This is a genomic window from Paenibacillus sp. MY03 (assembly GCF_002165585.1).
Lineage (GTDB): Bacteria > Bacillota > Bacilli > Paenibacillales > Paenibacillaceae > Pristimantibacillus > Pristimantibacillus agaridevorans.
Genome location: NZ_MXQD01000049.1, coordinates 1 through 96,292, shown reverse-complemented (window position 1 = coordinate 96,292; position 96,292 = coordinate 1). Strand labels below are relative to the sequence as shown.

General features: G+C 53.4%; 101 protein-coding genes, 2 pseudogenes and 2 riboswitches. Of the genes and pseudogenes, 13 read left to right on the top strand and 90 right to left on the bottom strand.

The window, feature by feature from the left end:
• The coding region (locus tag B1748_RS29235; RefSeq protein ID WP_218781667.1) for a hypothetical protein at positions 1-264 on the top strand (264 nt) is incomplete at its 5' end.
• Positions 265-627: 363 nt separating this feature from the next.
• On the opposite strand, the gene B1748_RS37265 is transcribed toward B1748_RS29235, so the two are convergent.
• The 48 genes from B1748_RS37265 to B1748_RS28990 form a co-directional block, all read right to left on the bottom strand.
• Positions 628-2,133, bottom strand: coding sequence for an N-acetylmuramoyl-L-alanine amidase (locus tag B1748_RS37265; RefSeq protein WP_087571496.1), 1,506 nt, complete (start codon positions 2,131-2,133; stop codon positions 628-630).
• Positions 2,120-2,482 carry a phage holin, LLH family gene (locus B1748_RS29225; protein ID WP_087571495.1) on the bottom strand — a complete coding sequence of 121 codons (363 nt, stop codon included), beginning with the start codon at positions 2,480-2,482 and terminating at the stop codon, positions 2,120-2,122. The genes B1748_RS37265 and B1748_RS29225 overlap by 14 nt, the downstream gene beginning before the upstream one ends.
• A gap of 2 nt (positions 2,483-2,484) precedes the next feature.
• Positions 2,485-2,790 (bottom strand): hypothetical protein, encoded by a 306-nt coding sequence (locus tag B1748_RS29220; RefSeq protein WP_087571494.1) that lies wholly within the window; start codon positions 2,788-2,790, stop codon positions 2,485-2,487.
• Positions 2,791-2,805: 15 nt separating this feature from the next.
• A complete protein-coding gene (locus tag B1748_RS37055) occupies positions 2,806-2,949 on the bottom strand; it encodes a hypothetical protein (protein ID WP_179215886.1) in 144 nt (47 codons plus the stop codon).
• Complete coding sequence (locus B1748_RS29215) at positions 2,949-3,332, bottom strand: hypothetical protein (protein WP_087571493.1); 384 nt, start codon at positions 3,330-3,332, stop codon at positions 2,949-2,951. The genes B1748_RS37055 and B1748_RS29215 overlap by 1 nt, the downstream gene beginning before the upstream one ends.
• Before the next feature lie 8 nt (positions 3,333-3,340).
• Complete coding sequence (locus B1748_RS29210) at positions 3,341-4,402, bottom strand: hypothetical protein (RefSeq protein ID WP_087571492.1); 1,062 nt, start codon at positions 4,400-4,402, stop codon at positions 3,341-3,343.
• 10 nt (positions 4,403-4,412) lie between these two features.
• Entirely contained in the window at positions 4,413-4,709 is a 297-nt protein-coding gene (locus B1748_RS29205; RefSeq protein WP_087571491.1) for a hypothetical protein, read from the bottom strand.
• The gene (locus B1748_RS29200; RefSeq protein ID WP_087571490.1) at positions 4,706-5,140 is read right to left on the bottom strand and encodes a hypothetical protein; all 435 of its coding nucleotides are present in this window, start codon (positions 5,138-5,140) and stop codon (positions 4,706-4,708) included. Before B1748_RS29200 ends, B1748_RS29205 begins: the two co-directional genes overlap by 4 nt.
• Positions 5,130-5,522: a hypothetical protein gene (locus B1748_RS29195; RefSeq protein WP_087571489.1), complete on the bottom strand. Its 393-nt coding sequence runs from the start codon at positions 5,520-5,522 to the stop codon at positions 5,130-5,132. The genes B1748_RS29200 and B1748_RS29195 overlap by 11 nt, the downstream gene beginning before the upstream one ends.
• A 12-nt stretch (positions 5,523-5,534) precedes the next feature.
• Positions 5,535-6,233 (bottom strand): hypothetical protein, encoded by a 699-nt coding sequence (locus B1748_RS29190; RefSeq protein WP_087571488.1) that lies wholly within the window; start codon positions 6,231-6,233, stop codon positions 5,535-5,537.
• Position 6,234: 1 nt separating this feature from the next.
• The gene (locus B1748_RS29185) at positions 6,235-6,891 is read right to left on the bottom strand and encodes a hypothetical protein (protein WP_087571487.1); all 657 of its coding nucleotides are present in this window, start codon (positions 6,889-6,891) and stop codon (positions 6,235-6,237) included.
• The gene (locus tag B1748_RS29180; protein ID WP_087571486.1) at positions 6,851-7,081 is read right to left on the bottom strand and encodes a hypothetical protein; all 231 of its coding nucleotides are present in this window, start codon (positions 7,079-7,081) and stop codon (positions 6,851-6,853) included. Before B1748_RS29180 ends, B1748_RS29185 begins: the two co-directional genes overlap by 41 nt.
• Positions 7,082-7,137: 56 nt before the next feature.
• Positions 7,138-7,650: a hypothetical protein gene (locus tag B1748_RS29175; RefSeq protein ID WP_087571485.1), complete on the bottom strand. Its 513-nt coding sequence runs from the start codon at positions 7,648-7,650 to the stop codon at positions 7,138-7,140.
• A 68-nt stretch (positions 7,651-7,718) separates the two neighbouring features.
• Positions 7,719-9,572: a hypothetical protein gene (locus B1748_RS29170; protein ID WP_087571484.1), complete on the bottom strand. Its 1,854-nt coding sequence runs from the start codon at positions 9,570-9,572 to the stop codon at positions 7,719-7,721.
• Between the two features lie 6 nt (positions 9,573-9,578).
• Positions 9,579-9,935 carry a DUF6711 family protein gene (locus B1748_RS29165; protein ID WP_087571483.1) on the bottom strand — a complete coding sequence of 119 codons (357 nt, stop codon included), beginning with the start codon at positions 9,933-9,935 and terminating at the stop codon, positions 9,579-9,581.
• Positions 9,936-9,944: 9 nt separating this feature from the next.
• Positions 9,945-12,833: a phage tail protein gene (locus B1748_RS29160; RefSeq protein ID WP_087571482.1), complete on the bottom strand. Its 2,889-nt coding sequence runs from the start codon at positions 12,831-12,833 to the stop codon at positions 9,945-9,947.
• On the bottom strand, positions 12,823-13,125 hold the full coding sequence (locus tag B1748_RS29155; RefSeq protein WP_256976017.1) for a bacteriophage Gp15 family protein: 303 nt from the start codon (positions 13,123-13,125) through the stop codon (positions 12,823-12,825). Before B1748_RS29155 ends, B1748_RS29160 begins: the two co-directional genes overlap by 11 nt.
• A 46-nt stretch (positions 13,126-13,171) precedes the next feature.
• Positions 13,172-13,501 (bottom strand): hypothetical protein, encoded by a 330-nt coding sequence (locus B1748_RS29150; protein WP_087571480.1) that lies wholly within the window; start codon positions 13,499-13,501, stop codon positions 13,172-13,174.
• Between the two features lie 54 nt (positions 13,502-13,555).
• Positions 13,556-14,014 carry a phage tail tube protein gene (locus tag B1748_RS29145; RefSeq protein ID WP_087571479.1) on the bottom strand — a complete coding sequence of 153 codons (459 nt, stop codon included), beginning with the start codon at positions 14,012-14,014 and terminating at the stop codon, positions 13,556-13,558.
• A gap of 9 nt (positions 14,015-14,023) precedes the next feature.
• Positions 14,024-14,413 (bottom strand): minor capsid protein, encoded by a 390-nt coding sequence (locus B1748_RS29140; protein ID WP_087571478.1) that lies wholly within the window; start codon positions 14,411-14,413, stop codon positions 14,024-14,026.
• On the bottom strand, positions 14,410-14,766 hold the full coding sequence (locus B1748_RS29135; RefSeq protein WP_256976013.1) for a minor capsid protein: 357 nt from the start codon (positions 14,764-14,766) through the stop codon (positions 14,410-14,412). Before B1748_RS29135 ends, B1748_RS29140 begins: the two co-directional genes overlap by 4 nt.
• A gap of 14 nt (positions 14,767-14,780) precedes the next feature.
• Positions 14,781-15,101 carry a hypothetical protein gene (locus B1748_RS29130; RefSeq protein ID WP_087571476.1) on the bottom strand — a complete coding sequence of 107 codons (321 nt, stop codon included), beginning with the start codon at positions 15,099-15,101 and terminating at the stop codon, positions 14,781-14,783.
• Positions 15,101-15,469: a head-tail connector protein gene (locus tag B1748_RS29125; protein WP_087571475.1), complete on the bottom strand. Its 369-nt coding sequence runs from the start codon at positions 15,467-15,469 to the stop codon at positions 15,101-15,103. Before B1748_RS29125 ends, B1748_RS29130 begins: the two co-directional genes overlap by 1 nt.
• A 6-nt stretch (positions 15,470-15,475) precedes the next feature.
• Positions 15,476-15,784 (bottom strand): hypothetical protein, encoded by a 309-nt coding sequence (locus B1748_RS29120; protein WP_087571474.1) that lies wholly within the window; start codon positions 15,782-15,784, stop codon positions 15,476-15,478.
• Position 15,785: 1 nt separating this feature from the next.
• Complete coding sequence (locus B1748_RS29115; protein ID WP_087571473.1) at positions 15,786-16,199, bottom strand: hypothetical protein; 414 nt, start codon at positions 16,197-16,199, stop codon at positions 15,786-15,788.
• A gap of 14 nt (positions 16,200-16,213) precedes the next feature.
• Complete coding sequence (locus B1748_RS29110; RefSeq protein ID WP_087571472.1) at positions 16,214-17,167, bottom strand: major capsid protein; 954 nt, start codon at positions 17,165-17,167, stop codon at positions 16,214-16,216.
• A 17-nt stretch (positions 17,168-17,184) separates the two neighbouring features.
• Positions 17,185-17,781 (bottom strand): phage scaffolding protein, encoded by a 597-nt coding sequence (locus B1748_RS29105; protein ID WP_087571471.1) that lies wholly within the window; start codon positions 17,779-17,781, stop codon positions 17,185-17,187.
• A gap of 111 nt (positions 17,782-17,892) precedes the next feature.
• On the bottom strand, positions 17,893-19,128 hold the full coding sequence (locus B1748_RS29100; RefSeq protein ID WP_087571470.1) for a phage minor capsid protein: 1,236 nt from the start codon (positions 19,126-19,128) through the stop codon (positions 17,893-17,895).
• Complete coding sequence (locus tag B1748_RS29095; protein WP_087571503.1) at positions 19,128-20,594, bottom strand: capsid protein; 1,467 nt, start codon at positions 20,592-20,594, stop codon at positions 19,128-19,130. Before B1748_RS29095 ends, B1748_RS29100 begins: the two co-directional genes overlap by 1 nt.
• A 30-nt stretch (positions 20,595-20,624) precedes the next feature.
• Entirely contained in the window at positions 20,625-21,944 is a 1,320-nt protein-coding gene (locus tag B1748_RS29090; RefSeq protein ID WP_256976012.1) for a phage terminase large subunit, read from the bottom strand.
• Positions 21,934-22,647 (bottom strand): phage terminase small subunit, encoded by a 714-nt coding sequence (gene terS, locus B1748_RS29085; RefSeq protein WP_087571469.1) that lies wholly within the window; start codon positions 22,645-22,647, stop codon positions 21,934-21,936. The genes B1748_RS29090 and terS overlap by 11 nt, the downstream gene beginning before the upstream one ends.
• A 59-nt stretch (positions 22,648-22,706) precedes the next feature.
• Positions 22,707-22,958 carry a hypothetical protein gene (locus B1748_RS29080; protein ID WP_087571468.1) on the bottom strand — a complete coding sequence of 84 codons (252 nt, stop codon included), beginning with the start codon at positions 22,956-22,958 and terminating at the stop codon, positions 22,707-22,709.
• An 84-nt stretch (positions 22,959-23,042) separates the two neighbouring features.
• The gene (locus B1748_RS29075; protein WP_087571467.1) at positions 23,043-23,462 is read right to left on the bottom strand and encodes a hypothetical protein; all 420 of its coding nucleotides are present in this window, start codon (positions 23,460-23,462) and stop codon (positions 23,043-23,045) included.
• 135 nt (positions 23,463-23,597) lie between these two features.
• Entirely contained in the window at positions 23,598-24,038 is a 441-nt protein-coding gene (locus tag B1748_RS29070) for a sigma factor-like helix-turn-helix DNA-binding protein (protein WP_256976016.1), read from the bottom strand.
• 397 nt (positions 24,039-24,435) lie between these two features.
• A complete protein-coding gene (locus B1748_RS29065; protein ID WP_087571465.1) occupies positions 24,436-24,663 on the bottom strand; it encodes a hypothetical protein in 228 nt (75 codons plus the stop codon).
• 3 nt (positions 24,664-24,666) lie between these two features.
• Positions 24,667-25,068, bottom strand: coding sequence for a RusA family crossover junction endodeoxyribonuclease (locus B1748_RS29060; RefSeq protein WP_087571464.1), 402 nt, complete (start codon positions 25,066-25,068; stop codon positions 24,667-24,669).
• 253 nt (positions 25,069-25,321) lie between these two features.
• Positions 25,322-27,598, bottom strand: a complete 2,277-nt coding sequence (locus tag B1748_RS29055) for an AAA family ATPase (RefSeq protein WP_087571463.1) — start codon at positions 27,596-27,598, stop codon at positions 25,322-25,324.
• A 13-nt stretch (positions 27,599-27,611) separates the two neighbouring features.
• Positions 27,612-27,965, bottom strand: a complete 354-nt coding sequence (locus B1748_RS29050) for a hypothetical protein (RefSeq protein WP_087571462.1) — start codon at positions 27,963-27,965, stop codon at positions 27,612-27,614.
• 384 nt (positions 27,966-28,349) lie between these two features.
• The gene (locus B1748_RS29040; RefSeq protein WP_087571460.1) at positions 28,350-28,979 is read right to left on the bottom strand and encodes a hypothetical protein; all 630 of its coding nucleotides are present in this window, start codon (positions 28,977-28,979) and stop codon (positions 28,350-28,352) included.
• Between the two features lie 7 nt (positions 28,980-28,986).
• Positions 28,987-30,567, bottom strand: coding sequence for a DEAD/DEAH box helicase (locus B1748_RS29035; RefSeq protein ID WP_087571459.1), 1,581 nt, complete (start codon positions 30,565-30,567; stop codon positions 28,987-28,989).
• Positions 30,568-31,197: a hypothetical protein gene (locus B1748_RS29030; RefSeq protein ID WP_087571458.1), complete on the bottom strand. Its 630-nt coding sequence runs from the start codon at positions 31,195-31,197 to the stop codon at positions 30,568-30,570.
• Between the two features lie 19 nt (positions 31,198-31,216).
• Positions 31,217-32,302 (bottom strand): ATP-binding protein, encoded by a 1,086-nt coding sequence (locus B1748_RS29025; RefSeq protein ID WP_087571457.1) that lies wholly within the window; start codon positions 32,300-32,302, stop codon positions 31,217-31,219.
• A gap of 2 nt (positions 32,303-32,304) precedes the next feature.
• Positions 32,305-33,642, bottom strand: a complete 1,338-nt coding sequence (locus tag B1748_RS29020) for an AAA family ATPase (protein ID WP_087571456.1) — start codon at positions 33,640-33,642, stop codon at positions 32,305-32,307.
• A gap of 181 nt (positions 33,643-33,823) precedes the next feature.
• Complete coding sequence (locus tag B1748_RS29010; RefSeq protein ID WP_087571454.1) at positions 33,824-34,261, bottom strand: hypothetical protein; 438 nt, start codon at positions 34,259-34,261, stop codon at positions 33,824-33,826.
• Between the two features lie 207 nt (positions 34,262-34,468).
• Positions 34,469-35,482, bottom strand: a complete 1,014-nt coding sequence (locus tag B1748_RS29005; RefSeq protein WP_143810406.1) for a sigma-70 family RNA polymerase sigma factor — start codon at positions 35,480-35,482, stop codon at positions 34,469-34,471.
• Between the two features lie 3 nt (positions 35,483-35,485).
• Positions 35,486-35,797 carry a helix-turn-helix domain-containing protein gene (locus B1748_RS29000; RefSeq protein ID WP_087571452.1) on the bottom strand — a complete coding sequence of 104 codons (312 nt, stop codon included), beginning with the start codon at positions 35,795-35,797 and terminating at the stop codon, positions 35,486-35,488.
• Positions 35,798-35,822: 25 nt separating this feature from the next.
• Positions 35,823-36,503, bottom strand: a complete 681-nt coding sequence (locus tag B1748_RS28995) for a Rha family transcriptional regulator (protein WP_087571451.1) — start codon at positions 36,501-36,503, stop codon at positions 35,823-35,825.
• On the bottom strand, positions 36,500-36,697 hold the full coding sequence (locus B1748_RS28990; RefSeq protein ID WP_087571450.1) for a helix-turn-helix domain-containing protein: 198 nt from the start codon (positions 36,695-36,697) through the stop codon (positions 36,500-36,502). The genes B1748_RS28995 and B1748_RS28990 overlap by 4 nt, the downstream gene beginning before the upstream one ends.
• Positions 36,698-36,955: 258 nt before the next feature.
• On the opposite strand from B1748_RS28990, the pseudogene B1748_RS36595 reads away from it, so the two are divergent.
• The 4 genes and pseudogenes from B1748_RS36595 to B1748_RS28975 all read left to right on the top strand — a co-directional run.
• A pseudogene (locus B1748_RS36595) lies at positions 36,956-37,126 on the top strand (helix-turn-helix domain-containing protein); the annotation flags it as partial.
• A gap of 405 nt (positions 37,127-37,531) precedes the next feature.
• A pseudogene (locus B1748_RS28985) lies at positions 37,532-37,744 on the top strand (transcriptional regulator); the annotation flags it as partial.
• Positions 37,745-37,757: 13 nt separating this feature from the next.
• Positions 37,758-38,222, top strand: coding sequence for an ImmA/IrrE family metallo-endopeptidase (locus B1748_RS28980; protein WP_218781666.1), 465 nt, complete (start codon positions 37,758-37,760; stop codon positions 38,220-38,222).
• Positions 38,223-38,296: 74 nt separating this feature from the next.
• Positions 38,297-39,565, top strand: coding sequence for a tyrosine-type recombinase/integrase (locus tag B1748_RS28975; RefSeq protein ID WP_087571448.1), 1,269 nt, complete (start codon positions 38,297-38,299; stop codon positions 39,563-39,565).
• Here the strand turns inward: B1748_RS28975 and rlmD are convergent.
• The 4 genes from rlmD to B1748_RS28955 form a co-directional block, all read right to left on the bottom strand.
• Positions 39,562-41,247 carry a 23S rRNA (uracil(1939)-C(5))-methyltransferase RlmD gene (gene rlmD, locus B1748_RS28970; RefSeq protein WP_256976010.1) on the bottom strand — a complete coding sequence of 562 codons (1,686 nt, stop codon included), beginning with the start codon at positions 41,245-41,247 and terminating at the stop codon, positions 39,562-39,564. The two genes, B1748_RS28975 and rlmD, sit on opposite strands and share 4 nt — an antisense overlap.
• Positions 41,248-41,418: 171 nt before the next feature.
• A complete protein-coding gene (locus tag B1748_RS28965) occupies positions 41,419-42,327 on the bottom strand; it encodes a diacylglycerol kinase (RefSeq protein ID WP_087571447.1) in 909 nt (302 codons plus the stop codon).
• A 20-nt stretch (positions 42,328-42,347) separates the two neighbouring features.
• Entirely contained in the window at positions 42,348-43,142 is a 795-nt protein-coding gene (locus tag B1748_RS28960; protein WP_087571446.1) for a sirohydrochlorin chelatase, read from the bottom strand.
• 13 nt (positions 43,143-43,155) lie between these two features.
• A complete protein-coding gene (locus tag B1748_RS28955) occupies positions 43,156-43,446 on the bottom strand; it encodes a YerC/YecD family TrpR-related protein (protein WP_087571445.1) in 291 nt (96 codons plus the stop codon).
• A 201-nt stretch (positions 43,447-43,647) separates the two neighbouring features.
• On the opposite strand from B1748_RS28955, the gene B1748_RS28950 reads away from it, so the two are divergent.
• Complete coding sequence (locus tag B1748_RS28950; RefSeq protein WP_087571444.1) at positions 43,648-44,286, top strand: hypothetical protein; 639 nt, start codon at positions 43,648-43,650, stop codon at positions 44,284-44,286.
• A gap of 158 nt (positions 44,287-44,444) precedes the next feature.
• Here B1748_RS28950 and B1748_RS28945 read toward each other — a convergent pair whose 3' ends face one another.
• The 4 genes from B1748_RS28945 to B1748_RS28930 all read right to left on the bottom strand — a co-directional run bounded on the left by B1748_RS28945 (position 44,445) and on the right by B1748_RS28930 (position 48,354).
• Positions 44,445-45,443, bottom strand: a complete 999-nt coding sequence (locus B1748_RS28945; protein ID WP_087571443.1) for an inorganic phosphate transporter — start codon at positions 45,441-45,443, stop codon at positions 44,445-44,447.
• A 24-nt stretch (positions 45,444-45,467) separates the two neighbouring features.
• The gene (locus B1748_RS28940) at positions 45,468-46,079 is read right to left on the bottom strand and encodes a DUF47 domain-containing protein (RefSeq protein ID WP_087571442.1); all 612 of its coding nucleotides are present in this window, start codon (positions 46,077-46,079) and stop codon (positions 45,468-45,470) included.
• A gap of 250 nt (positions 46,080-46,329) precedes the next feature.
• Entirely contained in the window at positions 46,330-47,424 is a 1,095-nt protein-coding gene (locus B1748_RS28935; protein WP_087571441.1) for a DUF3048 domain-containing protein, read from the bottom strand.
• Between the two features lie 111 nt (positions 47,425-47,535).
• Positions 47,536-48,354: an alpha/beta hydrolase gene (locus tag B1748_RS28930; RefSeq protein WP_087571440.1), complete on the bottom strand. Its 819-nt coding sequence runs from the start codon at positions 48,352-48,354 to the stop codon at positions 47,536-47,538.
• 217 nt (positions 48,355-48,571) lie between these two features.
• On the opposite strand from B1748_RS28930, the gene B1748_RS37675 reads away from it, so the two are divergent.
• Positions 48,572-48,700, top strand: coding sequence for a hypothetical protein (locus tag B1748_RS37675; RefSeq protein WP_256976009.1), 129 nt, complete (start codon positions 48,572-48,574; stop codon positions 48,698-48,700).
• Positions 48,701-48,951: 251 nt separating this feature from the next.
• Here the strand turns inward: B1748_RS37675 and B1748_RS28925 are convergent, their stop codons facing one another.
• From B1748_RS28925 to B1748_RS28910, 4 genes are read right to left on the bottom strand one after another with little or no spacing between them, the layout of a single operon-like run.
• A complete protein-coding gene (locus B1748_RS28925; RefSeq protein WP_087571439.1) occupies positions 48,952-50,388 on the bottom strand; it encodes a sensor histidine kinase in 1,437 nt (478 codons plus the stop codon).
• Complete coding sequence (locus B1748_RS28920; protein ID WP_087571438.1) at positions 50,385-51,230, bottom strand: response regulator transcription factor; 846 nt, start codon at positions 51,228-51,230, stop codon at positions 50,385-50,387. Before B1748_RS28920 ends, B1748_RS28925 begins: the two co-directional genes overlap by 4 nt.
• Positions 51,231-51,253: 23 nt before the next feature.
• Positions 51,254-52,783, bottom strand: coding sequence for an FG-GAP repeat domain-containing protein (locus B1748_RS28915; protein WP_087571437.1), 1,530 nt, complete (start codon positions 52,781-52,783; stop codon positions 51,254-51,256).
• A 24-nt stretch (positions 52,784-52,807) separates the two neighbouring features.
• On the bottom strand, positions 52,808-54,001 hold the full coding sequence (locus tag B1748_RS28910; RefSeq protein WP_087571436.1) for a polysaccharide deacetylase family protein: 1,194 nt from the start codon (positions 53,999-54,001) through the stop codon (positions 52,808-52,810).
• Between the two features lie 340 nt (positions 54,002-54,341).
• Between B1748_RS28910 and B1748_RS28900 the strand changes: the two genes are divergently transcribed.
• Positions 54,342-55,016, top strand: coding sequence for a stalk domain-containing protein (locus B1748_RS28900; protein WP_087571434.1), 675 nt, complete (start codon positions 54,342-54,344; stop codon positions 55,014-55,016).
• Between the two features lie 127 nt (positions 55,017-55,143).
• Here the strand turns inward: B1748_RS28900 and purD are convergent, their stop codons facing one another.
• From purD to purE, 12 genes are all read right to left on the bottom strand, one after another.
• Positions 55,144-56,409 (bottom strand): phosphoribosylamine--glycine ligase, encoded by a 1,266-nt coding sequence (gene purD, locus B1748_RS28895; protein WP_087571433.1) that lies wholly within the window; start codon positions 56,407-56,409, stop codon positions 55,144-55,146.
• 33 nt (positions 56,410-56,442) lie between these two features.
• The gene (purH, locus tag B1748_RS28890; protein ID WP_087571432.1) at positions 56,443-57,990 is read right to left on the bottom strand and encodes a bifunctional phosphoribosylaminoimidazolecarboxamide formyltransferase/IMP cyclohydrolase; all 1,548 of its coding nucleotides are present in this window, start codon (positions 57,988-57,990) and stop codon (positions 56,443-56,445) included.
• Between the two features lie 128 nt (positions 57,991-58,118).
• Positions 58,119-58,727 carry a phosphoribosylglycinamide formyltransferase gene (gene purN, locus B1748_RS28885; protein ID WP_087571431.1) on the bottom strand — a complete coding sequence of 203 codons (609 nt, stop codon included), beginning with the start codon at positions 58,725-58,727 and terminating at the stop codon, positions 58,119-58,121.
• The gene (purM, locus tag B1748_RS28880) at positions 58,727-59,770 is read right to left on the bottom strand and encodes a phosphoribosylformylglycinamidine cyclo-ligase (RefSeq protein WP_087571430.1); all 1,044 of its coding nucleotides are present in this window, start codon (positions 59,768-59,770) and stop codon (positions 58,727-58,729) included. The genes purN and purM overlap by 1 nt, the downstream gene beginning before the upstream one ends.
• Before the next feature lie 637 nt (positions 59,771-60,407).
• Positions 60,408-61,964, bottom strand: coding sequence for an amidophosphoribosyltransferase (gene purF, locus B1748_RS28875; protein WP_087571500.1), 1,557 nt, complete (start codon positions 61,962-61,964; stop codon positions 60,408-60,410).
• Entirely contained in the window at positions 61,949-64,192 is a 2,244-nt protein-coding gene (purL, locus tag B1748_RS28870) for a phosphoribosylformylglycinamidine synthase subunit PurL (RefSeq protein WP_087571429.1), read from the bottom strand. The genes purF and purL overlap by 16 nt, the downstream gene beginning before the upstream one ends.
• Positions 64,170-64,862 (bottom strand): phosphoribosylformylglycinamidine synthase subunit PurQ, encoded by a 693-nt coding sequence (purQ, locus tag B1748_RS28865; RefSeq protein WP_087571428.1) that lies wholly within the window; start codon positions 64,860-64,862, stop codon positions 64,170-64,172. Before purQ ends, purL begins: the two co-directional genes overlap by 23 nt.
• A gap of 4 nt (positions 64,863-64,866) precedes the next feature.
• A complete protein-coding gene (gene purS / locus B1748_RS28860) occupies positions 64,867-65,112 on the bottom strand; it encodes a phosphoribosylformylglycinamidine synthase subunit PurS (RefSeq protein WP_179215887.1) in 246 nt (81 codons plus the stop codon).
• Positions 65,113-65,216: 104 nt separating this feature from the next.
• Positions 65,217-66,122: a phosphoribosylaminoimidazolesuccinocarboxamide synthase gene (locus tag B1748_RS28855; RefSeq protein WP_087571426.1), complete on the bottom strand. Its 906-nt coding sequence runs from the start codon at positions 66,120-66,122 to the stop codon at positions 65,217-65,219.
• A gap of 24 nt (positions 66,123-66,146) precedes the next feature.
• Entirely contained in the window at positions 66,147-67,442 is a 1,296-nt protein-coding gene (gene purB, locus B1748_RS28850; RefSeq protein WP_087571425.1) for an adenylosuccinate lyase, read from the bottom strand.
• A gap of 7 nt (positions 67,443-67,449) precedes the next feature.
• Entirely contained in the window at positions 67,450-68,628 is a 1,179-nt protein-coding gene (gene purK / locus B1748_RS28845) for a 5-(carboxyamino)imidazole ribonucleotide synthase (RefSeq protein WP_087571424.1), read from the bottom strand.
• Positions 68,625-69,110: a 5-(carboxyamino)imidazole ribonucleotide mutase gene (gene purE / locus B1748_RS28840; protein WP_087571423.1), complete on the bottom strand. Its 486-nt coding sequence runs from the start codon at positions 69,108-69,110 to the stop codon at positions 68,625-68,627. Before purE ends, purK begins: the two co-directional genes overlap by 4 nt.
• Before the next feature lie 364 nt (positions 69,111-69,474).
• Positions 69,475-69,573: riboswitch (purine riboswitch) on the bottom strand.
• A gap of 276 nt (positions 69,574-69,849) precedes the next feature.
• Between purE and B1748_RS28830 the strand changes: the two genes are divergently transcribed.
• Positions 69,850-71,136, top strand: coding sequence for a LysM peptidoglycan-binding domain-containing protein (locus tag B1748_RS28830; RefSeq protein WP_087571421.1), 1,287 nt, complete (start codon positions 69,850-69,852; stop codon positions 71,134-71,136).
• 93 nt (positions 71,137-71,229) lie between these two features.
• On the opposite strand, the gene B1748_RS28825 is transcribed toward B1748_RS28830, so the two are convergent.
• The 3 genes from B1748_RS28825 to msrB all read right to left on the bottom strand — a co-directional run bounded on the left by B1748_RS28825 (position 71,230) and on the right by msrB (position 74,586).
• Positions 71,230-72,513: a TraB/GumN family protein gene (locus tag B1748_RS28825; protein ID WP_087571420.1), complete on the bottom strand. Its 1,284-nt coding sequence runs from the start codon at positions 72,511-72,513 to the stop codon at positions 71,230-71,232.
• A 147-nt stretch (positions 72,514-72,660) separates the two neighbouring features.
• Positions 72,661-73,284 carry a nitroreductase family protein gene (locus B1748_RS28820; protein ID WP_256976008.1) on the bottom strand — a complete coding sequence of 208 codons (624 nt, stop codon included), beginning with the start codon at positions 73,282-73,284 and terminating at the stop codon, positions 72,661-72,663.
• 330 nt (positions 73,285-73,614) lie between these two features.
• On the bottom strand, positions 73,615-74,586 hold the full coding sequence (gene msrB, locus B1748_RS28815) for a peptide-methionine (R)-S-oxide reductase MsrB (RefSeq protein ID WP_087571419.1): 972 nt from the start codon (positions 74,584-74,586) through the stop codon (positions 73,615-73,617).
• A gap of 230 nt (positions 74,587-74,816) precedes the next feature.
• Here msrB and B1748_RS28810 point away from each other — a divergent pair, with 230 nt between their 5' ends.
• The gene (locus B1748_RS28810) at positions 74,817-75,248 is read left to right on the top strand and encodes a hypothetical protein (protein ID WP_087571418.1); all 432 of its coding nucleotides are present in this window, start codon (positions 74,817-74,819) and stop codon (positions 75,246-75,248) included.
• Positions 75,245-76,324: a phosphodiester glycosidase family protein gene (locus B1748_RS28805; protein ID WP_087571417.1), complete on the top strand. Its 1,080-nt coding sequence runs from the start codon at positions 75,245-75,247 to the stop codon at positions 76,322-76,324. The genes B1748_RS28810 and B1748_RS28805 overlap by 4 nt, the downstream gene beginning before the upstream one ends.
• A gap of 35 nt (positions 76,325-76,359) precedes the next feature.
• Here B1748_RS28805 and B1748_RS36590 read toward each other — a convergent pair whose 3' ends face one another.
• Positions 76,360-76,530: a LamB/YcsF family protein gene (locus tag B1748_RS36590; RefSeq protein WP_143810404.1), complete on the bottom strand. Its 171-nt coding sequence runs from the start codon at positions 76,528-76,530 to the stop codon at positions 76,360-76,362.
• A gap of 131 nt (positions 76,531-76,661) precedes the next feature.
• Here B1748_RS36590 and B1748_RS28800 point away from each other — a divergent pair, with 131 nt between their 5' ends.
• Positions 76,662-77,093 (top strand): DUF2975 domain-containing protein, encoded by a 432-nt coding sequence (locus B1748_RS28800; protein ID WP_218781668.1) that lies wholly within the window; start codon positions 76,662-76,664, stop codon positions 77,091-77,093.
• Between the two features lie 10 nt (positions 77,094-77,103).
• Positions 77,104-77,313 carry a helix-turn-helix domain-containing protein gene (locus tag B1748_RS28795; protein ID WP_087571415.1) on the top strand — a complete coding sequence of 70 codons (210 nt, stop codon included), beginning with the start codon at positions 77,104-77,106 and terminating at the stop codon, positions 77,311-77,313.
• 107 nt (positions 77,314-77,420) lie between these two features.
• Here the strand turns inward: B1748_RS28795 and B1748_RS28790 are convergent, their stop codons facing one another.
• From B1748_RS28790 to B1748_RS28725, 14 genes are all read right to left on the bottom strand, one after another.
• A complete protein-coding gene (locus tag B1748_RS28790; RefSeq protein ID WP_087571414.1) occupies positions 77,421-77,858 on the bottom strand; it encodes a DUF3221 domain-containing protein in 438 nt (145 codons plus the stop codon).
• A gap of 430 nt (positions 77,859-78,288) precedes the next feature.
• Positions 78,289-81,873, bottom strand: a complete 3,585-nt coding sequence (locus tag B1748_RS28785; protein ID WP_179215885.1) for an outer membrane protein assembly factor BamB family protein — start codon at positions 81,871-81,873, stop codon at positions 78,289-78,291.
• Between the two features lie 42 nt (positions 81,874-81,915).
• Positions 81,916-82,716, bottom strand: coding sequence for an MBL fold metallo-hydrolase (locus B1748_RS28780; RefSeq protein ID WP_087571498.1), 801 nt, complete (start codon positions 82,714-82,716; stop codon positions 81,916-81,918).
• Complete coding sequence (locus tag B1748_RS28775) at positions 82,644-84,884, bottom strand: DUF6259 domain-containing protein (RefSeq protein WP_087571412.1); 2,241 nt, start codon at positions 84,882-84,884, stop codon at positions 82,644-82,646. Before B1748_RS28775 ends, B1748_RS28780 begins: the two co-directional genes overlap by 73 nt.
• 4 nt (positions 84,885-84,888) lie before the next feature.
• On the bottom strand, positions 84,889-85,638 hold the full coding sequence (locus B1748_RS28770; protein ID WP_087571411.1) for a sugar isomerase domain-containing protein: 750 nt from the start codon (positions 85,636-85,638) through the stop codon (positions 84,889-84,891).
• A 43-nt stretch (positions 85,639-85,681) separates the two neighbouring features.
• A complete protein-coding gene (locus B1748_RS28765) occupies positions 85,682-86,650 on the bottom strand; it encodes an N-acetylglucosamine kinase (protein WP_087571410.1) in 969 nt (322 codons plus the stop codon).
• Between the two features lie 2 nt (positions 86,651-86,652).
• Entirely contained in the window at positions 86,653-87,963 is a 1,311-nt protein-coding gene (locus tag B1748_RS28760; protein ID WP_087571409.1) for an ABC transporter substrate-binding protein, read from the bottom strand.
• Between the two features lie 168 nt (positions 87,964-88,131).
• Positions 88,132-88,974, bottom strand: a complete 843-nt coding sequence (locus tag B1748_RS28755) for a carbohydrate ABC transporter permease (protein ID WP_087571408.1) — start codon at positions 88,972-88,974, stop codon at positions 88,132-88,134.
• Positions 88,975-88,999: 25 nt separating this feature from the next.
• Positions 89,000-89,932, bottom strand: a complete 933-nt coding sequence (locus tag B1748_RS28750; protein ID WP_087571407.1) for a carbohydrate ABC transporter permease — start codon at positions 89,930-89,932, stop codon at positions 89,000-89,002.
• A 38-nt stretch (positions 89,933-89,970) separates the two neighbouring features.
• Positions 89,971-90,885 (bottom strand): N-acetylmuramic acid 6-phosphate etherase, encoded by a 915-nt coding sequence (gene murQ / locus B1748_RS28745; protein WP_087571406.1) that lies wholly within the window; start codon positions 90,883-90,885, stop codon positions 89,971-89,973.
• A gap of 245 nt (positions 90,886-91,130) precedes the next feature.
• A complete protein-coding gene (locus tag B1748_RS28740; protein WP_256976015.1) occupies positions 91,131-91,865 on the bottom strand; it encodes a GntR family transcriptional regulator in 735 nt (244 codons plus the stop codon).
• A gap of 857 nt (positions 91,866-92,722) precedes the next feature.
• Positions 92,723-94,069, bottom strand: coding sequence for an NCS2 family permease (locus B1748_RS28735; protein ID WP_087571404.1), 1,347 nt, complete (start codon positions 94,067-94,069; stop codon positions 92,723-92,725).
• A gap of 122 nt (positions 94,070-94,191) precedes the next feature.
• A riboswitch (purine riboswitch) is annotated at positions 94,192-94,292 on the bottom strand.
• Positions 94,293-94,429: 137 nt separating this feature from the next.
• A complete protein-coding gene (locus B1748_RS28730) occupies positions 94,430-95,545 on the bottom strand; it encodes a DUF1648 domain-containing protein (RefSeq protein ID WP_087571403.1) in 1,116 nt (371 codons plus the stop codon).
• A complete protein-coding gene (locus tag B1748_RS28725; RefSeq protein WP_087571402.1) occupies positions 95,538-95,936 on the bottom strand; it encodes a GntR family transcriptional regulator in 399 nt (132 codons plus the stop codon). Before B1748_RS28725 ends, B1748_RS28730 begins: the two co-directional genes overlap by 8 nt.
• Positions 95,937-96,292: the final 356 nt, after the last annotated feature.

Genomic DNA, 96,292 nt, shown 5'->3' with positions numbered 1-96,292 from the left:
CGGGTAGCATCCGGCCTTCCTCCCAATCTTACCACAGGTAAGGCTAAAAATAAACGGGAGATGATCGACATGGAAATGAAATATCAAATGACAATCAGCGCAGATGTAATGAGCGCCATCAACATGGCGTTAGCGGATCGCCGGTATAAACTGGCGGACTGGCTAAAGAGTCAACCAGGCAAAAGCCCATACTGTGAACGAGAGTTGGCTGCGCTGGAGCAAGCGCAAGAGGCGTTAAACAGCGCCCAAAGCACGGAAGAATGATTGAGGGGCTTCGCCCCCTCCTACAATATGCTGGCGAGCTTACGCGGGGAGGTAATGGGGATGAGTGAGCAAACTGAATTCATTTGCGATGAGTGCCAAACGGAAAGTCAGATAAGCGAGTTGCATCGAAATAACAGCAAATATCAATATTGCGATGATTGCGCTCAAGACTATGACGCAGTTAAGAAATAACACAGGCCCTTCGGGGCCTCCGAGGAGGGATAGGACATGCAGACAGCCGCTTTAATCATCAGTATTGCCGCTCTAATCGTAAGCGTCGCGGCGCTGGTTCGCGCAGCCCGGCGCAAATAAAAACAAGCCCGCCGTCCCTCTGGATAGCGGGCTTTGTTGTGGTCAGGAAAATTATCCTTGGCGCTCCCTCGACCGTATCACGGCATACTGTGCTCGGGTCAAGGGCTCATCTGGACGAATTGTTCCGTCGGGGAATCCAGCAAGTGCACCGTCCTTGATCGCATCGCGAAGCGCAGACTCAGCCCAATGGCCGGTGATGTCATCGACAGGTTTGACGGGCTGCTCTGGCTCCGGCTTTACTATCGGTGGATTGATCGCTGCGGCAACGCGTGCTTTAAAATCAATCCATCCCGCCCAGCTGCCGCCGTCGTACATAAGGCGCGGGCAAATCTTGCCGCTCCAGTCATAATGGCGGCGCAGGCGATCAACGCCCCATCCGCGCTCCTTCAACATCTTCGCTACGAGTTCTACGGCTCGGGATAGTGTGACGGCGTAATTGCCACTCTCGCAAATCTCGATCCCGATAGACGTCCTGTTCCCGCTTGCCGCCCCGCTGCCGTCTCCAGCATGCCATGCAGACTCATTAAGTGGCAGAGTCTCCACCGTCTCTTTGTCGTCCAGTACGATATGGTACGACGCCGTCGCAGTATTGGCGGGATTCGTCAGCCAAGATCGCTCATTTCGCGCCGTACTGGACGGGTTAGCCGTGTTGTGTATCGTGATCGTCGTCGGCATGAGCCTATGACCAGGACGGCGGTTGTTAGGCGTGTTGGTCGGGATATGGTCCACGATGTAAGTCGGAAATAGCTTTTCCGGGTCGATCTGGATCGCAATGGCGTGATGCACGACGCGCTCATTGTAATCCTGGCTCATGTCCGCTACATGATACTGCCGCTTTTTGTTGACCTTGTCGATCTCCAGCGCATCGAGCATCTGCCGGTTGTTGGTTGCCAGCTCCGCACTCCATCCGCCGTCCAGGTTTACAGACTCCGGATAACCGTAATGTACGGCCATGATTCCCGCCTCTTTGCTGGTCAGCCCCTTGTCGTACGTGCCGCGCCCGTCAACGAGGATAAGCCCAAGAGTACCGTCTGCCTTGATCCCGGCAATCATGCGCGGATTGGTACCAAGTACGTCGGACGGCGTGACCTCAGCAGTACGCGGCGGGTCAATGGCCTTGCCTCCAGCGGAGAGCGTCGGAACAGCGGAGACTGCCAGTGTATGCCCATCCGGCTTGTCTTGCCTGCCGATGCCCCATTTCCCGCCTTTGTAATAGAGATGCGGACGCTGCTCCGTCTTGCCCTTAACATCCGGATAGATCGCCTTGCCATCGCGGTATGTCAATCCGAGAAGCGCACCGTCGTTGGGATTGAAGTATGATGCGTTGAAGCAGATCCAGTTGCCTCCGTGCTGCTTGACCAGGTCTGCGAGGATGCTGGAGATGGTCTTGCCCTTACCAGTCACGAGCTCCACGCGTTGGATGGACGCCGTCGGCACATCAACGGCGCGCATATCTGTCCAGCCCTCGCCTTTGCTGTACTGGCCGCTGAGCGTATAAGTTAGCGGCCCTTCTTCGACTTTGCCGGATGCGATCCGGATACGCTTATGAGCGATCATTGGCTTCACCCTTTACTTTTGTATTGTAATCCATGACGGCTTTTTCGATTGCAGCCTGTACACTTTCCCGCTCGACGCTAATCCCTATTACAGCTGCACGTTGCAATACGTACGCAAATGCCGCATTCATCTTTTCCGGGCCACCCGCATCTTTGTATGTGGCCTCTGCCAATGCCGCCGCCTCTCCGGCCAAGCGGTGCAAAATATCCCGTTGTTGAACAGTTGTGCGCGTCTCCAGCCATTCCTGTACTTTCCCGCGCAGCATTGCCAAAACACCCAACAGAAATGAAACAAGCAGGCCCACAAGAGCCTGCACAATTGTATCAATATATGGTTGTAGATTTTCCATATCTATTTCGCCTCCAATTTGTCTAGTCGCTTATGCGCCGACTTAATAGATTCATCCATTCGAATCGTCATCTCCGACAGCGCGTCATGCCGCTGCCCCTGCATTTTAATCTCGATGCGCATGTCATCTATCCCGCGCTTTAGATAGGCCATATCAGCCTGCAACGTTGCGTCCTTCGCCGCATCGTTTGCAGTGTCTTGTCGAACGGTCCTGCTTTTCCCCCACCAACCCAGCATAACGGCGCTGAGAGTTCCGATTACCGCAATGATACTGATGACATTCGGATCCAATGGATCACCTCTCTGCATTAAAATAGGCCCCGCTTATGCGGAGCCCTCAATCAAATCTGCATGACCGTTATCGGTCAGGTATGTGTCGATGCCGCCTTTAAGATCGGGACGGCGGTCAATCACGTACCCATACGTATACACTTTATCGATAATCCGTTGTGCCATATACGCCGCCATTACAGACCACCTCCGAGAATAAGATCGTCGAGAGCCGTTTGTACAAGCGTGAGCTGCGTGCGCAACTGCTCGACCTCTACACTTAACGGCGGCCGGTATGTTGGCGGTGCTTCCGGCTCTGCTGGATCGGGGTAACTAAAAAGGACTTGCTGCGTATCTGGGTCCACTCGATACCCGTTACACTGTGCAAAGTCCTCTACGTACTGCCCATATTCAAGTTGGATCATGCCGACAGAAGACGGCACCCGATCAGCAAGCGCTATATAGGATGTGTAATCCTGCTCGACTGTTGTTTCAACCACACTACCACTGCGATCTCCAGTATCTACTATGACGTTTCCTGATTCTAATTCGTAATAAATTTTCCGTCCAATTTGCAACATTGTCCCTCCTATTCTATGGCAAACCAAGAGTATGACGTCGTATTTTCGGTCATGTCTGGAGCCGGTAATACAAAACCGTCACTGGTACTATTAAAATTAGAACTCTGCCTAAAGGCGTAAGCTGTTTGCGCCATAGTTAAATTGTTATAAAAACGGTTATAAATGACGCTTATTTCGGAATTTGTGAGGCTCTCGGTATAAAACGTTAAGTGGGCATTCGACGACGATCGGATTATAACAATACTAGGTTTGAATGTCAGCCCAGATACAGTTAACGGGGAGAAGGAAACTCCTGAAGACACGCCGTCAGTCCTTTGGGCCACTAAGTATCCGGTTCCTTTAGGAACAGTCCCGCTCGCATACCGTTTACCTTCTATCAGCGACCCAACAATTCCGAACAAATCAATCCCCTGCCGGATATTAGCTGCAATAAAATCCGGATCATTGATCGTCACGAAATCATTCGTCCCATCGCGATATCCAGCAGACGCCCTTAACCGTAGCGTCGTGCCGCTGACTGCGCTCGATAGCGCCGCCGTGTCTCCCGCTCGGTCGACCATCGTTCCTGTCACGAGCCCGGATTCGGTGCCGATCGTCTTGCCCGCCAGCACGTCCGCCGCTACAGCTGTTCCATACTCCCCCCCTTCACCCTGTAAGATAAAAGCCGTTCCGTTATAAACGAGTGTATAGACCGATCCTAGTTTGAGCAGTCCCGCAGCTGGCGCGGTACCATTCGGCTTGAGAATCGCCTTCGCGCCGAGTCCGTTAACATTGAGCGTCGGATTAGCGCCGTTATTGGCGTTAAGCTTGACCGTCACCCTTAACCCGTCAACCATCGTCGGTGCAGGCGTTAGTGTAATCGTGTAGGCTGTCGCCGTCCCCGCTGTCGTACCGTATCCATCGCGGTTTGCGCTGAGTAGCTTATCTGCTGACGACATCATACCTCGCGCAGATGTCGTTGCATCTGTAGTCACTATGTTATTGATGGTGTTCCAGTTCTCGTTGAATGCCTCGCGCACAACGTTATCGCTGGCTTCAAACGTTTTAATCCCACTTGGCAATGTAGCCATGGTATCCCTCCTAAATGTCCCGAACCGTCAAAGTATCACGGTACAGGCTTGGTTGTCCGCTTATACGGCCATGCCATTCCACATAAAAAGTACCGGTTTGATCCGGCATATGGTCATAAAAATATTGTCCGGTCTCAATCCGATTTCCCGGTCCCAGTTCGTTATCCGATAGTTGCTGCCACTTACGGTCATAAATAATAACTTTAACGATGTCAGGATCAATCGGATCGTCGTCCCAATCCCTAAAAGTAGCCATGAGTCGCACAGTGTTGCCGCGCTGTACATATCCACTCGTGCCACAAGTCATGCCGTCCTCACCTCAATCTTTCGGGCGGTGCGCCCCGTTTCAACTTCGCGCTTTCGATCAAATGTCGCAATCGACCTTACCGACATGGATCCACAAACCGTCATATACGCTCCGGCCATGATGTTGATTGGCTGCGTGACAATCGGTGACGGATTGTCTACCTCGTCCTTAACCTGGGCATACAAGACGGCCACGCCGAGCGCAAACTGATTAAACCGGACCAAACCAACAAAGCGGTCACCATCATAGGCAAAGATAAAATTGTGCCGGTCGCCCGCCGCATCCACAAAATAAAAGTCCTGCCATGGTGCAAGTTGCTCGCTACTCTGTACGATGACCTCATTATCGACGCTAGTAGTTGAATAGGACGGCATATAAACCGCGATCTCCGGTCCAGTTGTATCCAGCGTTAATAAAAAACTACCCGCCATATGCCGTCCACTCCCCTGCTTGATTTTTGCCGTATACGTTGATGCGGTAGACCTTGTCACCCCAAGTCAATTCGCCCGCGTCGACAACAAATTCGCCGATATCGTTATCAGGCAGCACAACAATAAGCGTTTCCCATGTTCGGGTCTGAGCGTCCAGTGACGCCCACGACAACGCCTGTGCATCCCACTTGGCCCATGTGTCTCTTACCCCTGGTGCCTGTCCAACGAGGTCGCCTTGCCCCACTCCTGCACCATCAGCGCGTGCCTGCCAATCTACTAAGTCTTGGTCAGCCAAAAACTGTACAACTGACTCCCTAAGGCCCGGCTGGTTGCTGATCCGGGCCCGCGTGTAACCGTCAATAACAATAAGAGGTGCAGCCATTAGCTACACCCCCTACGCGCTCCAGTTGCCTGCAGCATCTTGGACAAATACTTTAACGATTTTAGCACCGTCTCCGCTGCTCGCAGTCTCCAAATCAGCCCCGGTAATTGTGCACTCAACAGGCGTAACACCTGTACCGGCTCCGCCGCTCATATTGGTCGAGCCGCCCGTTGTCGGGATCTGGACACCAGTATCATGAGCCGCGCCCGTGCTGGCGACAACCTTGACCTTATACGCGGTATACGCCGAGTCTGCAACAAAGCTAAAGCTTGATACACTCTTGCCAGACTGTTTGGAGATTTTGCTTACGTCAGGTCCGGTAATCGTAACCTCTGGACGCGTCGTATCAAGCGTAATGCTGTCGGATGACTGTGCAGATGGATTGTATACGTCATCCCGAACCTTACAGTTGATCGTTTTGTTACCGTCTCCTGCACTAAGCTGTAATTGTCGCGTGGTAGCAAACGTAATCCAAGTGCTGTCCGCCTCGGTACTGGCGCTCGCTCCGGCCCCGAGCAATCCATTGCTTTTAGCCCAAGCAATATCGAGGTCGCCCCATATTTTCATTTGGTAACCAGTTGTAGGGGTGTCCGCTGTCGCAATTGCCGCATTAATGAGCTGCTGCGTCGCGTACTGCGCACCGCCAGCCAGTGTAATCGTGACGTTAGACGGTCCCGTCGTATCTAGCGTAAGGTTAAAATAGTTTGGCATGTTATCCCTCCAAATCTGCCCACGTCCAAGGCGGGCCTGATGGTATGCTGTTAAGCTTGTCTTTGTCCTCGGCGCTCATCAATCCGCCATTGGTCGGCGTTGCCAATGGTATGGGGTCCGAACCGTCCTCCAGGTGACTGGCGGCGTGCGGCCCCGGCGTGCTTGATCCTGTGGCCGTGATATTGACGGTCTTGGTCGTGGGATTCGTCGAGACTGATATGCCAGTACCGCCGGTAATCGTGAGCGCATCGCTTTCGCTGGACGCCGTGATATTATTGACCTGGGCGAAAGCATTCTGGTTCACCTCGGCCCCCGCCTCGATGCCTCCCACCTTCGTCACGGCCGCATCAATAGCGGCAACGCTGGACGATGGCCGGGACTCTACATCAGTCCAGCCGACGGCAACAGCTCCAGTCCTGCCAGCAACGGACGTCACGCTGTTGACCTGAGCTCCGGGGGCGATGCCGTTCATCTTGTCGCGGTCGGCCGTCGTCCAATGGCGCGTATCGTCCGCCTCGTGGTCGTCGAGATTCTGCTGAACGCCCACAACGGATGCGTCGGATTCTTCAAAAGCTTGTTCGATCGTATCGGCGTTATCGTTTAACAGGTTGTATTCTTCACTTATCCGATTCGTTCCGGTTAGTCGGTTCAGTTCCACCACGAGCGTCCTCCCCCGTTCTTTGATCGATGCGTGATGCTATAATACTTACGCCCTCAGCGACGCCGCGCAGGATCGCCGCTTCATGTCCTGGATTGGTCCGCAACATAGCGTCAATTACTTGCATGATGTCCTGGACCGGCGTTTGCGGATTCAGCTCCGCTTTTAGGACTTGTTCCAGCTTTGCCATAACGGATCTCCTTTCGGCAAAATAAAAAGAGCCCCGAAGGACTCTCTTTGGATTGGTTATGCGTATTGTGGGTATTGCACCTTTAAATCTGCAATTGCTTTCTTGGCATCGTCTATGATGGCTTCGTATCGTTCCTTGCGTTCAACCAGCAGCGCAAGTTCTTCTGGCTTGGTTTCTGGACGCTTCTCTAACTCGGTATATACTTCGATCGTGCTTGCAAGGTATCTCTCATTGTCCGCTATAACACCATTAAGCCTTGACGTTTCAGCTTCGAAATCTTCCTTGGATGAAATAACAGCCCCTTCAACCGTAGGTGTATCCAATTTAATCACCCCATCCACAAAATCTACGTCTTTACCAAGAAGAACCGCCAGTTCCCTGACAGGCAAATATGAATTCCCATCATAAGCAAGTGGTGCGTTTTTTAATTCGACTTGCTCGCCGTCTACCTGCACTGTGAAATCGCCTCGAACGGTTGCCGTAACCTTCTTATTAATTTCTTCCGCTGCTACGGGTATTGCTGTAGCAAGAAAAGCGCCTATGACAATTCCAAGAACCATTTTTTTCATACTATCCGTGCCTCCCATAATTTGCTGTTAATATGGATACGTATTTCCATTATAGGAGTTGCGATATTTTACGACAACATTCTCATTGATCTCAATGTCAATATTAAGGCGTTAAAATCACTACGCAGACCTGATACGTCCGATGCAGAGCTAATACTGAACGACGTACCTAGATTCAAACCATAATTAAAACGTATGGCAGATCCCGAAACCAAATCTAACCCACCGGCAAAGTTAATTTCAGCTCCGTCTCCTACATCCGATCTCATGCGAAACTTATCTGCGAATTGGTACAACCAAGTGCGTGTCATGTCGTCTCGGAACGTCATTATGGGGGAGCCTGTACCTAAAGATGAATCTACAGATTCCATGTCGATGTATCTTGTGGCGCTGGCCGAAGCTCGGAATGACCTGGTCGAACTGGACATCTCAGCCATTGGGTATGTACCCAAGCCTGTAGCGATATTGGAACCGTAAATATTGGTGCCAGATATTGTTGTCCCGTTAATTGTGCCGCCGGTTATGGTGCTACCGGAAATAATAGCTGCAGCAATTGACGCCGCCTCCAGATGCCCACTGAAGGTATAGCGATCATTCGGTATATCAAAGAACAACGCCTTCTGGCTGCCTTTGTAGAAGGTTAATTCGTCCGCATTGAGGACCGCCTTACCGCCCCCGCCTTCAATCTCAACGACAAGCCCTTCCTCGCGGCTGATCTCGACGCCGTAATAGTTCCGTCCCAGCTTTGCCGCCGTCTGGTTGAGTTTCTTGACCGCCTGCGTAAGCGGCCCCTCCACGACGTACTCACTTTGCGTATCCGACTTGCTCGGCGCATCCAGCGCCATACCGAAGCCCCCGGCAAAACGCATCTTAAGCAGCAGTATTACCGAGCGGTACCGGACCATACCGTCCCAAGGCAGCTCCGTGTCTTGCCACGGCGTGACCGTCGCGTCCCACGTCGAACCCTCATATACCTCGTAGCCGATTTCATCGCCAACGTCGATATGCGGGAAGCCGCGGGCGTCGATCTCCATCGGCTGATAGCTAAAGCCGCCCAGCGTCGCCGCCAGGCCGTTTAGCATGGCCTGCGTCATGAACGGATTGACCATATACAAGGTCTCGCCTTCGCCGCCGGCCCCCGCCTCGTAGGATAAGTCCTGCTCGTCGTCATACTGGCAAACGAACCGCGTGTACGTCTTGAGCGGATTGGTCTGTTTGGCGTGGATATAGTCGGCCGCCGTCAGCTCCATATCCGGCGTGTTGGTCGCGGCGTAGCGCTTAAACTGGATTCGGCCATCCTTGCCAGCGCGGACGCTGGCGCTGTTTGCTCCCGCTATCCAGCCCATGACCTCCCTGTACGTGTAGCCCACGGGCTTGGCGGCGATCGTGTACGCTGGATTAATCTGGACCGTGTCGTCGTCAACGTAGCCCAATTGGGCGCATATCTCGTCCCATACCGCCTGCATGGTTGCCGGATATGCTAAGGACGACTCATAGGACTGTGTCGACCATAACAGTTTATCCAAGCAAACAAAGCGCCATATGTCGTTATCCCTTGTGCGGCTGTCGATATAAAACTCGCCCAGCGGCATCCACTCCGACGGCCCTCCTGCCCAAGGGACGTCAGCCTCTTGCCATGGAAATTGTGCTTGCTCCCAAGTCATGGCCGTCGAATCAAAAGCAACATAAGGAATAACGCGGGCATTGATCGGCACATTACCTTTCAATCGCATCTTTATAGTGAGTTGAGAGATGATGACTGTGCCAATCTCGAACTCCTCGCCGCTAACAAGGCTGGACTCGATAGCAAAGTCCACAATCTCGCGCATCGTGTATTCTTCGCCAGCCACATCAGCCTTCGCCAGAATTTCACTGTCACGCCGCTTAATAAAGCTCTCAAATAATTGCGATATCGGCCACAAAACACATCACCTCTCTGTCATTGTGACCTTCAAGCCAGCCCAATAGATTTCATTACCTTTTGATACAGCAAACGGCGCGGGCCGGTTGCCGACGCTAAAAGTCTTCGTTTCGAATTTACCCGTCTCCGGATCGGGATAGGTCATCTCAAAATAAGAGTTCCGCATTTGCTTCAGCAGTGCTGAAATTGTCGGCCAAGGCAGCAACCCCCAACTCAATTCGAATTGACGCTTTGTCGCCACGCGCGTACGAAATCCGTAGCCGTCGGCTGTCCGTCCTGTCCCTTCTTCGGCGTCAAGGTCGAACAACATCGGTTGGAAGGTTGCCGGACTGGCCGCGATATTTTGCCCGTTTATTTTGATCATGGCAACCTCCTAAATGGTGTATGCTACCCTGCCTGATTTCCGGGATGCAGCATTGGACGAACGGGTATTGACGCGAGCAAGTGCCGTCCCGTCGATCTCAAGCGTTGTATCCTTACGAGAAATATCCCGCAATACATCGAGAATGGACATTAACAAAGCGTCTGATATCGCATTACTGCCCGCAAGCATGTCCTGCAGCTTGGATAAAGGACTGACAACCTCGGGGTCGATGCTGGCATTCCGGTTATCCCCGACCATTGCGAGCGTGGGAGCTGATACAACACCACCGTTTGCAAGCTTGGGAATCTCTCCGATGTTAAAACCAACGGAACTGATATCGTCGGGGATGCCGGGAATCTTACCGACCCACGACGGGACATCAATTTTGATTTTATTGATTTGCCGGATCATGAAATTCAGCGCATCAATAATAAGGTTAACGGCTCCCTTGAAGATGCCGACAAGAGCGTCCGAGAAGCCCTGCATGAAGTTCTGAATACCTTCCCACGCTCGTTTCCAGTCTCCGGTAAATACCCCTGCTATGAAGTCGATGACGCCGCCTAGTGACTTTAGCAGGCCCTTCAACACGTCAGCGATGACCCCAACCGCCGTGCCGATGACATCCCCGATGAAACTAAAGACGTTTGAGAATGTTGGGCCGAGATTCTTGACCAAGTAATTGACAATCGGCATGATGAATTTGTTCCAGATGTCCAGCGCTGCCGTCGTCAGCTTCCCGACGAAATTGCTGATCTCCTCGACAAGCCCCTTCAGGTGCTTATCCCACAGCCATGTCAGCATTTCGAGCATTTCCGTTATAAACGGTTGAAGGAAATTGTCCCATAGATTGCTCCACAATCCCTTAATGCCATCCAAGGCTGTTTTCAGGCGTTCTATGATGCCCTTGCCCCAGGTATCCCAGAAAGCGGCGATGATATCCAGCGCGTCCATGATGATTTTTGAGACAAGCTCCATAGCAGGCTGTATAGCACCGCTCCATATGTCGTCGAATATCTGCTTGACGATAGATAGCAGCATACCTAGTATCTCGCCTGTCGCAACAACAACCTCAGTAAAGCGTGGGAGCCACACTGTAAGCAGTTTTTCAACGACCGGGAATGCTGCCGCCCAGATGTCATTAAACACCGTGCGAACCGTCTCCGATAAACCTGCCCAGATGCCGGATGCAAGAAGAATAGCACCACTCCATACCGGAATAAGTTGAGTGGTTATCCAGTCCCTCAGAGGCGTCCCGAGGCTTATAATGTCGTTGAAAACTGTTTGGAAGGATGTTTTCCACAATTGCAGTTCAGGTGATATCCTGCCCCATGCCTCAGTGAGTGCCGGCCCTAAGGACATCATAGCTATACCCCAGCCGAGTTTAATGTCACTCCATAGACCGCTGAACATCTGCTTCGTTCCGCTTACTAATGTCTGCATTTTCTCGCGGAAAACGTCCGTGTTAACGTCCGGGGTAGGTAGCTCACCCATTGCCATCCCCGCGAGATCAACACCGCCAGCACCTGCCGATCCAGCAGCAGCATCACCAGAATCATCTTTCGTCGTTTTGATCAAGTTAAATTGATCAAGGCCCGATAGCCCACTAAGAGCCTTTGCCGCCTTTTTGACGCCCTTAGTGGCGCTGTCCGCTTGTTCTCCAATGCCTCCCATTGCATTAGCGGCGTTGGTTGCTGCTGTCGCCCCTGCCGCCGCCGTTGCCTGCGCACCAAACAAGACCTCTGTCAGCGCGCGGAAGTATTGAGCAGCTATCTGCATCTTTTGGATAAGGACGTTAAGCCACCGCACGACAGGTGTCAGGATATTGATAAATCCTTGTCCCATAACGCTCTGGAAGATGCGCCATTGTTCCGTTAGCACCCGCGTTTGATTCGCCCAGCTCTGTCCATTTCGAGCAAAGTCACCTTGGGCATCCTTGGAGACCGATAACAGGTAATTGTAGCGTAACAGCACTTGCTCTGCCTGACTCATTGCCTGCCAACTCTTCGTAATGCCTTGGCTTAGCGCATAGGCTTCCATGTTAGCAACGTTCATGTTGATACCGAGCTGCATTAGTGGCTCAGTCTCACCGGCTATACCGCTTCGTATCTTATCGAAAGCAAAGTCGGTATTCAGGTTATAGAACGATGCGAAGTCCGCTGCCAGCTTGGTCATATCGATTGATAAGTCCCGTACGGAAGCCCCGGTCAACCCGGAAGACTTAAGCATTGCGCCCATAGTCGAAGCGTAGCGCTTGGCCGATAGTTCTGATAGACCGAATGTCTCCAGCGCGCTATCCGCAAAGGCATTAACATCGGCGGCCATCGCCCCGAATGTCACGTCAACAACGTTCTGAACCTCTTGTAGATCGGATGCAAGCCCAATCGCAGTGCGACCAAAGGTAATCATTCCGCCAATAGCAAAGGCCCCGGCAGCTAATCCGCCGAGGGCCCGAAGTGATCCACCTATGATATTAAATGACTTTTTTACTTTCGGCGCAGTCCGTTCAGCCTCTTGACCTAGATCCCGCAAGGCATTTGTTGTATTGACGATTGGAGCCGTAGAACCGACATTTGCCGTGGGCGCAAGTGGCGTCGCTGGGTTTACGTGTCTTGACATTGTACTGGCTGGGAATAGATTAGGCATTTTCAGGCTATTGAGTTGCGTTTGAATTGTGCTTATCGCCGCCGAAGCACCTGCGGTTATACTAGCTTTCAGCGCTTCCCCAAAGCTGTCCGCGATCGGAGACATATCCACGCTTTTGAAGGCGGCGGAAAAGGCGTTCTGTAGTGGCTTGCTGAGCTCTGTGCCAATTCTACCGCCCAGGCTCCCGAGCTGCCTTTCGACATCTCCCGAGTCAATCTCAAGACCTAGACTGACCTTACCAACTTCATCCGCCATTTACCCTACCACCCCCAAACGCGCTTTGAATGATTTTCTGGAATTCAGCTACAGCTTTGGCCTTATCCACTTCAGTCCATTGTGGTTGCGTGACGTTCCGTGTACGCCAAGCATTCCGGATCCTCTTTTGCTCCGGCGTGAAGTTCTTCAACTTCTCGCGATCGTTCTCGCTTCGGATCCCAACAATGTAGCCAAGCGGTGTTTCCGGCAGAATGCCAGATAGTAGCGTTGTGAACTCATCCCAAGTCATATCCGGTTCGGCTCGAAGCCGTATGCCGTATTGAGCGGAAATCGAAGACTCAATCAGTCCCCAATCCTCATAGAGGTCATACCATTGTTCAGATGGTTTGCTTGGTTGCGCGAAATCGTTTTTCGACTACCTCGTAATCCTCTCCCGTCGCTCCAGCCAAGGCAGCAACAAAAACAGTTTGATAATCCTCAAAACTGAGGTCCGACTTGTTAACTTCGTCTGCTGCATCTTGCCCGAGTACCAAAGCCAGCACCTTTTCGGCTTTCTCCAGGTCACTGCCAGCCGGTTCTTGCATGATCTCCTGTAAAGCCAGAACCGTATTCTTCCGGTTATCGATCGGATATTCCTTGCCCTCGCCAAGCTTCAACACCGGCCGTTCGTTCGTCAGTTTACCGCTAATATCAATTGTCTTTGCCATGATTAATCATCCTCTCGAAAATGGAAATAGACGGCCCCTAAGGACCGTCCGTTGTTATGGTGTTACTGGTGCTGGTGTATATGTCGGCTTGCCGTCGCTCATCAATTCGCACTCCAGCGCGGACACCGCCGTGCTATCGCCACCATTGGGGGCGCTGACGTTGACAATGCAATCAAACGCCAACGTGCTACCGTCGGGAAATTCAATCTCGCATTTACTGGAGCAGTCCAAACCGGACTTCCATGCGGTGTCTGCAACATAATCGTTACCCGGATCGCCGACATGTCGTTTTCCGTTTAATGTGATGGAAAAGCCCTTCCCTGTCATAAGCCGACGAACCCAGCCTTCCGTTTCCATTGGCGTCCACTCCTCGACGTTACCGTCGATTGCGATCTGGAATGTTTCCATCTCCTTGATGACCACCATGTCGGCAACTGCGCTAGAGCGGCCCGCTGTACCGATCTTAAATGCGATATTAAAGACCGGAAAAACGCCACTTGTTACTGTTGGCATGATTACCGCCTACCTCTCATGATAAATGTGTACCTCGATTACATATTCGAAAATCCCTTCCCCATCAGCCCCGACGCTGATCGGTTGCGGCTGTGGAAGCCGGAACATAACAACACGTTTGCCGCCTATCTGTACGTTAGACACGCCAAATAGCGCAGCATAGACCTCCTGCGCCTTGCGCTCGGCTGTATCACTGTTGCGGCTCCAATGGATCAGGATTGACACCGCTTTGACGACATAGCCGGTATTGGGCAGCCCACCGACCGCCAGCCGCTGCGGGGCTCCCGTCGTGTTGTAAAGACCGATACATTGCTCCTTCTTGGCATCGATCTTGCCGACATACCAATTCGGGCAACTTATCCGCGTTTCCAGCCACGATACAACCTCATCCAGCGTCATTTAATCAGCCCCCTGCCCAACATCTTCACGAATGCGCCGAATGTCTTGTTGACCCAAACACGTTTGTCGCCTGAATGATAGGACTCCATCCATTTGCCTTGCGCACCTGGGTTTTTGTCTGTACGGAACTTGTATTCAGGATGCCAGTACAGCCGCCTGGCGTATGGCGTATCGAAGATGATTCGTCCCTTACCTGGCTGCATTTTGACGTAGCTGCTGCGCTCTAGTTCGCCTGTTTGTTTGGGCACGACGGCTGATGTGATTATGTCTGTCCGGACAGCTTCTGTCGTCATCTCCAACGCCTGTTGCTGGATCTGATTTAAACGCGCGATAGCCGCTCGGTTGATGACCATCTTCCCCGTTATCCTCATGACAGTTCCAACTCTGTAGAGAAAACCGTCCCGTCAGGATTGCGCGGCCGTTTGATTCGATAGATGACTTTACGTTCGCCGCAGATCATTACATACCCCTCAAACGTCTGCTTTTCTGGCGCGATATCGCCCTCAATGACAATCAGTCCGGACAGTAACACCAATTGACGCTCGGCGGTCATCACCTGTCGACTCCGCTCATCATAGAAACATTTGCCATCATGCAGCAGCGTCTCCATTTGGCCCGTACGACCGAGCTCCGTTTGATACACCTTTACCGGCGTAACCTGATTCCAACGTGGAAATGGGAAGCGCATCAGCATAACCTCCGATCCATCAGGCCGGTTGCCTTCAGCAAATTCAAAACGGCGTCAGAGGTTTTTATGCCCCCGCCGCCGCTCGTCTTATCACTGAAACTCATGCTTATACTGCCCGCGCCATAACCCGTGAACGGAACGTCCAGAAAGCCGCCATACTGGTAGCGGAAGTCCGCATGCTGACATACTGCCTTTTTGACGCGGACCTGTTGAAACGGAGTCAGGTTGTCAAATCCCTGCCCGATGATTCTGCTGTATGTCAGGATATCGATTTCGTCAGAGGCTTGCTCAAGCGCCTGCTCCTGCTTCTCGTCCGGTATATTGCCGCTACCGTACAAGTCGTAATCTGTAGTTGTGGCGTAGGCCATAAGGCATCACTCCTCAACTGGTGCATTTGCTGCGATAGCCGCCTCAAGCGTTTCGGCATCCATGTCGGCCGCGCCCTCAATCCCAAGCTCATCCGCTTTTTTACGTAATGCCTTCAATCGCTTTTCCGCTTCTTTCTTTGCCTGTGCTGCTGCCTTCTCCGCTTCTGCCTGCGGGTCTACACGCTCCACTGTGTAACCCTTATCCTCGAACCACTGAAGCAAGTGCTCGTTGTCCGTATGACCAACGCCTTGGGTAAACATGACGCTAGCAGACATGCCGCTGTAATGTTGATTAGGTGCAATTACTTTAGCCATATTAAGCATCCTCCCACTGCGCCGTAAGTGTTAAAGCAGCTCCGCCCATAGTCACCGTGTCGCCAGATTGATACGTATTGCCGTCGCTCCCCAGCCATCCGGCAAACACATGGTCCGCAAGAGTAAACGTATTGGCTTTGACGGTAAACGTCGCGCCCTCGGCTTTACTCGTCTCCGTCGGTGCTGTCCCTGTCGCTGCCGCCTCACCTTTGACGTATGTCACGGTGTAATCTTGCGGCACGGGATAATTCGGCTCTGCAGCATCCGGCGTTACGGTACCCATTCGGATCGTATCCCGCTGTACTTCGTATCCGTCGGCGTCCGGTTCTAGTTCGTCCTGCGTGTTCGTGCCTTGGCGCAGTCCGACATAATAGCCATTGACGTAGCCATTCGCTAGATCGTCTTTATAGTTCATCGTTTACGCCCTCCTTACTGGACTTTGATTTTGCGCATAACACCGGCCGCTTTGGTTGCTTTGAGGGCTACGGCAGCGACCATTTCAACCTCACCCGTCTTCACTGCTCCGCTAGTTGTAAAGTCAGGCAACCATGTTCGCACAGGCGGTTGACCAGCCATGCTAACGCCGTGGAATCCGTCCAAACCAAGGCGAGCAACATAAAGAGGTGCCTCGCCATTTACGTTTGTACCAACAACAGGATCGTTAGTCCCAGCTTTCTCTCCCAGGTCAATCAAAGGGATGCCGTTGTAAGCCTCGACTTGCTCCCCAAATTCATTTTTGATGATTTGATATCGCCCAGCCATTTGGGCACAAAGTTGAATTGCAGCAATCATATCGCTGTTGCTTGCGATCACACTAGGTTTTCCATCCAGCCTTTTCATAAATTTGTTAAGCATGTGCAAAAACTCAACATAGTTAGCCTTGATCGCCTCAGCATCCGACAAGTCAATAGCATCGGTGGGAATAAACTCCGTGCTGGAACCCGTCAGCGCTTTATCTAGGCCGTCGAAGTACTCAGCTTCCACCGCGCTATCTCCATTGATTACTGTGTCGTTAAACAGCGCCTGCGCCGCCTTAATTTTCTGAGACATTTGCAACTGAACTTCGTCAGCAATTCCGCCCATGCCCGCGATAATCCGGTCGAGCTCAAACGAGCCGCCGAATACTTTCAGGTCAACGGTGTGGCGCTGCTTCTTCACTTCCTGTGGCGTGTACTCACTGTTCACGGCACGGAATTGTGCCGTAGGCTGCGTTGTCAGCCGCGTGTAACCGTATGTCAGGGTCGCGCCGCCACCCGTTGGCGATACTGCATCGTCGAACGTCATATTCGCGAGCAGGAAGTTGTTTTTCTGGAATTCATCAATGACACCCGCCGTAATGGCGTCCTGTGTATTTTTCTTAGCTTCAGACAATGTTACTGCCATGGCTTATCACCTCATCATTAGTTTTGTGATGCTTGAAAATGTGCCGATATCGCATCTTTAAGCGTTGTTCCTGTGGCCGGTGGAGTCGCGGGCGGCGTTCCCCCAACTTGGAAGCCTGGAGGCTTAGGCGGCGTGCCCGGGGGCGGTGTATCAGGTTTGAACAGAAACGGCTTGGATTCTTTCAGAGTTTTGATTTGCTCATCCAGACCAACAACCTTGTCGCCATCCAATACGAGTTTCGCCTTATCTACCAACCCTGCCGCAATGCCTTCGTCGTGTGCCTTGCCGGTAAGCGCCGACTTGATGGCGTTGTTCAGCGTCAGTTCCTTCAGATCGGCCTCATACTTGTCCTTGGCCGTCTTGTTCTCAGCCTGCAGCGTCTCGATTTGCTTTTTAAGATCCTCGGACAGGCCGGCCGTCTTACCAAGGTCCTCAATCTGCTTGTCGCGGTCCGCAACATCCTTCTCGGCCGTCTTTTTAGCCTCAACAGCCTCGTTGTACTTGTCCTTCGGTATAAAGTGCTTCGGCAATTCCTTATTTACATCGCCGATTAATGCGTCGATCTGCGCGTCAGTCAGACCTTGAGCTTTTAACAATGCTTTCAACCAATCCATACATCATCATCCTTCTCCATAGATTTTTATAGCTGCTCTCCAGCTAAGGGAGCTGGCCGCTATGCTCCAGCCAACGAGCAAAAGGCCCCGGCAGTCTCGTCCGGAGCCTATCTATCCTGCTTCTCTTCTTCTGTCCCTGCGTAACTGTCGGTTAGCATCTAAGTGTTCTCGCAATCTTTCTTGCCATTGATCCACCTTTGCGCTGTACTTCGCCTCGTTGCCTTCGTCAATACTTCCGACCGTCAGGCGCTTATACATTCGGATATGGCGCTCCATGTAACGCTGCCGCTGCTCAGCCTCGTAATTGCGATCGGATGTAGCTTCTTGCGGAATGTCCGGTAAACGGCTTATGCCAGGGAAGAACGTCGCCAACGTATGCCGACAGTTTGGATGAAATGCCCCCTCGCTCATTGCGTAAGAAAGCAGCTTATAGCCGGTCTCCACAGCCAATTGAGACGCTTCTGCCTTACTGATGGACGTATAGACGTCATCAATCATTACCGTGCCTTGAAATGGCTGGCACCACGGTGAACAGTTAGCATGTGCACTCATGACGACCGTGTAAACTCCCCACTCATCACGTTTACTGCCCTCGCCCAAGAACGTGGCGCGCTGGCTGGCTGTCCGCAGCACCATCTCGGCGTATGATGCGATATTCACGCGCCGTCCGTCAGAATAGGCAATACTGTCGATTCCTTTAGCTAGGAAGTCCTTTGTCGCCATATCAACAGCTTGCGGAAGCGTCTTAGTGCCTGCAGCCATATGCACCTCGGCCTTGAAAATGGTCTGACGGTAAACGTCATCCATCTTCCGCATGACCCCACCGCTCGCCGTACGGATATCCTTCTTTGCTGATCGTTCCAGCGCATTCAACTTCTTGTTGTTGAGGTCGAAGAAATCTTCTTCATCCCCTGCGTGCGGCAATTCATCGTATTGGGGCTGTGGAGGCGATTTAGACTTTGGCGTAGAAGTCGGCGTCGACGGAATCGGGAGTTTGCGCCTGATGTCATCCGGTATAACAATTCCCGTATCGTCAGCGCGTTTAACAGCACGCATGGCCTGATCTTCAGCCCGTTTAGCGCCGTCATCGAAACTTTGCTGGATAACCTCGCCCGTCAGCTGCTCTGCTTCTTTGAGGGCGTGCTTAATCAACTTTCGATTGATATTGCGATACCCAGCCAGCGCCCGGAGCTTTGCCTTCTGCCACATCTCCCACCTAAAGCCCTCTTTTGTCTCTTCCTCGCGGTGTCGACTCAGGTTACGCTTTAGATTGCCGATCAGACCAAGCGTCATCGTCTCAAAGATTGATCTTAAATCGTATGGGCTGCGCTTCGGCTCCTCAGCCATTACTCATCACCGTCCAAATCGTCAGGCGGATCGTCCGAGTCCCTGACTTCTGGTTCCTCCATGCCGACGCTTTGTTCCTCTTTTAGGCGTTTAACCTCTTCGGCCTTTTGGGTATCTGTCCATGAGTCGCCATAGAGTTGATCGATTGCCGTTTCTAACGACATAATACCGAAAGTCTTGGCCTTGCCAACGGATTCGATCACCTCGTCAAAGCTCGGGCTTGCATACTCGCCAAACTCCGGCGACGCTGTATAGTTGCCAGCAGCCTGCCCGCGCATCGTATCGTACACTTTGAGCGTCGTGTCCACCAGTTGTGGCAACACGCCATTCAACGCCTCAATTAGCTTGCCTCGGGTATAGAGTGTCGTTTTCTCCTTCTCCCGCTGCGCCTCCGCGTTGTCGCGCTTCTTCAGGTCGATACCCAACGTTGCCGGAGATACAATTCCCTGCAAGCACATATCCAGCGCACTTGCATAAGACTCGACAAACGCCTGATACAGGATGGCCGGTTGCACGACCTCAATCTTGTCGTCAGCATCCTCAGCGAGTTTGGAACCTATTCGAATAAACTGGTTATCGAATGGGTTAGGCCGCATAAACTCGCCAGTACTCGGATTTTTAGGTATGAGGTCATCCGGAAGATACTTTTGCACCCGTCCGGACCGGATCGCATCCACCCACTGGCTAATGATCTCATCCAGTGCATCGAACTCATCGTTTTTGCTATCAAAGATTGATTTACCACGCCCCGGCCATTTTGGTGACTTGAAGAATCGCATTGGTACGGCCATTATCCAATCGCCTGTATATGTGACTTCCGGTGCAAGTTTGGCCGTCTCCGGCACCGTCGATAATGGAACCTCTTTGCCATACTTGTTTAACAGTCTGGTTCGCACATAACCGCGCCCGAACGTCTCCTCCAACCGGTATTCATCATCTTTGAGACGGTAGTCGGTGTAGAACAGAACTTCCTGCAGTCTGCCCCGCTGTCGCTTGTAATCGACTTGTTCGCCGCTATAAAACTCGATGATTGGAAACTCACTCACCGGATCGATACTGATCTTAAACGCCCCGTCACCGGATACCAATGTATCAACAATTGACTCAGCCAGCAGCTCATCAAATCCATTGTCCTCGGCGATCGCTTCCCAATCCGTTTTACCGGATGTCAGCTCCAGCCCGTCGAAGTCACCAATGACGATATCGGATAGCCGGTCCGCAACAATAGATGGTAGACCGCTATGGATTTTCCGGATCCTCAATCCTTCCGACGCACTAGCCGCCCAGAACCGCCCTTTGCTGACATTGTCACTCGCCGTCTGTATTGCGAATTGCTCCAGCTCGGACGGATCGCCGCGATACCAGAGCCGGTTACGTAGCACATTTGTTTGATGCCCCAGCGGCTCACGAATAACGATTTGCTTTGCCTCAAGCGCTGGTTGTATGTTCAACAGCTTCATAACCATGTTCTTCACTCCATCCCATAAACCCAAATTCTATACCTCCAATCTCCGCTTAAACGGCTGCACGGCGTATTCTGAGCTGTCCAGGCAATCGACAGGATAGCTGCCGTCGTCGGTCCGCACCCATTCGCCCTTAACGCGCTCCTCTTCGTTCCATGTCGCATTCTCCAAGGCTTCCAGCCACGGTTTAAGGTGAGCCATGACCTTATAGCGGCCCTGATTGATCAGAATGTTCGTAAGCCGTATACGGTCGACAATGCCTTCTTTTTTATAAGCAGGCACGACTTGGATATGAATCCCGCGGCGGCGCAACTCATTGGCAAGTGCCTGACGGAATAGCTTGTCGGCTGACTCCGCGAATATGTGCGCACACGACAAAAAGGCCGGATATGTCTCCGACCACTCCACAATCTTATTCACGACCTCCTGTGCGTACCGATCGTGCGTATAGCCCGACTCTTTACCTTGTTTGTGGTAGTAACCGTCCAGCAGTACAACATCCTTATAGCGCGGCGTCATGCCCGTGAGCGTAGCCACCGTAGCGTCAGTGCCGCCTATGTCGATGCCAATGCTAAACTCGATAAAGCGGTAATCCTTGATGTCCTCCCGCGTCACGACAACGGTCTTGCTGTAGCCCGTGTAAATGCGCCCTGTAGCTGCCGTCCTCTTGCCCTCGATGTCCGCCTTATACCAAAGGCTGTCCTTGTCATACGTCGCCAACACGGCTTTCAAGCGGTCATCCGGGATACTCAGATTGCCCATAACCGTAAAATGACCGTAATTGTATGCCGGGTTTTCACCCATTTCCTTAAGCTTATCCTGATGGTCCAACACATCTCTATAAAACCAATGCGCCGGCGGCTTAGGGTTGAGGTCGAAAAACAATTGCCTATAGCTTGATGCTAATGTACGGTCAAATACCTCTTGAACAAATGACTGGTGACACTCGTTAACCTCAGTGCCGTATACCGTACCATAGGAGTTACCCTTGATTCTAGCTGCGTCGTTTTTCTTGCCGCCGCCCGCTATGATGACGATCTTCTCGCCAGTCTTCGTCTGAATGTAAAGCGCATCTCGATTCTTGTACTCACCCTCACGGCACCTGCCAGCAAATAGCCATTGTAGCCCGAATCCATTGGAGTCGATCACGTTCATCTTGGCCGCGCCTAGGCTGACACCGAATACGAGGTGCAATTTGTCCGGGTGGATCTCCAAGCACATGGCGTAGGCAATCAGGTTGATGATGTTCTTACCCGCGCGTTTGCCGCCTTCCGCGACGTTCAGCCATGAATCCTTGCTACGACGGATGTATTCCGCCTGCTTGGCCGTGAGGGGTGCATACTCAATCATCATCCAACACCCTCTCCGGTGCTGGGTTGTTGATCAGATTGGCTAGAGCGGTAATCTGAGCATTCGGGTCAGCGCCGTCTTTGTTCGGCACCTTGGACCGCAGCACCTCGATACGCGCTTTCTGCTCCTCTGTAGCAAGCTCCGTCTTAAGAAGGTCATCGTATTGCCGGATAAGGCTTTGCAATGTCGACATGGCCCGGCTCTGAGCTTGTAGGAACGTGGCCTGCTTGTCCCAAGCTTGCTGTACTTCCCACTTCTCACCCCAGACGTTGCCGCCCTTCTCCTCGATCTTGGTTGTCGTCACATCGTTGCGATCCTTCACGAACATGATTTGCTGCGCCCGTATGATGGCCGTGTACTGAATCATGATGTTTTCCCAAACGATATCAAGTGGCGAGCTCTCCTGGAGCTGCTGCATAATCTCCAGCGACTCCGCAGGCAAGTACTTCTGGAACAGGCCGTGGGTGACGGCGTTGCTGTTACCCCGTGGGGCTGCACCTCCGCTGTTGCCTACTGCGTTCTTATTTCCCTTGGGTGCACCGGGCTTTTTTGTGTGCACACTTTTATCAATGGGTGCGCCCTTCTTCCGCTGCCAGCTGTGCCGCTGCTTCCACGACTTGACGGTGTTAAGCGAGACGCCGTACTTGTCGGCGATCTCTTTGTATTTCATCCCACGCAGGTAATCTGCTTCGGCTTTTCTATGCATCGTTCAAGCTCACCACCTCCGGGCTTTATGTTTGTTTCGGAAAATAGAAAAAGCACCGGCTAGGGTGCTTTGGGTTTAATGACTCGATTTAATTCATCCTCGTCTATGAAACTCCACAAAGGGTTTCCACTCATCGAAGGCTTGGTCTTTAGGATCAATCTCGCAGTTCGCTTTTTATCGCTAACTTTTGTCGAAATAATAAAAAGATTAAGCATCTCCATGAATACCTCGTCGCTCGTCGCGATGGTCCCTCTTTCATTGCGGTACTTCTCGTATAACTGGATGAACTCTTCTTTTCTGGACTCAATCATTCAGTAATCGACCTCCTTAAGATCATATTTCGACAAAAGGAAGCATATCCCTTCAATGCTCAAATTCACCATTAGGCGACTTTGTCACATCGGGTATTCAAGGTGTACCTTTTTGAGAATTCGCCACAAAAGCGCAACGAGATCCTCTTCGTCTTCGTTTGCCACTACTTCTCCACCGCCCAAGATTGCAAACCAGCTTCCTCCGCTTGATCGAAGCTCGAACTGACAATGTTGCCGAATGATGTCCAGCATAGAAGTGGCCGAGAACAAAGGTAATGCATCTTTGTAATAATCAATTACTTCTCCGTGCTCGTTCTTTACCATCCAATCCTTCTTTTCCTCATCGTAGAATTCCTCGACAAGCAAGTGCACTTTCTCGGGATTGTCTTTCAAAAAGAAAAACTCTCCCGCAGATGCATCATGGAATTCAATTACTTTCTCGATGATTTCGGGATCAGTTGATAAAACCTCTGTTACAAAAACTCGGTCGCGCGGTGTTCGCATCGGCTCCCCCTCCTTGCCTCATATTTCGACAAGTCAGGTAGAAATCCTGCAAAAAAGCCGCCCATTTCTGGACGACTTGTAGACATAGCTATGACGTTAATCAATGCGGCATAAGTGCGGCATGCGTGCGGCAAGTTAAGCGGAAACCTCACGCTTTACCTTGTCTTTCGCCCGGTCGACGTATGATCTAATAGATCGTATCGACAATTTCAGATTACTCGCAATCTCTGAATAAGTCAAGCCTTGAGCCATATGAAGCAGGAAGCATGTACGCTCACGCTCTGTTAGAGTCAACAGCACACGCACCAGCTTGTCACGCTCGGCTTCGTCGATCTGAATCGGTCGCAACTCTTCTAACAGCTCGCGCTGTCGATAGATGTCCGTGCGATCAGCCCCGCGTCGGTTGCCTGGGCGCCTGCCGTGTCGCATCCACTCCAGCGCATACCGCATATCAGATACCATGCCCGAGACGATCTTGGCGTCTTCCTTGTCGGCCTCGTTGCCGCTGTCCAGGCTACGGCGCAGCTTGTCCATCTGGTTGCTGCCTGATGTATACTCTTTGATCAGTTTCGCCATTGTGCTCAAGTCTAATTCTCCTCTCTTGGTGGTCGCACCATTCGCAGCAGCCTGTCTGCAAATCTATCTGATGTCCAATGACCTGGCATAGCAAGTCGTTTCGCTTTGCGATCATCGCCGTATCACCATCCTCTGTGTCAACCGGATTGGACGGCAAGAGCGTTCCTTACGCTGCCGCCGAATGATCTCGGCTTCTGCGGCAATCTTTTCCTCGAGCTTTGCCGTATCGTCATGGTATCGAATGATAACGAGTTCCTGCAGTGTTGCCTGCTTCCAGTTCATTTCCGCTTACACCTACTTTTCGGCGGCAGCGGAAGAAGAAACACTTCCCCGATTACCTTACCGTTGTCGTCATATATAATTTCCCAGGGTACGTCGTTGAAATAGGGATCTCTCCTCATGGCCGCGCTCCCTTCTGCTTTTCGTACGCTTCCTCCAGCCATTCCACAAGCATGACCATCTGCTTGATGACGAGTCGGTTATCTTGGTATTTCTTGCTCAGTTCCCCGCAAGAGTCGGCGACCCATTGCCAGAACTCAGGCTTTGCCATGCCGTGCTGCATAGCCATCTGGTTGACTTGTCCTATCCAAGCAAGCACATCCTCGAAAAACGCTTTGTAGTCCATCGTCTACAGCTCCTCGATTCTGACGTAGATGCCCGGCCGCGTCGCCCAGAACTTCTCGATAATTTCGCTCGCCACGATTGCGTCGTCCTTCCAGAAGCCTAGATCCGTCATGATGTCGAATGGCAGCTTGTTCAAATTGTGCGTGTCCGGCTTTGTCGTCTTCCACTCGCCATCGTAATGCTTGCTGCCTTCCTTGATCGGGAACAGCCATTTCACGACGACCCGCAGAGCGCCTGTGTATTTCTTCGCTGGCACATGCTGCCCAAGGTGGGCCGTCAGCTTCGCCCGCGCTGCCTTCACGTCGTCCGGCTCGTAGAAGACCGGCTTACCGCTTACACATGAAACCTGCTTCTCCTGATGAGTGGCCGTCGGCGGCTTCATTGGCATGAAGAATTCGGTTGGCATTCTATCACCTTCCATATTTTAACTTTACGTTTTCGCGGGAGATAAATGTAGGGGAGGGGGAGTGGCGCTTGCGACACGCCACTCCCTATCCTTATATATTTATATATAGTGGTCGCCGCCGCACTGTGGCGCGCACCATAACGTACCTAATCCCCGCCGTTAATCCGCCGAATGGCGGCAATCAAGAAAAACGTATATCCGCCGTTCGGCATCCACCATAAAATAATGATCGCCGCCGCCATTCGGCATATTTTCATTGCGGCGGATTTTCATGGTCGCCGCCGTCACTTTTTACGACGATGCCACCATTGTTTCGGTCAATCACATAGCCGAATTTTTTTACCCAATCGCGAACAGTACGCTCCGCAACTTCTTTGCCTGTCGATGAAAACCATTCCTGCAGATCCTTGACGGTCGGTGATTCCCCCATATTACAGTTGGCCACGGCATCCTCAAACTCCTCAGCTTTGCTTCGCCGCTGCTCCTTGGCCTTGTCCTTCCGCTTGCCGCTGGCGCGCTGCCATGGCGGCTGCTTGGACTCGCCATCAGGTTCAATATCCTTAAGGCTGCCGACCTCATCAACACGATGCACCGGATACTGGAACCACATGTTAACCGGTGCGAACTTGGCATACTCCCTCAGCGTACCCTCAACGCGCCAAGCTGATCGGTCCCGTACGGCCTTGATGACGCGCTTGATCTCTTCGGCAGCCGCCGCCTGCGTATCGGAGTACAAGGCGCGTTTGGCGTGCTCCTCCATCTGTTTAGCGCTGAGCTCGTCGTCCTGGGAGACCGATCCCTCCAAATAAGCCGGGTTGTACTGGGCGAAATAACGCTTGTACACGGCACATGTCGCCTTGTTCTCTTCTTGCTTAAGCAGATCGTCCGTCAGCTCCAACTCGACGAGGTCGATCAGCGCGTCCGGGTCGCGGGCAAATACGCCGGATCCTGACGCACGGTCCATCGACTTCTTGCCGCCCTGGGAGCCCTTGCTGTGATGATGGCAATAGATGACGCTGGCGCCGAGCTCCGTCGCGATCTTGTCGAACTGGTTCGTAAAGTGGGCCATCTGGTCAGCGGAATTTTCATCGCCGGTCAGGACCTTGTAGATCGGGTCGATGATGACGGCGATATACTGCTTCTTGGACGCCCGCCGAATCAGCTTAGGCGCCAGCTTGTCCATCGGTACCGACTTGCCCCGTAGGTTCCATATTTCGATGTTGTCGAGGTTAGCTGGAGGTAACCCGAGCGCCTGATACACATCCTTGAAGCGATGCAGGGCGCTGGCCCGGTCGAGCTCCAGATTGACGTACAACACTTTGCCCTGTGTGCATTTCCACGCTAACCACTTGACGCCCTCAGCAATGGCAATGGAGAGCTCAATCAAGGCAAACGACTTGCCTGCTTTGGACGGACCAGCCATCAGTAGCTTATGCCCCTGCCGCAGAACTCCTTCTATTAAAGGGGGTGCGAGCTTCGGCATGTTGTTCCAATAGTCAGTCAGCCGTTCCGGATCCGGTAAGTCGTCGTTGATGTCCTCGATCCAGTTCTGCCATTCCTCCCAGCTGCTCTTGCCTATATTCGAGTCTACAATGAACTGCTTCTTGCCATTTCGCTCGACGCCCGGCAGCCGAGACAGCCGCGAGGGGTTGCGGTTCTGGGTATCAACGTTTATACCGTTCTTCCGGCAAATCTCGTAGAGATAATCGACGCGCTTGCGGTACTCGTCATAGTTGGCCGCATCGACCCGGACGATCGCATGCAGGCTCTTGCCGCCGCTATATACCATGATGGCGATCGGCAGCTCCAGCTCGCGCATAATGGCGTTCTGTTTGGCGATGTCCATATCGTCCGACTCAACCAGCGCATACCGGTATTCGGTGACGTTCTCGTTCTTTACGCCTCGCCCGTCCAGCGGATTGAAGCGGATCCACGCGCCGGCTTCTGGTTTGTAGTCTCCAAAGACCTGTCCGATATCCCCCTCGCACATATGCAGCAGTTCGAGTAATTCACCGGCGGTCCGGTCGTAGGCGCCCTTCGTGGGCAAGTATTTGCCCTCTTCGTTTTGCCACGTCTCCGTCACATACCCGACGTTCTCCGATGCCTCGAACAAAGTCTGCAGATACGTGGTAATCTGCTGGACCGGATTCCAGTCGGCGGGCTCGTGGATTTCCTTACCCTCGATCCAGCGCTTGTCGACGACCACGTAATCCCCGGCGATCTCATCGTCCCAGCCGAGCTCCCGGTCCTCCCGTTCGCCGCCGCCCCGCGGTACCCATCCGTTGTCCTTAGCCATCTGGGTGATCGTGGCGCCTGTAACCGGATTTCCGGTACCCTCGAACGACGTCCATTTCTTGAAGCATTCGCCCGGATGATAGCGGCCGGAATCGCCCCGGCTCCATGTGTCCCAATCGCTGGCTGTGTATCCCTCGTATTTGAGCGCCATGCCTACGTTGACCCATTCCTGATAGCTCAAGTAGGCCGGGTCAACGTAGGCCAGCAAAGCAATTAAGTCGAGTTTATGTTCCATTGAGGCCTCCTGATTAAAAAACTTCTATAATTTTTTCTGGCATGAATCCGCCCTTAACAATCTCCATCCAAATCGGTTCCCCGCGGTCTCGATAATCGGACAATTGCCGGATACATTTCTCCCACTTCCTGTCGATGGACCATTGATAGTGCCAGATGGCCATCGCGTATTCGCCCCATTCGTCGTAGGCGGCTTTGCGCTCTGCCTCTGTGCACTGTATACCCCATCGCTCCGTCGGGCTCAATACTCTCTTAGGAATCATCGCCAGAACATTGCAATACAAGCGATGGGGATCATAGGACTTTGATTTCCATGGCAGCTCGGCAGGCGGCAGTATGTCGAATAGATCGATTTGCTCAACGCTCACGCCTGAACCCTCCCGTCATCCTGGTATCGTCGTACTGCGAAACAATATATTTGCCAATGTTCATCAGATAGGAAGTTTGATATATTCAAAGTGATCTCAATTGGAGAAAATAAGGAGCTAGCGTAATGACAAAAGGTGAAGAATATTTAAAGATGTACCCTAGTCTGATGAAATGGATAAACCAATGTATCGCCTGTCAATCAATTGGATATAAGCCTGATTTACCACATGAGCTAGCTACATACGATGGAATAAACATGTCGGCAGCTGCTGCGAATCTTAGGCGATTCTTTAAACCAATGTCAGTAGATGAAATTGGACTATGTGACACTTGTAAGAAATTTAGGTGAATCTGATAAGTGATATTTCACTTCGCAATATGGATCAACTATTCATTGGTCCATCAGCAATAAAGAAATTTCCGAACGTGTCAATCTCGGGGATGCCGTCGGAACCCACAAGCCCCGTAGCTGTCCTGAGTTTCATGTGGGTACCGCACTGATGGCATTCTGTCGATTTCGCGTCGATTGACACGTATTGATTACCTTTATGCCGGCAGTCGCGGTTTTTGCAATAATACCGCGTCCGATAATGTGGAACGCCGTCTTTGTATTTGATACCGGTCTGCCACCATTCTGGATTTTCAGCAACCTCTCCGATCGGAACCTGTAGCGAGCGGCTGCTGCCCAACAACTCGACAGCGCGTGGCCGGCTCGAAGGCGGCAAAATCGAGGCGGGTACTTGCGGAGGCATGGGAACCGGTGAGGGCTTTTCCACCACTTCAGATTTTGCTGCAGCCACTTCCCGAGCTTGCTTTGCCTTCAAATCAGTGACCACCAATTCCGGTTTCTCCACCACGGGAACTGGAAATTTCATTTCCTGATGTGGTCTAGCTTGTTCGATTCCAAATATCCCGAACGCACCTTCCAGAGCAATCGTGACATGCTGATCGTTTGTCTCAGCAGCCTCCATCTCGAATCGTTTATCTCCATGAACGATTGAAAGTTTGATCATGAATGACCTACACTCCTTTATATTCTTTTGGATTGACTCCGTTCGGTACCTGCCAACCGTTGGCAGCGATCCGATCGATCATATTTTTGGCTGTGTCGAACGGCCATGTGCCGACATGCTCAAAGCCGCGGCCCTCGAGAAAGCGGATCTGTTTCGGTGTCGTCAGCCCCTCGCTCCGGCGTTTGTCCAAGCGCTCCAGCAACTTCGAAGCCTTGCCTGCATTGTCAACTTGATCTGGCAGGATACCCAGCTTCTCAAGCGTTTTAAGCTGCCCATCACTCGGCGGCGCCATCTCCCAGCCGAATGATGGGACGTAGCTGGAAAGGTCCTCCGCCTGGATGGACATCTCGAATTGCAACGGATCTACAAGTGCGCGCTTCCGCCGCTTCATCTCGGCGAGTTGCTTCGCTAGTGCTTCCTCACGCTGCGCAATAACGTCTTCGGCAGCCGTCTTCTCCACGGATTCCAGATCCATCGGTATGCCGGCTTCTTCGATCTGCTTGGTCATGGCCTGAGCAATCTCTTCGTTTTCCGCGATCAGATGCGCAGGATGGCAAAGCTCATGGCGCTCTGTATGCCACAGGAAGTCTAATAGAAGCAATTCAGTTTTACCGGGGAATAGACGGGTACCGCGCCCGACCATCTGGCTATACAAGCTGCGTACCTTCGTCGGCCGGAGCACGACGACACAATCAACGCTGGGACAATCCCATCCCTCCGTCAGCAACATGCTGTTGCAAAGAACGTTATACTTGCCGGAATCAAAGTCCGCCAGTATCTCCGCCCTGTCTTGCGATTCACCGTTGACTTCGGCGGCTTTGAAGCCAATAGAGTTCAGAATATTCGTAAATTTCTGGCTAGTCTTGACCAACGGAAGGAATACAACGATCTTCCGGTCCTTGGCCACTTTTCGCATTTCCTCCGCTATCGAATCGAGATAAGGATCCAACGCGGTTCCAAGATCGTTTGCTGCAAAGTCGCCGGCTTGCTGTTTGACGGCCGAAAGATTGATCTGTAACGGAATGGTTAGCGCCTTGATGGGGCTGAGGAACCCTTCTTTAATCGCCTTGGGCAGCGTGTATTCATAAGCAAGGCTCTCGAAATAGCTGCCGAGGTTCCGCATGTCCCCGCGATCCGGCGTGGCCGTTACGCCCAGGACGTTGGCTCCCTCGAAATGCTGCAGTACGCGCTGGTAACTGTCGGAGATGCAATGATGCGCCTCGTCGATGATGATCGTGTCAAAATGATCTGCCGCAAACTGACGCAGCCGCTTGTCCCGCATAAGCGTCTGCACACTACCCACGACGACCCTGAACCAACTGCCGATCGATGTTTGCTCCGCCTTTTCGGTCGCCGCCTGTAGGCCGGTGGACTTTTTCAGCTTGTCCGCAGCCTGATCCAGCAGCTCGCCTCGGTGAGCCAGGACGAGCACGCGCTCTCCCAACTTTACCCGGTCCTCCGTCACCTTGGAAAATACGATCGTCTTGCCACAGCCGGTCGGGAGAACAAGCAAAGTACGCTTGACTCCCTTGTTCCATTCTGCCTGTATGGACTGCCTTGCTTCCTGCTGATAGTTGCGCAGCTCCATCTAAAATTTCCCCTGCTGCCAGCCGCCTTGGCCCTGCGCCGGCGGGAACGGCGGTTGATGTTGTTGCTGCTGGTAACCTTGTTGCGGCGGTTGCTGATAGCCCTGTTGCGGCTGGTACGTCTGTGCTGGAGGTTGTTGCTGTTGATATGGCTGTGCTGGAGGCTGTTGGTAGCTTTGTGACGGCACTTGTCCGCCGGGAAATGCTTCCTCGTAGGAGTAGAAAGTTTTCACTTCATTTGCAGACCTGTCCTCACCTTGGCTCCTATAGTTCCGGACCCCGAGCTTTGCCTTTCCTTTCGAGCCGGTTACAGTTTGCCAATTCATTCGTAGTGGTTCACCTTTACGCTTTTGTCCGATCGCGCTGAAGAAATTGGACAGGAGCCCTTCTGTCTTGGTATGGAGGAACAGATTGTGAAATACGGTCACATCTCCATGCTCAGGCGAGTGAATGGTCAGTTCCAGTTTCGCCTGATTGCATGCCGGCATCTTCTCGCTGCCTGCAAAACGGCTGCGCTCAAACTTCGCAACGGTGAAGAAATAGTCCCCCGCAGGGAGAAGCGTGAAGCCACCCCCGCCGTCCTTCTCAATTGTGTCGTCCCATCCAAATTCGCGTTCGATATTTTGAGTCATGTATGAGTCCTCCTGAGTTTTAATAGAATGGTAGATTCTCTCTTGCTGACTGAACCATGGCGTATACCTTATCCCATGCCGCTACAAGCACACCATCAATAAATTGTGGATCGTAATTGACGATCGGCGTATCCATCGGGTAGTATCCCTTCTGGCTTACGACAGTTTGAATCTCGATTTCTTTAACCACATGCTGCACCATCAGATCCCTGAGCGATGCCGGGATATTCAGATTGAGTTCCCCCTGTGCCGGTGGAGCCGGCGGCGGTGGCGGTGGGCTCACTTGTGCGGGCGGCGGCGGTGGAGTAGGCGGCGCTTGTGGTACTGACGGTGGCGGAACTGGCGGCGCTGCTGCCGCGGGACCAGGACCGACTCCGCGATTGAAGATATGAGCGATATAAGAATAGTCCAGTGGGAACTCATCCGGTAAGCCGTGGCGGTTCTTCGCGTCCCACGCCGGATGATGCGTGGCGTAAACAGTCCGCGTGCCGCCCTGGGCCTTATTTTTCTTGCCTTCCTTGTCTGTAGCAACGCTGAACGTCTTGTAATTGATGAAGAGAACCATGTCAGCCCACTCTTTGACCAACGGCGCCGTCCGGCTGCCTGTCTTCGCTCCGAGCTTGAGCTGATAGCGATCATAAGCCCCCATTTCGTCGGGCTGCTCAAATTTAACGATCTGTGCATGAGCGGTCAGTACAACATTGATTCCGGATTCGACAACGTCGCTCAGCAGGTTCAAAAACCGCCCCATCTCTTCCGCGACATAGATGTAGCCTTTGCCGTATCCAAAGTCCTCTACGCCTGCCTTACCATGTGAGGAGCAAACGCTGTCGGTAATCAACATTTCAGCCCAATCGACGGTGTCGGTGATAAGCGTTCCAAATCGAGCTGGTCCTTGTTGCTTGACCCATTGCACTTGTTGCTTAAGCATTTCATAACTGCTCGGCTTCGGTGTCCTGTCGACATCCATCTCCGTCGTGGATCCCTCTGTGTCAATAAAGATCGGGCGAGGGAACCGTGCAGCCAGAGAAGATTTGCCAATCCCCTCGGGTCCGTACAGTACGACTTTTTTTGCCTTCTCAACCCTTCCGCTGATGACCTGCATGATTAAAATTCACCTGCCTTCCAACTTGGTGACGGGGCGGTTCCCCATCCTTCTCCCGGATCGATCTCCCCAGGCGGTTGCTGAATCATAACGCCTTCCTGGCCTGCGACGTAGCCGTCTTCGATGATGATGCTGCACTCTTCGCCGGTGCTGACGCGGGTCGCGATCGCTTGCAGCCCCTCCTGCTCGAGCCAAGCGCCGAAGTCCCGCAGCGTCGCCATATCCATCTGTTCGAGCTTGTCCAGCAGGATGAAGCCGCATTGTGGTTTGAGCTTTCGCACGATGGCCGTGGAGACCTTAAGTTGCTGCGAACCGCTCATGTTGTCCCAGCACTTGCCCATGTAAACCAACTCGCCCTCCTCGACGGACAATCCTTCAAGCGGTAGGTCGGCATTCTCCAAGAGCTCTGACTTCTGCTGGCGTACCGCGTTGATCTCGCCAGTCAGTACCTCATACTGTTGCCGGTAGTCGCTGGCGTCCGTCTCGGCTTTGTCCTTGTCGAGATTGGCGCGGACCTTGCGATTGATCTCGTCGATTTGCTGGATATTGGCTTCAAGTTCGGCGGTGGATTCGTCCTGGAGATCGATGGCGTCCATATTTGCCGTGTAAAGATCACCGCCAAGCTGCGCGAACTTGGACTCTGCTTCGAGGAGCATCGCTTTGATTCGCTCAATCTCCCGACTCTGGTTATCGTAGGCCGCTTGGATTTGCGCCTGCTGCTGCCGCTTGCGCTGGTTCTCGCCATTTCGGGCTAGAATTGCTTGCTGCTGCTGAATCAGTTCCGATGCTGATATTGGCTCCTTCGGTGCATCGGGGAAAAACAACTGTTCCTTGGCAAACTTGGCCTTTTGATCAGCGATCTGACCGATGGCATGCCGACGGTTATATACCTCTTGCTCCGCCTTTTCGAGTTGCTGCAACCGATCTCCGACGCCGATGATCCGCAGCAGGATGGCCGCCTTTTCCTTGTTGGTCGATTGCATGAACTTGGGAAGATCGATGGCCAATTCCTCCACGAAGCTGTCTAGGAGCTGTTGGCCCGCCTTCTCGCCGTTCGGATCGATGACCTTTAGGTCGCTGTTCTTGCCCTTCCGCTCGACGATCAAGCCGTTGGAAAGCACGATATGCAGATATGGCGGAACCGCCGATCCGTCTCGTGCTGGTTGCGACGGCCGGTATCTGTTGCCGCCCAACCCCCATGCGATGGAGTCCAGGATACTGGACTTGCCCTGTTCGTTGTTGCCGCCGATGATCGTCAGGCCAGACGTGGTCGGCTCGACTTTCACCGCCTTAACGCGCTTTACGTTTTCAATTTCTAGTTTTGCGATTTTTACGCTCACTTGCCCCAGCTCCTCTTCTTATTGGAAAATCGTTTTATGACGGATTCGATTTGTTCAGTTGATGCGAATTTATTACCATGGACAGTTTTTACTTTATGCCATGTCATGGCGACGCCCCATATCTCAACGATTTCTCCGGTCTCTCCGGATCGGAGTTTGACGACGTCACCAACGAAGTAGATCATCGCCAACTTTGAGGTTCAGGTCTCGGTTTTACCTCGATTTTGAACACTTCGCCCGTGCTCATGCTATTAGAGTGCGAATCTTCAGGGTCAAGTCCGAACGCTTCATAGGTTAGTTGCCAAAGGCTTTTTTCAAGTGCATCAATCTTCTCTTCACGAAGATTGAAATCGACAATTTCAGCTGCACGTTCAGATTTATAAGCAACAGAAGCACGCTCACTCATGTCATCGCGATTCCACCATTCGCCTTCACGACGTTCGAAGAATTCCATTGCAAACTGCTCAATCGACAATTGACTTTGCATCGCAAGACGACTCTTTTGGAAGGCGTATTCACGCCAGTCTTCCAGCAACTGGCCTGTCATTATACCTACTAAAGTCCGCTGTTCCTTCATCCCAAGCACATCACGCATCAACGATTCAAGTCCTCTAAGCATTGAAAAATTCCTCCCGATCGGGTACACTGACCCTAAGATGATTTTGTATTGCTTGGCTGCCTGCGGCTCCTACCCCGCATTGGCAGCCTTTTTCCTCTTCACGTTCAGCCACACCGCATAATCAAGGCATGCCATACGCTCGCCGTGTGTCAGGGCCATCCAAGCGCGACCTGTTACGTTCAAATTCCTCACCTCCTTGTAGAATAATCAGAGATACTTCCGCAGCAGTGCCTTCAGCAAACTGATTTCCTCTTCCCGATCCGCAAGATGTTGCTGTACCGATCCGTAATCAACAGACAATTGCATGTACATCCCCTTCCAATCTTCGAGCGGCGGGTTCGCCGGCAACTCTTCGGAACCAGTAGCTTCGGCAGCGCTTGTTTGCTTCCTGACGGTCATTCCCGAGATGGACCACTGCTTTTTTAGTCTGTTTACATGGCTGGTACTGACGCCGTATTTTTCGGCAATTTTTTCGTCTGACAAGCCGTTCCCCTTGTCGGTGATGTATTTCTGCTTGGTTATCTGCAGAGACACTGTATTTCCTCCCTCATATTCGAAATAGGATTGCGCTTTACGTCGTAGCTCAGAGACTGTACATTTCATCCGCGTCGTGGAAATCCCGAGGATACTTGCCGCTTCTTCCGGCTCCGTGCCCTGCATCATATACCGCAGCAGTTCGCGTTCAATCGGATCCAGATCATCGATGAAGATAGATACATCCGCAACCGTAGGATCATCGGCTGCCGGCAAGATGTCGGATAACGATCCCGTTTCATCCCCGACCGGCATATCTATTGATGAAGGCTTCGATTCCCGTAAGTAGTTTAGTGCCCGTTGGGCTGCAACCTCATTGCAATTAATCTGTTTGGCAATGGTCGATGCTGGAGATTCGGTCAGGCCGTTTTTCAGTATCTTACCAGCCAATTCATAAACGCTTTGAGACACCTTAACCGACTGAAACTTCCATAGGTACTTCCGAACTTCACCTAAGACATATGGGATTGCAAATGATGAAAAGCGTACAGGCTGCCCCTGTTTATTCCGGCGACCTGGATCGAATCGATTATGGGCTTTGATGATGCCGATCGTCGCTTCGCTTTCCAAGTCATCCCTTGAAATCCCTTGCTGACCAATCGCCCAGCAAAAACGCCGTACGGCATAGCTGATCAAGTTCCGATGTTGGTCGATCACGTTCTCCAATCGAACTGGTTCAGCAGTCAAAGTTCACTGCCTCCCTTCAGATGCAACTATGCAATTCGCAGCCCTTTGTTGAGCTCGCCATTCTTCCAAATCAGACATCCGGATTTTCACGGTTGGCTTCTTGGAACCAAGTACGCCGTAACGCTCATGAGGGATTTGTTTCAGCCGACACATGCGGTACAGCAGTTGCTCCGAAATGCCGAGATGCTCTGCTGCTTCCGGAATATCCATTGTACGGTCAGGTTGGGCAGACAATTTCTCCAACAGGCGAGCCTCAGCTGCTGCGACTTCATTAGTGACTATTGCACGGATTGCAGCTTCGATAGATTGACTCATTGTCCAAGCCTCACTTTCTAGTTAATCAGGCTATCCGTTTAAGCTTCATTCGTTCAAAAAGCTGTAGCAGTGCCTGCTTTCGTCGCTCAAAGTCCAAACTTGCCAATAGTAAACCAATGTCAGCACGCTGCAAAGCTTCGACCGCATGAATCTGCTTGCTGTTGAGATATGGCCGAATCGACTGCCCTTTTTCTATGCCGTGCAGTTCCCGGAATTGCTTTGCGCTCATTCCAAGCACGATCCGATTGATCATGTCCGCTTCGTTGGAGAAGTGATGGAATGCGACGTCCTTCCCCTGCAACTCTCTTGATGTTTGAATTGCATCCGTGAAAGCTGGGTGTTCGAGTTTTGCGGTAACAACCGATTTAATGAAATCTTCCATTTCGTTGAAACGGCGAATGTAAGATTCTTTGAATTTTCGAGCTTTCGTCCCCTTTATCTCCATAACCGCGAGAACAAACCCATCTTTAGTCATAAGGTATTCGCGGTTCTTCTTACCGGAGGCATCTTTGTAAGAGGACTCTCCAAAATTGGAGCGTCGAAATTCATCACTGACTCCACTTGTGGATGCAGTCAATTCATCAATCAACCTAAGAATGTGAGCATGTTGTCGACCGAACTCTTCAGCCACCTGCCGACTAGTGCAGAATGCTTGTCCACCACGTTCATACAGGCCGTACTCCGGATTGAGGATCAGCTTGGTCATCTTGCCACCTCGATTTCCATGCCGAGCATTTTTGCAATTTGTGGTTTTTGTTTTTCTCCAGAACGCGCGCCCTTGAAAATATCAGATACATAAGCGACCGATACACCGATCTCTTGGGCAACGTCCTTCATTTTGATATTCCGCTGAAGCATAACCTTCCTTGCTTCGGCTCCGAATTCCGTATAATGCGGCACCTTAATCCCTCCTCTGCAGATATTTGTAAAATTAACAGCTTAATTATTGACATGCAGTCTCAAATGTACTACCATCAGAAAGAAGGCATAACCAAATAAACGTCGTTGGGGAACGATTTTATGAAAGGGTCATTCGACCTCTGGTTTTTTATTGCCTTTTTTCGCTATTAATTAAGCTGTTGAACATAGTATAGTATCATATTTACGACCTGTCAACGGATTAGTAGTAAATTTAATACTTTTATTATATAGGAGGACATGTTAATGGCATTAGTAGGTCGTATTCAAGATTTATGCAGTAGCAAAAACACTACTCTAATAGGCTTAGAACGGGAAATTGGACTTGGAAGAGGCACTATCCGCAATTGGGATAAAAATTCACCTTCTGCAGATAAAGTGCAAAAGGTGGCCGAATATTTCGGAGTTTCAACTGACTATTTGCTTTATGGGTTCAATAAAGGAGAGTTCACTTCGCTTCTCAACATGGCTAGACATACGAAATCTACAAAGGATTTTTCCATAGATACAGGCTTAGATGAAAATTACTTGAACAGACTTTGTTCAGGAGTTGAATACAATCAACCTTCTGTCGACACTGTTATGAAGATTGCAATTCATAATGAAAACGATTGGCTAGTTGATGCCGAGTCGCTTTTTAAAGCAGCCGGCTATGAACTAGAAGAAATGAGTGGTGATTTGTTAGAGGATATCCCCATGCAGCTCTTACATCACTACCAAGAACAAGGGATGAGCGGCAGCCAAATGGCCATAGCTTACGCAAAATTCAGGGATGCCGAATTCAACGACGCGATGGCCGAACCGCCCCAGCAACCCTACTATTCCCTCAACGAAAAAGACGAGCGCGATATCGCCAAAGACCTGGAACGAATGTTAGAAAGCTTGGAATCAAATGAAGCCCTCGCTTTCAACGGTGAACCCATGGATGAGGAAACAAAACGTCTGTTTGCCATTTCACTTGAAAACTCTATGCGACTTGGTAAAGAAATGGCGAAGAAGAAATTCACACCAAACAAATATAGAGATTAAAACAGGGGATGGGATGCTGATGATTAAGCAGGCTGTAGCCCAACTCAGTAAATTTTACGGAACCAATTGTCCATATGATATCGCATCCCAGAGAAACATCTTGGTTCTATTCGAAATGTTGGGTGAAATGCTTGGCTACTTTAACACCTACAGGCGCACGAAAATGATCCACATTAATTCAGATATTTCCGAGGAAGATCAACGATTCACTTGCGCTCACGAATTGGGACATGCCCTCCTCCATCCTGGAGTAAGCACGCCTTTTCTACGCCGGCATACACTCCAGTCCATCGACAAGATCGAGCGACAGGCCAACCAGTTTGCCGCCGAGCTGCTTATTCCGGACAAGCTATTATTAGAGGGTATGTCGGTCTATGAAGCTGCTGCGATCTGTGGTGTACCTGAAGAAGTCGCGAATTTAAAGAATCTGCCGAAAAGAAGTTTTTGGAACGACGAGCAATCATACATTAACCTGTAACTTTGCGATTCCCAGCCGCAAGGCTGTTTACATACACCCATTAACCGAACATATGTTTGATAGGAGGAAGTGAATTGGCAAAAGGAAGCATTGAAAAGCGTGGCGATAACACATGGCGACTAACTGTAGATCTCGGCACCAATCCAGACGGCACACGAAACCGACCCCGCAAGACGGTCACCGTCGAGGACAAGGCTCTGCTGAAGACGACGAAAAAGCTCCGGGACTATCTGGAGGACCAACTCCACATTTTCAAGCAGGAAGTGGAATCTGGCGAGTACATCAAGCCGGCAAAGATGACATTTGCATCCTTCGTTGAGGAGTGGCGTTCCAAGTATGCTTCGAAGAATTTGGCCTTCAAAACGCTTTACACGTATGAATCCAATCTGAAGGTTCGAATAGTACCAGCGTTGGGCCATATGAAATTAGAGGATATCAAGCCACTGCACATTGCAGATTTTCTAGAGAAACTTACACAAGAGGGAGCATCGAAAAAGATTTCAACATCCGAGAAGAAGGAAGGGTTATCGTCCGGATCTGTAGAGGTCGCATACCGTATCCTCAAAAATATATTCACGCGGGCAGTCAAATGGCAGGTAGTAAAGAGCAATCCTGTTGCTGCAGTAGACAAGCCCAAGGTGCAGTACAAGGAGTATGTGCCATACGATGAAAATGAGGTAGCGTTGTTGCTTAACGCCCTCCAGAACGAACCATATACGTGGCGAATGATGATCACGCTGGCATTGACGACCGGAATGCGACGCAGCGAGTTGTTGGGGCTGGAGTGGAAACACGTCGATTGGAAAGCAGGCGTATTGGACATATCACAAACGATGGTTCATGCGCTTAAAGGGAACATCATCTTCAAAGAGCCTAAAACCAAAAAGTCGAAACGTAAAATTTCGTTACCGTCTTCTATTGTGGAAGAATTGCGAGCTTATACCGCACACCAGGCCAAAGAACGCGATAAGTACGGTTCCGCATGGAAGGGATGCAAGGACAAGGACGGCAATGAGTATCGTCTTGTATTCTGCCACGATGATGGAACGCCATTTCACCATGAGCGCCCCTACCTGTGGTTCAGGGCATTTCTTAAAAAGCATAAGCTGAGATACATCCGTTTCCACGATCTTCGTCATACCTCAGCCACAATACTTATTAATCAAGGTGTACACGCAAAAGTCATATCTGAAAGATTTGGACACGGGGACATTTCTACTACGATGAACGTTTACGGACACGTTCTCCGTACCGCCGATCAGGCTGCTGCCGACAAATTTGATAATATACTTAACTTCAAACCCGCCCCCAATTCGTCCCCAAACACTAACTCAAATACCTAAATACCCTTATAAATCAAGGAACAAACGACCTCCACATGACTCGTCCAAGGAAACATATCCACCGGAGTCACTTCCACCGTCCGGTACCCGCCGTCCTCCAGGACGCGAAGGTCGCGTGCGAGCGTGGAGGGGTTGCAGCTGACGTAGACGACGCGTTCCGGCTGCATCTTCAGGATCGTCTCCAGCAGCGCGGAGTCGCAGCCCTTGCGCGGCGGGTCGACGACGATGACGTCGGCCGTGGCGCCTTCCTTGCGCCAGCGGGGGATGACGACCTCGGCGGGCCCTGCTTCAAAGGTGGCATTCTCAACGCCGTTCAACGCCGCGTTGCGCTTGGCGTCTTCGATCGCTTCCGGTACGATCTCCACTCCGTATACATGGCCGGCCTTGCGTGCCAGGAACAGGCTGATCGTACCAATGCCGCAATAGGCGTCGATTACGTTTTCTTTGCCCGTCAGCGCGGCGTACTCCACGGCTTTGCCGTACAGGGCAACCGTCTGGGACGGGTTGACCTGATAGAAAGAGCGCGCCGAGATGGCGAAACGAATGCCGTCCAACTCGTCATAGATCACGTCGCTGCCCCACAGCGTACGGGTTTCGTCGCCGAAGATGACGTTTGTGTTACGCTCATTAACGTTCTGCACGATGCTCTTGAGGCCTGGCAGCTCAGCTCGAAGCGACTCGATCCACTCCGGCTGGCGTGGCAAACGCTGACTGTTGGTGACAAGGACAACCATGATTTCACCAGTAACGAAGCCGGTGCGCACCATGACATGGCGCAGCACGCCTTCTCCCGTCGTCTCGTCGTACGGCTTCACGCGCAGGTAACGCGCGATTCGCTTCACGACGCGCAGCGCCTCGTCGTTCCGATCATGCTGGATGAGGCAGTCGTCCATGTCGATGATGCGGTGCGTGCCGCGTTCGTAGAAACCTCCGACCAGCTCGCCGCTCGCGATTGCCGTTCCGATGGGCACGGCAGCCTTGTTGCGGTAGCGCCATGGGTTCTCCATGCCGATCGTAGGATGGACGACGATGCCGCCCTCTTCCCCGTCCCCCGCAACCGTCAGCTTGCCGATTCGCGTCAGGTTGTCGATGACATGTTGCCTCTTCCAGGTCAACTGGGCCTCGTAATCGAAATGCTGAAGCTGGCAGCCGCCGCATTCTTCGTAAATGTCGCAAGGTGGGTTCAGTCGATCCGGGCTTGCCGTTAGGAGCTCGTCCAGCTCGGCGTAGCCGTATTGTTTCTTCTGCTTCGTAACGTGCGCGCTGATCCGCTCGCCGGGCAAAGCGCCGGGGACGAACAGCGTATAACCGTCGACGCGGCCGACGCCTTCTCCGTCATGAGTCATGCCGCTGACATCCAGCGTCACTGGCGCATGGTGCGCAAAAGGTCCAGCCGGAGCCTTCGCGGAAGCTTCCCTCCCGCGATGCCCCGTTCCCGAGTTTGCCACGGCAGTCCCCGAAACCATAGCAGCTTTTCCCCCGGCTCCGCGCTTGTCTAAGCCCATTCTCTGCTCGGATCCACGCTTGTCCCATCCGCTTCCGCCACGTTTCCCGCCTGCCTGCGATCTGCCGCCCTGCGACTTAGCACTCTGGGCTCCCGCCTGTACTCTGCCGCCCTGCGGCTTCGCTCCTTGAGCCCCTGCCTGGCCTCTGCCCTTCTGTCCTTGCTTTGCTTTCTTCATAACACCGTTCTTCCTTCTCTTCCTGCCCGGCAGACCCGCGCCACGCCTCTCAGCGAAAAACAGCTAGCCGAACGCGACTAGCTGTACAAGCGACTACCGGATAGGTTTATGTGGTCCGCGGCACGGGCCGCGGCGTTCTTATGTAGTGAGGTCTATCCCTGTTCCGAGGTTTTACTGATACGTCGACACTCCGCTTTCATCCGCGAATATCCGAAGATGGGACGGTAGAACGGAGAAGGTGCACGGCAGCGCCCCGCCATATTCGCCGTCGAGATTGATCTGCACGTAATCCGGCGTCTTCACCTTAAGCTCGTTCGTGCGGAAGTGGATAACATGCGAATCGTTCAAATGTTCGCCGCGCAGCGCGAGCGTGACCAGCTTGATAAATTCGGCCAGATTCATTCGCTTGATAAGCAGGACGTCCAGCAGACCGTCGTCCAGCTTGGATTCCGGCGCAAGACGTTCGAAGCCTCCGACAGAGTTGCTGTTGCAGATGAGGAACATCATGAACTCGTCATGGAAATCGCCGACGCCGGCCGCCTCGAACTTCAGCTCCGTGGGACGCAGACGCGTCATTTTCTCCAGACCCTTCATATAATAGGCCAGTTGACCGATCATCGTCTTAAGCTTGCTTGGCACGTCGTAGGTCAGCTCTGTCAAGGAGCCGCCCCCGGCAATGTTAATGAAGTAGCGGTCATTCGCCTTGCCTACGTCGATGGGTCTCGTATATTGCCCGATAATGAGATCGCAGGCGTATTCCCAATGCTTGGGGATGCCGGTCGCTCTCGCGAAATCGTTTGTCGTGCCTACCGGAAGTATGCCAAGAGGCGGTCGATTCGGCTTGTTCGCCAGTCCGTTGATGACCTCGTACAACGTGCCGTCTCCGCCAGCAGCGATGATCATATCGTAGTCGCGATCGGCAGCGTCTGCCGCAGCGAGGGTCGCGTCTCCTTCGCCGATCGTCGCATGACAGGTCGCCTCGATCCCGCCCTGGTCAAGCCGCTGAAGAATGTCGGGAAGCCTGCGCTTCATCTCTTCCCTACCCGAAGTGGGGTTATAGATTAGTCTTGCCCGTTTCATCGAAACCTCGCTCCTCCTCTTTAATTGTCTCCTGCTTCTGTCAGGTACCCGCTGTCGCGCAGCCAATCCGTCATCTGTGCCTTTAACCATCGGGGTATAGCCGGATGGAGCAGCATCGCCCTGCCATTGTATCTGTAATTCAACCCTTGCAGTCTGGAAGGGATAACGTGATTGCTAAAATATCCGGGGCTCAAAAACAACGGCACGACGATTACTTCGCGGTCCCGTTGTTCGGCTTGAAGCATCCTCAGCACGTCGGCCGCCATATCCGGCAGTAGCATGGCAGAAGCGGCGCGTCCGAATCCGCCCAGCAGACGCAGCTTCTCCGCAAGTCCGGACAATCCCGCTTGCCAGCGCTCGTGGAACACGGGCTCCTTGCTTCCATGTCCGATAAGCAGCAAAGCCTCTCTGGCAGGGTCGGTAGATAACTCCGCAATATTCGCCAGCAGCAGCTCGGCGATCTCCGGATCGTCGTCGATCGGCTTCCCATAGGTTACGCGCGCATTTACGCGGAACGTCCCCAGATCGCCCTCCAGCTTCGACAGCGGCGGCTGACCGAAGGCTTGACCGATCTCGTCCACATGCGTGCTCCCCGAAGAGACAAACAAAGGGATAACAAAAATATCGTTCACGCCTTGCCGTTCCAGCTCGTCGATGCCATCCTGGATCAACCTTCCCGCTACGATCTCCAGGAACGACGAAACGACGGGGACTTTGGCATCTATTGCAGCCGCATTCACCGCTTCGTCAACAAGCTTGATCCAGTTCTCCTCGCGCGAGCCGTGGCTAACGACCAATATGCCGGGTGTATGCATCCGAAACGCCCCCTTATTTGCCGAGACGCTCCAATGCCATCTTGTAACCGTCGTTGCCGTAATTGAGGCAACGCTTTACGCGAGAGATCGTTGCCGTGCTTGCGCCCGTCTCCGCTTCGATCTGGTTGTATGTACTCCCTTTGCCCAGCATGCGCGCTACTTCCAGGCGTTGAGACAAGGATTGGATTTCGTTTACCGTACAAAGATCGTCGAAGAAGACGTAACATTCCTCTACCGACTTCAACGTAAGGATCGCCTCGAATAGTTGGTCAATTGCTTTATCGTTCAGCTTCTTCAGCTGCATGCGCATTCACTCCCATAGTCACTATAAATTCTATTGTATCCTTTTGTCGGCGTTTGTTCAAACACAACCGTTCCCCTTCGTTGTAATTAGGAAGAATGTACGGGCTAATAACTATAAATTTATTAGGGAATCGGGACATTCGTCCAATCCAAGCGTTTGCCTATCCCATAAGCTAGTAGAAAAGAAGGGTTGTGATCCGTTGTGAATCCTTATCAAAATCCCGGAGCTGGCGGGCGCGGCAACAGCCACGGGAACGGTACAAGGAACATGCAAGTCAGCGAACAAGGCTTCTCGCATCGACAAGGCCAAAGCATGCTGAACCGTCCATATAGCGGCTTGCATGGCGGCTTCCAATATGACGACATGCCAACAAGGCAACATCAGCCGCAATCGTACCCGACATATCCCGTCATTGTCCACCAGGAATCACCGCGAGAGGGCCAGTCGAACCTGCTGCCAACCGTCTTGCCGCCGACGCAGAACAGTTTGCTGCCTGCCCCGCCTGCCTCTGGAGGAGGCGGCAAAGGGTTCTCGCTTGCAAACTTGCTCAAATACGCGAATCCGACCGAGATCAAAGGTTTTGTTGACCGTATGGGCGGACTGGACGGCATCCTCTCCACGGTAACCAAGGTGCAGAAGGTCGTCGGAAGCGTCTCCCAGATGGCTCCGCTCATGAAAGTGTTTATGGGCTCCTTCGGCAAGAAATCCCAGCCTGCACCAAGCGACAACGGAGGTTCCGGACTGTCTCGTCCGCGACCTCGCAAACGCCGCACCACTAACAGTGGAAGCGGACGGAAGTCGTCAGTGAAACGCCAGAACCGCCCAAGACGCAGAAGGTAAAAATTTGTAACGACACAAGGGACATTCCGATCATCGTCTAGTCCGGAGAGGATAACGATGAGGGAGTGTCCCTTGTTAGTTGAGAAAATCTCAATCGGGGCCTTTCGAAGAAAGGCGACCGCGTTTAGAGGCAGGTTTGTGTTGAAGTGTTGTACGGCTCACAGGAACAATGTCTTGATGATCCAGAAGAAGAACATCGCGAGCACCGCCGTAATCGGGATCGTAATGAACCAGGCCACCACGATTCTGCCCGCTACGCCCCAGCGCACGGCCGAGAAACGTTTCGCGCTGCCTACGCCGAGAATCGAGGACGTAATGACATGCGTCGTGCTGACGGGAAGGTGGATTAACGTTGCCGTTAGGATAACAACAGCGGATCCGATATCAGCCGCGAAGCCGTTGATCGGCTCGATCTTGAATATCTTGGTACCCATCGTCTTGATGATCTTCCAGCCGCCGACTGAAGTACCGAGCGCCATCGCAGTTGCAGCGGAGAGCTGCACCCAAAACGGAATATGGTCCGTGTTTTCTTGGACCCCGGCAGCGACTAGCGCGAATACGATAATGCCCATCGCCTTCTGCGCGTCGTTTGTACCGTGCGAGAACGATTGGAACATCGCCGTAATGACCTGCCCGCCTCGGAAGCCTTTGTTGATGGTATGCGGGCTGCTTTTCGCGAACACGCGCTTAAGAATCCACATCAGCAGGAAGCCCATTGCGAACGCGATAAGCGGAGATAGAAGAAGTGCTTTTAGAATATCGATGAATCCGCTGGCATTCAGCGAATTCATACCCGCTCCCACGATTACCGCTCCGGCCAATGAACCGATGAGCGCGTGCGAGGACGAGGACGGAATGCCGAACCACCAAGTAATCAAGTTCCATGCAATAGCAGACAGCAAGGCTGCAATGACGATCTCGATGCCGAACTCCAGGTCTGCCGGGTTGGCCACGCCGCTGCCGATCATCTTGGCTACGCCTGTAAACGTAATCGCGCCGAGGAAGTTCATGACTGCCGCCATGAGGACGGCAAGCTTTGGCTTGATGGCGCGCGTCGATACCGAGGTTGCGATCGCATTGGCCGTGTCGTGGAACCCGTTAATAAAGTCGAAGGCTAGCGCCAGGAAAACGACGATCCATAATACATATATCTCCATGTGTACGACTCCTGCTCCTCTGGATTAGCTGTTACGCATAATGATCGATTCCAGTATATTCGCTACATCCTCGCAGTAGTCGGTCGTCTGCTCAAGACGCTCGTAAATTTCCTTGCGCTTGATAAGCTCGATTGGGTCCTTCACGTTAGCGAACAGACTTGTCACGCTGACGCGAAGCAGGTCGTCGGCTTGATTCTCAAGTTCGTTAATGGCGATTGTATGCTCTCTCATCGCTAGCAGCTTCTTTTGCGTAAGTAATTGAATCGCTTTGCGAATCTGATGAGTAGAACGTACGATAACGTCGGCGAACAACGTAATATATTCGTCCTTCTCACGAACATTGTACATTTCGAACCGGGAAGCGCATGCCTCGATTCCGTCCAGGACATCGTCCAGCGAGGTCGTGAGGGCCATGATGTCCTCCCGTTCGATTGGCGTGATGAAGGTTTTGTTCAGTTCTTTCAAGATGGTGTGCGTAAATTGATCGCACTGGCTTTCCATCTCTTTCATTCGCTTGGCGAATGCCGTCAAGTTCGACAGATCCGAAACGCCTGCAGCGAAATATTCGGTGGCTTCAACCAACGTATCGCCCATCGCTTCGAGCGTTGTGAAAAAAATGTCCTTTTTCTTAAACATGTCAATCCCCTTATCCACTAGAAAATGGTATGTCGCTGACGGACAGTAACTCGCCCTAACGTAGTTTACACTACAATTGTTAAGGGAATGTAAACATCCATGAAAAATTTAAACATATTTTTTCGAGTACCACAATAGCTCCATCGTAATTTGTGATGAGAAAATCTCAACGTAAACACTCCTATGCGGTAAATAACAGGAAAAGAGGATTCCGCAGCGGAATCCTCTTTTAACGTTCCGCCTCCTTAGCTTATCCAGCGCTGGCGGATTGTACCCATGCCACATGCTCGGCGAGCGCCGGCTTGTTAGGCACGATATGTATATAAGTTTTGCCCGGCACCAGCGAGATCTCGGCGCCTTCCTTCGTTGCGAACCGGATCATGTCGTCCGGAGCGGACACCCAGTCGATATCGATCTTCTTTCCTTTCTGGAACAAGTAGGCATTGCCTCCCGACACCAGGTCGACGGACAGTCTTCCGACATCATCAAGCGTCCTGTGCGTTGTCTCGAATACAATCAGATTGGCCGCGGCAAGCGTAGCGTTGTTGTTCAAGTCGATATGAGGTTCGCCGTTGATCGACCGGCTGTAAAGACCGGAGGTCTCATCGTAGATATAACCTACCTTATAGCTGTCCATCAGAAATTTGATCGTAATGTCGCGCGCATCCTCGGCGCCAGACGCGCCGGCGACCGTCCCGTTCTCCGAGAACTGATAGACGGGGACTGGCTTGTCGTCGCTGTACTTCTTTTTCTCGGCGCCATCGCGAAGCTTCTCCAGCGAGGAATACAAATTATGCGGAGCCTTGCGGTCCTTGCTCCTCCAGAAGTACGAGCCTGCGTTCGTGATTTCGTCGAGATAAGGTTTGCCTTGCTTCTGCAGAATGCCATAAGCTTCGGGACTCCCGCCCGCATGGGCCATTACCGCTCCATAGCTGTCGGCGATATCGATCAAATATTTGCGGTTGCTGCGAATAGGACCAATCGTGTCGGAGAGTGACTCCGTGCTTTGGAAGATCGCGACAAGCCTGGTAATGCCGCCTTCGGCGAGCACTTCCCAGATGACGTCGGCTCCCGTCAAGCCGGACTGCGGTCTGGCCGCGGAGAAGTTGTTGATCATAACGGCCATCGGTCTAAACTTTGCCTCTTGCGCAAGTCCGATGCCGGATAAAGGCGCTGTGTAGGGAAGCGGCGCAGCAGTCGGAATTGGAGTTGCTTCCATCGTCGGAGAAGCCGTCGGCTCCGGCGGTACGTTAACGGGAGCTGCATTGCTGCCGCCGCATGCTGCCGTCATCACGATTGTAGCCGCAAGTATAGCTGCGAGACTTCCCCTCAATCGGTTGTTCATGAATAACCCGCCTCTGCTAGAAAGTTGGTAATCATAGAATCTTTTACCGTCTATCTACTATTTAAGCACAGGTTAGGGCGAGATGTCTCGACAAAAATGATCTTTTTTCCGTCAAATCGACCAGTGAAGCCAATCCTGCTGCTTGCGGTCGAGGCCTGACAGCCACTCCGCGGTCACGCGAATCGCCTCTTCCTGATGCTGCTTGGAGGAATAGGTATGGCCCGCCTGGAAAATAATCTCTTTGTCGCACAGCCCCTCGCTTCTCGTCCAGAACACCTTCTGATACAGGAAGCTGTAGTCGACGGGAATGAGCTCGTCGCTCGTGCCATGAACAAGCAGCACCTCTCCGCCGAAACGTGTCGCCGATTGGAACGGCTGATGCTCCATCAGGGATTCGAAGAACACAGTCTGGAGAGAGTAACCGGCATAGTCGGTTCTGCCTTTCGTTACCGCCTCGTCATAGCCGTCCTTCCCGACAATTCGAACGATGTCGGTAAACGGATATCCGACGGCGGACCACATGATAAGCCGCTTGACCCGCTTATCTTTCACCGCGGTCAACAAGGCGACGGCGCCTCCCAGGCTGTGTCCAAGCAATACGATACGCGAAGGATCCACGCAATCCATTCCAAACACATAATCGATGGCCGTCCTCGTCTGATCGATCATGGCATTGAAGCCTAGTGCTCCGTAGTCCCCGTTGCTCTCTCCGCAGCCGCCATAATCGAAACGAAGCACGTAGGAGCCTTGCGCAGCAAGCTCCCTTGCCGCCTTTACGAATAGACGGTCCACGCCGACCCGGCTGCCGATAAATCCATGGCATATGACGATGGCCTGACGCTTCTCGTCCAGATGATGTCCTCTTGTTGGATAATGCAGGGTAGCTTGCAGATCCAGATCTCCATGCTTAAGAGTCAATTGCTTCTCCATGACCATTCCTCCAATACCAAAATTCTATATATAATAATTCCTATAAGTTAACTATGAATTAGATGCATTCATCCTAACATTTCCACGGGCAGACTGTCAACGGGTATCCCGCATGGAGTTGGCAGTTGCAGCGCACACTAATACAAAAAAGCCGATCTCCCGCAAGAGATTCGGCTTGGCGTGCAGTAAAACAATATCAACATCGGAGGTGAACGAAATGCCTGAAATGCCATTGTGGATTGCATGGCTTCGCGACAACTGGCTGTCGATTATGTTATGCGCCGGCGTTATTATTGCCGTCATATACGTCATAGCCAATCGGAAGCTGCTTTTCTTTAAGGAGTAGACCGCTCCCGCGTGTAAGAGGTTGTTCAAAAAGTCCGCTTCCCATTACGAAGTAACTCTAGATGCATACTCGACGTCGAATTTTTCCTGAAACCCACGAAAGTGAAGGGAAGCTTCGATATCAATTCCGATTACTTTCGCGGGGCCCGAGGTTTGCCGAACCTAAGCATATGCTTACGAAGTATGTTTCCTCCGGAAACATTGCAGGTGCTCACGTAGCTTCCACTACGCTCCGCTCCTCAGGTCCTAGCTTCATTCAATCTTCTCGGTACTGAGAACCGAACTTTTTGAACACGAACTATAAGGTATCGTAATCGTCGCGATCGTTCCCGCTCCCCGTTCGCTGTCGATACGAAGCTCGCCGCCGTGCAGCTCTATGATTTCCTTGCAAATCGCCAGCCCCAGGCCAGATCCGCCTTGACCGGAGCTGGCTTTGTAGAATTTCTCCGTAACATGGGGCAGATCCTCCGCTTCAATCCCGCATCCCGTATCCGAAACCGTCACCCGCGCCACGTGCAACTCTTCAGATACTGTAGTCGCCACACGAATCGTCCCTCCCGGAGGCGTGAACTTGAACGCGTTGTCGATGAGATTAATAACGACCTGCTTAAGACGGTTCGCGTCGCCGCTGACGACAATCGGTCCCGCCGCGTAAGACGCCATCAGCTTCACTCGCGTCCCTTCCTCCCGCACGGCCAACTGTCTGACCGTTTCCTTGACAGGGCCGTTCAAGTCCAGCACCTCGGTGTGCAGCTCCATAGAGCTTGCGGACAGCTTGGAGAAGTCCAGCAGATCCTCGACAAGACCGGTGAGCCGTTCCGTTTCCTTGCTAATGATGGAGAGCCCGAGCTTGACCTCTTCGTCGTCGCGGTCCGGCTCGCTTTCCTTCAACGTTTCGCTCCAACCCTTGATGGAGGTAAGCGGGGTTCGCAGCTCATGCGATATCGACGATATAAAATCATTTTTGAGCTTCTCCCGTTTATTCAGCTCGCTCACCATTACGTTAAACGTCTCGGACAGCTGTCCAATTTCGTCCCCGCTGCGTTTCATCGCCCGTTTCGTCCAATCTCCCTCCGCCATATACCTCGCCGCCCGCTTCAGCTCCTGAATCGGTCCCACGATGCGCTGCGCCAGGAACAGGCTTAAGCCCAGAAACAACAGGATAACGGATATCCCCGTGATGACGGCCATCTGGATCAGCTGCCCCACCATGCTGTCTACCCGCTCCAGCGACGACGTATACCGCAGCAAAGAAACGACGCGCGTATCCCCGCGCAGCGGAATCGTGACGGATGTCACCCGCTCGCCGTAATAAGGATCCACGCCGCTCCAAGTCCCTGTTTGTCCCGCCATTGCGCTTCTAACGTCGGCCGACGAATAGCGAATGCGGGGAGCGAATCCGTCCGAGTCAATACGCAGTTCTCCCTCGCTGCTGAGCAGCTGAATTCGAGTGGGACCGCCGTCGGCCATATTTTGAAGCAAATAATCGGCCTGGTCATGCAGACTAAGCGAAGTCAGCGACCGGCTGTGCTGCGTAAAGGCAGATTCGGCGCGCTGCTTCACGGAGCTCTGCGCGCTGCCGTAATAATAATTCCAGATGAGTATGACGAAAGCTGCTCCCAGCACCGCGACAACCAGCGCAATCAGAAGCAGATAGCTCCATACCATCTTCGCCTTAATGCTTCTCATTCCGCAGCTCCCCGTCTCCAGCGATAACCGAACCCCCAGACCGTCTCGATGAACGCCGGTTCCGAAGGACTTGCCTCCAACTTCTGTCGAATGCGCCGGATATTGACGTCCACAACCTTAAGATCGCCAACATAATACCGACCCCATACCTCGGTCAAAATATGATCCCTGCTCACGCTTTTCCCCGCGCTCTCCATAAGCAGCCTTACCAACGCCCACTCGGTAGGGGTGAGCACGATCTCCTGGCCGTTTTTCCATAACCGCCGCTGAGATACCGACAGACGGAACGGACCGCTGACGACCTCATCGGACGGACTCAGGATATTTTGGATATGGACCGGCAAGCTTTCCTCAGGGATTGCCTTACCGCCGGATTGCGTCAATGCTCCGTCGATGGCGCTTGCTGATTCCGATGCAACAGCCGATTCCGCCTGAGAAACGGCTTCTCGATCTACAGCGGTCACCGGCTGCGGCTCCGCATGCATCCGACGATAGAGCGATTTGATTCGGGCGACTAGCTCGCCAGGGCTAAACGGTTTCTGCACATAATCGTCGGCGCCTAGCTCCAATCCCTTGATCTTGTCCTCTTCTTGCGACTTCGCCGTCAGCATGATGATACCCATCCGGGGATATCGCGCTCTAAGTTGCTCGCATACTTCGAACCCGCTGATTGTAGGCAGCATGACATCAAGCAGCGCGATATCGAACGGTCCGTCGTTTTCAGCGCAAGCAAGCGCTTGTTCGCCGTTCTCCGCCTCGGTGACGATCATATCGTTGCGCCTGAGATTAATGCGGACAAACCCCCTTATCGATTCTTCATCCTCCAGCAACAAGATTCGCATTGGATATTCCCCCCTTTCTCCGCTTATTCCGAGAATTCGATCCGAATCCGCTCCAGAAACTGCTCCTTCTCTTTCAGCATCTCCTCGGCCTCCGCCCTGGAATGCGCAGTTAATGAATTCGCGTCGCCGAGCGTTTCATCGTACAAGACTGCCGCATATAGGTTGCCCCCGTACGTGCCAAGCGTTCGGAAGGTCCGCTTCTCTTCCCGCCACACATGCTCCACGCCATCCCACTGGTTTTTCGGAACGACATGGATGGAGATGAGATCGGCCCTCTCCGCCGTGTCCGGATTGTAATATTGCAGCGTGACGACTCCATAGCTTGCTCTTGGCGGTTTCTCCAGCGTGTACTTCCCTTGCCAGGCCTCAGGAATGTCGAGAAGCAGACCGTAGCTCTCGTCTACGTATTGCTCTGCGATCTTCCGGAATTCGTTCCTGCCGTCCCATTGCAGCCACTCCGTAATCCACAACGAATCGGAATAAGGGACGCCCTCTTGTCCCGGGGCCTCCCATGTCCGCTGAAGCTCGATGATACCGTCGCCGTTCATATCGCGGCTGACCGTTGGCTTGCCGGCAAAGCCGTAGCCCAACTTTTCCTGCTCGGGCGTCGGGAACACGAGCGACAGATCGCGCCCGTTCCAGGCATACATATAAGTGAGCATGCTATGCGCGCCAGTGCCGCCCTCCAGCAGTATCCCTTGATGGCGTGGAGAGATGCTCCCCATCTTTATGCGCTCGAACAGATTGACGCCTTCCGGCAGCGTTGTCTTGGCTCTTGATGCCAGCTTTCCGTCTTCCCAAGTGTAGACGGCCAATTGAAAGACGGGCATGATGAGCTCCGCCGTCGTACCGGAGAAGGAGGTTCCGCTTATAACCGCGAGCACCTGCTTGCCGTCGCGATTAAGGTCCGCTGTATCGGCGAGACTAAACGGCAAAGAGGCAGCCGGCACCATCGTCAGCTTACCCTTATCGTTGCGCGCCGCCTTATTCGAGAACGAATACATCTCCAGCATCGATGGACTGTCGAACGCGCCTGCCCAGCCTACCGCGAGCTCCATGACGCCGTCTCCGTCCATATCGATGATGCTCAGCCAAGTCATCTCGCGAGCAAGAGGCTGCTGGACGAGCAGCCATTGCCGCCAGCCATTGTCCGTATGACGCAGCGTCATAATCTCCGGCGAGCTGTATTCATTGTAGTAGGTAACGACCGCTTCGTTTTTGCCGTCCCCATCCAGATCGATTAACCGGACCGCTTCCATGACATCGTTGCTATGCGGCAGCATCAGAATGCTGAACTCCGGCAACGCCTTCGTCACAGCTGCCAGCAGCTGCTCCTTGTCCTCGCCGATTTCCGGCTTCAGCAGCAGATCTGCAGGAGCCGCCGTATATTGGCAGCCGGCAAGCATCAGCAAGCTTAACATCGCTCCCAGCGGCATCAGCCTCATGAATACCTTCAAGCTGCCGCCGCCGGATTTTCGGGAAATGCTTACGGATTCTTCGCTCGTTGCGCTCTCGCGGTATGCAGTTGGAGAAGTCTGGCTGGCATGCGACATAGCTGATACAATCTCCTTCAAAGGTCAAGGCAGTTCGTCCACCGTAACAAGCGTGTAACCCAACTTATGCAAGTCGTCGATAATCCCCGGCAGAGCCTCGACCGTATTCTTAATATGCTTGCTTCCGAATGAATGCATTAATATTATACCATTAGGCTTCGTGTCTTGAATAATCATCTGACGCATGTCGGCGGGAGAAGTCCCCGCCCAATCCCTCGTGTCCACCGTCCAGCCCGTGTGCACCCGGTCTTGCGCTTTAAGAATCTGCTTTACCGTATCCGACATCGACCCGTATGGAGCCCGGAACAATGTCGGCTTCTCGCCAAGAACGTCCCGGATCGCCTCATCCGTTTTATTAATCTGCTCCAGGATGACCGATTTCTCTTGTTTCTTGAGATCTTTATGATTTTGCGAATGATTGCCGATCGTATGTCCTTCGTCCGCAATGCGCTGCAGCACCTCGGGATACAACTTCACTTGCTGGCCAACGACAAAGAACGTCGCTTTGACCCCTTTTTCCTTCAAAATATCCAAAATCGCCGTCGTATATTTTTTATCAGGACCGTCGTCGAAAGTGAGTGCCACCAGCTTCTTGTCATTATCGCTATTTCCTTCTTCTGCCGGAACGGACGGTTTGTCCGGCTGACCGCCGGCATTGGCGCCTTCGCCAGGCTTGCCTCCGGAATTGCCGGAGCCAGTCCCTCCGTTAACGGAGCCATTACCGTTACCTGCTCCGATTCCCGCACCAGTTCCCGTGCCGCCGCCTGCTCCGATACCGGCGCCGCTGCCCGTACTGCCATTCTTTCCTCCGTCATCATTGCCGTTTTGGCCGTTTGTTCCTTCTGTTCCTTTGCCGCCGGCATTATCGCCACCGGTGCCCGCACTTCCTCCCGAGCTGCCGTTGCCGGAGGAGCCGCTCTGACTTCCGCTTCCCGTTCCATGCCCGTTTTGCGGCTCGCCAGAGCCGCCCTGGCCTCCGGAGCCTCCGACGCCGGTCAGCGTACCGTCCTGATCCGCTGCCCCTCCGCCTCCGTTACCCGAGCCTGAAGCCGTTCCGCCTTGGATCGTCTCTCCGCCCTTGACGACGGACGGGATGATTGCCGACATCCCCATCGACATCGATCTCCCTGCCGCGCAGCCGGCAACCCAGAAGAATACCGCCACAATAACCATTAATAGAACCAATCTCCGACGACGACGTTTTTTTGTCCTGTCCATCCTTCTCACCTTCTAATCTGCTGATAGTTTAATCTTATCGGAAGAATAGATTTAGAGAGTTACAAAAGAGTAACATCATTCGGGAAATAATGACAAGAAATAGTGACAGGGAGAATGGATTCAAGCAGACGGTTAAAAGCTTCCACCTCCAGCACACCTTCGCGGACCGCAGCCAGCCCTTCCTCACGATAAGGGTACTGGTCGATGGACAACCAGCCTTGGTAGCCCAGGCAATTGATCTCCCAATTTACTATGCCAAAGGACTCTTGTTGATGGAAAATTATTCATTTATAATAATTGTTGATATTTTACATCATTTTCAGCCAGGAGCGTGAGCGTATTGAAGAAAAAAGCATTTGCAGCCATTATCGGTGTATCCATGTTGGCCAGTATGGGAACGGGGGCATTTGCGGCGACGAAGCTGCAGGAGATTAAAGCCTTTCTAAACCCTGAAATAAAGGTACAGGTCGACGGAACTTACGCTGATCTGCGTGACGTAAACGGCAACGCCATTGCACCGATCGTCTATCAAGGCGCCAACTATTTTCCTATCCGCGCTGTGTCCGATGCGCTTGATGTAGCGGTAGATTATGACGAGGCAACCAAAACAATTATTTTGGGCGAAAAGGTTGATGGCACCTCTATTGCCAAGGGATTCGATGATATGTACCACACGAAGGACCCGGTCCAAACGACCTATAAAGGCAAGGATTACAAAGAAGCTTTTTACGACAACGCTTCCGGCAACCGCAATGTTAGTTTTATGCTCTATCCGGATAAAAACTATCAATCGTTATACCTTCAGATTGCAGCTGTCGGCGGCGATCTGACAGACTTTACGATTAAAGACTCGGAAAACGACATTATTCTGAAATCAGAAAATGTCATCAAATCCGAAAATGGCCTGGTTACGGTCAAGGTTGATATCGGGGGCGTTGAAGAGCTGTACATCTATGGAAGTGCCACTAAAGACACCGCTGTCTTTATCCCTTTGACTACATCCTATTATAAATAAGATTTATCTTCTTAACGGATAACAAAAACTGTTTGGCAGTTGTTATCTCCACAGCAAAAAGACCTCGATCCCTAATTTAGGGATTGAGGTCTTTTTATTTTGAACCGATCAGTAGGGCAGCTAGCTCCTAACGAAGAGCCTTCGCCGCGATGTCCGTGCGGTTCTGCATCCCCTCGAAGGAGATGACGCTAACCGCCTCGTAGGCGCGCGCGCGAGCTTCCGCGATGTCGCGGCCGCGGCCGACGATGCCGAGCACGCGTCCGCCGTTCGTCACGAACTGGCCGTCCTTGAGCGCAGTGCCCGCGTGGAACACAAGCGCGCCTTGCGCTTCCGCTTCCGCAATGCCCGTAATAACGCGGCCTTTCGGATAGGAAGCCGGATATCCTTCGGATGCCGCCACGACGCATACCGCCGCTTCGTCGCTCCATTCGATGTCGAGATCGCCCAACCGTCCGTTCATCGCAGCCAACACGATGTCGACGAGATCCGTCTTCAGCCGCGGCAGCACGACCTGCGTCTCGGGATCGCCCATGCGGGCGTTGAACTCGATCGTCTTGGGGCCATCCTTGGTGATCATCAAGCCCGCAAATAATACGCCGCGGAACGGACGTCCTTCGCTGACCATTGCCTTTGCCGTCGGAATGATAATGTTCGTGATAGACTCCTCGATGATCGCCGGATCGATATGGGGAAGCGGCGTGTACGTGCCCATGCCTCCCGTGTTCGGTCCTTTGTCGCCGTCAAAGATCGGCTTGTGGTCCTGGGCCGGAACCATTGGTTTTACGGTTTCGCCGTCCACGAACGCCAGGATCGACATCTCTTGCCCTTCGAGAAATTCCTCGATGACGATCTGGTTGCCCGCTTCGCCGAACACCTTGTCGACCATCGCTTCGCGAAGAGCCTTCTCAGCCTCTTCCATGGAGTAGGCGACCGTTACGCCTTTGCCGGCTGCGAGACCGTCCGCTTTGATGACGATCGGAGTGGACTGCTCGCGCAAATACGCGGAGGCAGCCTCGTAGTCGGTAAACGTCTCGTACTTGGCTGTCGGGATATTGTATTTTTTGAGCAGGTTTTTCATAAAAATCTTGCTGCCTTCAATCTCCGCGGCCGCCTTGTTCGGACCGAAAGCAGGAATGCCCGCCGCTTCGAAAGCGTCCACGATACCTTCCGCAAGCGGATCGTCGGGACCGACGAATACGAGATCGATCGACGCTTCCTTGGCGAAACGGGTCAGCTCGTCGAACTGGGATACCGGAATCGGCACGCATTCCGCGATTTGCGAAATGCCTGCATTTCCTGGCGCGCAGAACAGCTCCTTCACTTTATCGCTTTTCTTGAGCGACCAGCAGATCGTATGCTCGCGTCCGCCGCTGCCAATGACCAATATACGCATAATGAGTGCAAGCCCCTTTTCTTGTAACGTGGATTAATGTTTGAAGTGACGGACGCTCGTAAACACCATTGCTATGCCGTTCGCGTTCGCCGCAGCGATGGATTCTTCGTCCTTGATGGAGCCGCCGGGCTGGATGATCGCCTTGATGCCGGCTTTCGCCGCAAGCTCGACCGTATCGCCCATCGGGAAAAACGCATCGGAAGCCAGTACCGCGCCGACAGCTTTCTCGCCTGCTTGTTCGATCGCGATGCGCGCCGCGCCGACGCGGTTCATTTGGCCTGCGCCTACGCCTACCGTCATGTCGTCCTTCGCGAGCAAAATCGCGTTCGACTTCACGTGTTTCACGACCTTCCATCCGAACAGAAGCTGTTTGAGTTCTTCCGGAGTCGGCTGGCGCTCCGTGACGACTTTCAGATCCGCTTCCGTAATGCTGTGCACGTCGCTCTCTTGAACGAGCATGCCGCCGTCTACGGACGTGACGACCCACTCGGATTTGCGTTCGGCCGCAGCCGTCAGTTCGCCGAGCTTGAGCAAACGGATGTTTTTCTTCTTCGCGAGAATGTCGAACGCTTCAGGTGTGTAATCAGGCGCGATGATGATCTCCAGGAAGATGCCGCCCAGCAGTTCGGCCGTATCGGCGCCGATCGTGCGGTTAGCCGCGACGATGCCGCCGAAGATCGATGTCGGATCGGCTTCGTACGCTTTTTGGTACGCTTCGTGAATCGTTGCTCCGATGCCCACTCCGCAAGGGTTCATATGTTTGACGGCAACAACTGCCGGCTCGTCGAATTCCTTCAAGATGGAGAGCGCGGCGTTCGCGTCGTTAATGTTGTTGTAGGACAGCTCCTTGCCGTGCAATTGCTCGGCAGTTGTGACGTTGCCCGTCGCCGCCAGCGGCTTGCTGTAGAAAGCTGCTTTCTGGTGCGGGTTCTCGCCGTAGCGCAGATCTTGCACCTTCTCGTAAGTAATTGTGTAAGTCTCGGGAAGCGGCTCGCCCGTTTGTTTGGAGAGGTAGTCCGAGATCAGCGCGTCGTAAGCCGCCGTGTGGCGGAATACTTTCGCGGCCAGACGTTTGCGCGTCGCGAGCGTCGTGTCGCCGCCCTCTTTCAACTCTTCCGCAACGGCAGCGTAGTCGCCGGCGTCGACGACAACCGTGACGAATGCATGGTTTTTGGCTGCGGAACGAAGCATGGTCGGGCCGCCGATGTCGATATTTTCGATCGCGTCCTCGTAGGTCACGTCAGGCTTGGCGATTGTTTCTTTAAACGGATACAAGTTAACGACTACCAGGTCGATATATTCGAGTCCCAGCTCTTTCATCGCTTTCTGATGTTCTTCGTTGTCGCGAACCGCAAGCAGGCCGCTGTGTACGGCCGGGTGCAGCGTTTTGACGCGTCCGTCCATAATCTCGGGGAACCCTGTTACATCGGAGATGCCAATGACGGGAACGCCTTCCTTCTGAAGCAGGTTGAACGTACCCCCGGTCGAAATAATTTGCACGCCTTGCTCTGCGAGTGCTCTCGAAAACTCAACGATGCCCGTCTTGTCGGACACGCTGATCAACGCTCTGCGAATAGCCACTTTTAACGTCCTCCTTGGATTGGTTGGATTGGATTGAGTCAATAACGTTATGATTTCTAACGGATAACAGCGAAGCTATTTGCGCGTTTTCTTCCGTTTTTTAACATTATCGGACAGGGTAACTACGACTACGATACGGTCACTTGCCGCCCGTCGAGCTTGACTCGACCAGCCGCGATTGCGCCGACCACGTTAGGCAGCAGCTCGCGTTCCTCTGCTTGAATTCGTTCTGACAACGTGTCGATGCCCTCGCCATCCGAGATTGGTACGACGACCTGCGCGATAATCGGACCGCTGTCTAGCCCGCCGTCGACATAGTGCACCGTAACGCCGGTCACCTTTACGCCGTAGTCCAGCGCCTGACCCATTGCATTTACGCCGGGGAATGCCGGCAGCAGCGACGGATGCACGTTGATCATCCGGCCATAATAAGGCTCGACGATTGTAGGAGTGAGAATGCGCATGTAGCCAGCAAGCACGATGAGCTCCACGCCGCGCTTCGTGAGTTCGGCGACGATTTCCGTTTCGTAAGCTTCGCGGTTCGGGTAATCCTTGGGTTTGAATACGAAGGCGTCTACGCCTGCCCGGCTCGCCCGTTCGACGACCGGCGCAGACGGCTTGTCACAAACAAGAAGCTCGATGGTCACATCGAGCTTCCCCTCCCGCACCGCATCCGCAATCGCCTGGAAGTTCGTCCCTTGTCCCGAAGCGAATACCGCAATGCGCAGCGGCGCCATTATACTTCCGCTCCCGTGAACGTTACGACGCGGTTGCCTTCCGTAACCGTGCCGATTCGGTAAGCCTTCTCGCCAAGCTCTTCGGAGATTTTAATCGCCTTCTCTGCTTGGTCGGCTGGCACGACGATAACCAGACCGATGCCCATGTTGAACGTCGTGAACATGTCGCGGTTCGAGATCGCGCCCTTGTCTTGCATCAAGCCGAAGATCGGCAGGATCGGCCACGAGCCATAAGCGATGTCTACGTTCACGCCGTCCGGCAGCACGCGCGGGATGTTCTCGATGAAACCGCCGCCTGTAATGTGCGCCATGCCTTTCACTTGCACTTCCTCGATCAGCTTAAGGGCTTGCTTCACGTAGATGCGAGTCGGCTCGAGCAGCACGTCGCCCAGCTTGGCGCCGTCCAGCTCGTCCAGCTGTTGATCCAGGGAGTAACCGGCTTCTTCGAGCAGCAGACGGCGAACGAGCGAGAAGCCGTTGCTGTGGATGCCGCTGGAAGCGAAGCCAAGCACCGCGTCTCCAGGTGCAATTGTGGAGCCGTCGATCATTTTTTTCTTGTCGACGATGCCGACCGTGAAACCGGCGATGTCGTATTCTTCTTCGGAGTACATGCCAGGCATCTCTGCAGTCTCGCCGCCGATCAGCGCGCAGCCGGATTGGACGCAGCCTTCGGAGATCCCTTTGACAATCGCTTCGATCTTCTCGGGAACAACTTTGCCGCATGCCAGATAGTCGAGGAAGAAGAGCGGCTCTGCGCCTTGCACGATAATATCGTTCACGCACATCGCTACCGCATCGATTCCGATCGTGTCATGCTTGTCCATTGCGAACGCCAGCTTCAGCTTCGTGCCGACGCCGTCCGTTCCGGATACGAGCACGGGCTCCTCGTATTTGTCCTTGTCCAGTCCGAACAGGCCGCCGAAGCCGCCCAGCTCCGCCAGAACCTCCGGACGGTAAGTGCGCTTCACGTGTTTTTTCATCCGTTCGACCGCTTCGTTGCCCGCGGCGATGTCGACTCCAGCCTTTTTATATGCTTCTGACAAAAGGTTCCACTCCTTATTTCGTTCTCAGAAAAGTATCTTATCCCGCAACATGCAACTCAAGTGTGCAAACTCGCAGGTTTGGCAGACTAACTTTCGTCTCGTAAATAGGTCGACTGCGCCGACTTATTCGCTCCACGCAGCAGCTTGGCGCGGGATTAAGTCGGTCACACCGACTTATTTGCTCCGTGCAGCAGCTTGGCGCGGGATTAAGTCGGTCTCGCCGACTTATTTGCTCCGTGCAGCCGCTTGGCGCTGGATTAAGTCGGTGTCGCCGACTTATTCGCTCCACGCAGCAGCTTTGCGAGAGATTAAGTCGGTTACACCGACTTATTTACTCAGCGTAGCGGCTTGGCGTGAGATTAGGTCGGCTACACCGACTTATTCGCTCCACGCAGCAGCTTGGCGCGAGATTAAGTCGGTCTCGCCGACTTATTCGCTCCGCGCAGCCGCTTTGCGGGAGATTAAGTCGATTACACCGACTTATTTGCTCCGTGCAGCCGCTTGGCGCTGGATTAAGTCGATTACACCGACTTATTTGCTCCGTGCAGCCGCTTGGCGCGAGATTAAGTCGGTCTCGCCGACTTATTCGCTCCGCGCAGCCGCCACTCCGCCGCACGGAGCGCTGGTCGCGGCTGTTCTAGCAGCTGCAGCTTTTGTCCGACTCCTCGTTAACCGGAGTCGGGTAATCATTGTCGAAGCAGGCAAGGCACATGCCGCGGTTGTACGCGCCGTCGTTGCCGCCCACGGAGTCGACGAATCCGTCATTGCTCAGGAAGGATAAGGAGTCCGCATTGATTTCCTGACGGATTTCTTCGACTGTGCGGTACGAAGCGATGAGCTCCTTGCGATCCGGCGTGTCGATGCCGTAGTAGCAAGGGTTCTTGAACGGCGGCGACGTAATTCGCACGTGCACCTCCGTAGCTCCCGCTTCGCGCAGCAAGTTGACGATCCGGCGCGACGTTGTGCCGCGCACGATGGAGTCGTCGATCATGACGACGCGTTTACCTTCGACGACCTTGCGAACCGCGGACAGCTTCATTTTGACGCCCTTCTCGCGCAATTCCTGCGAAGGCTGGATGAACGTCCGGCCCGTATACTTGTTTTTGATAAGCCCCAGCTCGTACGGAATGCCCGTCTGCTCCGCGAATCCGATCGCTGCCGAAATACTGGAGTCCGGTACGCCTGTTACGACATCCGCGTCGACGAACGCCTCGGTAGCCAGCTGACGTCCCATCCGTTTGCGCGCGGAGTGGATATTGATGCCGTTAATGTCGCTGTCCGGTCTCGCAAAATAAATATATTCCATCGCGCAGGTCGCGCGGCGTTCGATCTTCGCGTAACGATCCGTGCGTATGCCGTTCGCATCCAACACCAGGAGCTCGCCCGGCTGAACGTCGCGAACGTACTCCGCGCCGATTGTCTCGAACGCGCAAGTCTCGGAAGAGAACACGTACGCATCGCCCAGACGCGCCATCGCCAGCGGACGAAGTCCGTTGGGATCGGAAGCGACGATCATCTTCTCATTGGTCATGATGAGGAAAGCAAAGCCGCCGACGATACGCTGCAACGCTTCCTTGGCCGCCGTCTCGAAGTCCTTCGAGGAACGGGCGATCAAGTGCGCGATCACTTCCGTGTCGCTGGATGTCTGGAAGATGGAGCCGCTCATCTCGAGCTCGTGTCTAATCTCGGGCGCATTCACGATATTGCCGTTTGTCGCAACGCCTAGGTCACCATCACGGTATCTGAAAATAAGCGGCTGCGCGTTGCCGAGTTGGCTCGAGCCCGATGTGGAGTAGCGGACATGGCCGATAGAGCGATCGCCCTTCAGCATGTCCAGCTTGTCCTTGTCGAACACTTCCTTGACTAACCCCATGCCGCGATGGTAGTTAAACGCATTGCCATTGTCTGTATCAACCGTACAAATTCCGGAGCTTTCTTCTCCGCGATGCTGCAGCGCATGGAGGCCGTAATAAGATAGTCCTGCGGCGTCGGGATGACCGAACACGCCAAAGACTCCGCACTCCTCGCGCAACTTGTCAAAAATATCGTCCCGGCCAATACCCTCATTGTAATGATCGCCGGTCCAAAGCACCTGGCCATCTAATGTTGCACCGTCGCGTACCTGGCCGCCGAGAGCCGTGCGATTAGGCACAGCGCTCGCTTGCGCAGAACGGTCGATTACTTCATGAGACATGGAATCGCATCCTTCCAAACCTTCTCCAGTTGTTGTACCGGCGCTGCGATGCCGGATTTGCCATTGACGTTAATGGTGAGGCTGCTGCCCGATACTTTACCGATGACCGCAAATTGAACGCCTTGCTCGCTCAAAAGAGCTGTCAATGCGTCCGCCTGCTCCGGCTTCGCCGACAGCAGAATGCGGGATTGCGATTCGCTGAACAGCAAGTGGTCCGGACGAAGGTCGCTGGTCAGCGATACTTCCGCGCCAACGCCGCCGCTGATACAGGACTCCGCCAGCGCTACCGCGATGCCGCCTTCCGACAAGTCGTGCGCCGAAGCGACGAGCCCTTGCTGAATAGCGCCCAGGACGGCATCTTGAACTTGCTTCTCCACGTCGAGATCGATGACCGGAGGACGTCCCGCAGGAGCGCCGCTCAGCACGTATTGCAGCTCGCTGCCGCCAAACTCCGCTTTCGTGTCGCCGAGGAGCACGATGACGTCGCCTTCGGACTTGAAGCCTTGCGTCATGATGTGGTCGACGTCATGCACCAGGCCGACCATGCCGATGACCGGCGTCGGGTAGATCGCGCCTTTGGCATTCTCGTTGTACAAGCTGACGTTGCCGCCGATGACCGGCGTATCCAGCTTCACGCAAGCTTCGGACATGCCATCCGCCGATTTTTCAAGCTGCCAGAAGATTTCCGGCTTCTCCGGGTTGCCGAAGTTAAGGTTGTCCGTAATGGCCAGCGGCTCCGCGCCGGAGCATACGATGTTGCGCGCCGCTTCCGCGACCGCGATCCGTCCGCCCATCTCGGGGTCCAGATGCACGTAACGTCCGTTGCAATCCGTCGTCATCGCCAGCGCTTTGCGCGTACCGTCAACGAGAACAACCGCTGCATCGGAGCCCGGGCGCACGGCCGTAGCCGTACGAACCATGTAGTCATATTGGTTATATACCCACTCTTTGCTCGCAACCGTCGGGGAAGCCAGAACTTTCTCGAGGGCGCCGTTCAGATCCGTAATTTCGTCAAAAGCAGCCGTGTCGATCGCTGCGCTCTCGCGGAACGAAGCAGGCTCGCTGGACGGTTTGTTGTACACTGGACACTCGTCGACAAGAGCTTTGACCGGCATGTCGGCTACTTCTTCGCCCTGGTGGAACAACCGGAGACGTCCGTCATCCGTCACTTTGCCCACTTTTGCGCAAATAATGCCCCAACGATCGAAAATTTCCTTCGCTTGCGCCTCATGCTGAGGCTCGACAACAAAGAGCATACGCTCTTGCGACTCGGACAACATCATCTCGTAAGGCGTCATGCCCGTCTCGCGCTGCGGCACCTCGTCGAGATACAGCTCAAGACCGTTGCCTGCCTTGGAAGCCATCTCCGCGCTGGAGCAAGTGAGGCCGGCCGCGCCCATATCCTGAATGCCCAGAACGATGCCGGAGTTGATCAGCTCGAGCGTTGCTTCCATAACCAGCTTTTCCATAAACGGATCGCCGACTTGGACCGCCGTACGTTTCTCCTCGGACTCCTCGGAGAGCTCGACGGATGCGAATGTCGCGCCATGAATGCCATCGCGCCCCGTTGCCGGGCCAACGTAGAAGACAGGGTTTCCTACGCCTTTGGCGACGCCGCGCTGGATTTTGTCATGGTCGATCAGCCCGACGCACATCGCGTTGACGAGCGGATTGCCTTCGTAGCTTTCGTCGAACATCACTTCGCCGCCAACCGTTGGAACACCGATACAGTTGCCGTAGCCGGCGATGCCGCTGACGACATTTTCGAACAAGTATTTAACGCGCTCATTGTTCAAGTTGCCAAAGCGCAAGCTGTTTAGTATCGCTACAGGACGCGCGCCCATCGAGAAAATATCGCGAAGAATGCCGCCGACACCCGTCGCCGCGCCTTGATAAGGCTCGACAGCAGACGGATGGTTATGGGATTCGATCTTAAACACGACAGCCTGGTTGTCGCCGATGTCGACGATGCCCGCGCCTTCGCCCGGCCCCATCAGGACGCGAGGTCCGGTGATCGGGAATTTTTTCAGAATAGGCTTGGAGTTCTTGTAAGAGCAATGCTCCGACCACATGACGCTGAATACGCCGATCTCCGTGTAGTTGGGCTTGCGGCCCAGGAATCCGCAAATCAGTTCGTATTCGTAATCCGTAACGCCGAATTGCGTGTAAATGCGCTGATCCGCGATTTGCTCCGCAGTCGGCTCCTTAGCTGTTAATTGCTGCGCCATGTTGTTCCCTCCATGCATTCAAAATCGATGTAAACATTCTCAGTCCGTCTTCCGAGCCCAGAATCTGGCTTACCGCGCGCTCCGGGTGCGGCATCATGCCGACGACGTTGCCCGCTTTGTTGCTAATGCCCGCGATGTTGTCGACGGAGCCGTTTGGATTTGTTTCGCCCGCGTAACGGAATACGATTTGATTGTTCGCTTTGAGCTCGGCCAACGTTTCTTCGTCGCAGAAGTAGTTGCCTTCGCCGTGAGCGATCGGAATATCGATAATCTCGCCTTGCGAATATTGATTCGTGAAAGCCGTATTGCTGTTCACCACTTCAAGAGGCGTACCATGGCAACGGAATTTCAGGCCCGTGTTGCGGATAAGCGCGCCAGGGAGAAGATTTGCTTCCGTAAGGATCTGGAAGCCGTTGCAGATGCCAAGAATATATTTGCCTTCGTCTGCCGCTTTCTTCACTTCGTTCATGACGTTCGCGAATTGCGCGATAGCGCCGCAGCGCAAGTAATCGCCGTAGGAGAAGCCGCCTGGCACGAGGATAGCGTCGTAGCCGGACAGGTCCGTAGCGGTATGCCAGACGTAGTCGACCTGCTCGCCGATCGCTTCAACTGCCTTGTAGCAATCGATGTCGCAGTTGGAGCCGGGAAATACGAGAACCGCAAATTTCATGATCTTAACCCTCCAGCTCGAAGCGGTAGTCTTCGACCACTGTGTTCGCGAGCAGCTTCTCGCACATCACTTTCAGGCGGGCTTCCGCTTCCGCGCGATCGTTTGTGTCAAGCTCCACCTCGAGATATTTGCCGATGCGCACTTTGCCAACTTCCGCGAACCCCATGGAATGGAGCGCGCCTTGTACGGCCGTTCCTTGCGGATCCAAAACGTTTTCCTTAATCGTAACGTAGACGGTTGCCTTCATAATAGCCTCCTGAATGTGTGTTTATAATGGTAATTCGTTGAACATGCTTGTTGGATAGTTGTTGCTGTTACTGTGTGATGCTCGTTTGGTGCTTCTATGTCCGATTCCTACGACAGCTCCTGCCCCGTCAAGCGACGGTAAATCTCGCGGTAGCGCGCCGTCGTGGCCGCAACGACAACCGCCGGCAGCGGATCCGGCATGCTGTCGCGATCCCAGTCCGAGCCCAGCAGGTAAGTTCGGACCGGCTCCTTGTCCATGCTGTCGATCTCCACGTCGTAAGCGTAGCTGCCTTCCGACCAGAAGCGCGACGAGTCCGGCGTGAAAATTTCGTCGATCAGGATGACCTTGCCGTCGATCAGACCGAATTCGAACTTGCAATCCGCGAGAATGATGCCGCGCTCCTGGCAATAGTCATGCGCGAAGCGATACAGAGTCAGGCTGCGGTCGCGAAGCTCCTCGGCCAGAGTTTCGCCTACCAGCTCCGCCATCCGCTCGAACGGGACGTCTTCGTCATGGCCGACGTCATTTTTTGCGGCCGGCGTAAAGATCGGCTCAGCAAAATGTTCGTTCTTCCGCATGCCCTCCGGCAGCTTGATGCCGTTGATCTCGCCCGTGCTCGTATACTGTCTCCAGCCGCCGCCCGTAATGTAGCCGCGCACGACGCATTCGATATCGATGCGTTCGGCTTTGCGAGTCACCATGATGCGGTTCTTAAGCAGCTCCGGCTCCGTCACGATATCGCCCAGCAACGCCACGTCGGTATGCACCACATGATTTTCCTGCAGCTCCTTCGTTACCTCGAACCAGAAAGCCGACAGCCGATTCAGCACATTGCCCTTATCGGGAACAGCCGGGTCCAGCACGTAGTCGAACGCCGAGATCCGGTCGGTCACGACGATCAGGAAGTGCTCCCCGAGATCGTACAGCTCCCGCACCTTGCCCTTGTACACCAGCGGCGCCTTTACGTAATCGACAGCCGTGGATAATGCCTGCGGTCTTGCGCTTGCGCTCATTCCATTCATCCCCTCGTTCCTCGCCTAGTTCAAGCCCAGTCTTGCGAAAATCGTATCCACATGCTTGAGATGCCAAGCAGGGTTGAAGCAGTCGTCGATCTCCTCGGAAGACAGCACCGACGTAATTTCCGTCGTTTCTTCCACGATCGAGCGGAATTGGCGCTGCTCTTCCCAAGCCTGCATCGCACGCGGCTGCACCGTGTCGTACGCTTGCTCGCGGCTGAAACCTTTGTCGATCAGCTTCGTCATGACGCGGCCGGAGAAGGGAACGCCGTAGGTCGCGCTCATGTTGCGTTTCATATTTTCCGGGAACACCGTCAGGTTCTGAATAATGTTGCCCAGTCTGTTAAGCATATAGTTAAGCAGCATCGTCGAATCAGGCAGGATGACGCGCTCCGCCGAAGAGTGGCTGATGTCGCGCTCATGCCAGAGCGGCACGTTCTCGAATGCCGTCAGCATATGGCCGCGAATGACGCGGGACAGGCCGGACATGTTCTCGCAGCCGATCGGATTGCGTTTGTGCGGCATCGCCGACGAGCCCTTCTGGCCTTTGGCAAACGGCTCCTCCACCTCGCGGAATTCGCTCTTCTGAAGCGCGCGGATTTCCGTGGCGAACTTGTCCATCGACGTCGCGATCAGAGCCAGAACGCCTACATACTCGGCGTGACGGTCGCGCTGCAGCGTCTGCGTGGAGATCGGAGCGGCCGTGATGCCTAGCTTGTCGCAGACGAATTGCTCAACGAACGGATCGATGTTCGCGTACGTGCCGACGGCGCCGGACATTTTGCCGAATTGAACGTTGTGCGCCGCGTGCTGGAACCGCTCCAGGTTGCGCTTCATCTCTTCGTACCACAGCGCCATCTTGAGACCGAACGTCGTCGGCTCGGCGTGTACGCCGTGCGTGCGCCCCATCATCGGAGTGTCCTTGTACTGAATGGCTTTCTCGCGAAGAATGCCGATAAATCTTTCGATATCCTTAAGCAGGATTTCGTTAGCTTGACGGAGCAAGTAGCCCATCGCCGTATCGACGACGTCCGTGGAGGTTAGGCCGTAATGCACCCACTTGCGCTCCGGTCCTACCGTCTCGGATACGGCCCGGGTGAACGCGATCACGTCGTGGCGAGTCTCCTGCTCGATCTCGTAGATCCGGTCGATGTCGAAGCTGGCCGAAGCTCGCAGCGCTTTAACGTCTTCCTGTGGAATAATGCCAAGCTCGGACCAAGCCTCGCATGCGCACAGTTCAACCTCCAGCCAGGCTTTGAATTTATTCTCTTCCGTCCAGATGGCTCTCATCTCGGGTCTGCTATAACGTTCTAACATGATGGCATCACACCTTCCAAATCTTAGTTTCTTCTATCCATTGCAATGCCGCCTCCACGTTAGGGGCCAGCACGTTCACATGACCCATCTTCCGCTTGAATACGGCGTCCTTTTTCCCGTACAAATGCACCTTCGGAGCAATGCCGGCATGAGTTGCCGCATCGTCGCCTTCCGCCAGCCTTTCCAGCAGCGGCTCCACATGCTGCCCCAGCACGTTGACCATGACGACGGAGCTCATCAGCGACGTATCGCCCAACGGCAAGCCGCAGATGGCGCGGACATGCTGTTCGAACTGCGACGTGCGGCAAGCCTCCATCGTGTAATGCCCGCTGTTATGGGGACGCGGCGCGAGCTCGTTGACGTACAGCCCGCCGTCCTCCGTCACGAACAGTTCCACCGCGATGAGTCCGACGACGTTCAGTCCTTCCGCGATCCGTATTGCTAGCCGCTCTGCTTCCGCAATCACGTTTTCGCCGACGCGAGCCGGCACGATAGACAGATGCAATATATTATCGACATGAATATTTTCCGCAGGAGGGAACGCTTTTATTTCCCCTTTGGAGCTTCTTGCCGCAATGACCGATATTTCTTGTTTGAACCTGATGAACTGCTCCAGCACAAGCTGAGTGCCCGCGCGGGATAACGTCTCGTAGGCTTCCGGAATTTCATCCTCGCCGCGGATGACCCATTGTCCCTTGCCGTCGTAGCCCCCGGTCGCCGTTTTGAGCACGCAAGGCGTTCCGAATGCGGCAACCGCATCCCGCAGACTATCCTCGCTTGTGATCTCGCGGTACGGTGCCACGCGGACGCCAGCCGCTTCGATCGCCCGTTTCTCGCGGAGACGATGCTGCGTCGTGTACAGCAGCTCGCTGCCTTGCGGCACATAGGACCGCTCCATCAGCTTTGCGGCGACGTCTGCATCAACGTTCTCGAATTCGTACGTGATGACGTCCGACGCTTCCGCAAGCGTCAAAGCCGCGTCCATATCGTCGTACGCCGCCACGATCTGCCGGGATACTTGTCCCATCGGAGAATCCGGCGTGGGATCCAGAGCAACGAACCGGTAGCCCATTGCGCTGCCTGCATTAGCAAGCATTCGTCCGAGCTGTCCGCCGCCTAGAATCCCGATCGTGCCGCCAGGCAGAATCGTCTTGGCGCCATCCGTTCCAGTCGTTGCGCGCGTCATAACGTCTCGCTGCTTTCCAGCACTTCCTGCTTTACGCGGTCGCGCCTGGCTTGCACGCGTGCCGCGATGTCGGGCTCGAACGCTCCCAGCATCTGGGCTGCCAGCAAACCGGCGTTCGTGCCTCCGGCGTTGCCGATCGCGACCGTCGCCACCGGAATGCCGCCCGGCATCTGCACGATGGAGAGCAGCGAGTCGAGGCCGCTCAGATTCGAGGATTTGACGGGAACGCCAATAACCGGCAAAGTCGTCTTCGCGGCGACCATGCCGGGCAGATGCGCGGCGCCCCCCGCTCCCGCGATAATGACCTTAAGGCCGCGCTCCGCGGCGCTTTCCGCGTATTCGAACATCAAATCCGGCGTGCGGTGCGCTGACACGACCTTCTTCTCGTACGGAATTTCGAGCTCCTCCAGGATGTCGCAAGCCAATTTCATTGTGTCCCAATCCGACTTACTGCCCATGATGACGCCTACCTTAGCAGACATTGGTCCAAACCCACTTTCTTCTTTTAATAGAGGTTGTTCAAAAAGTCCAATTTTGATTACGAAGTAACTCGGGTAGTATCTCGGCATCGAACTTTTTGAACTCTCACTTATAGAATACATTGGTTCCAGGAAATAGAAAAAAGCCCCAGAGAGATCGGTTGCCGATCTGCCGCAGGACCATAGCCGAGAACGTCCGCCATGGAGGGCGATATCGTTCTTTTTCGATGAATCCGGGCAGGACCGCGCAATCCACCAGCCTAAAGACAGCATAAGGCTGCCCCATGCGGGAGCAACCTGTCATGCAGCCCCTTTGGCAAGGGCGTTGCGTCAATGTTCCGTCTATCGTTCCTATGAACTTGCCGAATGTCCGATTCATCTAGCTCGTAGTCCAGAAATTAAGGTTTCCAGGTAGAAACATTCGGGCCAATCCCGAAAATATACGAGTTATTCCTTGAAGAGGTACTTTTTGAACGTGCGCTAGGAGGGACAGCCTTTCGTCCCAAGCCTTCTCTAGTTTAAACAATCGTTCTTCCACTGTCAACAAAATACGAACATTATGAAGCTTCTATATTTTAAAGTTCGTTTTTTTCTCAATATTGCTCAATAGCCCCGTCCTTCGCCTCTTTTTTGGGGCTCGAATCCCCATTTCTTCCATCCTTCGTCTAGGTACATGTTCTTCTGAATACATATAGAGATAAGGTTTAACGGGACGTACCGAATATATAAGGAGGTCATTGTCTTGATCATTCATACCGTCAAGAACGGGGACTCGCTATGGAAGCTGTCTCAAAACTACGGCGTTCCTTTGTCGCATATTCTCGTCGCAAACGGCTTGTCCGAGCAAAGCATATTGGTCATCGGGCAGGCTGTCATCGTGCCGACGGAGCCGTCTCCCGCTTCTCACAAAGTGCTTGCAGGCGAATCGTTATGGCAGATTGGCCAACGATACGGAGTCACGCTCCAGGAGCTCGCATCCGCCAACGGCATTCGGAATCCCGCCCTTATTTATCCCGGCCAGATGCTGAAAATTCCGACCACGGCCAAGCCGGTTATCGAGGTCAATGCCTATACCGAGAAGCTGGAGCAGAACGGCGTGGCCATCGTGAACGAAATCGGAGAATATTTGACCTTTCTGAGCCCGTTCAGCTATCGGGTTCAGCCCGATGGAAGTCTCAGGCCGCTGGACGATACGGCCATCATCGCCGCGGCATACGCAAAGCGGGCCGCCCCCATGATGGTGATCACGAATTTCGTGGACGGCAACTTCAGTCCCGATATCGCCCATGCCGTCGTAGCCGAAGAGGAGGTTCAAAATCGCGTCATCGCGGGTATCGTCGCCGTTATGGCGCAGAAAGGCTATATGGCGCTGAACGTAGACTTCGAATATGTACCGCCTGCCGACAAAGAGTTGTATAACGCGTTCCTGCAAAAGCTTGTCGACACGCTGCGCCCGCAAGGCTATCTCGTCTCCTCCGCGCTTGCGCCCAAGCTGTCCGCCACGCAAACGGGCACGTTGTACGAGGCGCATGATTACGAGGCGCACGGACGCATTCTCGACTTTGTCATTCTGATGACCTACGAATGGGGCTGGTCCGGCGGACCGCCGAGAGCCGTTGCTCCTCTAAACGAAGTGCTAAAGGTCCTCAATTACGCGCTTAGCGTCATCCCGGCTGACAAGGTCGTCATGGGCATGCCGCTGTACGGCTATGACTGGACGCTACCATACGTCTCGGGCGGCCGATGGGCGCCGACGGTCAGCCCTTTCGCGGCCGTGGAGCGAGCGGCGAAATACGGCGCCGAAATTGAGTACGACGAAGAGTCTCAGTCGCCGTTCTTCCATTATTATGACGAGCAGGGCGCCCAGCATGTCGTCTGGTTCGAGGATGCTCGCAGCGTCCAGGCGAAGTTCGACGTCGTAAAGCGGCTTGGACTGCGCGGAGTGAGCTATTGGGTGCTTGGCGTCTCTTTCCCGCAGAACTGGTTCGTCCTGGGCGAAAACTTTACGATCAAAAAATACGTCCGGTAATTCGTAAGCGAAGATAAAAACAAACAAGGCTGTCCCATGTGGTCTTTAACCTGAGGGACAGCCTTGTTTGTTGCCATTTCGAGGTTGAAACAATCAGATACGGGTAACGGTGTAGCCCATCTCTTCCAGAAGCGCGACTACCCCGTCCTCGCCGGGCAGGTGCAGAGCACCTACGACGACAAAGAACGTTGAAGCTTCCTTGTTGTTCAAGTAGCCGTCGATGCCTTCCGCCATTCCCACGTTGCGGTCCCTCAGCACGGCGTTGTAATATTCCTCGTTCGACTTCGAATCTTCCGCGAGCTCGGTCAGCATCTCGATATCTCCGTCCACCCACATGGAAGACAAATCCTGCACGCTGTCGCTTTCGTTGTAGAAGCCATAGACGGAACCCATGAGCATCCCTTCCTGCAGCTCGGCCGAGAAATTATCGAACATTCTGTATTGCAGCTCCGCCGACTCCAGCTCCAAAATCGGAATTTCCTTCTTGATGGCTTGATCCATAAAATATTGATCGATGCCAAGCTCCGCTTCGAATTCCGACTCCTCTTGAAGCCAGCTGTCCAGAACAAACGATGCGAACCAAGGTTTGAGCGTATCAAGCGTGTTGGTTTCCAGCTCCAGATCCGTCAAGAGTTGCACGACTGCTTCGTACCCTTCCGTAGACAAATGATTGCGAAGCGTCGTACCGTCCTTATAGTAACCGAGATTTCCTAGCAGCTTCTCATAATCTACCTCATCCGATTCTCCGTTCACTTCCACTGACAAGAAGTCCGCTTCCTGGAAGGCATCCGTGATTTCGTCGCGAAGAGGATACATCGCATCGTTGCCGACGTGGATGGAACCAAGCAGGTAAACGACGTTCTCGCCGTTCTCCACCTTGTACATAAAGCCGCGGCTTTCTTGGATTGTATCGATGAGGACCGCGCGAATGTCCTCCAGCCATTCGATCTCGTAGCCGGATGCGCTAATAATGAATCGCAGCGGCACGTATGTAGTCTTGTTGAGGATCTTGGGCGCAGCGTCCAGCTCTTGCGGCTTGGAATTGACATACGCCGTCTTGCGGTCGATCTCCAGGATGATGGTTGCCTTCTCGCCGGTCGCCGTAACGACTCTCAGCTTTTCGTTCCAGTCCAGCTCGAAAGCCAGCTCCTCCAGCAGCATGCGAACCGGGACGAAAGTAACGCCATTCTCGATAAACGGCTTCTGTTCGCCGAACTTGACCGGCTGTCCGTCAATCCAGATGGAGGGAGGCGTTGGCGTGGCCGCCGATGCGCCGGTGGCCAAGCTTAAAGATAGTAATAGCGCTGCGATAAATGCCGTAAAACCTTTCATCTGCCGGCTCTCTCCTCTATCCACAAAATAGGTCTTTGGTCTCATTCGAACCAAGGTACCTCCTATTCTATCAAATCTTTTCCATATTTGATAGAGCGGAAATGGTAAACAGGAGCGTCGCTAAACCGCAAAAAGCCCCACCCCCGCCATCAGGCGGGAGTAGGGAACTCCAAATGCAAATTCTCCAAACGATCAGCCTTCCAGCCATACCGTCTTCTCCGAGATCGGCGCGCGCTTTTGCGCGGGAGGCGCCATATCCGGATAACCTAAGTAGATGAGGCCGGTCAGCTCTTCCTTGCCTTCCGTTAAGCCAAGCGCGCTGCGCATCAACGAATTGTACATCGGCTCGCCCGAGCGCCAAATCGCGCCCAAGCCATGGGCGTGTGCTGCAAGCAGCAGGTTCTGAACGGCAGCCTGGGCAGCCGCCAATTCTTCCGAATATACGGCGCGCGCGTCCTCCGACTTGGAGTAGACAGCCGCGATGACAACGGGCGAACGGTATGCTTTGGCCCGCTCCTTCTGCAGCTTCGCCTCTAACTCCTCGGCACTCATCTCGGGCCAGCCCGATTTGGCCACATTGGCGTACCCTTCGCCAAGCGCCGCTCTTCCGTCGCCCGTCATGACGATGAAGCGCCAAGGCTGCGTGTTGAAATGGCTGGGCGCCCAACTTGCCGCTTCCAGCAGTTTCTCGATGACCGCGCGATCCACGGGATCGCTTTTCACTCTGCCGATGGAACGACGTGTGCGAATCGCCTCCAAAACGTCCATCGACTCGCGCTCTACAGGCGCATTCGTTGCGGGTGTTTCCATGCTCATTGCTCCAGTCTCCTTCTGTGCCCATGTTTAATTAATATTTCAAATATAGCTTGATGGCAAGGATAAACGGCTTCGCCGTCCTGCTGTGCAAGAAGGCACCGTTTGCCGGTGAAATATAAGCCACTCACTGCCTATCGGACATAAATGACGCTATTCTTCGATTTTTTAGGTTTTCGAAAATTTAACAGACACACGGGACCTTATTGGCATCATCATCGCGCAAATGGGCTCCATTACGACCAGATAGTGTCTTTCCCGTCCGTTAGATTTGGTTGAGGTTAAAAATCGGACTAATAGCGTCGCTGGTGTCTGTTAGATTTTTCATCTTTTTTAGTCATTGAACAAATAAGCGTATTCGCCATATCCTTCTTCGGCAAGCTTTTCCTTCGGCACGAACCGGAGAGAAGCCGAATTAATGCAGTACCGCAGCCCAGTCGGTTGCGGACCATCTTCGAAGACATGGCCGAGATGGGAGTCGCCTTCCTTGCTCCGCACCTCGACGCGAACCATGAAGTGGCTCGAATCCGTATGCTCCGTCACCGCGGCTTTCTGAAGCGGCTTCGTAAAGCTCGGCCAGCCGCAGCCCGCGTCGTACTTGTCCTTGGAGCTGAACAACGGCTCGCCCGACACGATGTCGACGTAGATGCCGTCCTCCGTATGGTCCCAGTATTCGCCAGTGAACGGACGTTCCGTCCCGTTCTCCTGCGTCACGTTGTATTGAATGGGGGTCAGCTTTCGCTTCAGTTCCTGCTGGTCCTTCTTTGCCGACCAATGCTCTGCGATGAAGGCGTCGCGGCCGGAGCCTCTGCGGTACATTTTGTAACGGAACGGATTCTTGTTGTGATAATCCTGATGGTACTCCTCTGCAGGGTAAAAGACTTCCGCCTCCGTAATCTCCGTCACGATCGGCTTGTCGAAGCGTCCGCTGCTTGCAAGCTCGGCCTTGGAAGCCTCTGCCTCCTGCCGCTGCTCCTCCGTGTAATAGAAGATACCCGTGCGATATGATTCGCCGCGGTCGTGGAACTGGCCGCCTGCATCGGTCGGATCGATCTGCTGCCAGAAGATGCCGAGCAACTTCCGGAACGGGAATACCGCCGGATCATAAGTGATCAGCACGGCTTCCGCATGTCCCGTCGTTTCGGAGCAAACCTCCTCGTACGTCGGGTTGACGGTATGACCGCCTATATAACCGGATACGACCGAGACGATGCCCGGCATTTCCTCGAACGGCGTCACCATGCACCAGAAGCATCCGCCCGCGAATGCGACCTTCTCGTACTGGTTCGATTGTTGTTCTGCCATGGTTGCCACCTCACCTTTCTGCTAACATGTCTCTATTATAAACCAACATTTGCACTTTCGAAAACCAAGGACGCCGCCGCCCCTCTTTGTTACAATAAGATGACATTCGCAACCTTTCGGCATAAAAAGCGTCCTTACTGGTAGGCAAAACGGGACAGGGGCAATATTGCACACAACGGTTCGTTCATCCGCGGCGACACAGAATTCAGGCTTGAGAGGTGAATGAATAGATGAATGAAGTAAGTTTGGAAAGCAACCTTGCAAGCCGTCAGGAGCATGCGACGCGCAAGCGCAGAAGCGTATTGTCGCTCGTCGTGTTCATATCCGTATGGGCGGTGCTCATCGGCGGCGGCTTCTATATGGCGAAGTGGTACACGGACCGGATGCAACAGGATATTACGGCGGATATCGAACGGCAAACCTCCGCTCAACTCCAGGTGATGCAGCAGGCGTACGACGCCAAGCTTGCGGATCTGGATGCCGGCTATGCGGCCGAAATGACGGAGCTTAAAGGCAAGATCGACGCTTTAAATGAACTGCTTACGTTTACCAAGGATAACGCCGATACCAAGACCGATAATAGCAACAAGCTATATACGCAGCTTAACGAGGTCAAGAAGCAACTGGACGAATTAAAAAAAAGCTTGGACGTGCTTAAATGAACATCACGGCCAAAACGTTGAATCGCACGGCGCTTCTCGCCTTGTCGCCCTTCGTCGGCATCTTGATCTGGCTTATCGCCAGCGGAATGGCCGTCCAGCTCTCGGGACTGGACGGAGCGGAGTTTGCCTCCTCCGAACCGCTCGCCAGAACGGAGGCTCTGTTATCGGAAGCTTACGTCGGACTGGATGCCGCTCGCGAAACGGCTATAGGAACCGGAGAGTCCATCAAGAAACAGCTCGACTTGTACAATAGAACCAACGCGGAGATGACCGCAATTTCCAAGCTTGCCGCCGCGCAAGCGGCAAGGCCGCTCGCTATCTACGACGCGAAGATTACGTCGAAGCTCGGCAAACCTTCCGCCACGATCGATACGGACAAGCTTCGCGCTCAGCTGTTCTATCTGAGCAACGATTCGTTTAAGAGTTACGCGGTCAAGATCAAGTTGAAGTCAGGCGATGCCATGAAGATGGTGCTCGGCGGCTCCGAGATCGGACAAGCCCAGACTACGATGCAAGCCGTCCAGTCGCATAAGGCGGCGGTCGGCGTCAATGCGGGCGGCTTCGCCGACGGCGGCGGCAAACGTTACCCGCTGAGCAACACGATCGTGGACGGCAAATATGTGACCGGCTTCGAAGCTTCTTATTCGGATTTGTTTTTTGTCGGGATGAACGATAAAAACAAATTGATCGGCGGCAAATTCGCCAGCAAGGACAAGTTGGACGCCCTGAAGCCGAAATACGGCGCTTCCTTCGTTCCCGTCTTGCTGCGCGGGGGAGCCGCCCAGAGCATTCCGCTCAAGTGGCAGGTCAGTCCTCGCCGCGCGCCGCGTACCGTCATCGCGAACTACAAGGACGATCAACTGCTCATTCTCGTTACTGACGGGTACAATGAAGCGGGGAGCTCCGGCGCGACGCTCGGGGAACTCCAGGACTTCCTAAAGGGTTATGGCGCGATAGACGCTTATAATCTGGACGGAGGCGGATCCTCATCGCTTGTCTTTAACGGCAAGCTTATTAACAAGCCGTCGGACGGATCGTTGCGCAAGCTGCCTACTCATTTTTTGTTTTTCAAATAAAAAAATAAAACTGCCCCGGAAAAACGGCGGTCGCGCTATCGGAATTTGAGCGCGATCGCCGTTTTTTTAGCATTCCCGTCTACCTTATATATGGCTTCCGCGATCTCGTCCACTAACCCTGCATCCTTTGCTGCCGTGTTGTACAGCGCGGTGTGCGTCTTCACACGCGTTACCCGCACGCACTCCACGTACGTGAATAACAACATGTATATACTTAATAACAGATATTATTTATTGTTTTACGATAAATTTTATGATAAACTCAACCTAACATTAAAGAACCGAGGTGTTGTTTTTGAAACGAGAAACGTTATTTTTAAAGGCAGCCGTCATCGTGATGGGAATTCCGATTCTTGCTTTATGCGTCTTTGGCCTTCCGGCGATCGCGAGCGATCCCGCCGAACGTTATCCCGCATATTGGCTGTATGCCGTCATCGCTGGTATATACGCTGCGGCAATCCCCTATTTCATCGCGTTATTTCAAACCATGAAACTTCTCGCTTATATTGACAAAAACCTGGCGTTCTCGGAGTTGTCCGTTACGGCACTGCGGAACATCAGAAATTGCGCCCTCGCCGTCAGCGCCTTGTTCGCGGCTTGTCTGCCTTTCCTCTATTTCATAGCGGACGTGGACGATGCTCCGGGTATGATCGTAGTTGGGATGGTACTCGTATTCGCTCCGCTCGTCATTGCGGTTTTCGCTGCCGTGCTGCAGAAGCTCCTTAACAACGCCATTGCGATTCAAGCAGAAAACGACCTAACGATATGAGGTGAATGAAATGGCTATAATCATTAATATTGATGTCATGCTTGCGAAGAGGAAGATGAGCGTAACGGAGCTTGCGGAGAGGATCGGCATTACGATGGCGAACCTGTCCATCCTGAAGAACGGCAAGGCCAAGGCGGTTCGCTTATCGACATTGGAAGCAATCTGCAAGGCGTTGGACTGCCAGCCCGGAGATCTGCTGGAATACAGAGCGGATGAATAACCATCGATTCATAGCAAAAAAGCGGCACCATAGACATGATTTCTTGTCCTTGGCTGCCGCTTTCTCATGGATCCATCCAATACCTCCGTGTCAACAACGTCAACTCGTCAGGATACTTCAATGACTTCCCTCACATCCGTCGCGGTTCCTTCTGCAGGATACGTATTGGTAAGTTCTCCCGCAATCTCGACGTTGACCTCATCGCCTACTTCAATACCTTCCAACAGCGACTCGTCCGATACGGTCACCCATACGGCATCCGGCTTCACGACGTCGAGCAGCTCTTCGAGCGCTTCCTTCGTCGGCGCCAGCTCCAGATCGGTAATGTCCGCACTCTGCACGACTAGCAGCTTGGGTACATCAATGGCAACGACTCGCCCTTGCTTGTAATCCCACTCTTCGTTAGCTGGAGCCGTTTCCGTTGCCCGTTGTTCTTGGTGCTGCTCCTCCTGCGGCTGATCCTGAACGTTGCCCGCTCCTGTCTCGTCCGAACACCCCGTAAGGAACAGCGCCCCCGCCAATACCGTTACTCCAAGCTTAATCATATGGATCACCCTCCATGTACAAGAAATATGTTGCATTCTCTTACATAGGCTTACCCCAACATGAGCGATGAGAAACAGGCATTAAAGGAAAGCAGTCGCGGACAACAACTTTTTGGCCCCATAGGCGTTACTAACGCCTACAGCCGCTCGTTCGCCTACTTTTTGGATCCATAGGCGTTACGAACGCCTATGGACGCTAATCAGAGTTACTTTCCAGTCCATCGGCGTTTTTAACGTCTACAACTACTCGTTCGCCTACTTTTTGGAGCCATCAGCGTTACTATCGCCTATGGACGCTAATCAGAGTTACTTTCCGATCCATCGGCGTTTATAACGCCTACAGCCGCTCATTCGCCTGCTTTAAGTCGCATATTATCCTAAACTTTTAACGACAAAAAAGGCTGCCCAAAGGCAGCCCCTCGTAAAAACCTTAAATGCCGTTATAACGGATCGCGTAAACCACTCCGTCTATACCGCCCATATAAATCGTCCCGTTGGCGACGGATGGCGTCGACCACAGCACGCGCTCCGGATACCCCACGGCATCGTACTTGAACAGAATATTGCCGTTGGCGGGATCCATCCCGATGACCCGGCCGCGTTCGGCGACCTGGAAGAGGATGCCGTCGGCATAGACGAGTCCGCTGTTGACCGAATATTGCTGCAGGTCCGAATCGGTAGCGCCAGCCCGCAAATCCTTGATCCAATCGACCGTTCCCGTCGCTGCATCGAATGCGTATAGGATTCGTCCGTGATGCGTCGCATAAAATACATTCGTACCGTCCGTCGCACCGCCGCGCGAAGAGAAGCTTTTCCCTGTGGAGTCAGACCAGGTGACCGCTCCTGTGGCGGGATTAAGTCTGCTGATCTTGCCCGGCATAGGATTGATGACCCAGAGCTGTCCGCCTGCATACAGCGGCTCCACGTCGGCGATGACGAATAACGAATCGTCCGTGTTGGCGTTGCCCCGCCAGTACAAGCTGCCGTCGCTTGCATTAAGCGCATACCACACATGTTTGTCGCGTACGTTGGCATACAGCTTGCCGCCTTCCAGAATTGGCGTCTGGCGCAGCAGCCCTTCGGTCAAGTAGCGCCACATCAGAGTTCCGTCATCCGCATCAAGAGCATAAATGTACAAATCGCCGGAGCCGAAATAAACGACGCCGCCCTCAACAAGCGGATTGGAGATCACGCTGCCGCCTGTCGTGTACGTCCACTCGGGCACTCCGGTGTCCGCATTCAACGCGTATAGCTTCTTGTCATGGGAGCCGATCAAAATAAGGTCGGACTGCGGCGCCGCGCGTTCGTAGACCGCCGGCGATGAGAGGATGTCACCGCCCGTCTGGTACGACCATGCGAGACTGCCGTCGCTGTCGTTGATCGCATATACCTTGCCGTCCTCGGAACCCGCGTATACGCGGCCTTCGTGATACGTCGGCGGCGCTTGAATCATGCCGCCCGTCTTGTACGTCCACTTGGTCGCAACAGCGCCTCCGCCCCACTCGTATTCCTTATACGTTTTCCAAACTTCACCGTTCAAGTCGGTCATTCGTACAGCAACAAAGTGCTTGCCATACGGTATTTCCGGCGAATAGGAGGAGATGTCGATTGTCCCTGTCCACGTTTGGGTGCTCCCCAGCTTGTTCAACGTCGTCCATCCGCCGTAATTGTCAATGTTGGCTTGAACCGATACGATGCCGTCCGGCAAGTCGTTCATTTGAACGGCCACGTTCACGTCTCCGTTCGACAGGGCCGAAGCGGTTGTTATCTCCCACGAAGGTTTGCGCTTATTGCGAATATCTCCCTCGAGATACGCTGTTTCATTGCCCGTTGCCGCGTCTCTGCGCGTAATATAAAACTTGTTGGGCGTGATTTTTACCCGAATATACTCCTGGTACTCCTTCAGTTGACCGATAAACACCCATGGAACGCCGTTCTCCACCGACTCGTCCCAGCGGTGCATATGCCCGCTCAGGTAAGCAACGATGTTATAATTCCGGAATCGATCGAGCAATTCTTGTTTGGCCGTCACGTTGCGCAAAATTTCGAATGGATGATGGGCGAAAAAAATGATCGGCGTCTCCTGGGACACGTTTGCCAGATCCGACGCCACCCAATTCAACAGCTTGGGAGACAGCTTGCCGTCGTTCTCCAACGTTACCGTGGAGTCCAGCAAGACGAAATGCACGCCTCCGTAGTCGAAGGATTGATAGAGCGGTCCAACCTTCTGCTCGTAATCTTTTTTGCCGTTGGAATTCCACCAGCGCACATCGTGGTTGCCCGGCACCTCGTACAGAGGAAATTCAATCAACGCTCTGTCGATCGCATATTGGTCGAATTCGGCCGGGACGCCATGATCGGTCACGTCGCCCGTATTTACGATAAATGCCGGCTGGACGACGGTATTTAGATCATCAATGACGGACAGGAAGTTGTTATGTCCAACAAGCTCGTGAACGTCGCTGATCATCGCGAATTCGAATGCGGTCACATCCCCGTACTCCACTCCGAAATGAAGCAAATCGGTTGCCCTCGTATAGGCCGGCGTAGCCGACACCGCAGAATTGTATACCCTCGCCCGAACCTCCGAAGCGTCGGAGATATAGCTCTCCAGGTGCAACGGATCGGTTACGGTAAAGCGGATCGTCTCCTCTTCTGTCCGCGTCTTCATCGTTTTCTGCACTTGCCAGGATCCGGTATCGAAGTTCCAGAGGGATAAATACATTGGATTCGTTTCGCTTGTACTGCTGTTCATCGTCATCGACACGGTGAGCGAAGTCACCTTGCGCTTATCAACGCCGGTCAACCCCGCTTCGCTTATCCAGGCGATTCGCTTGCTCGCATCGCTTGCGATTACGAGCTTGTTCAAGTCGCGTTGCGCAAGACTCGCCGCGTTGCCGCCGGTCGCGGTGCCGAATTCGACAGTCGCCGCGTCGGGAGAAAACGTCTTGTAGCCGAGGGTCGGCTCATAATAGACGGTAACGTTTAAGTAGTCGGAATGCCGTACGAACGCGCCGGATCCCGAATTGTAGAGACGCACGCGGATATCGTTGTTAGCGGAAACGTAGCGCCCGATCGCGACCGCGTCCGATACCGCCCATCTTGCCGCGGATCCTTCCGGCCGCGCCGGCGTATCGTACACGACCTCCCAGTTGCCGGTCTCGTAGTTCCAGAGCGACAGCCACTGCGTATTAGCTTCGGCGGAATAGTTTCCGTCATATTCGACAACTAACGTCCGGATCTGGTCGGCGGCTTGCTCCAAGGTGAATTGCGTTTGCCAGTCAGCCTTGTTGGCCGCAGAGGACACGGAATAAGCAATGCCGTCCCGATCGGCTAGCTTGGATGCGTCATTGGCCGAGACCGTTCCTTCCGCCAGACGAACGGTGTCCGCATCATAAGAAGCTGCCAGCAGGTTCGCTGCATCACTGTATTCATAGAGGATATTCATATAATCCGAAGAAGCGGTGAAGGATGCGGCGGATGTCAATGTATGCCGAACCCGCACTTCGGATGATGGGGACACGTAAGGGGCGAATGCGGCCTTAACATTGGACGAATAGAGAAGCTCGCTGTCGGTAATGCCGGTTGTCGAACTAGCGACCACATCCCAATTAGACGTGCCGAAGTTCCATAGCAGCGTTTCCCGGGATACTCCGGCTAGCGATGATTTGCCATCGATCGGAATAAAGAGACTTCGAAGCCGGCTTTTCTCCGCTCCAAGCGTCGCCGAGAACGAGTAATCGACTTCGTAGCCCGCGCCGGCAGCACCCGCTTGTATGACGTAATAGTTCTGATCGTTGTTCCGCAAAGACTGATGGCTGCCGCCCGTCACCGTCCCGTCATGCACGGTAATGGCGCCAGGAGCAAGCGATCCCGTCACCAGCGGATTGGCGGCAAGCTCGGCCGCATCCGCAGTCGTCAGCGGCAACACGTACAACATCGCGGCCAATAGGACCGTTGCAAGCGCCGCGGTCCAGCTTTGGCTCCTTCTTCCCAACTTTCGTAGAACGTTCATTGTCATTCATTCCTCCCCGTACCCGTTTCTAATTGGGCTCGATTACCACTCGTATTGCTTCATCTCCTCTGCCGTCTCCGTGTTGTCGAAAGAGGCCTGCGCCTCTTGGAGGCACTCCTCTTCCTTCTCATCGCACCAAAAATGCGTCAAAATAAGCTGGCCGACGCCGGCTGTCCGTGCGGCATAACCGGCTTCCCCCGCCGTCATGTGCGGCAGAGCAACGGCGCCTCTCCGCGCCGTTGTCGCCTCGCATAGCAGCACATCCGCTCCCTTGGCAAATTCGATCAAACCTTCGTGCAGCGTCGTATCGGAGGAATAAACCAGCCTCTTGCCGCCTCCCCAAGAAATTTCCACTGCATAGGTTTCGACAGAATGTATCATACGGGCAAATCGGAAGTGCAGATCGCCGATAGCAAGCCGAGTATTCTCGTTGATCGTACCCGTGTCAAATGCTTCGGGATAATGCAGTTGACCCGCTTCCGCTCCCGGCGAAGCCGGCATATAGACGGGAATAATCCGCTCCATTGCGCCCAGCGCCCGCTTCGTCTCCACGGCATACTTCAATATGCGCAGATCCCCGCAATGATCATCGTGAAGATGCGACACGACGATGCCTTCCAGCCGATCGATCGGACACAATGTCTGCAATCTGCTCATCACGCCGTTGCCGCACTCCAGCAGAACGAAACGTCCGCCATGCTCCAGCAAATACCCGGAGCATGCGCCACCCGGCCTCGGAAACGTGCCGTTGTTCCCCAGAACGGTCAGCTTCATCGCGCGTTCACCACGATGCAGCTCAGCTCCGATTCCGGCAACGCCATTCTCAGCCTGCCGTCGAGCCATTGCCAGGAAACCTCTCCTTCATCGCCTCCCAGCTCCGCCTTCCATAGTTGCAGCCCGCCATCGTCTGCGCTCTCCCCGACAGCTCCGACGCTCGCCGCCTCGACCTCGAAATACCCCGTCGCCTTGCTCAGATTGTCGATCACGTACAGATGTCCGCCGTCCTGCAGGATCCAATGGCTGACCTTAACGGTCTCCGAAGCGCGGATGAACGCGATTCCGTCATCGTCGACATAGACGCCTTGGCGGACGAACGGCTGCAGCTTGCCGCGCAGCTTTACCGCCTGTTCCATAAAGCGGAGCGTGATATCATCCGCGTCCTTGAACTTATCCATCCCGATCCAGAATATCGCCCCTAAGAGCATCGCCCTAGCCGTATCTCTCCGAAGCTGCTCGTACTGCTCGCTGCCGGACAGCCCTCGCCTGGGATTGACCATGTTGATTTGGACATATTCGGGGAAGGTATATTTGTACAAATTAAAAAATTCGTCGTACTTCTCGCCGTTCCAGGTCAAATTCCCCCACACGTGGCTGCCGTAGATGTCGCCGCAATTCTCGATCATGAGAAAGCTGTCCGGGTTCATCTTCCGCATTTCGGGCAGCAGCTTCCTCAATACCCGCAAATAACCGGTATTAAATTCGTCCGGTCGAATGTGGGAATGTCCGGAATCGTAACACGGATACGGGTCGGCGGAGCCCAGTTGATCGAGATAGATGCCGGTTGCGCCGTAGCTGCGCACCATCCATCGCGACATGTCGAGCAAATAATTTTGCCATTCGTCGTGAGAGGGACATAGCGCGACGAAGCGGTTCGGGCCGTATTCTTCGTGCATCATCCCGCCTTCCTGATCCTTGATCGCCCATCGCCGGCCCAGCGTCGGGAAAAAATCCGAATCCACGTCGAAGATTCTGGCATTGATGTAGAACGTGACGAAGCCGTTCTGTTCCTTCACGTAGCTGCAACCTTCGTACAGCTCCCATGGCGTGCCCAGCTCCATGTCGGGCTGAAATTCGGGATAATCCCGGTCGAAGCCCTTGCGGTTCCAGGAAGCGAGCAGCATATGTCTCATATCGAATGCCGACTTGCCTTGATCGTACATCGCGGGAATATCGGCAAACCGCTTGTCGATGTTCTCCTGCCTCTTGAAGTTGTAGCACTGATGAAGAACATATTCATCTTGCAGGAAGGAAGGGTGCTCAGGCATCGCGATATGGCCATCGATCCACTGTCTGTACCGTTTGGCTCCCCAGTGCCAATCGCAATTCGTGAGCGCAAGGCAATATTCGCCGGAATGCCACTTCTCCCCCGTACCGACTTGCGGGAATTTACGGAACGACAGGCCCAGCCATGGCTCCTCGGGTCCTCCTGTCTCGACTCGCAGGCCCGTCAACGGAAACCGCTCGTCATGCGAAGAGAAATACAGGCCTTGCTTCCGGTCGTGCAAATACATCCATGTCATGGAGGCAAGTCCGCAATAATTGATTTCCCGATAATAGCAGTCATCCGAACGGAAGGACTGCGCCCGCCAGAAATTCATGTATTTGTCCGAAGCGTAATGCAGAACGGGATCGCCAATCTTCTCCCCGGCATGATGCGGGTACACGAGTTGGTTCTCGCTTCTGTTCGAGCCTAGCTGCATACCGCCGAGATACGGGAATAACACCTCCGTCACGTCATAGTCCGCATCTTCGTTGCGGAGTTCGAGACTCCAATAACATTCCCCGCTAGCCGGAGCAAGACGAATTCGGACGACCGCGCCGATCGCCGCTTTCCTCCCCGGCACGTTAAGTACGTTGCCACCGCCCCCGTCAAGTTCGTTGCTCACCGCTCCTCCAAGCTCGTTGCCGCCGGCCACGTCCAGTTCCCTGCTCACCGCTCCTCCAAGCTCGCTGCTCCGGATGCCGCCGGGATCGGCTTCGAACGTCAGCTCCAACATCTTGGAGCCGTCCGCTGTAGCTGCGGATTGGCAGGACAACAGCCTTATGCCCTCCAAAGGACCTGCGGGACGCCCGGTTTCTCCGCGTTTTGACGTCCAGAGCGCCAACAAAGGCCGAACCTGTTCGTGCTTGACGCAGTCATCGCCAGTCTCTTTGTTAAGCAGCGATACAATGCCGAGACTGCTTTCATCGAAAGTTACGGCGATATAGTCGTTCTCCAGCTTGTGTTGCATGGCGTCAGTACCCTTCCTTTTCGTAAGTGGCCCATGCTTCGCTGTTATGCGTGCCCGCGCCAGGCATATGATTGCTCTTATAGATGCTCGGCTTCTTCCCTGCCGCTACGAGCAGCTCCACCACTCGCGCTTCGATCGCCCAGAACAAATACGAAGCCGCGATGCCGGAGGAAGGACATAAGCCAATATCCAATTCGTCCACATGGAGCACCGTATCTCCGACATTGGAGCAATTGTCCACGACGATGTCGGCGGCTTCGAACAACCGTTTGCCGCTCTTATGCGCCGAAGTCAGGAAGCTCGAATATTCGACGGCGGTAATCGCAATGACGGTCAGTCCGAGTTCTCTGGCATACAGAGCCATCTCCACGGGCAATACATTGATGCCCGACACCGACCCGATCATCAAAATGTCGCCGGCGAGCATATTGCTTTTGTTTACTATGAATGCGGGCAATCCTTCGATCTCATCCATAAACGCCTTCTTGCGCGTCCGCGTGACGTCCGCTTCGCGGTAACGCGTCGGGTTGGAAACATCGACGGCAATCCGCACCGGACGCACCGCCATCATGCCGCCCGTTCTTCCCACGCCTTCGTACATCAGCATATGGCCGGTGTCCAGCAGATGCCAGATGCCGCCGTTCTCCAGGCTGCCGGCAATCGCGCGCGCGGCTTGATCAATTGCATTTAGTTGCGTGGACTCGATTTTGTCGAGCACGCTCCTCATGTTCTGAAAGTAGGTAAGGGGTAACATCCAATTCCGCCTCTCGATTGAATTCTATATGCCAATTCTCAGGTCAAAGAAAGGTCATCTTTAGACTGCCCAGCAGATCGTCGCTCCAGGGCACGCCGGCAGCGCGATAAGCCAACATCAACGCGCCTGCTGACGGGGGACCGAACGGCGTCCCGATTGTAATGCTTGGACATTCTCTGCGCAATGACGCGGTGAAGGCGGATAATAAAGGATCTCCGAATACCGTCATCCCGCCGGTCAAAACAACCTTGTAACGGGCATCGTCCATATCCAGCCGCTTGATAACGGCCTGCGCCAGCTCGGCCAACTGCTCCCCTGCCTCGAAGATCAGCTTCTTCGCAACGCCGTCGCCTTCGCATGCAGCCTCGCGCACGAGATAGGTCAGACTGCCCGTGTTGTCCGCCGATATGACGGACTTAAGCTGCGCGATATCCGTGACGCCATAATGCCGCTTCAGCTTGTCGCTGATCAACGTGTTCGGTCCTCTGCCTTCATGGGCGAGCGCGGCGGCCCGCAAGGCGCTTGCCGACACAGCATAGCCGCTTCCGGGATCGCCGATGATGGGCCCCCATCCCCCGACTACGAAAATATCGCCATGCTCATTAACGCCCATTGCGAACGAACCGGTGCCCGCAAGCACCGCGATCCCTTCCTTGGCGCCAAGCGCGCCAAACAGCGTGCTATCCATGTCGCTGTCGTATAAGACCGACGCCAAGCCCAGCTCATCCTCCAGCAGCCGCGACAGCTCTTCCCTATGCTTTTTCATCCCGGGGATGCAGCAGGCTGCCTTCGCTATACGGCCCGGGGAAGCCGAAGCCGCCTCCAGCGCGCTGCGGACGGCTGCCGCAACCGCATGCGCCGCCGCTTCGAAGCCGACAAAATTCGGATTCGAGCCGCCGAAGACGGCTCTGCCGAGGCAGCGGCCGCCCCTGTCCGCGACGACCGCCTCCGTCTTCGTACCTCCGCCATCGATGGCAAGGAACAGCATAGACTCGCCAAAATCGTTAACCATCGTCACTTGCCGCCCGACAGTACAGAAGCCGCGTTTTTCTCGACCGCGTCGACTGCCTCCTGCACCGACTTCTGGCCCAGCCACATCAGATCGAATTGCTTGGCAACTTCCGTGTTAAACGCTGCTCCGTGCACCGGCGTCGGGAACGGAACGCTATACGACAGCGCTTCGATCAAATAGCGGTTATCGGGATGCTTCTCCAGGAACGACTTCATATCGACGCCTTGCACCGCAGGCAAGCCCATCCCCGTATCCAGGGCGATCTGCTGGGCTTCCTTCCCGCTCAAAAATTCAAGCACGCGCCACGACAAATCCGGGTTATCGGCCCCCTTCGGAATGACCCATGCATTAACGAAGGATGTGCTGAGCTTCTGCTTCCCTTGCGGCAGCGGACGAATCAAATATTCGACCCCTTCTTTCTCGAACGTAGCCGTATAGGACAAGCCTCCCGCGATCATTGCAACCTTGCCCGCCACAAACGTCGATACGTCGTTGGAGCCGAATTGCTGAGCCTGGCTTTCCGTAGGCGCCGACTTATCGACATGCACGAGATCGTGCAGGAACTGAAGCGCTTCCACGCTCTCCGGCTTGCCCAGCATCGACTGGCCGTCCTGCGTCACGAGCCCGCCGTTATTTTGCATGAGCCAAGACGTATAGCCGTCCGCGTATTTCGGGAAATAAAAGCCCCATTGGCTGTCGCCCGACAACTGCTTCGAGATCGCCCTAAAGTCTTCCCATGTCCAGTCTTCCTTGGGATAGGCCACGCCGGCGTCATCGAACATCTTTTTGTTTAAAAACATGACTTTGCTCGTAATATCCCTCGCTACGGCAAACGGCTTGCCTTCAAATGACAACGCGTTGGAGACGACGGGATACGCGCTTGATAGATATTCGTCCGAAACGTAGCTTTCCAGGGAAAGAATCGCTCCTTTCTCCGCGTATACCGGAATTCTGTCCATAGCCAGCATCATCACCTCAGGCATCTCGCCTCCGCCCGCGATCATCGTCAGAACCTTGTCTGCATAACCTGAGCCGATCTGAATATATTCCATCTCCAGATCCGGATTCAACTCTTCGAACTTGGCCTTCAGTTGCTTGAGCGGCTCCGACTGGGTGAAGTCCCACCACGACAGAACCTCAACTTTGGTTCTTTCCTTCGGGGGCTCGGGCTTCTGCGTCGCCGCACTCTCCTCCGGTCCTGCAGAATTGCTTGGACTCGGCGGGGTATTTCCTCCGTTATTGCCGGAACATGCGGTTACAATCACCATCAATGCCGTCATCAATGCCACTAAGGATAATTTCGTTGCTTTCATGGCCAAAAACCTCCTCGATTGATCAAATGGAATACTTCCGGATCATGCTCAACCCATCTTTTTATATCCTCCAAACCAACAACCCATCCCATAATCCTGTCTGTTCCGTTCGCATCACATCCTCTCAAGCCAGTTCAAGGCCTCTAACGAATAAGTAGCCCAAGCCGATTACTTGCCGCTGAGTCCGGAGGTCAGCATGCTCTTGATGAAGTGGCGCTGGAATACCAAAAAGATGATAATCAGCGGAAGGATCGACATGGAGGCGGCAGCCATCAGCATGCCCCAGTCGTTGTTGGTATTGCTTTGCAAATAGGTGATCCCGACTTGAATCGGCATCTTCCAATAATCGTTCATAACGACTAACGGCCATAAGAAGGAATTCCATTCGCCCACGAACGACAAGATCGCAATGGTTGCCAGTGCCGGCTTCGCATTGGGCAAAATGATTCGACGCCATATGCCGAATCGGCTGCAGCCGTCCATAATCGCGGCTTCGTCCAAATCTCTCGGTATCGCAAGATAATATTGCCGCATAAAAAATATATTAAAAACCAGCGATGCGCCAAATATCGACGGAACGATGAGCGCCTGATATTCGTTAATCCATCCGAGCATTCGCATAAGCGAATAATTCGGAATCAGCGTAATGTGACCAGGCATCATCATCACGCCCAATAAGATCAGAAATACGGCATCCCGCCCTTTGAACCGCAGCCGCGCGAACGAATAAGCGGCAAGCGAGCTCAATGCGATATTGCAAAAAGGCACGATAATAGACAGCATCAACGAATTTAGCAAAAATCGGTAGAACGGCAATACCGTCCATACTTGAACATAATTATCGAACGTGAACGGTCTGGGCAGCAAATCGAACGGATTTCCATTAAAGATCTGGGCGTTCGTCTTAAAGGAGGCCGTAATCGCCCAAACGAACGGGTAAATCATGAGTACGGCAATAGCCGTTAATCCCGCGTAGAGAATGATCCGGGATATCGTTCCACGAAGCTTCATCCACTTGTCTCCTTCCTCTGGTGACTTACATACGAGCGCCTTCGCTTTTTCTTCGATGCCAGAACTGGATCAGCGTTAATACGAACAAGATAAAAAACAGCACCCAGGCCAGCGCGGACGCATAACCCATTCGATAAGACTGGAATGCCTCCGTATAAATGTAGTAGAGCAGCGAATTGGTTGTACCGCCGGGACCGCCTTTCGTCATTGCCAGAATGGCTTCGAAAATATTAAACGATTCGATCATGAGCAGAACAGTGACTATAAATGTCGTGTTTGCCAGCAGCGGCACGGTTATGTATCTCGTCTTCTGCCAAGGGCTGGCTCCGTCTATGGAAGCCGCCTCGTACAACTCGTCCGGAATCGTCTGAAGTCCCGCGAGGTAAAGGATCATGTAATAGCCGCTAATCTGCCAAATGCGCATCAACACAAGCGCGGGCTTCGCCCAAAATGTGCTTTCCAGCCAGCGAGGCGGATTATCGATGCCGATATACGACAATACGGTGTTGATGCTGCCGATATCCGGATTGAAGATCCAGAGCCAAACGACTCCAATCGCAATCGTTGACGTGATGTGAGGCAAGTAATAGGACGCTCTAAAAAATCCCGCCCCTTTTAGCGGCCTGTGGATCAAGATGGCCAGCGTCATGGCGCTTACAATCCCGATCGGCACCATCGTGACTACAAAAAACAACGTATTGCCAAACGTTTGGTAAAACTCTTCGTCGCGCAAAAGCATGCCGTAATTGCTAAATCCCGTCCACTTGGCTGGAGTCAGCAGATCCCAATCCGTCAAGGAAATAAAAAAGGAATACACCAGCGCTCCGTAAGTAAATACCGCAACTCCAGCAAGAACGGGCAGGATGAACAGCCAACCCATTAAAGTTTCATTGTCGCCCCATCGTTGTCTTCGTAACACCTTCGGCCGCTTCGCGCGTTCGGAAGCTGTGTGCTGCATGCAAGCAACCTCTCCTCTCGTAATGAGTCATCATTTTTCTACTTTTGCATATCCGTACGGACGGCAAGACGAACAAATCCATCCGATCGATGCAGAAGCTCTTCCGCCTCCTCCGGCGTTACGTTCGCAAGCAGGCTTACGACGGCCGTCTTAATGCGCCAGTCTGCGCTCTGGAGCGCAAGCTCCGACTCCTCTTGTCCGGCACCGGTTGCTTCCCTGACAATTTGAACGGCGCGTCTCTTCAGCTTCGAGTTGGAGGGCTGCATATCGACCATCATATTGCGATACACGTGGCCCGTACGAATCATGCTGGCCGTACTCAACATGTTCAGAACGATTTTTTGCGCGGTCCCCGCCTTCAAGCGCGTCGAGCCCGCAAGCAGTTCAGGACCCACGATAACCTCGATGGACAGATCGGAAAGCTTTCCCATGACCGTCTCCTGGTTGCAAGAAACCGAGATTGTCGCAGCTCCCAAGCCGGCTGCATATTTCAAAGCGCCTATGCAATAAGGCGTGCTCCCGCTTGCGCTCAAAGCTACGACACAGTCGTTGCTTGTCAATTCGAGGGCGAGCAACTCGCGAGCTGCCGCTTCTTCGTCGTCCTCCGCTCCTTCAATCGGTGCAAGAAATGCCTCCGGACCGCCTGCAAGCAGGAACGATACCTGCTCGGGAGAAGTGCCGAATGTCGGGGGACATTCTAGCGCATCAATAGCAGCCAGCCTGCCGCTTGTACCTGCGCCGACATAAATTAATCTGCCGCCTATGCGGAATCGGTCGACGATAATGTCTACTGCCTGCGCAATGTCTGGAAGCGCCTTCTTAAGCGCCGGCATGATGGCATGATCTTCGTCATTCATTAGTTGCAGAATCTCCAAGCTATTCATGGCATCCATGTCCGAAGAACGGTCATTTATCTGTTCGGACACCTCTGATTTAGAATGTCGCTCTCCCATCTTTTCTTCTCTCCCTCTCTTAATCCGCGATGCGGATTTGAGTCTATTTCATCATACTCCATATGAATCTATACATCCATATGTATAGACCACTTTAACGATAACTTCATATTGTGCGGAAGCGCCAGGCATAAAGCGCGGGCTTCCGCCGCAAGCCGTCTTTCGATTGTAAATCTTGAACCGCGATTCTCTTGGTCATGCCTCAACTCCTCCTGTAGCGCCTGCGGTTGCAAGTTATCTTTGATCTATCTCGCCAGCTCCGAATGGAATTTGTAACGGTCGCCCGGATAAACGGATTTAACATATTCGAAGGGATGGCCGTCGCCGTCGAATGTAACTCGCTTAATTAACATCATAGGAATGTCCGCTCTCACCTGAAGCAGATTTATTTCGCGCGCCGTCGGCATCCCGACCTCGATAGTCTGACTTGCTCTCGCAGGAGAAACGCCATATCGCTCGGACAACAAACGGTATAACGACACGCCTTCGAATGATTCGTGCGCCAATTCCGGGAAGCGATCCACTGGAAGATGGGTCGTCTCCAGCGCCATCGGTTTCTCGTCAGCAAGCCGGACACGGGTAAGAATGACCGTCTTCGTATTTTCTTCGAGTCCTAGAACTTGCCGAACGTTTGACGGAGGCGTCGTCACATCCACATCGACAACATATGCCCCTGGCTTCAATCCTCGGCTAACCATGTCTTCGCTAAAGCTCGTTAATTTGTACAAGCCTTGATCGATTTTGGGCTGGGCTACAAAGGTTCCTCTGCCTTGCTCCCTGATCAGCTTCCCTTCGTTGACCAATTCCAGGAGCGCTTGCCTGACCGTCATTCGGCTGATACTGAACATCTCGCTCAGCTCCCGCTCGGACAATATGCTGTCTCCGGGCTTTAACTCCTCTCTTTCGATTTGTTCGATCATATGCTGCTTCAATTGAAAGTAAAGCGGTATGGGAATGTTCTTGTTGAGCTGATACTTCATAATCAATAACCAACTTTCTTTTTTTGCTAATTTGTAAAGACGTATAGACCACTTAACATTAATACATATTCGCTCTCCTTTTACAAATTCCTTTTTAGATTTAAAAATATTTTTTGTAGCTTTTAGCACGGTGAAACGCCTGACGGATCCCCCCCTTTTCGGACGCTATTGTTTCGGCGAAACTTATATAGAATGTGGGAGCAAACACATTTACACTAATCAGAGTTACTTTCCGGTCCATCGGCGTTTTTAACGCCTACAACGGCTCGCTCGCCTACTTTTTGAAGCCATAAGCGTTACTAACGCCTATGGGCGCTAATCAGAGTTACTTTACGATCCAACGGCGTTTTTAACGCCTACAACTGCTCGTTCGCCTACTTTTCTTAGCCATAAGCGTTACTAACGCCTATGGGCGCTAATCAGAGTTACTTTACGGTCCATAGGCGTTTTTAACGCCTACAACTGCTCGTTCGACTACTTTTCTTAGCCATAAGCGTTACTAACGCCTATGGGCGCTAATCAGAGTTACTTTACGATCCATCGGCGTTTTTAACGCCTACAGCGGCTCATTCGCCTACTTTTTGGAGCCATAAGCGTTACTAACGCCTATGGACGCTAATCAGAGTTACTTTCCGGTCCATCGGCGTTTTTAACGCCTACAACGGCTCGCTCGCCTACTTTTTAGAGCCATAGGCGTTAGTAACGCCTATGACTGCTAATCAGAGTTACCTTCCGGTCCATCCGCGTTTTTAACGCCTACATCCGCTCTCATTATTCACAGTCCGGTATGTCGCATAATTTGCTAAACGGCAAAAAAAAGCAACAGCGCCGGTCCAGCGCTGCTGCCTTCCATTTGATTATTCGCCGCCCATAAATACGTAACGGCAAATGATCAGTACCGCGAGTATCCACATGAGCCAATGTACTTTGTATTTGCCTTTGCCAGCTATATTGGCAACCGATGCGAGCAAGACGTAGGATACGATACCGAAGGAGATGCCGTTCGCGATGCTGTAAGTGAAAGGCATCATCGCAAGCGTCAGGAATGCCGGAATCGCATAGACCATATCGGAGAAGTCGATCTCTTTAACGGATTGCATCATCAGCACGCCGACGATAATCAGTGCCGCCGCAGTCGCCGTTCCAGGCACGAGCGCTACGAGCGGCGAGAGGAAGATCGCCAGCAGGAAGCAGATGCCCGTCGTTACCGCCGTCAAGCCGGAACGTCCGCCTTGCGCGATGCCCGCGGAGCTCTCGACGAAAGCCGTTACCGTGCTCGTTCCAAGGACAGCGCCGCCGCCAACGCCGATCGCGTCGACCATCATCGCTTTGCCCACAACTTTTTTCCCTTTTTCGGGGTCCTTCATGACGCCGGCGCGGTTAGCCGTGCCGACAAGCGTACCGAACGTATCGAACAGCTCGACGAACGTGAAGGTCAGAATAACTGTAATCAAGCCCACTTCCATAACGCCCGCGAAGTCGAAATGCCATACGTTCATCGTGGAGAAGTCAGGAATCCAGGTTTTTCCTTCAAGCGCTTCGCTAATATTAACATGACCGGAAATCAGCGCGATAACCGTTGTACCCAGGATGCCGAAAAGAATAGCTCCCGGCACGCGCAGGACCATCAGAATCGCGATCAGAGCGATTGCAATGACGGTAAACACCACATTTTCATTGTGGAAGCTTCCGAGGGAGATAAGCGTACCCCCGTCCTCGAAGGCGATAATCGTCATCAGGCCGCTGTTCTTAAGACCGATTACGGCGATAAACAAGCCAATGCCGACCGTAATCGCGTGCTTCAGGCTGTCCGGCACGGCGGTAATGAGCATCTGGCGGATCTGCGTGACCGTCAGGATAATAAAGATAATACCTGAGATAAATACCGCCGTAAGACCCATGGCCGGGGATATCGGAGTGTCCGTTGCGGCCGAAGCGAGAATAACCGATGCAAAGTATGCGTTAAGCCCCATGCCCGGCGCGAGAGCAACCGGGAAGTTCACGAACAACCCCATCGCGATCGTGAAGATACCTGCTGCCAGTGCCGTAGCCAGGAAGACAGCCGTCCAATCCAGACCCGTCGGCGACAAGATTGCCGGGTTGACGGCCAGTATGTAAGCCATCGTCATGAAAGTCGTCAGTCCCGCCATGACTTCAGTTCTGACATTTGTTCCCAGTTCCTTCAAACGAAAGAAACGTTCCATTTTGAATAACCCTCCCAAAATTGTGTTGGAACAAACAAAGAAGCCTAGTAAAAAATGCATAATGGCATTTCTTCTAGGCTCTGCAAAAAGGGAAGAAAACATTCGCCGGACCGCAGCGAACTTGCTTTCTTCACCCTTTTCGTAGCCTGATCATTTACGGTGACCGAGTAGAGACTCTCAAGCCGATTCTTGAGATTATACGAAAAGTTCCTATGCGGTTGTTGTCTTCCGACTTTAATTCTAATGAGAGAGCAAACGTTTTGTCAACATTTTTCACGAATATTCGACTCGAAATTTATTCCATTATTCGTAAATGGAACGTTTTCATTTAAATTCCAGTTGCCAATTGATCGGAACTGCCTACTCGATGATCAAAGGCAGCCCTACGGCGACCAAAATGATGAGAACAACAATGATCCACACGACCGGTCTTGCCATATTCATCGTCCATCCGATGCCGAACCGCTTTTCCACAAACAGCGCCGGGTCATTCGGGTTAAAATAGATAACTCCCAGCTTCCAATGGCGATCGTGATCTGCGGCCGACGCAACCGTTGTTTGCGGGTTGCCTCCGCTCTCCGACTTGAGCCGGCTTCCGCCTTGTCCCGTTTTGACGGACAGCGCTATGGAGGATACCACCATCAGTCCCACCACCAAGATCGTGGCTAACGCAGAAACATTGCCGGACCAGTCGAGCAACATCCCCACAGGTATCATGCCGATGGCTGCCATAATCATAAAACCGAAGATGATCAAATAAGCGGACCAGATTCGGCGGAACCTCAGGTTGCGATGCAGCGATCCTTCCGGATCGGATGCTTCCGCGACTTGTTTGCTGCGCCCGATGACGACATTCGTAAAGACGAAAACAATCAGAAGGAAGGCTTGCACGAATACGGGCCAAAGGACGGAAGTGTAGCTTTTTGCCACGCTGCGCGTCACTTCTCCGTTAAAATCGTATTTCATCGGCATGAGCTCCGGGAACCGGTCGTAACCGAGCACGCAGACGAGTATCGTCCCCATAATAAGCAGCAAATGCGGGATAAACCAGTAATGAGGCTGGGTAAGCTTTTCCGTGCGGAAGGCCGTGCTGACCATAATGCGCTGAGGCGCGTCTTTAAGCCATTGCTCTTTTTCTTTGATGGCCTTTACGGCTCGATGAATCTTGTAATAGATGCCAAAGGAAACGATTATATACAATACGGTATGGGCGGCGAGCGCGATTCCCCAGGCGTTGTCGCTGGAGATCCGGAACGTAATAATCATCAGCGAAGCCGTCAGCAACGCGCCGAGCCCCCCGTTCCACCACAAGTAGCTTTTGCGCAGCGCTCTGATGTCCGGGTGGTTCTGCCCTTCCTCCGGAATCGTCACGCCGAAGCTTTCGATCCTCCTCGTCAGCAGCGGAATGACGGTTGTCGTCAGCACGACGGGAATCATAATTACAAGTACCAGCAGCAACATCCAATTATTAGCCATTCGTATTCTCCTCTCTTCTCATGTCTTCGAACACTTCGTGGCATAATGCGCCGAACTGCTCCTTCGTCAATCCCCGACAGATCGCATCCGCGATCAGCGGCTTCAGTTGTTCATTCAGTCGTTGATGGTAAGATTCGTCGGCGGGGGGCATCGTGTCCGGATGTACGACGACGCCTTGCTTCCGGTTAATCTGCACGTACCCCTCCTGCTTCAAAATTTGGTACGCCTTGTTCACGGTGTGAAGGTTGATGCCCAAATCCGACGCGAGACTTCGAACCGATGGCAGCGGCTCGCCGGGACGCAGCCGTTTCCTTGCAATGCCCTCCACAATGGCATTAACGAGCTGCGTATACAACGGCACCTCCGATTGCAGATCGATTTCCAATAGCAATGGCTTCACCTCCGAAAATATATCGATTAGTTGTTATATATCAACTATAACAGTTGACACTATAAGACGCAATAGGCAAATGAAATACGCAGACTGTGGGGCCAAAGATGACCAACATATATGCAGCCTATTGACAGCTCGAACAAATAAACGGAATTCCTCCCTCTATTGCTGAAGTCTGCTGTCTTGAAGACGAAATAAAGTGAAAAGTGCCCTATATTCCAAGATATTTTAGGCTCTGCACGTGATAGGCCATGGATTAGATGGAGAAATTCCCCTTATTGTCGCAGAACCAGGTTCCGACGCCAGAATAGAGGGACTTTTTCCACTAGCGTTGCATTAATGTTCCCATGCTC

Coding starts and splice junctions, on each gene's coding strand:
- B1748_RS28820 (WP_256976008.1), bottom strand. CDS start 73,284: ATGAGCATGGAAACACCCGCAACGAATGCGCCTGTAGAGCGCGAGTCG.
- B1748_RS28770 (WP_087571411.1), bottom strand. CDS start 85,638: ATGTTACCCCTTACCTACTTTCAGAACATGAGGAGCGTGCTCGACAAA.
- B1748_RS28855 (WP_087571426.1), bottom strand. CDS start 66,122: ATGAGCGCAAGCGCAAGACCGCAGGCATTATCCACGGCTGTCGATTAC.
- B1748_RS28910 (WP_087571436.1), bottom strand. CDS start 54,001: ATGGACAGGACAAAAAAACGTCGTCGTCGGAGATTGGTTCTATTAATG.
- B1748_RS29030 (WP_087571458.1), bottom strand. CDS start 31,197: ATGACTCAAAATATCGAACGCGAATTTGGATGGGACGACACAATTGAG.
- B1748_RS29195 (WP_087571489.1), bottom strand. CDS start 5,522: ATGGCTGCACCTCTTATTGTTATTGACGGTTACACGCGGGCCCGGATC.
- B1748_RS29070 (WP_256976016.1), bottom strand. CDS start 24,038: ATGGCGAAACTGATCAAAGAGTATACATCAGGCAGCAACCAGATGGAC.
- B1748_RS28765 (WP_087571410.1), bottom strand. CDS start 86,650: ATGGTTAACGATTTTGGCGAGTCTATGCTGTTCCTTGCCATCGATGGC.
- msrB (WP_087571419.1), bottom strand. CDS start 74,586: ATGGCAGAACAACAATCGAACCAGTACGAGAAGGTCGCATTCGCGGGC.
- B1748_RS29075 (WP_087571467.1), bottom strand. CDS start 23,462: ATGCGAACACCGCGCGACCGAGTTTTTGTAACAGAGGTTTTATCAACT.
- B1748_RS29065 (WP_087571465.1), bottom strand. CDS start 24,663: ATGGACTACAAAGCGTTTTTCGAGGATGTGCTTGCTTGGATAGGACAA.
- B1748_RS29115 (WP_087571473.1), bottom strand. CDS start 16,199: ATGAACTATAAAGACGATCTAGCGAATGGCTACGTCAATGGCTATTAT.
- B1748_RS29025 (WP_087571457.1), bottom strand. CDS start 32,302: ATGCAGGTCATCAGCGGAAGGGTTGAGAAGGCAAAAAAAGTCGTACTG.
- B1748_RS29105 (WP_087571471.1), bottom strand. CDS start 17,781: ATGGATTGGTTGAAAGCATTGTTAAAAGCTCAAGGTCTGACTGACGCG.
- B1748_RS28955 (WP_087571445.1), bottom strand. CDS start 43,446: ATGCAGCTGAAGAAGCTGAACGATAAAGCAATTGACCAACTATTCGAG.
- B1748_RS28945 (WP_087571443.1), bottom strand. CDS start 45,443: ATGGAGATATATGTATTATGGATCGTCGTTTTCCTGGCGCTAGCCTTC.
- B1748_RS28790 (WP_087571414.1), bottom strand. CDS start 77,858: ATGATTAAGCTTGGAGTAACGGTATTGGCGGGGGCGCTGTTCCTTACG.
- B1748_RS37055 (WP_179215886.1), bottom strand. CDS start 2,949: ATGGCGGCGTATATGGCACAACGGATTATCGATAAAGTGTATACGTAT.
- B1748_RS36590 (WP_143810404.1), bottom strand. CDS start 76,530: ATGTTGTTATTCACGTACGTGGAGTGCGTGCGGGTAACGCGTGTGAAG.
- B1748_RS29220 (WP_087571494.1), bottom strand. CDS start 2,790: ATGCAGAGAGGTGATCCATTGGATCCGAATGTCATCAGTATCATTGCG.
- purE (WP_087571423.1), bottom strand. CDS start 69,110: ATGTCTGCTAAGGTAGGCGTCATCATGGGCAGTAAGTCGGATTGGGAC.
- B1748_RS28805 (WP_087571417.1), top strand. CDS start 75,245: ATGAACATCACGGCCAAAACGTTGAATCGCACGGCGCTTCTCGCCTTG.
- purK (WP_087571424.1), bottom strand. CDS start 68,628: ATGACGCGCGCAACGACTGGAACGGATGGCGCCAAGACGATTCTGCCT.
- B1748_RS28760 (WP_087571409.1), bottom strand. CDS start 87,963: ATGAAAGCAACGAAATTATCCTTAGTGGCATTGATGACGGCATTGATG.
- B1748_RS28800 (WP_218781668.1), top strand. CDS start 76,662: ATGGGAATTCCGATTCTTGCTTTATGCGTCTTTGGCCTTCCGGCGATC.
- purD (WP_087571433.1), bottom strand. CDS start 56,409: ATGCGTATATTGGTCATTGGCAGCGGCGGACGCGAGCATACGATCTGC.
- rlmD (WP_256976010.1), bottom strand. CDS start 41,247: ATGAAGAAAGCAAAGCAAGGACAGAAGGGCAGAGGCCAGGCAGGGGCT.
- B1748_RS29225 (WP_087571495.1), bottom strand. CDS start 2,482: ATGGAAAATCTACAACCATATATTGATACAATTGTGCAGGCTCTTGTG.
- B1748_RS29040 (WP_087571460.1), bottom strand. CDS start 28,979: ATGATCAAACTTTCAATCGTTCATGGAGATAAACGATTCGAGATGGAG.
- murQ (WP_087571406.1), bottom strand. CDS start 90,885: ATGGGAGAGCGACATTCTAAATCAGAGGTGTCCGAACAGATAAATGAC.
- purN (WP_087571431.1), bottom strand. CDS start 58,727: ATGGCGCCGCTGCGCATTGCGGTATTCGCTTCGGGACAAGGGACGAAC.
- B1748_RS29000 (WP_087571452.1), bottom strand. CDS start 35,797: ATGAGTCAATCTATCGAAGCTGCAATCCGTGCAATAGTCACTAATGAA.
- B1748_RS29190 (WP_087571488.1), bottom strand. CDS start 6,233: ATGCCAAACTATTTTAACCTTACGCTAGATACGACGGGACCGTCTAAC.
- B1748_RS28785 (WP_179215885.1), bottom strand. CDS start 81,873: ATGAACGTTCTACGAAAGTTGGGAAGAAGGAGCCAAAGCTGGACCGCG.
- purF (WP_087571500.1), bottom strand. CDS start 61,964: ATGTCTCATGAAGTAATCGACCGTTCTGCGCAAGCGAGCGCTGTGCCT.
- purB (WP_087571425.1), bottom strand. CDS start 67,442: ATGTTAGAACGTTATAGCAGACCCGAGATGAGAGCCATCTGGACGGAA.
- B1748_RS29165 (WP_087571483.1), bottom strand. CDS start 9,935: ATGATCAAAATAAACGGGCAAAATATCGCGGCCAGTCCGGCAACCTTC.
- B1748_RS29010 (WP_087571454.1), bottom strand. CDS start 34,261: ATGCTTAGAGGACTTGAATCGTTGATGCGTGATGTGCTTGGGATGAAG.
- B1748_RS28810 (WP_087571418.1), top strand. CDS start 74,817: ATGAATGAAGTAAGTTTGGAAAGCAACCTTGCAAGCCGTCAGGAGCAT.
- B1748_RS29060 (WP_087571464.1), bottom strand. CDS start 25,068: ATGCCAACCGAATTCTTCATGCCAATGAAGCCGCCGACGGCCACTCAT.
- purQ (WP_087571428.1), bottom strand. CDS start 64,862: ATGAAATTTGCGGTTCTCGTATTTCCCGGCTCCAACTGCGACATCGAT.
- B1748_RS28750 (WP_087571407.1), bottom strand. CDS start 89,932: ATGCAGCACACAGCTTCCGAACGCGCGAAGCGGCCGAAGGTGTTACGA.
- B1748_RS29175 (WP_087571485.1), bottom strand. CDS start 7,650: ATGAAAAAAATGGTTCTTGGAATTGTCATAGGCGCTTTTCTTGCTACA.
- B1748_RS28735 (WP_087571404.1), bottom strand. CDS start 94,069: ATGGAACGTTTCTTTCGTTTGAAGGAACTGGGAACAAATGTCAGAACT.
- B1748_RS29160 (WP_087571482.1), bottom strand. CDS start 12,833: ATGGCGGATGAAGTTGGTAAGGTCAGTCTAGGTCTTGAGATTGACTCG.
- B1748_RS28730 (WP_087571403.1), bottom strand. CDS start 95,545: ATGGCTAATAATTGGATGTTGCTGCTGGTACTTGTAATTATGATTCCC.
- B1748_RS28960 (WP_087571446.1), bottom strand. CDS start 43,142: ATGCATACACCCGGCATATTGGTCGTTAGCCACGGCTCGCGCGAGGAG.
- B1748_RS29145 (WP_087571479.1), bottom strand. CDS start 14,014: ATGCCAACAGTAACAAGTGGCGTTTTTCCGGTCTTTAATATCGCATTT.
- B1748_RS28935 (WP_087571441.1), bottom strand. CDS start 47,424: ATGAACAACCGATTGAGGGGAAGTCTCGCAGCTATACTTGCGGCTACA.
- B1748_RS29100 (WP_087571470.1), bottom strand. CDS start 19,128: ATGGCTGAGGAGCCGAAGCGCAGCCCATACGATTTAAGATCAATCTTT.
- B1748_RS28980 (WP_218781666.1), top strand. CDS start 37,758: ATGCTGATGATTAAGCAGGCTGTAGCCCAACTCAGTAAATTTTACGGA.
- B1748_RS29210 (WP_087571492.1), bottom strand. CDS start 4,402: ATGGCTACATTGCCAAGTGGGATTAAAACGTTTGAAGCCAGCGATAAC.
- B1748_RS28775 (WP_087571412.1), bottom strand. CDS start 84,884: ATGCAACACAAGCTGGAGAACGACTATATCGCCGTAACTTTCGATGAA.
- B1748_RS29035 (WP_087571459.1), bottom strand. CDS start 30,567: ATGGAGCTGCGCAACTATCAGCAGGAAGCAAGGCAGTCCATACAGGCA.
- B1748_RS28795 (WP_087571415.1), top strand. CDS start 77,104: ATGGCTATAATCATTAATATTGATGTCATGCTTGCGAAGAGGAAGATG.
- B1748_RS29120 (WP_087571474.1), bottom strand. CDS start 15,784: ATGGCTAAAGTAATTGCACCTAATCAACATTACAGCGGCATGTCTGCT.
- B1748_RS28920 (WP_087571438.1), bottom strand. CDS start 51,230: ATGCGAATCTTGTTGCTGGAGGATGAAGAATCGATAAGGGGGTTTGTC.
- B1748_RS29080 (WP_087571468.1), bottom strand. CDS start 22,958: ATGATTGAGTCCAGAAAAGAAGAGTTCATCCAGTTATACGAGAAGTAC.
- B1748_RS29150 (WP_087571480.1), bottom strand. CDS start 13,501: ATGGCAAAGACAATTGATATTAGCGGTAAACTGACGAACGAACGGCCG.
- B1748_RS28940 (WP_087571442.1), bottom strand. CDS start 46,079: ATGTTTAAGAAAAAGGACATTTTTTTCACAACGCTCGAAGCGATGGGC.
- B1748_RS28995 (WP_087571451.1), bottom strand. CDS start 36,503: ATGACCAAGCTGATCCTCAATCCGGAGTACGGCCTGTATGAACGTGGT.
- B1748_RS29180 (WP_087571486.1), bottom strand. CDS start 7,081: ATGGCAAAGCTGGAACAAGTCCTAAAAGCGGAGCTGAATCCGCAAACG.
- B1748_RS29135 (WP_256976013.1), bottom strand. CDS start 14,766: ATGGTCATCAACCGAGCGGCTATCGCGCGTTTAAATCAGATCCAGCAA.
- B1748_RS37265 (WP_087571496.1), bottom strand. CDS start 2,133: ATGATCGCTCATAAGCGTATCCGGATCGCATCCGGCAAAGTCGAAGAA.
- B1748_RS28825 (WP_087571420.1), bottom strand. CDS start 72,513: ATGAGACCAAAGACCTATTTTGTGGATAGAGGAGAGAGCCGGCAGATG.
- B1748_RS29055 (WP_087571463.1), bottom strand. CDS start 27,598: ATGGAACATAAACTCGACTTAATTGCTTTGCTGGCCTACGTTGACCCG.
- B1748_RS28740 (WP_256976015.1), bottom strand. CDS start 91,865: ATGAAGTATCAGCTCAACAAGAACATTCCCATACCGCTTTACTTTCAA.
- B1748_RS28755 (WP_087571408.1), bottom strand. CDS start 88,974: ATGAAGCTTCGTGGAACGATATCCCGGATCATTCTCTACGCGGGATTA.
- B1748_RS29205 (WP_087571491.1), bottom strand. CDS start 4,709: ATGACTTGTGGCACGAGTGGATATGTACAGCGCGGCAACACTGTGCGA.
- B1748_RS28780 (WP_087571498.1), bottom strand. CDS start 82,716: ATGGCTCGACGGCAGGCTGAGAATGGCGTTGCCGGAATCGGAGCTGAG.
- B1748_RS28930 (WP_087571440.1), bottom strand. CDS start 48,354: ATGGAGAAGCAATTGACTCTTAAGCATGGAGATCTGGATCTGCAAGCT.
- B1748_RS29125 (WP_087571475.1), bottom strand. CDS start 15,469: ATGGCCTACGCCACAACTACAGATTACGACTTGTACGGTAGCGGCAAT.
- B1748_RS28925 (WP_087571439.1), bottom strand. CDS start 50,388: ATGAGAAGCATTAAGGCGAAGATGGTATGGAGCTATCTGCTTCTGATT.
- B1748_RS28965 (WP_087571447.1), bottom strand. CDS start 42,327: ATGAAACGGGCAAGACTAATCTATAACCCCACTTCGGGTAGGGAAGAG.
- B1748_RS29130 (WP_087571476.1), bottom strand. CDS start 15,101: ATGCGCTTCCCATTTCCACGTTGGAATCAGGTTACGCCGGTAAAGGTG.
- B1748_RS29110 (WP_087571472.1), bottom strand. CDS start 17,167: ATGGCAGTAACATTGTCTGAAGCTAAGAAAAATACACAGGACGCCATT.
- B1748_RS29140 (WP_087571478.1), bottom strand. CDS start 14,413: ATGACGCTGGATGAGGTTGTATCGTGGCTGGAAACGCGGATAAGTTGC.
- B1748_RS37675 (WP_256976009.1), top strand. CDS start 48,572: ATGCCTGAAATGCCATTGTGGATTGCATGGCTTCGCGACAACTGGCTG.
- B1748_RS28915 (WP_087571437.1), bottom strand. CDS start 52,783: ATGTCGCATGCCAGCCAGACTTCTCCAACTGCATACCGCGAGAGCGCA.
- B1748_RS29095 (WP_087571503.1), bottom strand. CDS start 20,594: ATGGTTATGAAGCTGTTGAACATACAACCAGCGCTTGAGGCAAAGCAA.
- purL (WP_087571429.1), bottom strand. CDS start 64,192: ATGGCGCAGCAATTAACAGCTAAGGAGCCGACTGCGGAGCAAATCGCG.
- B1748_RS29200 (WP_087571490.1), bottom strand. CDS start 5,140: ATGGCGGGTAGTTTTTTATTAACGCTGGATACAACTGGACCGGAGATC.
- B1748_RS29090 (WP_256976012.1), bottom strand. CDS start 21,944: ATGATGATTGAGTATGCACCCCTCACGGCCAAGCAGGCGGAATACATC.
- B1748_RS29215 (WP_087571493.1), bottom strand. CDS start 3,332: ATGTTGCAAATTGGACGGAAAATTTATTACGAATTAGAATCAGGAAAC.
- terS (WP_087571469.1), bottom strand. CDS start 22,647: ATGCATAGAAAAGCCGAAGCAGATTACCTGCGTGGGATGAAATACAAA.